Here is a 115343-nt window from a genome sequence, read left to right on the forward strand (position 1 = left end):
GACCCGCGAGTGGAGTGGGCGAACTATCCCAAGCCAGCCGAGTCCGAGGTGCCCCCGACCGACCCGCGCGTCGAGTGGGCGAACTACCCCGAGCCGTCGGAGCAGGCGACGACTCCGGTTGATCCAAGGGTGGATTGGGCGGACTACGAGAAGCCCACCGAGAACACCGCACCCCCGACCGACCCGCAACCCGGCCCGAGCGGTGACGGCGGCGGCGAACCCCCGGCCGAACCCCCCTTCGCCGCAGCGGCTTCCGAGCCCGATGGCCCCGACGCCTGGTTCGAGCGCATGGCCGCCGAGCAGGCGGACTGGAACGCCCGCATGGACGCCGAACGTGCCGAATGGCTGCACGGCCTCGCCGATCAAGAAGTCCCCGGCACCATGGACGAGCGCTGGGCACGCTTCGAAGCCGAGACCGCCGACTGGCTGGCCCGCATCTCCGCCGAGCGCGCCGACTTCCTCTGGGAAATCGCGGGCGGCCGCCCCGACCCCGGCACCCCCGAACCCCCCAACACCCCCGACGACCCCACCCCGGGCGGCCCCGGCCCCTCCGACCCGGACGGCCCGGCCCCGGCCACGCCCAAAGCCCCAACCCGCCCCGGCACCGACCCCGCCGCCGCCACTCCCACCGACCCCCGCGTCGACTGGGCTCACAACCCGAAGCCGGAATCGGTTGACCTGCAATCCGATCCGCCAGCCGACACACCGGGCAACAGCACTCCGTCAGACCCGGCCAAGCCCCCGATCGACCCGACCAAGCCCCCGATCGACCCGGCCGACCCCCCGACCGACCCGCGCGTCAATTGGGCCGACTACCCCGCGTCCCCCGAACCTGTCACGGCACCGGACCCGCGTGCCGAGGGCGTCGACGACCGCACCTCACCCGAGAATTCGGAGTCGCTCACCGACCCGCGGGTCGACTACGCCGACTACCGGAGCAACCCTGAATCCGCCACGCCCGCCGGCGAAACACCCACGGTGCCGCTGCAACCCGGCGAGCCGACCGTGCCCGGTAGCGAAGCGCCGACCGTTGAGGTCGGGCCACGGCATGAGGCGACGGCTGAGGTTACGGTGCGGGATCCGTTGGCTGCCGTGCCGCCGGGGGATACGCATGCGGTGCAGACGCAGCCGATGGAGTTGCCATCGGGTGCGCGTGACGATGGGGCGATTGTCGCGCCGGTGGAGCCGGTTCGGGCTTCGCCCGCGCTGCGGGTGGTGGGGGAGTTCCTGAGTGAGTCGCCGGGTCCCATTGCGGGGGCGCGGATTCCGGAGCGGGAGGGGTATGGGCGGCAGTTGGCGAGTGAGCTCGGGCTGGGGCCCGCGCTGGCGCGGCATGTTGATCCGCTGGCCTCGTTGCGGGAGGTGGCCGAAAGGGCGCGGGCGCGTGGGTATTTCGGAGATCCGGAGCTGGGTGTGCCGCCGCGCGCCATGCGGGCGGAGGATCTGGGTCCGCTCGCCGCCGATGAGCGTGAGCGGGGGCTGGACCCGCGAACCCGCCCCGATCCGGGCACCGCGGCGCGCCGGGATCTGCCGCTGGAACCCTGGTCGCAGGTGAATCGTGATCTGTCGCACCAGGATCCGCGCGTGCGAACACTGGATGAACTGCGCGCCGAGATCGCGGACCGCCTCGGCCTCGCACCCGACGATCTCACCCGGCAGCACCTGCCCGATGTCGCCGGTGAGCTGCAATTGCGAAACCTGCTGCGCGCCGGTGCCATCGACGCTCTCGATATGGTTTCCCGGCAGCGCGATCAAGCCCTCGACCCGGCCGAACGCGCCCGACTGACCGCCGATCGCGACGAATGGGCACGCCTGCTGCGCATCGACGACCCGCAGGCACTGAGCCCGGCCAACCGCGATGCCACCATCGCCGCCCTGCACGAGGAAACCCTGCGCCGCGCAGCCGATGTCGCCGACCTGATGGCCGCCACCTTCCACGCCCAGAGCCCCGGGGACGGCATTCACGCGGTACTCACCGCGGGTGACGACCGCGTGCACATCCGCGTCACCGAGAACCCCGACGGCAGCAAACGCGTCGAGGTCGTCCCGCGCCCGAATCTGCCCCAGCCGCCCGAACCCGGCAAGGTCGTCGAGGAGAAGCGCCCCGGCCTGCTGCGCCGCATCTGGCAGCGCATGATGGGCGGATACCACGCCGACACGCCGAAATACCCGTCCGGTTCGGGCTGGGACAAGAAGGGCCAGGTCAACCTCACCCACGGCCTCGGCGATCTCATCCACAACGACGTCCTCGCCCATATCGACGACGATTTCAACCCGGTCCGCGCGGCGAAGGAGATCGCCACCATCTACCAGGACCGCGAGCGCATGCCGATCCTGCATCGGATCACCGCCCGGATCGCCGACATCTCCGCCGATGTGGTCCCCATGCACACCCGCGACGGTCAGGAGTACCAGCCGTGGTACTCCGAAGCCGATCCGGTGCTGCGCGCGGAGATAGAGGAGTCGCTGCGCCTGGCCGGTCTGCCGACCGAGGCGGACTATCCGGAAATCCCTGCCCCGCAGCCGGATCCGGACCGCCCGCAACTCGAGGCCCCGCACGAGAAGCATTGGGGCCCGGATATGCCGGAGCCCCTGGCCGCCGCCCTGGATGCCCGCGACGCCGCCCTGGCCGATCTCGTGCGCATCGCTGGTGAACAGCACATCGATCTGCCGAACGCGGCCCCGGAGGCGCTGCGCCGCGCGGTCGACAATGCCACCTACGAGCTCATGCGCCGCGCCGGCGCGATCGAGGCGCTGCGAGATGTGGCCGCCCGCTTCAATGTCGAGCACGAGCGCGTGCCGTACAGCCCGGTCAGCTTCTCCGACAAGGATCCGCTCGGCCGTTACGTCCGCGAGGCCCGCCTCGCCGAAGCCATGCGCGTCGAGGAGGAACGCGCCCAGCGCCGCCGCGAAGCGGCCGGAGCCTCCCCGGACGACGATTCGCTCGAATTCCGCCCCCGCGAACCGCGCGCCTCGGCACTGGACGCGCTGCCGGTCAACAATGGCGGCGAATGGGTCAGGCACTTCGAAGATCCGGATGAGGAACTCTCCGCCCGCCGCGAGGGCCAGCTCTTCGAAGACGCCCTCATGCGCGATCAAATCCGCGACGAACGCTCGAATTGGGCGCAGCTGATCGGTGAATCGCTCGACGGCCTCACCCCGGAGCAGATCCGGCACACCATCGGCGATCTGCGCATGGAACTGCGCGACAGCGTGGACCGACTCGGCGATTTCATCGACGCGGTCGACCGCTATCAGCAGCTCGACGCCGAAGCCCGCACGCACGCAAGAGATTTGGCCGATATCGCGGCACATGCCTGGCTCGACGGACAGGGCGGCGTCATGCTGGAACCCGGTGTCGGCGTGCACCCCGGCGCGCATCCCGGCGACCCCCACCGGCTCGTCGTCATTCGCGGCGACTCCGACCACGACGCCCGTCTCGCCGACGCCCTGGCGGCCCATCCCGACCTGGGCGCACAGCTCAATCGCGGGGAACTCCAACTCGACTATCACGTCATCGGTTTGGCCGATAACGGGCAGTTGCACGTCAACCCGCACCCGACACCGGAAGTGCTGTTCCATCAGGGTCCCGAGGGCGGTGATCGCCTGCCCATGCTCATGGTGCGCGACGGCGACGGCCCCTGGCGGATCGTGCAGCCCATCCCCGAACCGCCGATCGCCCTCGATCCGCATTCCACGCCGGACACCATGCCCGCCGTCCCGCGCGATCCGGATATCGTTCGCGCGGAACGCAATGAGGTCGCGGCCCGGCTCTCGGTCTACCGCATGGATCTGGGCCCCGGCTTCCTCGAGGACACCATCCGGGCGCTGCGGCACGACAATGCCCTGCGCGCCGCGCAGATCGAGGGTATGGCGGACTTCATCCGCAGCAGCGATGCCATCGACAATTTCCACGACCTGAACCGCAGGCTGGAGAATCTGGCGAATCGACTGCGCATCGATCCGGAGGATCTGTCACCCCGGGCACTGGCCGAGGCGATGGCCGATCCGGCCATGCGCCAGGTGCGCCGCCTACAGGCGATCGGGGATCTACTCGATTACGCGAAGGTATTGCGCGACAACGTCGATGCTGCCACGGTGCTGGCCGCGCGGGATCGGCTGGCGCATCGTCTGGGCGTCGAACCCGAGGACCTCTATTCCAATAAGCATGTCGTAGACAAGAAACTCGGCGAGGTCGTCGGCTACGCACCGGATCCCAAGAGCACCAACCCGAATGGGCTGCTGCACGCGGTCAACGATCTGCTGCATCGCTCCGGCCTGAACCCGGAACTGGTTGCCGCGCTGGGCGAGTACGTCAATACGCTCAGTGATCTGGATCCGTTCCGCCGCGATCTGCACATCGATCCGGCGCGGGATCCGCGCGCCGCCGACGGTGTAGTGCCCATTCACGATCCCGCCGCACCGGCGCTGCTGCGCGCGCTGATGAACGAATCCATCGGCGAGCCACCGATTTCCGACAATCCCTCGCAGGCCGCGAGCGCATGGTCCCGGCTGCTCGGCGTCGACGTCAACGACATCGCGCGCACCGTGGAGCTGTATGAGGAACGCGGTAAATCGCTGCACGATCGGCTGAGTCCCGCGCAGCTGGGCGAGGTGCTGCGCATTCTCGACAGCGGAGATGCCCACGCCGCCTACGACTTCTACCGGCAGAGCATCGCGGACCAGAGCAAACTGCTCTCCCCGCAGGAGTTGACCAGGGCGGTGGATACCGCGCGCAACACCCGTTACGCCGAGGTCTACGAGTACTACCGCGACGGCAAGATCGATAAGCATGAGCGGCTCAGTCCCGAGAAGCTGGCCGAGGTCGTCGACACCATGCGTGCCGAGGTGCGTGCCCGTGAAGCCGATATCCAGGAACTGGAACGGCTGGCCGATGAGCACAACAGGCTCACCACGCCGCCGGAACCCGTTGCACCGCAACGTGGTGTCCGCGATCTCGTCGATGATCTGGCCACCGCGCGGCATCAACTCGACCTGGCTCGCGATGCGCGTGAGCACGCCGTCGGCCGGATGTACCTGGAGAACAACCGTCCCATTGTGGACGGCGATCTCACCCCCGAGCGCATTCGCGGGACCGCCGACTACCTGAGCACCCGTAATGCGGATGAGGCCGGGACGCTGCCGGATCACGACCGGCGCATCGCGGATCTGGTGGACGCGGCGGGTGAGTACACCCGCGCCGAAACCCGGGTGGCGGAGCTGGAATCCCAACTCCGGGAAGCCGTTCAGCGCGAGTCCGGTCCGGGTGAGACGCCGGTCGACGTCTGGCAGCGCGAATCAGATTCCGCCAGAACCGATCTGGAATCCCTGATCGCCGCCGATCCCGACCTGGCCCGGGTGGGCCTGGACCGGGTCGTCGATCAGGTCGACCGCATGTCCCGGATGCCGCTGGACCAGGCCGATATCTGGACCGACGATCTCATCCCGCTGCGCGATGCCGTGCACCGCTACCAGCACGCCCGGGAGTTCCTCGATATCGCCCGGGCCGAACAGGCCGAATCCGCTCGCGCGGCGGAGACTCCCGAGCAGGCCGCGGCGCGCGAACTCGAGGCAGCCCGGCGAGAACTCCTGGCCGCCGACGCCAACCTCAACGCGGCTCTGTTCGGCCTACCCCTCACCGCCGCCAACCTCACCCCCGACGCGGTGGCCGCCACCCGACGCGAATTCGCCGACGCACACCGCCCCGGCCTGTCCGCCGCCGACCGCGCCCGCCTGGACCTCGCCGACGCGGCCGACCGCCGACACCAAGCGCAGGATCGCGTCTCGCGCTGGGAAGCCGAGCAGGCCCGCCAGGCCGCCGCCGCGGCCATTGCCGCCGATACCCCCGAGGCCGCTGCCCAGCGCGCCCACGACGCGGCACACACCACCCTCCGCGAGGCGATAACCAACCTGCGCGATGTCACCGGCCTGAACGTCGACGAATCCCGCCTCACCCCGGCAGCTCTCGACAACACCATGCGGGAACTGCAAAACAGCACCATCCGCCTGACCACCGGCGACCCCGCCGATGCCTTCCGCCGACTCCGCTCCGCCGCCGAACAATTCCACCGCGCCGACGCTTTCTCCGACTGGGTGGCCACCCACGCCGCCACCCCGCCCGCCGACCCCCGCATAGCCTTCGCCAACCACGGCGACCAACCCTCGCTCCCACACGCCGAGCCCGCCGTCGGCGAGGATCCCGCTACCGTGCCGGTGACTCGCGAGGACCCTGTCATCGGCACGGATCACGAATCCGCGCCCGCCAAACCCGACGCACCACAATCGAATACCCCGAACGACCCCTCGGCCGCGTTGAACAGCGAAGCCCCGCCGGACGATCGCAGCGCCCAGCCCGCAAAGGACATCGGCAGTTCCGCCGACAACGACGGCACACCGGAAAACCCCGTCTCCGTCGAGAAGGACAACCCGGCCGTCGGCACCGATCACGACGCGGACGACAGCTCGGGCCATGATGACGGAACCGGTTCGGACACCACGGTTTCGGAGCCTGTTGCCCTCGAACCCGTCGATTCGGATCCGCGAGGCCCGGGCGCTGACGGCTCGGATGCTGACCGCTCGAACCCGCACGGCACCGCTTCGCGTGCGCCCGATCCCGATGAATCCGATCCGCCAACTTGGGAACCGGGTAGCTCCCAGCCTGACAATTCGGACCGGGATCATTCGGAGCCTGGCAAACCTGAGCCTGGCAAACCTGAGCCTGGCAAACCTGAGCCTGACAAACCTGAGCCTGACAACTCTGAGCCTGACAACTCGGACCACTCTGAGCCCGGCGGCTCTGAGCCCGGCGGCTCGGAACCCGATAGTTCAAGTCGCGATCATTCGGAGCCGCACAACTCGGAGCCGGATGCCTCGGAGCCGCACAACTCGGAGCCGGATGCCTCGGATCCCGATGGTTCGGAGCCGCATGCGTCCGATCCCGATGATCCGAATGGCGATGACCCGGATTCGGGGGAGGGGCGGCGTCGGGAGGAGCCGAATTGGGGGCATGTGCGGTCGCATATTCCGCATGTGCCGCACCAGGATCCCGACTACAACCTGCCGGATTACGCGCCGAAGCCGTCGTTGGAGCCGTATCCGTGGACTCTGCCGCCCGCGGACGAGCAGCCGCAGCCTCAATCGCAGCCGCAGCCGCAGCCTCAATCGCACCCGCAGCCGCAGCCTCAACCCCACCCGCAGCCGCAGCCTCAACCCCACCCGCAGCCGGGCGGACCCGGCGGTCCGTCGATGCCGCAGCCGCACATGCCGCAGCCGCAATCGCCCCCGGTGCCGGAACCTCCGGTGCCGCCGCACATTCCGACGCCGCCGGAGGGCTGGCCGCCGGGGATACCCTGGCCGCCGACGGCGCCGTATCCGCCTGCGGGCTGGCCGCCGGGATGTTCTTGGCCGCCTATCGATTCGTGGCCGCCGGGCATACCCATGCCGGGGTGGTCAGAGCCCCCGACCGGGTATGGCTTGCCCCAGCAACCCACTGTTGGGTGGCCGGGCGGTTCGCAGCCGAACGGCTCGAATGGGTGGCCGAATTCGTCGCAGCCGTCGTACGGTTCGCCGGGTACGACCCAGCCGTCGCCGTCGAATGCGTGGCCGACGACGCCATCGAATGGTGCACCGCAGCAGTACGATCCGGCCGAGGCCGTGAATCGACTGCTGGAATCGCTTGGTGAGCGAGGGAATTCGGGTACGCCGGGTTCGACTCCGTCGCACGGCGTACCCGGCGCACCCTCGGGCTTCGATCCGAATAGCGATCCGGGGTCGCCACACGAACCCACCTCCGCCGATCACACCTCGAATGGCGCTGGGACACCGAATGGTTCGGGCGCACCCGTGGGCGGCGCACCGATGATGCCGCCGGGTGCCGCTCCCGTCGCAAGCAATGGTGCGAAGAACGGCCGGGGCGATCGCCGATTCCCCCGCGCGGGCGGTGGTCCGGCCAGGAACGGAACGATCTATCTCCGTTCCCATTCGGGGTACGGCGAGTTCGCCACCTTCGATCCGGGCACCGGCCAATTGCAGTCGGCCCCGATGGCCACCGGCGCGCTCTCGGGCGTCTACGGCGATCTCGACGGTGTGCGGGTGGTCTTCTACCGCGCCCCGCACGGTCTGGTGCTGCGCGTCGGTGACCAGGCGATCGAGGTCGATCAGCTCGGCGCCGAGGCACGCTGGGAGCGCACCACCGAGGGCTTCACCCGTCTGGTGATCGCCGCGGGCGGTCACGAGCAGTGTGAGTTGCGCTATCGCCCGGTCGGCGCGGACGCCGATCTGGGTCTGCTGATTCGTGATGTGCTCGCCGATCCGATGCGCCGGGTGGGGATTTTCGGGTGAGCGCCCGATTACGGAGTTCGCCTGTTCGTCCGGTTCCGGCAACCGCCCGGTTGGCTCGGATATGCGATGCTGAGGGTTGATCGGATGAGCGAGGAGGACGGACGTGCGCTACGGCGGCCACCCGAGCAAGGAGCAGTTGCAGCGCAATTTCGACAGCATGCTGCAGCGGGCGCTGTCCGGCGGCGGTCTGCGCACCGAAACCGGTCTCGATCAGCAGACCATGCGGGCGCTGCGCGACCTCAGGTCCGCCTACCCGAATGCCTCGCCGGAGCTGGAAGCGGCGGCCCGCCGGGCCTTCGCCGGCCAATTGGACGGCAGCAACGCCGCCGCCCGGCGCGCGGAGATGGATCGAATCATCGCCGAGTACGAGTAGCCGTTCCATCGCATCCGTCTCGAATGTGACCGTCGAGGAGACGATTTCCGCGTGACCAGGAATCACGAGTTCAGCGAAGCAGTCATCGGCGAACCGTCGCCGGAATCCGCAAGTGCGGCAGAGCTTTCCGAGGCACAGGTCGAATCCGGCGACGGCGTGACCGAATCCGCCCCCGATGTCGGCTTCAACCTCACCCCCGATCCGGCCGACACCCCCGGTGCGATGGATGTCGCCGATCAGGCCCGGGGCGTGGCGCACCGCATCGCGCAGGAGCTGATGGCGCTGGGCCCGAACGGCTGGGACAGCGTGCACGCCGCCTTCGCCCTGACCGTCACCGGCCAACTGTCCCGCCTGACCTTCTTCGACGATCAGCGCCGGCAGATCCGAATCCTGCCCTCGCAGGAGGTGCTGAACCTGGTCGCCACGCATCGCGCCGTCTCGGCCGAACTCGGTGACGGCCCGTGGTGGCGTTTCGAAATGACGCTGACCGCCGCCGGTGAGCTCGAGGTCGATCACGACTATGGTGACGAACCCTTCCCCGACGATCAGCTCTTCGCTCCGCGTGACTACCTGGCCGATCTGGAGGCGTATCCGCGCGCGAGCCTGCCGACCTGGCTGGCAGCCTATGTGCACCATGACAATCGGCAGGGCCGCACCCCGCAGCAGGCCGCGGTCGCGGCCCGCGCCGATCGCGAATCCGGGGTGCTGCCCGCGATTTCCGAGAACGACTTCCCGGATTTCGGCGCGCTGTGGTCGCGTTGGTCCGCCCTCGCCGCGGCCTTCGTCGCCATCGGCTCGGAGTGGGGTCCGCGTGTGCTGCCGTCCTTCGGCTGGTTCGAGGGCTCGCGCCGTTCTGGCTCCTCGCTGTACGCGCTGCCGGGTGGTCGCGCGGTGCTCTCGGGCGGGGTCTGGAACGCCCCCGAACTCGACGCCGCCTACAACGGCCGCACCGCGCTGCCGCGGTTGTACGCGGGCGCGCCGGAGTGGGTCGCCAACTCGGTCTTGAACACTCGCGCCGGCGGCGGCCTGCTGACCTTCTGCTACTGGTGGGAGCGCGGTCGCTGGTATCGCGCGGAATCCCCGCGCGCGACCGAGTTGGCCGCCGCGGTCCCGGGCATCTGGACCACCGGCACCGTCACCGATGTGATCTGCGGTCTCCTGGCCGACGACCCGTCCGAAGCACTGCGCGGCACGGTCACCGCCTATGTCGAGGCCGCCGAACGCGGTGATGTCACCCGCACCCGGCTCGCCGAAACCTTCGGGGAGACAGCCGATCTGGATGGCGCGCACTATCAGCTCACATTGGCCGGTGTGGCCCGCACCGGTCCGGAACCGCTGCCCCGGGACGAGGCGATCGCCGAGGTGCTGCGCCATATCGACACCGCCGGTATCGACACCACCGGCTACCCGCTGGATCAGCTTCGCGCGGAACGCCTTCCGGTCGGATGGCTCGTTTACGCCCCCGCCGATCCGAATGAAATCGCCGTGCAGCGGGCATTGTTCTATATAGCGGACGACGGTGTGGTCGAGGCGGCGACCTCGGCCACACCGCCGTCGATCTATCTGTCCGGCTTCGAGCAGCGCTTTCGTACCAGGCACGCGTAACGGAATCGTGTGGATGGGTGGCTGAGTTGTACTGGTGCGCACTAGTGTTCGACGAACACGTGAGGGTAGGAGCGGGACGTGGGTGACACAGACAATCCATGGCGGGGGCTGGCCCAGCAGGCGCGCGGTGGCACCCTGAATCTGGGCGACGGCGTCGGCCAGGCCGCGGCCAAGATCGCCGCCGACGTGGCGAACACGCTGGGTATCGCGCTTACCTACCAGCCACTGCTCACCGAGCACAAGGGCTTCGGTGATCACTCGATCCTGCCGTCGGCGATGCACCTCGAGGACCGTTTCAACGCCCAGGGCAAGAATCTCGGCGGTGTCCTGAAGCGGTATATCGACCTGGTGGAGGCCATGGCGGACACCATGATCGTGGCCGACCACAATTACAAGGTGACCGAAGAGGATTCCAAAGCCGAGTTCGACCGGTTCAAGAAGGAATCCCCCGTTCAACCCCCCGCCGGCGACCCGAAACTGGTCAGCGGCACCAAACTCCCGGTGTGGCACGATGATTCCGCGCCGCCGCTGGACGGTAAGCACGGCAATGCGGACCTGGTGAAGATCGCGAGGGAGAAGGGGCACTACGACTCGCTCGACCCCGAGGATCCGAACGGCAAGGACCGGGTGTGGCTGCACGCCGCGGGCGAAGGAATGAACCCGCAGCTGGTATCCGATATCGGCGGCACCTGGCTGCTGGTGGCGGACAAGGTGGACAAGAGTTTCGACCAGCTCACCAAACAGCTGGACAAGATGAAGGACGGTTGGACCGGTCGCGGCGGCGATGCCGCGCGCCGCGTGGCCGGGGAGTTCAAGACCGAGGCCGCCGGTCTCACCGCCGATATGCGCGCGATGGCGTCCAACCTGACCTACGTCTCGGGCTGGCTGGACAACACCAAGGTGCGGATGCCGAGCGCGCCAACCGATTTCGACTACGACCATCCGGCCCGCGAGGATCGGATCGTGAAAGCCGCGCGTCAGGCCTTTCAGAACTTTTATGTGAACGGCATGATCGCGGGCAGTAAGGCCATTCCGCATCTGGTGGATCCGCTGGCACAGCTACCCGGGGTCGATGCGAAGGGCCGCACCACCACCGATGATGGTGGCGGCGGCGGAACGACCAAGCCGCAGAACAAACTCGGGTTGTCGGGCGCGTCGATTCCGGCGAATCAGATCGATCCGCGCAAGAGCGATCCGAACGGCAAGACCCCGCAGGGCAAGGGCCCGAACGGCAACGATCCGAACAAGACCGATCCGGGCAAGAACGGCTCCGACGACCCGCGGGGTAAGACGGATCCGAGCCAGACGGATCCGAGTAGAACCGATCCGAACACGACTGATCCCGGCCAGAGTTCGAGCAACGGTACATCGCAACAGAGTTCGAGCGGCTCATCGGACGCATCGCAATTGAGCAGCGCCCTGCAACAGGGCTTGCAGACCCTCAACTCGGCGAACCAGCAGAAGACGACAGACCCCAGCTCCACGCTGGCGAGCCTGCCGAACATGCTCAACAACCTGAAAGATCTGAAGGACCTGAAGGATATCGCCAAGGGCGGCGGTCCCGGTGGCGGCGGTCCGGGGATCAGCGCCGCGGCCGCGCCCAAGGAGCTCACCGCCAAACTGTTCCCGCGCGCCGCGCTCTCCGCCGAGGTCGAGGGCGCCATCGCCACGAGTTCGCGTGCCGGAATCGCCACCGGCGGAGCAACTCCCATGGGCAGCGGGATGGGCGGCGCCCCGATGGGCGGCGGTCACGGCGCGGGCGGTGCGGGTGGTCAGGGTAAGGAGCACAAGCGCCCCGAGTTCCTGGACTCCTCGGAATACCTGGAAGAGGCCATGGGCGCACCCCCGATCGTGGCGAAGCCCGTGGTGGAGGGTTGAGTTCGGTGCGTCGATCCTGGTCTTTCACGGATCTGGAATTCCTGGCGCTGTGGGAGGAGCGCGGCGCGGAGTCCCTGCCCGAGCCGCTCATGTTCAGCAGCCGAACCCGCTGGTGGAGTGAGCATTTGGAGGAGATGGCGCGCACCCGGGAGCAACTCGCGCACGAGCGCGATCCCGAATGGCAGGACATCTTCGACATCCTGTCGCTGCCCGATGTCCGGGTGGAGGTGCGCGGCCGGGACGGTCGTGACGCCTCCGATCCCAAGGGCAGCATTCGCCTGCTCGGCGCACGCCGCGGCGATATCGGCTACCTGGTCGTCCAGCAGCCGGGTGAAACCGTCATGCACAGTGCGGGTTTCGACGTCACCGCCTGCGATGCGGGACAGCTCGCGGCCGAGTTGACGGCGGCGCTGCCCGATACCGCGCCGGGTCGCGGTCCGGAGCTCGTACTCGCCGAACCGGCCGATATCGAGGACCACGATTACGGTTTCGGCCTGTCCCCGGCGCACGAGACCATGGACGGAACGGTCATCGATCGAGCCGCCGAATTCCTGGCCGCGCCGGCGGTCAGCCGGGGTGTGATCGAGGTCGTGCAGGGCTATTCGCGTTTCGGCCCGCGCGGCATCACCAGGCATCGGGTGGACTGGCGGGATCTGGTCGACGACGGCCGCTACATCGTCACCGGTGACCATCCGCGGGTGGCGACGCCCGCCGATCCGCGCCGCATGATCGCGACCGTGCGGGCGCGCATCGACGAGGTGCTCGTGGCCCTCGGGGACGAGTAGATGTGACCAGCGAAAAGGAGGGTGCGCCAATGCAACTGGACGATACGTCGTTTCCGACCGAGTTCACGATCGCGTCGCGGACCGGTGCGGTGGTCGTCTGCACCACCGAGCAGGGTCTGCCGTTGGGGGTGCGCGTGGAGCGCGATCAGCTGCGCGATGATCCGGCCGCACTGGCGGCGGAGATCCTGCGGCTGTGCAAGCAGTCAGCCGCCCGCGCCGGATCCCAGCGCCGCGAGCAATTGCGCCAGGCCGGATTGGCTCCGGAGATGTTGGCGCTCACCGGATTGCCCACCCTGGCCGAGGTGACGCGGCAGGAGATCGTCGAGGAGCAGGATTTCGACACCGAGCCGGACAGCTGGCTGCGGCCCATCTGATACCGGAAATTCTCGCAGACTTTGATATACCGCCCGAATATTCGCTCTGTATAGTTCAATTCGAGTTGATCTTCCTGATGGGAGTCTCATGAGCAACCTCGCTGCCTCACCGGACGCGATCCGCCACTACGGTGATGTCTCCGCCGCCATGGCATCCACCATCGCCGGTGCCGCCGCCGTCGATCAGGCCGCCACCGTCGCCGCGGTCGTCCCGGTCTTCGGCCTGATCGGCCAGGAATTCCTGCTGAGTTTCGCTGGTGCGCAGGGCAATCACTTCGCCTCGACCGCGGAACTCGCCGCCGTGCACGCCGGTACCGCGGTCACCGCGCACGAAGCCGCCGCCGCCTACGATTCGGTCGAGGCGAAGTCCAGCGTGGACTTCTTCTCGCTGACGCAGGAGCTATGAGCTCGCCGCAGGGTTCGCCCGATCCCACCGTCGCGGATATCCTGCGCGGCACCGATATCGGTTCGCTGCTGGACCGCCCGGTCAATGACATCCTGCGGGATCTCGGCTTGACCTCGCTGCCGCAATTGCCCGCCATGCCGCCGCTGCCGGGTATGCCGGTGCTGCCGGTGATCGATCTGAGCGCGCTCACCCGCCCGCTCACCGATCTGGCGCAGGCGTTCGGCACCGGTCAGCTCAGCGGTGCGAGCGTCGATCCGACACAGGTGCTTTCGACGGTGTCGAGCGCCCTGCAGCAGATCATGACCATGGCGTCCTCACTCATGTCGATGGCCTCCTCGGGGGATTGGCAGGGTGAGGGCGCGACGAGTGCTTTGGCCAAAGGCACCGCGGCCCAGGCCGATGCGGTGCAACTGCAAACCCAGAACGGTGAACAGAAGGTCGTACTGGGCGGCGCGGCCACCTCGGTGGCGACCGGCGCGGCCACCATGGCCACGATCATCGCCAAATTCCTCGCCTCCGTCGCGGCCTCCGCGCCCTTCCTGGTGACCCCGCCCGGACAGGCGTTCCTGCTGGCCATGGCGAGTGAAACCGCCGCCGAGGCAACGGCGGTGACCGCCAAGACCAAGGGCGAACTGGCCGTGCACAGCGCGAATATGACCGCGGCGGGGCAGAAGGTGAAGGTCACCAACGCACCGAGCGGAGTGGATTCGCTCTCGCAGGTGACCCAGTTGCTCGGTGCGCTCTCCCCGCTCGCCAGTGCCGCGAATTCCGGTGTGCAGCAGGTGCAGTCGATCGCACAGACGCTCACCGTCACCGACACCGCCGATACGGTCGTACCGGTGGACGACACCCTCGATCCGGGCAAGGTCGGCGGGATCGGCCCCGGCGGCGGTATTCCGCTCGGCGGGCTCGGCACCAGTGCGGCGACGCCATTGAGTCAGTGGACCGGCACCCGCTCCGCCGCGGCGCCGCCCGCCGCCCCGCCCACCGCGGAACCGGCGGCGACCACCCGCGCCGCGGCCATGACCGGTCCGGGCATGATGGCCCCGCCCATGGCCGGTGCCGGACTGGCTCCGCACTCGCAGGAGGGTGAGTCCGATGCGGAGATCCGTTCGCAGCTGGTCACGGGCGAACACGGTGACGATGTGGTGGGCGATCTCGGCAACACCGGTGTCCCGGTGGTCGGCGCGGTGGGCTCGGTGAGCCCCCGGGTGCCCACCAGCACCGACTGATGTGCATCCCGCGGGCGCGCATTCGCCTGCGGGACTTCAGTATCGGGTGACCTTGCCCTGGAAGATCCACTGTTCGCGCCGATCGCCCTTGATCCCGGCGTAGGGGCAGCCCGTCGCGCCCTCTCGCAGGGTGGCGGTGGCGTCGCCGGGTTCGATCCACAGCAGCTTGCCCGTATCGAGCCAGCCGCGCAGGTCGAAATCCTGGGTCCGGCGGCCGGGCAGCCGCTCGGCGTATTCGCGATCGAGGCCGGTCGGATCGAGGATGGGGTTCCGATCCTGGCCCCAGAGGTCTTCCAGTGAGATGTCGACGGGTCGCCTCGGGCCGAAATAGGTGATCGGCCACGCGGTATGGCGGCCGATCGGCACCTGCGTGATGACCGCGCGGATATCGGGTTGTTCCAGCAGATAGGGCAGCACGAAGGGCGCGCCGGGCCCCGGATCGCTCCGGAACGGCGCTACGGTCGGCGGTTCCGCCAGTCGCACAGCGCCTTTCATGGCCAGCCAGGTGGACGTCGGCTGTGTCTTGTACCGCTGCACCGGGCGATCCGACTTCCAGTACCAGCCGTCCAGATCGGCGGTGTCCAGCGCCCAGCGCACCACGACACCGGTCAGCGGGCACCGTGCGACGACGGTCTCCGGGAGCATCGCGCGGTATTCGTCATGCAGCTCGAAGACCTTGTTGATGACCGCGTCACCCCCGGCCGAATAGTCCATCGTCCGGTACCGCGCCTGCAATCGGAAGCCTTCGTCCAACACTTCCCGACGCCGCGCGAGATCGAAATCGCCCATCCGGCAGCCCCTTTCGAATCAGCCCGTAATGAGCCGCACGGCCGCGTCCTTGGTGGCGTCGTCGACTTCGCCGAGGCGGAATCCGCGCGCCATGATGTGCTCGACGAGTTCGGGCTCCGGCGGCAGCCGATGCTTGCGCAGATAGTGCGCCACCGAGCCGGACCACACCCACACCCCGTCGGTCCGGAAGTTCAACGGGACATCGCGCTGCTCGGGTGCGAATTCGTCCACATCGAAGCTGCGCGCGGCCAGCACCACCGGCGCGGATTCCAGATAGGTCAGCAGTTGATCCTGGAACCAGGGGATCACCGGTTCGCGAACGGCCACGGGCCGCCCGCTCTCATCGCGTCCGTCGTACACGCGCGCCAGTCGCAGTTGCCCGTCAACCATGAAACAAAACCCTCCCCATCAATCCGCCTGCGCCTCGCGGAGCCTGTCCCGCAACCATTCCGGGGTGTGCTGCTCATCGCGAGGGTAATGCTGGAAATCCAATGCGTATGCGCCGGCGGTCAATCGCGGCGTGAAATCCGGCTCGTTGTCGTAGTCGAACTCGATGGTGTAATCGCCGGTGCGCTCGATGGAGTATCGCGCGGTGAACCACGCGCCCGTATCCGGCTGATACATCGCGGCACGCAATTTATCGAACTCGCGCATGGCGGTTTTCGGGACCGAATGCCGGGTGGCGGTGCCGTCGGCGGCGATCGACTCCAGCAGCGCGCCGTCGATCTGCACGGTGCCGCGGAATTCGAATCGAATCCGGTGCCAGCCCGCCGGGACCGCATCCACCAGGGCGCGGCCGACCACCTGCAGTACGGCGGCCTGATCGAGCCGACCCAGCGAATCTTCCTGCACCATGTGATCGATCCTTCCACAGCCGGGGCGGTCGTCCGCAACCTCCCACGGCGCGGGCCGCGCTATTGCCTGCGCGGCGGAATGTTCTTGAAACTCAAGGTGTCCACCACTATGCCGTCCACCATGTACTCGACATCGATATAGGCCGGGGTCCGCATATTCGGTGAGTGCGGGTCGTAGTCGAGGTCGATGCGCACCCGGAGAACGGGCGGCGGATCCTGTCCGAGCAGATGCTCCCAATGCCCTTCGAGCCTGCGCCAGTTGTCCAATGGCGTTGTCTCACCCGGATCCTGATTCAAGCTGGCGAGCATCGGCACCATATTGATCGCCTCGCCGGGGCCGCCGAATTCGGTGCCGAACAGATGTCCGCCGTCGAAGGTGACGGCCGCGTACAGAATGACCTCGGACAGGGACGGGGTTCGACCGAACTGGGCCGTGAACTGGTCGACGATATCCTTGTTGATCGCCGCGTATTCCCTACCGCCGACATGGCCGATCGGGGTTTGATCGGGTCCGCGGCGGCCCTCGTCGGAGCCGAACAGATCCAGCTTGCCCTGGGCGAGCACGACGCGGCCCTGGGCATCGGTGGTGTAGTGGAAGCGTTCGTCGACCGAATAGGACGCCTCGGGGAACGGCCGTTTCAGGTCGGGGTTGAAACCGTCGCCGATCATGCGGCGCTGCGCGGTATCGCGGGACTGCCTGCGCCCGGAATCGGTGTGCACCTCGTGGATATGGCCGTCGGGGCCGGTGATGAACAGGCCGCGATCGCGTCCGGCCCGGTCGGTGACGCGATAGGCGGTGTCCGCCTCGAGCTTGATCGGCGCGCCGGTGCGCTCGTCCCGCCCGAAAGGCCTGCGCCGCTTGGGCGCGAGCGCGTCATCGGCCTCGACCGTGACGACCGGCCGGTTGCCCACCAGTTCCTCGTAACCGCGCCGGTGCGGTTCGTCGGCGGCGAACATATCGTCGCGGAAGGCGCTGCGGTCTCTGGCGCCCTCCGGGGTGAGACCGTGCTTGTCCGCGTCGGGTGTGCCGGGTGCGAAACCGTCCTGTGCCGCAGTGGTTCTGGTGCCGTCGGGACGGTGGATCTGCCATTCGCCATCGGGTGGGATGCGCGGGCGGCGGTTGCCGTCGGGACCGATATCGGCGGTGCTGGCGTACACCCGGCCGTGCTCATCGGTCCACACCGGCTTGGTGGCCGCCAGCACGTCCACGCCGAGCGCGGTCGAGAGCCGACTCGCGAAATCGTTGGCGGAGGCGTCGCAGCCGATGACACGCAGCGGAGTCGTGCCGTCCCAGTCACTGCGGCGCACCAGGTCGGCGTACTGCTCCGGGGTGTAGGTCCGATCTCCGATGCGGGCATTGCCGTCCTCGGTGATGTGCACGTCGGCGCTGAAGTAGCCGGGGTCGTGCGGAACTCGGCGGGCGAGATCGGCCATGGCGGGATCGTCCCCGTGATGGGCGATACCGGCATCGGTTCGCTCGCCGTAGCGGTCGGCCTCGTCCAGGGCCGGATCGTGGTCGGGGGTGGTCACCTCCGGCGGCGGGACATTCTCGTTCTCGTGCTGTGTCGCAACGCTTTCGGCGTTGGGCCGGTGCGGGTCGGTCCGCCGCAGAATCTCGGCCGGATCGGTCCCGTTGCGGGCCTCCAGGCGCAGCGCGGCCAGGCGGTGTGCGGGGGAGCCGCCCTCGGGTGGGAGTGGGGCGGCATCGTGCAGGCGGTCCCGGTATTCGCGGTGGTCGAATGCCGGATCGTGCACCAATTCCGTTGCCAGTTCCCGCAATCGGGGCACATCGGGATGATCACCGAGCCGGGTCAGATCCGATTCCAGATGCCAGGGCGTCATCTCCCTGTCGATCTCGGCCATGGTCCGATCCGCCCACATGACCACCGGTTCCCGATTCGGGCTGAAGCGGATGAGCGGCTCATGACCGGTCTCGGGATTCGGATCCCACTGGTGCTCGGCGATGATCTTCTCGTAATTGCGCGCCCGCTGATATTCGTTGGCGGGCTCCCAATACAGGTGCGGACCATGCTGAATGCCCGCGTCCAGACGGGCGAGCCGCTGTTCGTGTGCGGCGAGTTCGGCAGGGGTCAAACGGGTTCCGTCGGCGTGGCGCATATCGAACAGGTCGTGATCGCCGGTCACCGGTCTGTACTCGCCGTCGACGCGGCCCTCCAGGATGCCCTTGGAGGTGATCTGGAATTTGCCCTGTTCGATCAGGTTCCGCATGTAGTCGCGATAGGCCTCGAAATCGTTCTCGCGGTCGGTGAGTCGCTTCTCCAGCTTCGCCATATCCTCCGGCGATACGGTGTCGGGATCGGGCAGTCGCAGCTGTCCGGGCTCGAATCGGCCGACCAGGCCCTTGGACTCGGCGGGCGCGCCCAGGGCGATATCCGCGTCATTGATCGTCTTGTCCTTGATGGCCATGGGTTTCGGCATCGCGCCGTCTTGCAGGTGCCGCACCGCATCGGGATTCGTCGGCCGCACATCGATCTGCAGATTGTGCTGATCGGCGTAAGCCTGGATCTTCCGCTGATTCTGCTCCGGAATGCCGTAGGTGGATTCGATCTCGGCCGGATGCGCCTCGACCGGATCGGGCGCCGGGTGGTATTCGATGACCATGCGATGCTCGGGCAGCGGGCGTGCGAAACCCGCCATGCGCCGGGTATCGAGGTTATTGCTGGCCCCGGCGTCGATCGTGTAGTCGTAATCGTCATTGCCGTCGCCCTCGAAATGGGTCAGCTCCACCACGCGGAAGGGATTGGCGCGGTCGCCGTAGTGCGCCTCGAGCGCCTGCCACAGCTTGGTGCCGAGAATATGCCCGCGATCGCCCGGGGTGCCGTTCTCCTCCTGCGGCTTCATATCCCACTGCACTTCGATGCGCCCGCCCGGAACCATCGCATCGGCCAGCGCGGCGGCCATCGGGTGGTAGGCGGCGTCGGGCAGTTCGGCGCTGACATTGTTGATGTAGACGCGCGCGATCCGGCCATTGCCGGGGCCGGCGAGAATATGGCCGTCGAAGAGCAGATTGCCGAAGAGCATGACGCTGCCGGGCGCGGTGATCGGTCCCGGATCGAGAATGCCGAGATCGCGGCGGCGCTGACCGGCGATCGGGAATTCCGAGGCCAGTTCGGTCTTGATGATCAGCCCGCCGCCGGAGCGATCGGCCGCCGGGGTCAGATCGACCGCGAAGGCGCTGCGGCCGACGCCGACATCGACGGTATGCCCGCCGTCGACCGCGGCCTGTACCGTGGGGCGCTGCCGTAGCGGAATGCGGGTGTCATCGTCGCCGAAGGCGTTCTGCTGCAACGGCAGTCGATGCTGCGGCTGCGGTCTCGGCAGCACGTCGACCGCCGATTTGCCGTCCACCGCATCGTGTACGACCACGGTGTACTCGGCATTGACCCCGTTCTCGGCCGCGCCCCGATTGGCGCTGTCGATATCGCGCAGGAAATCCCCGAGCGTGGTGGGCCTGCCGTCGACCATGAGCGCGCCCGTCGCATGGTCCAGTACGCCGGTGATGTGATCCGGGCCTCGGCCGAAAGCCTCTGCCGCCTCATGCATTCGAGCGAAGTTCTGCGGTCCGAACGCCTCCCTGAAGTTCTCCGGGGTGGAGCTCTCGAAGGCATTGAGCGCGTGGTGCAGCGCCCGCGCTCGCTCGGGTCCACTCAGACTCGGGTCGTTGATCACCGCATTGATCGGATTCAGTGCCGCGAGCAGTCCCGGCACCATTCGCCGCGCGGCCTTCGCGTCCGGCTCGAACAGCGGATCGAACAGCCGTCGCGACTGTTCCTCCCGCATCCGGCCGTCGAGCCCCTGTCGCTCCGCGGTCACCACATCATCGGCGTGCGGACCGGTCAGGTGCTGCGCCAATTGCGCCAGATGCTGGTCGGCCGCCTGGTCGAATTGCGGATCGGTCAGCTGCGGATCGAAAGTGGGCCGCCGCGACAGCGCGCCATCCTGTTCGAGTTGCCAGCGCCGCGCCAGCTCCGGATCATGCGCGCGCAACAACTCTCGCGCTGTATCGCCTTGCGCGGGAACGGGTTCCGCCGGAGCTGTTTCGGCAGGTGCGGTGCGGCCCGGTTTCGGATCGGCGGCCGCACCGTCGGGTTGCGTGGTTGTGGTGTGCGCCGGATCGCTCAGTCCGAGGCGGTCGGTGAGGGCGCGCAGATCCGCGCGCAGGCGTGGAAGTTCCTGTGCGCGAGCGGGGTCGAAGGTCGCGGCGTCGATTTGGGCTGTCAGCACGCGCAATTCGGCGAAGCGACCGGCGAGGTGGGGGGTGAGCTGATCGGGGCGATCGTTGTTCCGGTCGATATCGGGATCGAGCGATATCCGCGGGTCCAGACCGAGTCGGATCTCGGCCAACTCGTGCGCCACCGCGCGCACGACATCCTCGTCGCGGGCGTGTGGTGACACCCGCACGTCGTAGCCGGAACCATCGGGGCGAGCGTGGAATTCGGCGACCGCGCCATCCCTCGTCGGGCCGACCCGGACGGTGACGGTGCCGTGCTCGCCGGGGAGGACGAAGTGGTGCTGATCGCGATTGAATGCGACGTCCTCCGGGGTGATCAAGCCCAGATTTGCCTTGATCTCCTCGCGTAGGAAGTCCGGGTCGAGCTCATCCCCGGGCCGCGCCTCGCCGTTGTAATCGCCGATCGGGGTGGACTGACCGTGCTCGGGCGGCCTGCGCTCGCCGCGGGAGTCGCTCGGCAGACCCGATCGGCCCGGACCCTGCTGGGCCGACGGATCATGCACCGGAACGGGCACGATACCGGCGGTCGCCGCGTCGGCGGAATCCTCGCTGCCCCGGTGCGTTTCGCCGAGCGGAGCCGGTTCTTCCGCTCGGCCGTCCGTGGGCGGGTGGGCGGCCTCGATGCGCTCACCATGCACATCGGTCGGGTGACCGGTGTTATCGGTGGGATGCCCCGCCATGTCGATGGGGTGTCCGGCGTCGGCATGCGCGTTGGCGGTGTCACCGTGCCGGTCGACGTGCTCCGTCGAATCCGTGGCCTCGATCCCGGTGCGTCCGGCCTGAACGGGTCCGGCGGTGTGCGCCGGATCGCCGAGCGCGCTGCGTGTCGCGGTGCTCGGCTGTCCCGCAATGGGTTTGGGGGCCGAACCGTCACCGGGTGCGAGTGGCCGCGCACCCGGAGCGGGCTTGGCGGTGTCACCGGGCGCGCGGGTATCGCCGCTCTGGCCGGTAGTGGGGTTGGCTCCGGTATTCGGATTCGACGTGCCGCGGGCATCGGGTGCGGCATTGGGGCTCGTGCTGTTCGGTGCGCCGGTATGTCCCGGGGCAGCGCCCTGGCTCGCACCGGGCGTGGTGCCGATCGCGCCATTTCCGGCGGCACCGGGGGAGGAGCCGGGCGAGGTGTTCGCCTCGGCCGGATGTGTGCCCTTCCCCTCGGGATTCGACTCGTTCCGCCCCGCGACATCCTCGGACTTGGCCGGGGCGTCATGGCCCGGTGCCTCCGCGCCGTGCGAATCCGGCGCTGCGCCGGAATCATTCGTATGCCCGCCGGTGTGTTCGCCACCGGGCGTTCGGCTGTCGGGCGAATGCGTCGCATCCCCGCCGTCGCCGGTCGCGTCGGCGTCCACATCCGGTTTGCCATTGCGGCCGCCGACAGCAGGGGCGTCCCCATTGCGCTGCGGCTGCTCCTGTCGATCGTCGGTGGCGGGCGCATCCTTGCCCGCACCGGGATTACCCTCTCCCACAGGCGAACTCGCCGGATGCGTGGCCGGTCCACCGTGCTGTCCGGAATCGCCGGTGCCGCCGGGCTGTTGACCGGCCGAATTACTCCCGCCAGCGCCTCGCTGCGCGGGATCGGTCGATCCGTCCGGGCGCTGCCCGGTATCGGCGCGCTGACCACCCGAATCTGTTGTCGCACCGGGCGTCCGGGGATTGGTCTCGGCCCCGCTGTGCACCGGTGCATTGAAGTTCGCCGGTGCGCTCCCGTCATTCGGCGAGCCCACCGGCCGTCCGCCGAAATCGGTATGCCCCGCGTATCCGTGCAGCGCGCTGGGCCCGGCCCCGGAGAACGCCCCGCCGGTCAGCGACCGCGGATCGAATTCCCAATTGCCGGTGAGCAATCCGCCACCCAGCCAGGCGCCACCCGCTCCGGCCGCACCCGCACCCAATCCGGTGAGCGCACCATTGAACGCGCCGCGCCGGCCGCCCATATTCGTCGGCAGGAAATGATGCGCTCCGAATCCGAAGGCCCCGCCGGTGCCGCCCGCGATCGCGGAGATGGCGGCATTGCTGCCTATTGCGCCCCAGTCGTACCCATCGGTGTGCCCGGTCTGCTGCTGAATGGTCTGCACCAGGAATTCCTGCGAAGTCCCCTGCAGCGCTTCGACGAACGCCTCCTGCCCGATCTCGTAGACCAGTTTGGGGATGATCCGCTTGAGCACCTGATTGGTAATTCGGTCGGCGAGCGCGTGGGTAATCCGATTCGCGAGTTGCTCACCGAGTTCCCGGAACATCACCCGCGCCGTCGCGAAGATGGTTCCCTCGAGTGCGGGTGCGAATGGGCCGGTCGCCGCGGCCCAGGCGAGTTCGGCCACCAACCAGGCGCCGGCGATATAGAAATTCAGTTTCGCCGATTGCAGTTGATCGCCCATACCGTCGGCGGCCGCGGCCAGCGCGCGATAGTTCTCGCCGATCTCCTTGATCGAACCGTGGTGCTCGGGCCCCTGGCCATCGCGCAGCGGGAGCAGCCACTGCAAGATCTTCTCCCCGCCCGTCCCGTCGGGATAGGCGTCGCCGAGCCCGCTGATCAGGTGGTCGAGATCGGCTCGCAGGTCGTCGACCTGTCCGGCCACATCCTCGAGATCGCGCCCCATCTGCCACATGAGGTCTTCATTGCCGTGCGGCCAATCCGAGCCGACCAGCCATTCCAACCACTCCAGCCAGGACGGAAACTCCATCGCCACAGCACACCCCGGTGGTCGGTTCCGATCTTGGTGGGATCGACTGTGCCACAACGATGCAAGCGAACTCAATATGAACGGAGAATGAAAGCCGCTGGCGTACGGCATCTCCGCGTCGTCCGAGCGCGTTGGAAAGTTCATCGGATGGTCGGTGTATCGGGGTGGTGACGCGTCCCGAGCTGTCTCGCACCATGTCCTGAACCGCTGTGTGACAGGTGATATTGTCCCGCCCGGAAGGGAGTTCGCATGGGTGAAATACCAGGTGCGCGGGCCGAACTGGACCGGCTGGGCAGTGTGCTGCGCGCGCAATTGGTCGATCTCATCGCGGCATTGACTCCCGAGGCGGATCTGACGCTGCTCTTCCTCGACGAACCCTCCGTCACCGATTGGCATGAACCACTCACATACCGCTATTCGACAACTTTCCGCGGGCAGCGCGACACGGAGGTGAGCGCCGAGGACACCGTGCGCCGGGCGGCCGCCATGCTGGCGAACGCCGGGTGGGAGGTTTCGGAGTCCCGCGAGGTGAATCGCACTCTGGTAACCGGATATTCGAATGGCAATATCCTCGAGATCCGGGTACCGGACCAGGTGCCGACGGTGCTGTTCAGCGCCGGAACCCCCGCCATGGCCCTGGCCACCGTCGCCGAGCCGGAGTGGCCGGATCCGGTGCGCACGGCCACGACGCTCTCCTCGCGCCATGTGCTCTGCTACGAATGCGACGGCCTCGGTCGCTGTCCGGAATGCGGTGGGCGCGGCTGGGTCTCCGATACCGCGTCCGGGCGGGTGACCTGCCCGGAGTGCTCGGGCGGACGCCTATGCCCGATCTGCCAGGGCGCCGGGCAATTGGCGATCTCGCGATTGCAGCCGTTCCAGCGCCGTTTCTACCCGGATCTGACCGAGTAGTTCACCAGCCGCTGCTGGTTGGACCCGAATTGTCCCGGGTGGAATGCCAATCCTCGTAATCCACCGCATCGGTGAATTCCGGTGCGGGTTCGGCCTTTTGCGCGAGCCGTTCCTTGGCCAGCGGCGGCGCGAGCGAGGCGGGTTCGATGACGGGTGCCTGCGATTCGAGATCGGGCATACCCTCGAAAAGCTCGGACAGCCTCGGCATCTTGGCCCGCCTGTCACTGAGCGGCCGCAACAACTCCTCGGTCTGGCGCCGCATATCGGCCGAAGCCCGTTGCGCGGCAATGGTCACAGACTTGGCGATCTCGTCATAGCCGATCTCGTCGATATCGGCGGCGAACTTCGTGGCGATCACAATGCAGTCCGCATTCACCGTCACCGTCACCCGCCCGCTGGTGGCGCTGGCCGTCAACTGGGTTCGCTTGCGCGATGCCTCGGCGATCTCGCGCATCTGCCGCGAGAACCCCTCCAGAATCGAGGCCGCCTCGGCTTCCCCACGCTCCCTTGCCAATTCAGCCCCTACGTGAAGCTGTCGGTATTGCGCCGCTCGGTCGCGGCAAGCGATTTGGCCGCCTTGCGCAATCCCGTGGTGAGGTTCCCGAACGAGGTGGAAAGATTCTCGGTGCCGTCGGCCATATTGTCGGTCCCCGTGCTGAAGCCCTTCGCCCCCTCGGCGAACTTGGCCCCGAATTCGTCATCCCCCCAAGCGGATTGCCCCGGCGACACCGCGGTCCGCGCCGCATCGGCGATATGCGCCAGCCGATCCCGAATATCAGCGGCCGTCGCCGAAACCGCCTGTACCCGCCAAGCCTCCGCCCGCAACCGCCCACCCATAGCAAGCCTTCCCGAGTCCGCCGCCTATCACATCCAGATCGACTCTGCCACAGCCCAATAGTGAGCACAACATGAACACCGATCCCCATCCCGTCGACATTCCCGTTCCCCTTTAAGATCAACCGCGGACAAAACCGCTGATCACCCCGCCAGCAAAGGAGTCGCAGTGCCGGACACCCTCCCCCTGGCCCGCACCAACGCCGAGGCCCGCCTCTACCTCAGCCTGCAACCCTGCGACTCCTGCGGCGACACCCACTGCACCTTCCGCAGCGCCGTAATCACCCACGACGGCATCCTGGCCAGCCGCTACACCGGCGATTGCCCGAACTGCGCGGCCCAAAGGGTCTACGAATTCCGCCTCCCCGCCCAGGTCCTGCCCCCACCCGCCGGCGCAGTCCGCTTCGGCGAGGATTCCCCCTCCGAACTCCTCGACCCCGGCACCTGGCTCTGGTACGCCGACACCTGCCTCCGCCAAGTCCCCACCACCACAACGGGTCTCGACGACCGCACCACCAAGGCAGCCCGCCACACCCTCGCCACCGCCATCGCCGCCCTCGAAGAAGTCCTCAAATTCATCCCACCCACCGAAGACCGAGTCCCCCTGTCCGCCTTCACCTCCGCCACCGGCCTCGCCCTCCACGCCCGCGAACCCGGCCGCTTCACCCGCCCCCGCCTGGAAGCGGTGCGCGACCACTACGCCGCCACCCTCACAGCCTTCACCCCCAGTGCAGACTGACCTTCAACCGGCCATCGCCCAGCACCTGAGAACACCTCCCGTGGGACATCGGGCACACGCTATCTCGCCGATAACGTCTGATTTCACAACCGGTTCAGTGACTTCGATATCGCTGCCATTCACTTGTCAGACAGCGCGGACAATGTCTGCAAATCGAGGGCGAAGACCATTCGGGTCGTCGGATCGATCGCTATCGCGGTGGGTGGGGTGTACATCCCGGTCGATCGGATAGGGATGGTGTTTCGGATGCCGTAGTCGTCGATGTTCATCACCTGGACTTGTTCCTCTGCAATCGAATCGCCCTGAACGACATTCACATTGGTCAGGAAGTACGCTCTGCCCCATCCGGGGTCGATCACGGGTGCGGGAGAGGCGTTTCGCATCACCACGCTCTTGACCACGCCACTGCCCTTGACGAGCTTCAGAACCTGTGTGCCGGTGGTGTCGCCGGTCTCGGAGCCGACCGCGAAGATGCCGTCCTGTGTGCCCGAGGACAACTTCGCCAGATCCAGTCCGAGTGGGATGGTTGCTATTTCGGCGTGACTCTTGAAATCGATTCTGTGCAATGTGGTCTCGTAATGGTGGGTGGGCGTCTCAGTCCGCGTGCCGACGAACGCCGCGCTCGCCCAACTGTCCGTTGCGACGCTGGTAGAGGTACCGTCAAAAGGCAGTTCGGCTTTGACGGACTTGCTGTTCATGTCGATGATCTTCAGCACGGTAGTGCCCGTAGTCGTCCCATCCGTCGTGACATATGCGGTTCGACCACTGACATCGAGCGCGAGGTGGTTACCGTTCTGTCCGGTCGGGATGGTGGCTGTGACCACCTTCGCGACGGGGTCCACGATGCTTACCCAGCCGCTTCCGCTCGGGTCGGATGTGGTGACGTAGACGCTGCTCGTGCCTACATCGAATGCCACCTCATGGCAGCTCGGGCCAACGGGTATTACTGCCTTGACCGACTTGGTCGCGACGTCGATCACCGACAATGATCCGGTTGAGTCCGCTACGTACACCGTTCCGGCATAGGCGGCGAGACTCTGCGATTCCGGCCGAGCCGGAATGGTCCAGCTCAAAGCCGGCCCTGGAGCGGGATCGACTGTCGTCGGTGCTGCGGCAGTGTCGGTGGAGCTGTGTCGCCACAGTACGAGCGATGCGACGGTTATCGCCACTACGAGCAGGGCCGCGGCGGACAGCAGCGGTATCCGATAATTCTGCGACGTCGGCGGAGTAATCCGAACGTCGGAGCCAATACTCGGTGCGGGTTGGCGCAGGACAGCCGATGCGGCGGCGGTGAACGCGCGGCAGCTGTCGAAACGATCGGCGCGATTCTTGGCCATCGCGCGAGCCAGCACCTCATCAAGAGCCGGGGGAAGGTCCGGTCGGGCCGCACTGAGCCGGGGAACAGGTTTGTGCAGATGTCCCGCGACCACTTGGCCCGGGTGCGACTCCGGATAAGGCGGAGCACCGGTCAGCAGCGTGAAGAAAGTACAGGCGAGTGAATACTGATCGGTCCGATGATCAAGATCCTCTGCCAGGAGTTGCTCGGGTGAGGCGTAAGCGATTGTCGCGGTGAAGGTTCCGGTCGCGGTGAGTTTGGTCCCGCCGTCCGACAGTCGAGCGATCCCGAAATCGGTCAATACCGCCCGCTCGGGATGCCCGTCCGCCGGAGCTGCCAGCAGGATGTTCGCGGGCTTGACGTCCCGATGCAGAATCCCCTTCCCATGTGCATGATCCAATGCATCCGCGATCTCGCCAACTATCCGCAGTGCCCGCTGGACGTCGACCCGGCCGGGCTGTAGCTGCGAAACATCGATGCCGTGGATGTACTGCATGGCGATCCACAACTGACCATCTGACGCCCCCCGATCGTGAATGCCGACGATCCGAGGATGCTCCAGTCGCGCAACAATATTCGACTCCTGCTCGAATCGCCGCCGCAACTCCGGATCCGCCGACACCTCCCGATTGAGCAACTTCAACGCCACGAGTCGAGGTAACCGCGGATGCCGTGCCAGATATACGACCCCCATCCCACCCGCACCCAGCACACGTTCGATGACAAATCCGGCGAACACCTGGCCAGTCGTGAGCTGCATCCCCGCCCTCCGTTCGCGCTCGCACTCCGCTGGGATCATATCGACACGACGTTCGTCTGTGAGCGGGCCGGTTTGCCGTTCTCAGGGGTACCGGAGAACGGCGGATTGATTGCCGGATCGATTGGACACAGCGCCGCATCTTCGTCCGGGATCGGGACGGTTTCGTTTACTTGATCGGCTATGAGGCAATCACACCATGTGTGGGACAGACGTTTTCGCGGCTGGCGCGGTGGGTGATGCGGCCGGCTGCGGCGCGAAAGAGCGCGTCCTCAGCTTCCTGGGTGCGCGCGGCCCGCGTGGCTTTGTCGATGATCAGTGTGCGGCTCAGGTGTTCGCGGGATTCCCCAAACCAGTACTCCGATTCGGTTGGGTCATCGCGTATTTGGCGAAAGTAGAGGAGTAGCGCCATGGCTCACCAGTCGTCGGCGCTGATGCGGCCGGGGCGGAGGTCTTCGAGTTCTTCTACGTCGGTGAAGACCATGCCGGGGTCGTGATGTTGGCGTTCAATGGAATTCGGGGGAGCGAGGGAGGCCGGGATCAGTTCGGGGAGGCGGTCTTCGAGGTTGGGGAGGTCTTCGATCAGGTCGGACATCTTCGGCATGCGGCCGCGGCGTTCCCGGAGCGGGTTCATGAGTTCCGCGCTCTTGCGGGATAGTTCGGCGGCGGCTTCCTGGGCGGCCTCGGTGACCGCTTTGGCGAGTTCGTCGTGGGTGAGGTCTTCGGCGTCGACGAATCGGGTTTCGATGACCACGAAGTCGGCGTTCAGGGTTACCGTGACTCGCTTCTGCAGGGCGGTGCCGACGGACGTGAGTTGGGCGCGCCTGTGGTGCACGTCCGCGAGCGCGCTCATCTGCGCCTGGAACTCGTCGATCATCGAGGCGAGTTCACCTTTGATGAATTCGTTGGCCATGGACTACGACTTGAAGGTGTCGGCGCTGGCCTGATCCGTATTGCCGTGCAGCTTGGACGAATCATTCTGCGCGGTCGACTGATCATCCGACTTCTTGGCATTGTCGGTGGTGAGCTGCTTGAGGTTCTCGCGCGCCGCGATGTAGCCCTTGCCGTCCTCACCGTTGGCGAATTTCTCGCCGTAGGTGTCACCGCCCCAGGGCTCGCCCAGACCGTCGATCGCGGACTCCAACCCGGTCAGCACCGCTTTGACCCGGTCGGTCACATTGGCGGTCTTCACCGACGCCTGCCGCAGCAGTTCGGGACTTACCTCAACTTTTCCAGCCATGACGGCGACTCCTCCCCATGAAGCTTTGCCGCCGACAATATCCGCTGATCAGCGTCGGAGGCAATGCGATGCGGCTGTTTTCGGTGGTCACTGCCGGGTTCGCGCGTTGTACCGCTGGGTGAATCCGGCGATATACACCGCGGGCGGAACCGAGGACGACGATGCCTCGACCACCCCATCATCGGCGATGTAGTAGATCGCCCGCCCGAGCATGATCTCGCCCGGCTGGGTGGGCACATAAACCATCCAGCCCGATTCGATCCGATCGGCATTCAGTTGGTCCAGCGGATACCCGGTGGTATCGGAGCCCTTGTCGAGAATGTGCCGCCGTACCCGCTCGATCGCCTCCTCCCGGGACAGCGGCGGCGCGGTGACGAATGTCCGCAGCCCCGCGAGCGTGAACTGATTGAGCGCCGCGTCCACATCGAATCGCGCCGGATCGATTGCAGCGGAGATGGTTTCGAACGTGACGACCCCGGCCTCGGCCGCCGCGACCAGCGTTTCGACCGCACCCCGGGTCTGATCGTTCAGCGGCGCGCCGCCCGCCTCGGCAAGCCCGGCCGCGATGATCTCGGCGGTGACATCCGAGGTCCAGACCCCGGGAATCGCCGCGGCCAGCCCCGGTCCGCCCGGCGACTCACCCCGATACCAGCCACCGTTCTCCCACCAGTAGCAGAACGACAGCAGTCCCGACGACGTCCGCGGGTTGAGCACCGCATCGGTAACCCAATCCGGTGCTCCCGCATAGATTTCCGGCATTGGGGCCGCGCCGTTGTACGCGGCGTCCAGCTCCGGGGAGTTCCACACCCCACCGGAGATGACCGCCCGATCACCGGGCAGCAGATACAGTGTGCTCCCGCTGCGCTTGGTCGTCTCGAACCATCCGAGCGAGGGCAGCACCCGCGGCCCCTGCGCCGAACCGAGCGCGGCATAGGTCGCGGAAATAGCGGTCCACCGCGCCCAAAGCAATTGCAGCGGAGGAAAATCCGTGGTCGAGGCAATGCCGCGAACGCCTCTTCCGCGATCGAGCCGCGACTGCGCGGCGGCCACCTTCGCCGGGCGCAACTGCCGCCCTTCGTTCCCCACGTAGGCCGCCAGCCACACCGGCAACCGCCGCCGCGGATACTCGGCGATATCGGCCCGATACGCCTCGGGCGGAAAGAGCTGATCGTCCGGGAACGGATCGTCCCCGTAGTCGTAATCGGTCTGAATCTGACCGTCATTGGTGAGCACGATCCGCATCCGCCACCACGGCCCCTCGGGCAGCTGCGCGGCGATCTCCCGCTGATCCTGCACCAAAAGCAGTGTGGCCTGCGAGGGTTCGGCCCGCACCCCGCGCCCCTGCGCCGAATAGATCACATTCCAAGCCTGTGTGGCGACCGTCCACGCGAACACCGCGTCGATCCGCTCCCACCCCTCGGGCCCCTCCTCGGCGAGTGCCCGGGCAATAGCGTGGGTGACTTCGCGGGCCTGCCCGGTGACCTGTTTTTCGTCGACACCGGCCGGACCGGGATGGGAGACGATGGTCGTGCTGATCACCGGCTCACCGGCGGCCTGCGCGAAGCTGTCCATGAATGTCTGCATGAGATCGTCGTCCGGCTTCCCGGCCTGCGGATTGTTCACGATGTCGCTCCCCTCCTCGACCGGGCCGCACCGGCCGCCCGTTCGGATACGCCTGCGACCCTACACATTCGTGAGCGGCGTTTCAGGTCCGGCCGGTGCGGGTAGCGGAGGGTTTACCGGCCTGTTCGGTGGCACCCATCCGCAAGGATGCTGGCAGATAGCGGATCACACCCGCCCAGTTGCTGATCCACGGTTTCTATGGCAGCGTGGCGCGAGATCACTGCCTGTGTGTCGGTGAAAACCGCAGTCCGGCAGTCTGATAGCTGAGTAGTCGGTCGAATCCGGGGGCGGGAGTGGTAGTACGGGGGTTGGAAACCGCTGCTAGGCGCGCGATTCGCGCAGCGGTGGGGTCGCGATGATCTGGCGTCCGCCCGGCGCCGACTATTACGGCTGGCTCGTCGGCATGCAGTGGCCCGAGGGCAATGAAGACAAGATGTGGGCCCTCGCGGACGACTGGAAATCCGCAGCCACCCAGCTCAACAGCATCAAAGACGATATCGACGCCGCCATGTCGGCGGTGCGGCTCGCCTATCCCGAGGGCGATGGCGGTGACGCCATGCTGGCCCAGCTCAAATCGCTCAAGTTCGGCGATACGAGCAAGGACGGGGCGGGATCGATCGACAGCCTCGTCAAGTGGTTCGACAGTATCGGTGCGCTGGCGGACAACACCGGCACCGAGTTCGAGTACAGCAAACTGATGTTCCACGCCATGTTGATCATCATGGCGATCGATATGGCGTTTGCCGCGGCCAGTCTGTTCGCCGCGCCCGCCGCGGAAGCGGCGGTGGTCGCGACCAATCGCATTACCGCGCGCATGATCATGAAGCAGCTGGTCCAGAAGCTGCTCGGGCAGAGCGTGAAGTTCGCCGAGATCGCCGAGATCAAAGCCGTTCTCAAAGATCTCGCGATCAAAGCGGGCCTGACCGCCGCGAAGTCCGCGGCCCTCGGTGCGGCCATGGGCACTGCCCCCGACGCGGCGATTCAGGCGTGGCAGCGCTACGAAGGGCGACGCGAGAAGTTCAGCTGGGAACAGGTCGGCATCATGGCGGCAGCCGGTGCCGCGGGCGGTGTCGTCGCGGCCGGTGTGGGGGGCGGGCTGCACGGACTCTTCGGCACCCCGTCGAAGATCACCACGCGAGTGCTGACCACCGGGGTCACCATGGTGGCGGCGGGTGGCTCGGCCGGTCTGGCGGGCTGGGGCGCGAGCGCGCTGATCACCGGTAACACCGAGTTCGACCCCCGAATGATCACGGCGGGCATGTGGGGTGGCGCCGCACCCGGCGCGCTCCGTGCGGCGAATCCGAGGGGGCACGCCCCGACCTTGGCCCAGCCCGCCGCGGAGCTCAAAGGCCAACCGGGACAGACCAAGCCGGGCGGGATCGACGCGCCCGCCGCCACGAGTGCGGGTGTGCCGATCACACCCGCGCACACCTCCGACGGCGCTGGGCTCTCCTCGGATGCCCCGCATGCCGCGGATACCGAAGCGGGTAAGCGGAATCCGGGTGTGGTGGCCGCCGCTGCGCCGCAGGCTTCCGTGAATCCTGTTGTGCACAATGATACTCCGGGCAGCCAGATCACCAACGGTCAGAACGCGGCACCCGTGCAGCCTGCCCATCAACAGCCGAGTTCGCCCGGTACCACCGGCCCGAAACTCGCCGACGGGGTCCAATCCTCCGCTGCCCCGCACACATCGGGTGAGGTGAAACCCTCCGGAGATGGTCGCCCCGCACCGGCGGCCGCGCCCCGAACGGACCCGGCATCGACCACACCACCCGCGGACCCTGCTCGAGCCGGTGCCGCGCCGACTCGGGAACCGGCCGGTCCCGCCGCGCCGGTGCAGGCCAAACCCACCGGTGTCGAGGCGGGTTCGCGCGGAAACGAACGCCTGGACGCGGTACCGAACGATCGCGCGCACGTCCCGGCCTCCGAACGCCTCGACGGGCGGATCGGTGGCAGGCATGCCGAGCTGACCGGTGGGCAGCATCCGAATCCCGACGGCACACCCGCCCGCGACGAGCACCGGACGGGCCGCACCAACGACGACGTCGTGTCGAACGAGCGAAACCCGCAGCGGGACAACGATCCAGCGCATGACGCGCAGCCGCGCCGCGATCAGCCCGAACACAACGGTCAGTCGAGTCGTGACGGTCAGCCCGATCACAACGGTCAGCCCGATCACAACGGTCAGCCGAGTCGTGACGGTCAGCCCGATCACAACGGTCAGCCCGATCACGATCCGCAGCCGAATCACGCCCCGCAGCCGTCCCATCCGGAACCGTCCGCACCATCCCATCCCGCACCGCATTCGGTGCTGCCGGTGGACCATCCGATCACCCCGGCCGAACGCACGCACGCGGCCGAGGCGCTGGCCAAACTCGGCCACGAGGTCGAGTCCCTGCTGCACCTCGATGACGTCGATCAGGCTGGGGCGCACCAGAAGGCCCGCGAGAACTACGACTGGTGGCACGACCTGACCCCTGACGAGCAGGTCGCCGTCATGCGCGTGCACCCGCACGAGATCGGCAATGCGGACGGTGTTCCGCCGCACGCCCGCGATCAGGCGAACCGCCTGTCCATTGCCCGCGATCTCGCCGAACTGCGCGAACGCAACCCACGGGTGGACAAGTGGACGAGTCGATGGACGGATCCCGAAGGCCGCCAGCAGTTCAAGAACCTCGAGAGCACCATCCACAATCTGGAGCACGCGGAAACCCTCGCCGACAACTTCGCCAACCGCGACCGCGTAGACCCCGACGATCCGCCCGGCCACCGCCCGCCGGTGCATGTGCTGTCCTACGATTCGCGCGCTTTCAACGGTGAGGGACGTGCGGTAGTCGCGATCGGTGATATCGACCGGGCATCCACCGTCTCCTGGCATATCCCCGGTATCACCACCACGGTCCGCAGCCTCGAAGTGAACCTGAACAATGCGTTCCATCACTACGAGGCCACCTCGGACAATGTGCACGATCCCGGAATGGTCGCCTCGATCGCGTGGATCGGCTACGACGCCCCCAGCGGTTCACGCATCGGCCGCGAGATGACGAATCCCGCTCTGGCGCAACGCGGTGGCCAGCTGCTGGCCCGAGATATCGCCGCGTTCAACCAGACCCGCAAAATCAATGCCGGTCTGCCCGGCGGCGAACCCATGCCCGACGTACACCTCTTCGGCCACAGCTACGGTTCCACCACCACGAGCTACGCGGGCGCGGGCGGCCGACTGACCGGCGAGGTCAGCACCATCACCCTGCTCGGCTCGCCCGGCGCGGGCCCGGTGGTGCACGCCTCCGAATTCGGCCTGGGCGAGGGCAATGTCTTCGTAGCCAGCTCCTCCCGCGACCCGGTCACCTGGATCGGCTCCAGCACCCCGGGCGAGATAGCCCGCGCCGCACCGGGTCTCGGTATGGGACTCGGCATGGACCCGTCGGTGGAGGCATTCGGCGCCCGCCGCATCACCGCCCAATTCCCCGGCGGCGCGGCGACATTCAGCAATATCGGCACGCACACCGGTTACTACAAGTTCCACGACGACGCCCATACGGTCCCCAGCGAATCCCTGCACAACTTCGCCAAGATCGCGGCGGGCGACTCGGGTAATGTCATCCCCGAGTTCGCCCGCCCGGACCATGAGGGCCTCAACGCCTGGCAGCGCAATGTCGGCACGTTCCCCAGCGATCCCGCCCACCTGCGCCCACCCATCTTCGACCCGCACGAGGGTCCCCCCATCGGCTACGAACACCTGGTCGAGGAGTTCCGCACCCCCGATCCGACCCCCGACCACCCCACCCTCCCGGCCGACCACCAACCGGTGAACGACTGTGGCCCCCAAGCCCTTCGGCACGCCCAAGAGCTGACCGGCAACGAAAACATCCGAATCCCACACGATCCGGACATCGCCGAACGCGGTATGTCCGCCCGCGACCTCGAAGACGCCGCGGGCGCCCGCATGCAACTCATGGACTCCCCGGGAGTCCTGGCCGACCACCTCAACCGCCTCGGCGAAGGCGCCACCGCCATAGTCGTCGCCGAATTCCACGGCCCCACAGACATCAACGGCATCGGCGCCCACGCCTACACCGTCACCAACGACGGCGGTCGCCTGGTAGTCCACGACCCCGCCCTCGGCAACGGCCCCCACCCCTTCTCCCCGAACACCCCCAACATCCGCTCCACCCACGCCATCCTCTTCGATTCGCACGGAAACCCCGTGCACCCCATAGAGTCCGGCACCCCATCGCACCCGAACGCGCGCCCCGAATCTCGCATCGGCCAAGCCGAACCGCACGGTTGGCAACCCGCCCACGAACAGCCGCATCAGGCCCCCGAGCATCAGAAGCCCGCGACACCGCACGAGCAGATTCACCGCTTCGACAGTGACGACGCGGGCAAGAAGTTCGGTGACGAGACCATGGGGTCCCACATGGACTCCCTGTCGGAGACCGAACGCCAAGAGGTGAGTCGCTACGCGCGGCACGCATGGATCAACGAACTGCTGCGTGACCCCGACCCGAGCGCACGGTTCGCGCAGCTCGCCGAGGATCATTCGTTCCAGCAACAATTGATGCGGCTGAACGACGGGAAGTCGTCCGAGCCGAGGCTTGGCCTGCTGGAATCGTTTGAGCACCATCCGAACCTCGACCCGCCCTTGCGGGCTGCGCTGGACAATGTGCTTCAGGATCCACGCCCGCGGCAGCGACTGAGCCAGTTGTGGTCGAATGCCGACGACTTCGGTGTGATCCACCGCAATCTCGACACCGCGCCAACCGTTGATGTGCTGAACAAACATGTGCAGACGTTGGACCAGGTAACAAGTCACGTTGCCCCGGAGGGATTCGAGACCACCCGCGGTATCGGCAGCCGCGGTCTGCGGCACTTGACCATCGATCAGCACGGAACGCCTCTGGGAGAAGGGGATCCCCGAGTATTGATCAACACACTCCAAACGGAGCGTGGCTACATGTCGACCAGCATTGGTGAGCGACCACCGACCAACTTCAGTGAACGCAGCGTCCGGATAGAACTCGACGTGCCCGCTGGCTCGAAAGGATTGTGGATCGGGGGCTCCGAACACGAATTTCTACTTCAGCGCGGTACCCACTACCTGATCACCGATGTCATCGAGAATCCGACCGAGGCCAAACACCACGGCGTTCGGTACTTGATCAAGGGCACCGTCGTGACCGCCGACTACGTCCACGATCCAGCAGCCCGGGGCAACCATCCTCCGGTCGATGCGAACTCAGCTTCGCACGAGCCGGTCATTCATTCCGATGCTGTCGATAAACCGAGCACACTGCACGACGATGCCGCCCTCGAACACCCTGAGCCGCAGCATGTCCCGGCGGAAGAAGCTCCGCCACGCGCGACGTTGCCCGTTGAGGACAAGCCATACTACGCGAATCCACACTTCGAAGATTCGAGTGCTTCACACGAATACGCTGCCAAAAACCACATCAATCTTCGCGAGGTGGAAGCCACCCGCGAGATCGAAACCGCCAGCTATCCGGAGATCGCTCGTCTCACCGATGCCGAGGTTTCCGCGATCCGCCGCAACCAATTCATGAGCCTCAACGAGCAGGTCAACGAGGCCACTCGCAACGGCAATCATGAACTCCTGAACGACCGCGACGTCGAGATCCGCACCCTCGTCTCGGGCTACAACAAGCTGCCGGATCATGAGGGCACCGTCTACCGCTCCCTGCACATCGACGATCCGGTCGCGCTCGAACGGTTTCTCGATGAGTACCACCCCGACAATAAGATCCCTCCGACAGATCATGGGTTCGCGTCATCTGACAAAGAGGCGTCGATGCGCGGCGGCAATGTCGAACTGATCATCGATTCTCACAGTGGAAAAGACATCTCCTGGTCGAATCCATCGCAGAAGGAAGTGGTCTTCCCTCCCGGAACCAAGTTCCGTGCCCTGAGCCAAGAGTTCCGGGACGGCAAGTGGATCATCCAACTGACCGATTTAGGAAGAGGCCCCGATGCCAATCAGCCCGGAGGATATGGAGCGGATAGCGCTCGAGAGGCTCGGCCCCTCGATGCGGACCGAGGTGACGGACCCGGAGCTGCGCGCGAAGCTGGACCGCAACATGGCGATTCTCGAAGCGATGGAGGCGAAGGGACGCCCCGAGCCAACCGAGGACCAGATCAAGATCTGGCAGGCGTGGGGCGAGTCGGAGATCACCCGGATCAACCGGGAGCGCGGCGAGACGACGTAGCTCCCTCTGACACAGAGGAACACCATGCCCCTGTGCCTTCTCGGGAACACCCGGCCGAGCCGCGTCCGGAGGAACCGCACGGTAGTCCCGACCAAGACCACATCCCATTCAACCTCGGTGATGAGCACCCCACCGCACCCGTCGAGGTGCCTGACGACCGGCCCACATCGCTGACCCCTCACCTGCAAGACCGCTTCAATGAAATGAAGTCGCTGGCGACGGAGATCGCGAAGTCACTCGGTGATCCCGCGCGCTACAGCGAATTGCCCGGCCTGCGAGACAATTTCGTGAAGGTATTGGATCAAACCGGATTCTTCGATCACTCGGCGCTGCCGACCTCCTGGCGTCTGCTCACCGAACATGATCCGGTCTTCAGGGACTACCTCGATAAATGGGGAAACGACCTCATCAAGCTCGACCCTGAGCCGCAGACACCCAGCCACCAGGAACCGTCGTCGGCCCACCCCTCTTCCGAGAATCCGAGTAACCCTCATCCACACGACGACCCAGCCCATCCGGCCCAGGACGATGCTCATCCTGCGGCCGAACAGCATCCCTTCCCCGCCAAGGAAACCGAAGCCGGCGTCTCCTTCCACCCCGACGACCCAGAAGTCGCAGACCTGGCCTCTCGAATCGCCAAGGACCCCAACCACTTCACCGCCGACGTCCACCTCACCGAAGACGGCCACGCCCGCATCGGCGACCGAACCTACACCCCCGAGGAATTCGCCAACCTCCTTCGCCGAACAACCTGGGACGGCCGCACCCCAATCCGCCTCATAGGCTGCGACGCCGCCACCAACGGCTTCGCCGCCCGCCTGGCCCACCATCTCGGCACAGACGTCCTAGCTCCCACCAAACCGGCCTGGTCCGACCACCAGGGCCGTCTCTACACCAGCACTGCCGAGCCCCGCCCCGACGGCACCCGCCGCCCTCGCATCCCACCCGATGGAACCTGGGAAACCTTCCACCCCGACGGCACCAAAACCAAAGCGACAGAGAACGGATTTGCTCCGGGCACTCGGGTCGAAGAAATGCATGGCCTCGACCCTGATGCTGCGCGCGAGCGGGGGAGTGAGCGTCACGAACCACTGAAGGACGAGGGGCCTAGCCATACAGACGAACGCCCAATTGATGAGCTGGGGCACGACCTCCATGGGACCCCCTTGGAACCAGCGCCTGACTGGCACGGTAAGTCAGCGGGCAAGATGCGGCACTACCGCCTTGCCGCCGAGGATGTCTCCGCCATGAAGCCGGAACAAAAGGTGAGGTTTTTGCGGGATCAGACGCACGACCTAGCGGATGAGGCGCGCAAACCGGAGATGACTCAGGCAGAGAAGGATGCGGCAGGTCGGCAGTCGATCCCTGTGGGGCAGACGAAGATCAGAGAGGGGTGTGCGGGTTCCCTTCTGCACGACGACATCGTCACGTCTCACACCAGCGTGACCAAGATGTCTGGTCAGGCACGACCGACCAATCACCCTGTCATCCAGACGTATCTCGACGGGCTTCGCGCTGATCTGGATGCCGGGCGGATCGATCGGCTCGGGAACGGCCACGGCAAATGCGCCGAGGTAGTGCTGCTGAGCGACCGACTTTGGAAGTTCGAGGCCGACGGCATCAAGATCGAAACACTCGACGATGCTCGGCGCGCGCTCGAGGGCTCGAAGGTTCACACTCACCGCGTTGGAGACTACGTTGATCGTGATGGCGAGATGCTGCACCATCACGGTGAATACATTCCACCGTGTGAAACTTGCGTGCGCCTCCTTGCAGTGCTTGAAGTGATGGTAGTTTGACGGTGCTATCTGCGGAAAGGATATCGAATTGTCGAGCACCGAACCCATGTCGGTGAATCAATGGCTGACCGATGCGGGTTGGTCCCCAACCCGAGACATCGGTTCCCGTGCTGAAGAGTTGATCGGAATTCGTATTGCCGATGCCGCCCGCCAGGGGCATTCATTGTCGGTGATAGATCCTGCCGTGGAATTTATCCATTCCTACGGAGACTTGGAGCTTTCACTCCCAAAGACTTCTCCGCAGCGAGTTCTCATACTTAAACCAACAATTGGATATGACGGCGACATCGAGGATTTTGAGGAACTCTCAGAAAATCTTGGTTTGAAACTCTTTCCAGTCGCTTTCGAATCGATCGAAGGTGGAATCTGGCTGATAGACGAGTCCTCGAGGATGTTTTATTTGCACCATACGGGAGGGTATTTTCTCGGTGCTCATCCCCATGATGCATTTGTCGCAGCATTCGAGGGTCGCTTTCTTGCTGACGCGGAGGACTACTTTGCTTGAAGAGCACCCGGCAGTCGCATCTTCGTTGCTGATTCAAGGGCACATTTTCAGTCAGACAAACATGTTCGGTGAGGGAGTTCCGAATCTCCATCCTGCCGTCCGACGCTTTGTCGACGGTGTGGCATCGGAGTTGGGGGTCACATTCGTCGGGACATGCGCCGAGGTCGCTTTGGTTTCTGATCAGTTCTGGGGTCTGGAAGAACTGTCCAACGATGGTGGAATCGAAGCGCTTGAAGAAGTTGGAAAGCATTTCGAGGGAGCGATGATTCTCTCCAAGAAGATAAGACCAGAGTTTCATCCTGAGCATGGCAGGCCAGCTGAGCCCTGTGTGGTCTGCCAGAAGCTTCTCGATGCCCTGGGTATCCAGGTCGTAGAATAAATAGTTTCACTTCGTGAAGGGATAGCGCCGATGGCTTTCAAAATTGATTCGGCCAATCCACAGGTTGTGTGTGGTCTGGTAGCGGCGGATGCCGTTAAGGGGTGCGGCGAGGAAGAAGTTGTCGGGCTATGAGCGATGCGGATGCTGCGCGTGGACCCTTTCGGGAGGTGCCGATGACTCGGAACCGACAGCGGGACCGATACGATGTATGGACTCGACGACCGGTCGTCTACCTACCGGTCACGCTGGGGGCCAATCTCATTGGCTACCTTTGGGGTGCCAAGGAAGTGCCTGCGGCCGGTTTTTTCGCTCGTTTGGGTTCTGGCGTCAGCCACGTCAAATCCGCGATATTCTGGGACGACAAGCTTGATGAGATGTTCCAGCGTGGACTGAAACCTGTTGAGGCGATTACTTATTGGGCGGGAAAGCCTGAGGATCCTCAGTACGGCGGGATTGCCGTTGATGCGGAATTGCGGGATGCGCAGACAATTCAAGATTTGGCTCTGCAACTGAACCCAGAGGTGCCGCTCGGGGAGGGGCCGTGGGTGCAGGACGAGGAGTACCCGAGCGGTGCGCACGTGGATCGTTCCGAAGGCTGGGGACCATTGGTTTCGGTTCCGACATCGACATACCCGGCGGAGGCGAAATCCCCCGTGGTGTATCTGCCGATCTCCTGGAACGGCAGCGTGTTCGGGTACCTGTGGTCTGCGCCGACTGAAAATGCCGCCGGGTATGTTCAGCGCACAGCGGCTGGTCGTGAAGGCATGGTCGCCGGTGGTCTGTGGCGATCACGACTCATCGATGCGTTCGAGGCAGGTGTGCCAGCGCTTGACGCCATGCGGCGTTGCCGCTCGCTCCCAGAACATGCTCCAGCCCTTTTCGGGACTATTGACGCGGCAGTCCCGGAACAGCAGGCATCCAGCCTCGCGGATCTCCAGCGCCTCGCCGAAAGCACCTGAACGCGGGAGGGCTGAACCGGTGGACGATTTTCGCTGGTTCTCGAGAACTGTTGTGGTGCAGGAACCTCGGCGTGTCGGAGTGGTACCGCATGACCTACGTCGAGTTCGGTGAGGGCGAGAGTCTTCTTGGGTGGGCTGCACGAGTGCCTCGACGAGAGGCGAGGGAGCTCCCCGGCACTACTAGGCGATCCGACAATGCCGCCCACGTCGAGCTGCGGGGAGACCTCGGCCTGTGGGCGAGGCTGGTCCTCGTCCACGTCGTGCGTGATGCTGAAATTTTGACCGTCCGCTGGTAAGCGGGATCTCCAGACATCCGCCGGTTGAGAGCGGAAGCTTCAGTGAGCGTTCAGTTTTCGGATGGCTCTCGCGGTAGAAGCCCCAGCAACTCCAAATGATCACGGAGATGCAGAGGGCGAGTATCGAGAGCAGAGCCCATATGTCCCAAGCCATTGCGACATCTCCTCGATCGAATGATGTGAGAGCCGAGCTATCTCAGTAGACATCGGAATCCGATCGCGGAAGGACGTACAGAGTGGACTGTCCACGAATACGATGGGAGTCCATCAAGGACGTGTTCACCGCGGACATCCCCAGGTAGCGAGGCTAACGAAATGGCCGGGTCGACGGTTTCTCGCAGAGCATTCGGAAAGTTCTTACGCGAACTTCGGGAGCAGGCTCACAAGAGCACTCTCGCTGTCGGACTACGTATCGAAGTCTCTCGGCAGACGATCATGCGACTCGAGGACGGTCTGCCGACAAAGGTGACCACACCGCAGCTAGAGGCACTACTCGACTTCTACGGTGCTAAGCCGAAGGATCGCGCGGAAGCATTGGAGCTGTGGGCACAAGTCCGTCAGCAGGCGAAGATCGCGAAAATTGAAGGTACGTCGAAGGGCTGGTGGCAGGGCTTCAGCGGACAGTATCTGAGCCACTTCGGGCACTACCTGCGCCTCGAGGCCGCCGCCAATCACATGACCACCCATCAACTGGTACTCGTGCCGGGCCTGATGCAAGCATCCGAATACCGGCGATGGATCATTCGTGCCGATGACCCCCACGCATCCGTCGAAGAGGTCGACCGAGCCCTGGAGCTGCTCGCGATACGTCGGCGAGAGCGACTGGACAACACGAAGTTCCAACTGCTCGCCCTCCTTTCCGAGGCCGTGCTCCGGCATCAGCCCGGACCTCCCGAGGTCATGGTGAATCAACTCCAGCATCTGGTCGAAGACAGTGAGCGGCACAATGTTTCGCTACGGGTGATCCCGTTCAGCGCCTTCGGTTATTCCGGGTTGTCCGTCCAATCGTTCACCTTGATGCGCTTCCCGCTCATGTCGACCAAGCTTGTCGAGCCGCCGGTCGTCTACACCGAAGGGTCGGAGGGCGCTCTTTATCTGGAGCGCGCAGACGTCATCACCCGTTTCTCGGAGGCGATCACCAACATCGAACGGGTAGCGTTAAACGAAGGGGACACAAGGGATCTGGTCCTGAAGATCGCGAAGGAGTACGCGGCGTGACTCATCACCCACCCACCCGCATCTGGTTCAAATCCACCCGCTCCGCCAAGCAGAACGAGTGTGTCGAAGTGTTTCTCGATGATGCGCGCGTCGGCGTTCGCGACTCGAAGAACCGCGGCCAGGAGTTGTGGTTCACGAGCGAACAGTGGGAACGCTTCCTCGGCAGCGTGCTCGAGGCGCCGGGATCCGAACGGTAGGTCGCTGTTTTGCCGACCTCGGCGCGTATCAGCGGACGTGTCAGGTCGGCGTCAGGTCGCTGTCAGGCGACCGGGACAAAGTGTGTTCATCGAAGAAAACGGCCCGAACCGGGTCGAAGCCAACAGCTTTCGAAGGAGCACACATCATGTCGATCAACCTGACCGCCCAGGACACCGCCACCCTGCGGACCGCCGCCTACGGCGCGGTTTCCCTCTTCGCCGCTGCCAGCTCGAAGCCGCACAAGGTTTCCGCCACCGGCACCCTGGCGCTGCTGTCCGCGACCGGCCCGGTTGGGCACGCCCTCTCGGCCAAGGCTCGCGACATCAAGCTCACCGGGAAGAATGTCGCCGAATTGGCTGATCAGGTGCTGCCGGCGCTGACCGCCGCGGTCACGCTGCTCGCTCAGCAGGATCCGGCCGAGGCCGAGAACTTCCGCAGCACTGTCCTGGTCGCCATCGATACCGCCAAGGTGGAGGCCAATCAGTCCAGTCCCGCCGCCACCGAGATGGCCCGCAAGATCAGCGCGGCACTGCACACCGCGTAACCGGTGTGGCCAGACATCGGCCGCTCGTCCCAGGCTTCTCCGCCTGTGGGACGAGCGGCCGCCGCCATTTGTCGTCGATTTTCAAAAAGGGCTGGTCAGAGCCATTTCATACACAATTGAAAGATTGCACCGTGCGGCTCCATCCATATCCGGTTTGTCCTGGATAAGTTATTAGCTGCGCCGATTACGGCAGAAGCCGATGGATGAAGACCAGTCACCGAATCGAGGAGTCTTGATGTCTTTCAGCCCCGTTCGAGCCGCCACTCTGATCGCCTCCAGCATTATCGCGACCGCTGGACTCGCCATTCTTTCCCCAGTGGCGCAGGCGGCACCCGGCGGCGGACAGACGGGGCTGGACCTGGCCTACGAGTGCGACACCCTCAATGCCGTCGCGGTCGATGGAAAGCCCAGGCATTACAAGCTGACCGGCTCCGGGAACTGCTCGGCGCACCGGCAACTCCCGGAGAAGGGAACGGTCACGGCCGAGGGGCTCGACATCGGGCCGAAGAAAGGTGAGGCCTTCTGGACATGCAGGGGAGCCGAGGTGTCGATCCCGGACAAGATCGCGTCTTCGGACTGTGTGATCGGGGTGCCTCGCTGATTACGGTGCTTTCAGCGAGATGAAGAAGTGCGGCAAGGTCGGTGGTGACGCACCCGCCTGATTGGCATCTCGAAGCCGTGTAGCCCAAAGAGCTCCGGCCATCTGGCCAGCCTCGCCTACGGTGGCCAGGGAAGATATCCGCCCGACTTCCCGCCCTTCGAACCCCTTTGTATTGCCGATCCGCCAGGATAGTTGGTGCCGATGGGTCCGGTAGCCCGCCCTGTGGTGCGATCCGTACCTGGTTTGTCGAGTAGCCGAGGTGCTTTCACTTGCACTAACGTGCCGACCGATCAGGCATGAATCACGAGGGGGGATGATGCAGCAGCCGTATCAATCGAATCCGTCGAACGGAAACCCACCCACACTTCCTCTCGAAGTGAGGGTCGTCGCCGACCGATCGACGGCGGCGCAGTTGACCCGTGCGACCGTGCTCGGTCGCTGGCGTTCACCCAGAACCTGGGCCTACATTGCGACCATCCCATTGGTTCTGATGGCCCGCGTTATCATCCTGGTAATCCTGAACACCAGTCGGTCCGGACCCGCGAATCTCTTCGTGACCTACTTCGGATTGCTGCTGGTCACCATCGTCTTCGCGGTGCTGATCACAGCGCTGCGAATGGTCCGTCCACTCCGCCAGGTAGTCGAGTACGCCTCGCCTGGATCGACGATTACCGTTCGCTACCAACAGAACTCGCTCGATGTGGTGCTGACGAACAGGACCGTGTCCATCGACTACGGCAAGATCGTCGAGCTGTACGTCATAGGAAACGCGGTACACCTGCGCCCGCGGGGCATGCATCCCATCAGCCTGCCCCGCGAACTCTTCCCCGATGCCGCGCTGAACCTGATGCGCCGTGATATCCAGCCGCTCCTTCCCACAGGCAGAACTCTGCAACTGGATCGGGTGACCGCCGGACTACTGCTCGCGGTCGCTATCCTGCTCATCCCGGCTTCCTTTCTCACTCAGATAGTGGAAAGCGGTGCGGGACTGAGCTCTTCGGAGAAGTGGCAAGCCTGGGAGTTCGTCTTCGAATCGTCCAGCGATGCCACCGAGACCAGATTGCGGCTACTGGGCGCGGCGTATGCGGTGGCGGGCGTGGTCGCCACGGTGGCCGGAGTGCTCCTCTTCAGAGGGCGTGGCGCCCAACGCCCCGCTGTGCGTCGGCTCGGCGTCGTCGCGGCGAGTTTGGCATTCGGGGTGACGGTGACGTCCGCGCTCGAGGCGAAAACCGCTATCGCACAGGGGAACATTGTTGTCGGCCATACCGCCGGCGTGGGATTCTGGCCGTTGGTGATTGCGGCGGTCGTTGCATCGGTAGCGTTGGCGGCCAGCCTGATCGGGGCGTTTCCGACTGAATCCGCTGGACAATTTGCCGTGCCGTCCGCGCCCGATGGTCGTAGCGTGACGGATAAGGTCGGAGCGTGGCTCCTGGGATTCGCGGGTGCTTCGGCGATCGCCAGTTCGTTTACGACGTTTCTCTCCCGGGAAGACTGGGGCCTAACCGCCTGGCACTACGCGTACGGTTCAGATGCTCTCACGCCATTTGTCGGGATTCCGCTGCTGCTCACCGGCCTCACAGCGCTGGGGGCAGCCGTCATGGCCGGTTCCGGTCGACTGCCTAGCGAGCCGATCTCGCGAACGGCGACGCTGTCGGCTTCCAGCCTGCTGTTCGGCTCAGCCTTGACCCTGGGGCTGAATACCCTGTCCCACCGCATGGTGCTCGGCTTCAGTTTCCAAAACTTCGCCTACTACCACCTCGGCGCGGGATTCTGGATACTCTGCGGGGCAACCATTCTCGCGGGCGGTGCAGTTATCTCGAATTGGATTGCCTTCTCCAGCAAGGTATTTCGTATCGCAAAGCCGACGCCCGGTGCTTGACTCACCGGGATGATCGATTGAGTACGTGCTGAGCAGCTTCTAGGCCCGACTGGTTCCTCCGCTGCGGCCGCGTTAGGGTCGGAGCGAGAGTCAGGTCGCAAGGGGGATTTGTGCAGCAACCGTTTGACCGGCAGATACCGCGTCCGGAGCCGGTCTCGCCGAACCGGTCTGATGGGCATGCGCGACCTGAGACACCGATCGAGGTCGGGTATGTGGCCGATTCCCGGACCGCGCTGCGGCTGAGTCGTGTTCTCGCACTGGCTCGCTGGCGCTCCCCATCGACCTGGGCCGTGTTGTTGGCAATCCCATTCGTAGTGATGTCTCGGAGGTTCGCCGAGGTCTTCATCGCGTCCAGCTCGCCGGGCTGGAGCTTCACCGGCCTGATCTTCTCCTACCTTGTAATCCTCGCGATCGCGGCGGGTATCGGGGTGGTGCTCACCGCCCTCCAGATGCTCAAACGCAACCCTACGATCGCGGCCTACACCTCACCTGGCAGCCCCATATCAGTTCGCTTCCATCAGGATTCGCTGGAGCTCGTGCTGACCACCGGTGCCACCACCATTCCCTATGGTCAGATCAAAGACCTTTTCATGGTTGGCGACGGGGTATTCCTACGAGAACGAGGCACCCGCGGCCTCGCACTCCCAGGCCAACTGTTCCCTGATGCAGCCCTGAAGTTGATGCGCGGTGAGTTTCGGTCGTCTCGGTCTCCGCATTCCGGTCTGCGACTCACAGGCCGGGGGCCGCGAGCGCGCGTCATCGCAGCAGCAGTCGTGGCGACTATTGCGATCTCAATCGGTGTCGGAATGACTCCGGCGTTGGAGGGGCCGCTGGGATTCGCGGTCGGGGTCGGGGCGATCCCGGTGATCGGATTGGGTTTGATCACTGTGGGATTGATCCGACGCCGACGAGACGGGCACACGGCATCATCCGCCACGCACCCGATATCCCGCACTGCCGGTGGCGCGCCGGAGATCCGGATTCCGCTGTATAAGAGAAGTGCGGCGTTGATGGTTGCGGGCGCGGTGCTGATGGCGTCCGGTCTGCTCGGCATCGGGGTGTCCGAAGCGCTCGGCAACGGTGTCTCCGTTGGAGATTGCGTGCTCGCCAGCGATTTCCACAAGAATCGAATTGCCGGACTGCACCCGACCAGCTGCGGCGACCCGGATGCGATCTATGAGCTTGCGGCACGGGTACGCTCGGGTCACGCGTGCCCAGACGGAGAACTCGAGAATTCGGTGTATTTCGTGCTGACCGAAGGGCCGCAAACCCTTTGTTTCGCACCCGATGTCATTGTCGACGCTTGCTATCGTGTGCCGTTCGGCAAAAGTTCGAAGTATGAATTAACCCCAGCCGATTGTGCAGACGGAAGGTCGCCGGGCACTCTCCTGCGTGTGACGGCTCGGTTCGATGGGCTTGTGGACAAGGATCGTTGTCCGCGTGGCCCATCGGCCTTCCCTCGACCACCCCGCACAGTGTGCTGGATGAACTATGTGCCCCCTCGTTGACTGCCGAACCGCTGGATATGCAGCAATTGCCCGAGTTCGACCAAGATTGCCCGACTGATATGAGGATGAGCGGTTGGGGCAATCGTGGTACCGTCGGCCCGCTGAAGGTGGGCGTGGGAGGGAGCGCGTGTCATGGCCGGTGAGACCACTTGGGATGGATTCTCGGACAAGGTTTTCAGCGGCAGTGTGCGGCTGAATGTAGCTGACGGCATCGCTGATCAGGCTGCTCGACATGCGGCGGATGTTCTTGACGCGGTCCAGAGTGTGCTGGCGAAGCGATTCGTTGGACGACTCAGCGAGGGGCAAACCTCGAGTGTCGCGGGATTCACGTTGCAGGACGGCTTCGGTTACAAGGGCTTTGGCGAGTTGCGCTCGGGTCAGGACATGACTGCCATGTTCACGAAATTGGACAGTGACCTTGTCGATGCGCTGAAGGCGCAAGAGAAGATTTTGTCAGAGATGGGAAACGCGTTCGCGTGTGCCGCAAAGGGTTACAAGAGTACTGAAGACGAATCCAAGAGCTACTTCAACAGTCTCAAACCAGGCAGCAACTCGGGTCCTTATACCGGCATCGACGAAGCAGTCCAGCAGTACGTCGGGCTCGATTCTTCACGTAACCCGAAGATCGATGACTGGGGCAGTGGTAAAGACTCGGTTTTGAAGAACAGCTTCAGCGGGAGCCACAAAGATGCTTCTCTGGCAGACCCTGGTTATAAAGCGAGATACAATGATTCGCTGGAACCGGCCGAGAGCATCGGGTCTGCGGAAATTGATAAGCTGTCAAATATTGGCATCACGAATGGTGGCCAGCTGGTGCAAGCTGGAGCTGTTTGGAAGTCGTGGGCAAGTTTCCTGCAAGGTAAATTCGCCGAGTACAAGACGAATATCGGCGCAATCCAAGACACAGGTCAGTGGACCGGTCCGGGTATCGAGTCGATTAACAACGCGCTGACTTCGTATATGGCGCAGGTTCATACGTTGACCGAGTCTATTGGGGCCGTGGGTGACCTTCTCGTCTACTCTGGCGGATGGGTCTCCAGCACCTACGAGCAAGCGGCTACTGCTCATGCGAACCATAAAAACGACGAGCGCAAGATGGTCGAAGAGTTCCGGCCCGTCTTCAAGGCGGTCTATCAGTACGGTTGGAATCAGACCTTCAACTCGTTGCCCGGTATACCCAGCCCCTCCGCGATGGTGAGTCCGTTCACTCCGGGTGCTCCTAAAGGCGACGGCAAACAACCTGGCGGTTACAACCCCAGTGGTAGTGGCACCCCGAGCTCGCCATCCACGCCCTCGCTCACAGATCAGCCGAAGGTGGATACTCCGAATCCCAACCAGACTCCGAAGGACAATCCGACCCAGGAAACACCGAAGACCACCACGACGACCGACCAGACCAGCCAGATCACATCGCTGATCTCAACGCTGGCGCAGCAGGGTGCGTCATTGGCGGAGAATCTGGCGTCGACGGGCTCGTCGTTGATTCAGGCTCTGGAGAAGAGCACGACTACCACCGACACCACCAAGACAACGGATGATCTCGCGAAACAGATTGCCACGCTGACAAATCTGCCGACCGTCCCGACCGACACGAAGACGTCCGGTGGTTCGCCGGGATCTCCGGGTGGCAGCCCGTCTGCCGGAATTCCGAAGGAAACCGTCACGCAGAGCAAGCTTTTCCCGCGCTCGACGGTATCCAGTACCGACAAAGACGAAACCGTTTCCACAACGCGCGCCGGGCTCGCAACTGGCGCGGCGACCACAACGGGGGCGGGCACGACCGGATCATCGGGCATGCCCATGGGCTCGGGAGCACAGGCAGGGAGCCAAGGTGCGGGTAAGGAACACAAGCGACCCGAATTCCTCAGGTCCGGAGCAAATCTCGATGAGGTGTTCGAAGATATCCCCGCGGCGGTGCGCTCGGTGGCCGAGAAGTGACGACAACCTGGCGGTTCACCGATGATGAGCTGTACGCGGTCTGGCAGGGCGTAACGGAGGAGTCGCTCCCCGCGCCTTTGTTCTATACGTGTCGCAACTCTTCCTGGGTCAGTTATATGCGGGAGTTGGCAGATCACCGTCAGCGGCTCCGCGATCGGGTGAACCCGGGATTCATCGGAGTTCTGGAGTGCATTCGGAACCCGGATATCAGGATCGAAGCACAAGGATGGAGCGGGCAGGACAGGCGTGATCCCGCGGCGAGTATTCGAATCGCGGGCGCACGCCAGGCGGGCAGAGGCTTCCTCATCATGCAGGAGCCCGGCGAAACCATCGGCCACGCAAAGGGTTTCACGGTTACCGAGTTCGATGCTTTGGAACTCGGCCGACGGATCGCTGAAGCGTTGCCCCCGGTCGATGCGGGCCAACAAGGTGACATAGTGCTGACCGACCGGACTCAGAGCGAGCAGGACTATTACTTCGGCCAGTCGATCGTCGGTGACCCCATGACCACGTCATCCACAGCTCGCTCGAAGGCATTCCTGGCAGCTCCTCATGTTCGGGCCGGTGTCATCGAGGTGATTCAAGGCCAATCGAAATTTGGGCCGCGCGGGATTCTCCGGCATCGCCTGGATTGGCGGGATCTGGAGGAGGACGGTCGATACTTGATTGCCGACGGCACACCACGAACGGCATTCTCAGCCGATACGAATCGTATGACGTCGTTGATCAACTCACGGATCGCGGACGTGGTGCGGGCGATCAAGGATGAGCGTGGATAGCCGGCGGTGACGCCAGCCATCCACAAATGTCCTGCAAGCCTGATTATTTGGCCACCGAAGCCAAGACCTTGTCCGCCGAGCCCGGCTTCTTGCACTCCTCGCGCACCCAGATCAACGTCGGAAACGGTCCCGCGCCACCGAGTTCCGGCTTCTCCTTGGTCAGTTGCTGCATGAGCGCTATGCCGGTGTCGTCGTCGGTGTCCTTGACGAGGAAGTCGCGGCAGGTCATGGTGGCGACGTTGCTGAAGGTCGCGACGGTTGACGGGGTGACTTCCAGGGCGACGCCGATTGCCTGGTTCTCCTTGCCGTTTCCCTTACAGTTCATCTCGGCCCAGGTGATGCCGAGGGTGTCGCTGCCGGAGTTCTGCCAGTTCGGGTTCTCGGCGATCACTCGCTGGAGCAATGTCTTTTTGTCGACCTGGCTCATGGCCAGGAATGCGGCACAGGTGGTTTTGGAGGCTGTGCCGAGGCCGGCGGCGCGGTCCTGTGTTGTTGTCGCGGCGCTGGAGCTGCTGCTCGTCGAGGGCGCGGTCGCCGTGCCGGACGTCGTGGATCCGCAGGCGGTCAGTGTCGCGATTGCGACAAATGCCCCACAGGCTGCGGTAATGGAACGCTTCATTGTTGATCTCCCCACATCGAATTCCCCGCCCGGGCAGCCACTTTGAGCCCCGAGCCGCGGTTGATCATGCCAGGAGGCGGCTCGGGGAGCGGCGTTGAATATCGATGGAGATCGAAAACGTCGTATGGTATCTATACGATTACGAACTGGGAGGGAGTTCTGCATGACCGAGGCGGGGGCTGCGGGTGCTGAATCGGCTGGGCAGGGTTGGGCTTCGGTCGCGATTGCGAATCCGTACGGGTCGATCAAGATGCGCGTCACCGAGCAGGGGATTCCGGTGGCTGTGAAGGTGGATGCGGCTGAGCTGCATCGGGATCCGACGCAGTTGGCCGCGGAGATGCTGCGGTTGTGTCAGCGCGCGGCTGCCCGGGCGGGGCTCGCCAGGCGCAAGCAGCTGGAGGCGGCGGGGATGAGTGCCGCGGGGCTCGCGCATACGGGGTTGCCCACCGAGGCCGATGTCGCTCGGCAGGAGATTGTCGAGGAGCAGGACTACGATACTGAGCCGCAGAGTTGGCTTCGGACTGTGTGAGGAGGGGGACGCGTGGTCGGGTCTATGGATGAGCTCGAGGAACGGGTTCGTCGGCAGCTGTATCGGTTTCAGGATTTGGCGGAGCAGATGGCCGCTGTTCGGGGGCGTGAGACCTCCGAGGACGGCGCCGTACTGGCCGAGGTCGACGGGAACGGTGCGCTGCGGGATCTCCAGTTCAGCCACGCTGTTTCGCGTATGACACCGGACGAGTTCGAGCGCGCGGTGGTGACGACGTCGGCCGCGGCGGCGCGCGCGGCGTTCGAACGGCGGGCCGAGATAGTAAACCGATTCAATGAGGAAGTGGCCGGTTAGACCGGTCCGTTAACGCAATCTTGCGCCAGAATTTGCGTTTTACTGTCTGGCACAACCAATTTCGTACTTGTACTGTCATTCAAGATCGATGTACCTGGGAGGGACCACCGATGACTGCCAATTACGTGAAGGCGGATTTCGAACCAATCTTGGCCTATGGCACCCAGCATGCGGGGATCGCGGCGCAGGTTGCGGGGGCGGCCGCGGCCGACTCGGTCAGCGCACTGGCCTCGGCGGTGCCGATGTTCGGATTGATCGGGCAGGATTTCCTGCTGGCTTTCGCGGGGGCGCAGGGGTCGTACCTGTCCTCGGCGGCGGAAATCGCCGCCGTGCACGCGGAAACCGCGGTCAGCGCGGCATCGGCCGTCGCGACCTACTCGACCACTGAGCTGGCTTCGGCGTCGACCTTCCTCAGCAACCTGTGACCGAATCCGTCGGTGTAGTGACCACGACACCAAGCCCTACCGTGCTGGACGTCATTCGTACCAGTCCGGTCGGGGCGATGGTGGATACACCGGTGTCCGATGTGATCAGTGGACTGGGATTGCCGCAACTGCCGCAACTTCCAGCGATTACATTGCCGGATCTGTCCGGGTTTCAGATGCCGACGTTGCCGACGATCGACCCGACCACGCTGATTCAGCCGGCGATCAGCCTGCTGTCCTCGATGGGCAGTGGCGCCGCCAGTATGGGCACCGAACTGATCTCGATCTTCTCCTCGGTCAGCAAGGCGCTCAGCTCCGCGGTCAGCACGAGTTCGGCTGCCTCCGCCGCTGTTTCGAACAGCTGGCAGGGCGATGCCGCGAACTCGGCGCAGGTCAGGAGCAACGAGGTCGATTCGGTCAACCCGACGGTCAACGCGCAGGGCCAGCAGCTCAAGGTGATCCTGCTCAATGCCGAAGCGACGGTCGCGGAAGGGTACGCCGAACTGTCGGCTCTCATCGCGCGATTCACCGCCGAGGTGATGGCGGGCATCGCCTTCCTGGTCACCCCGGCCGGGCTGCCCGCGCTGATCGCCATGGCCACGGACGCACTGTCTGAGGCCGGGGTCATCACCGCGAAAACCCGTGCCCAGCTGACGGTTCACACCGCCGAGGTGGCGGCGGCCGGAATCAAGATCCCGGTCCCCGGCGCGCCCAATGTCGCCGATGTGGCATCGCTGGCGAACCAGGTCACGCAGGCGGTGCAGCCGTTCCTGAGCGTCGGCGGCACCGCGGTCCAGAAGGTCGTCGAAAAGGGCAGCGAGGTGGTGTCGGCCGGTTCGACCGCGGCGAGCAGCATCAGCTCCGCGGGGCAGTCCGTGGTCAGCGCGCTGACCACGAACACCAGCAAAGACACCACCACGACGAACAAAGACACGACCACCACCAACAAGGACACCACGACCACCGACGCCAAACCGGTCGATGCCACCACGCTGAAGACCGACGACACCACCACCGGTGGCGGCGGAATTCCCGCGGGCATGCCGATCGGCTCCGGACTCAACTCCAGTCCGCTCAGCCCGTACTCCGGCAAGATGTCCGCCGGTGAGGGCCTGGGCTCCGGATCACCGGTCTCACGCGTCAACAGCAATAACAACGAGACCCAAACCCGTTCCACCACAAGCATGCCCGGTGGCATGGGGACCGGCGCGGGCCTGGCCAACAAAGGCGAGAACGAATCGACCGGTGAGCGCACCGCCCTGGTCACCGGTGCACACGGCGACGAAGTGGTCGGCGTCATCGAAGGCGTATCGATTCCGGTGGTCGGCGCGGTCGAACCCGTCGACGAACCACCGGACAAAGCGCTCACGCTCTGAAAACGCAGGGGTAACAGGAGGATTGGCATGAGCACCAACGATTTCGAAGGTGTGCGGTTCGATGCGTCGAGCGCACTGCAGGCGGCCACCCAGCTGGACGCGCTGGCCGATCGCATCGCGAACGGCATGAGCGTCGAACAGGCGAAGCTGGAGATCGCCCCGGCCGGGGCGGATGAGGTCTCGGTGCGCGCGGCGCAGACGCTGAACACGGTCGCCGCCTCGTTCCAGACCTCGGGCACCTCCGGGGTGGACGAGGTTCGCAAGCTGGCCGCCGCGCTGCGTGCGCAGGTCGGGCAGTTCGGACAGGTCGAGGAGCAGAACGCGCTCGGCTTCGCGGTCTGAGGAGCGCCGTAATCGATGTTGGAACCGACGAATCCCGGCTTTACCGGTGTGGTCTGGGATGCCAGGCCACCCGAACAGCTGGCTCGCGACCTGGTGACGGGGGCGGGAGCCGTGCCCGCCGCCGAAGCTGGTCTTGCCTGGGCGCGTCTGAGTGCCGGCTTCGCGGCAGCCGCCATCGACTACGAGCGCATTCTCGAAAACCTCGACAGCGCATGGGAATCGAGAGGCAGTAAACAGTTCATCGAGCGAGTTCGGGTACTTCGTGACTGGTTCGCGACCTCCGCCGCCGAGGCCGCCAACAATGCCGCTCGTGCCGAAAATCATGCTGCAACATATGAAATCGCGCGGCTGGCGATGCCGGACGCCGATGATGTCGAGAAGCTCAAGCACCTGCGCGAGATGCTGGAGCAGCTAGGTACCGCTATCGGCGCGCCGATGCTTGCCAAGCTGGCGCAGACCGATACCGATGCCGACACGGTGAAAGTCGTTGCGGCGCGGGTGATGCGAACCTATGAGGGTTCGACCGAATCGCTGGCGACGCCCTGGGAGCACCAGGCTCCGCCGGAGATTACCGCAGGAATGAACACGAATCCGGTTGTGCCGCAGGGTGATCCGGCGGCGACGGTCACACCCATGCTTCCGACCATGCCCGGCATACCATCGGGGTCGTTCAATATGCCCCCGGTCATTACCAACTTCCGGCCCAACGCGGTTACCGAGGTCAATGCGAACACCACGCAGAGGGTTGTAGCGCAACCGATTACGGTGCAACAGAGTGGGTCGCTGCCGATGTCGCCGGGCGCGATGGGTGGGACCCAGGGCTCGGGCGACGAGGAGCACACGACCCGCTCCGGCCTGAGCGTGCCCGGGAGCGAGGCCGAGCTCGGTCTCGCCGACGGTATGCAGGCCGCGCCCGCCGTACTGGGTGGCGTTGCCCCCAATGCACAACCTGTGCCCGATATCGCCTTCAACGCCTCCAGTACCGGGACCGAGAGTTCGAACCCGCCTGCGGCCGCCACACGAGAGGAGACGGCAACGTGACGACCTTCACCAATGACGGCGTGATTGCGCTCGCTACCCATCTCGGTGTGCAGACCCTGCCGCTGGTGCTCTCGATCGGCCCGGAACAGGATTCGCATCACGAGTTGCAACTCGCCCAGGAGCGAGCCCGGGCCGAGCTGGTCACGCGTCGCATTGTCGATGCGCACGGGGATACCGATCCTGACACCGCTGCGGCGTTTTTCGCACTGGCCCAGCCCGATTGCGAATTGGCCGCACGTAATGTCGCGGAGTCGGGTCAGGTGCGCGTGAGCATTGTCCGGCGTGGTGAGACGCAGGTCATGGCGGTCCGCCGAGGTGAAGCCATCGAGATACATTCGATGTGGTCGGACGGGTCGGGCAGCTCCCTTGCCAAGCCGATACTCGATGCGCTGGCGCCGAACAAACCGGCACAAGTGGTCAGCTTGAGCGCCCCGTCCGCGGAGCTCGCTGAACGATTCGAAGCCGCGGCGAACTCCGGCGACTACGCGAGCGTTGTCTACAGTCTCGGCGTCGCCGAAACCGATGCCACCGCATACGGACTGGCGCTGGCCTCCTGTCACTCCTACACCGAGGTGGTGGCCTACGCCTATGCCGACGGTGTCACATACCAATCCCCCGGGGCGGCCGTGGTGTACGACACCTCGTACGGCCGCATAGTCTCCGCCCCGGGTATCGCACCGGACCAGCAACTCTGGTCCACATTGACTCCGGGCACCGATCACCGTATCGCGCAGGCGATTGCGGCCCTGATCGATTCGCTGCCCGGGCGGAGGTGGCTGCCGTGAACCGCATCAGACGGGTGCACCTGATCCACTCCGAAGACGGTGATGTAAAGCCACATCGCCTGTTCATCCAGCAAGTACGCAAAGGTAGGTAGACCATGAGCGGCGGCAGCCTGAATTCGGGCGACTCAAATGCAATCAAGTCCAATCACGACCAAGCGGAGTCGGCCAAGAACCATATGGCCGATGTGATCGCGACGGTCCGGGCGACCATCCAGAAGACCACCACCTCCGTGGACGCCGCCCGCGGCGGCTTCCAGGGCGTTGCGGCCACGGCGTTCAACCAGGCCGCCGATGCGTGGCACGAGGAAGCGGGTCGCCTCAATGTGAAGTTGACGGCGATCGAGGATCAGGTCGGCACCGGTGTCGCCCAGTTCCGCAGCACTGATGCCGAGAACGAAGCAGGCTTCAAGCAGTACACCAGCCTGTAATTCCCGAGAACCCAACTGGCCCGAACCTTTTGTGAAGGAATGACGGATTATGTCCGACGATGGAATGCTTTACGACCCCAAAATCATCAGCACCCTGGTGAGCGAGCTCCAGGACAACTTCGGTCGTCTGGTGGCTGCGGGTGAAGATATGGCGAACGCCAAGGCCCGCATCGAGGGCGCATGGTCGGCAAGCGCTCTCGGCGGCTTCCAAACCGCCTACCAGGTCTGGCGTGACGAGTACGACGGCGGCGGCGACGCCAGCCAGGGCTCGCTGCACACCCTCAACCGGATCGCCCAGCTGGTCGAGCAGGCCATGCACTCGGCCATCGGCGCCGACAAGAAGATCGGCGACGGCTTCGGCGGGTACTGACTCGTCGCTCCCGCCGAGCCACACTGCGCGCCCCTCCATCCCGGAGGGGCGCGCTTTGCGGGGACGCCCCGCGTAATGTCATGAATGTAGTCATCTGTCCGACGGAGGTTCAGTGCCAGCCCAATTGACCACAAAGGCCCAGGTCAATGGGTATCGCTTCCTGTTGCGACGCCTCGACCACGCGCTGATTCGCCGCGATGTGCGCATGCTGCATGACCCTATGCGAGCGCAGTTCCGATCGCTGATTTCCGGCGCGATCCTCGCGCTATTGGTGGTCGCAGGCTGCGCGATCATGGCCTTCATCCGTCCGCAGGGATCGATCGGCGATGCGAATATCGTCATGGGCAAAGACAGTGGCGCGCTATATGTCGTGGTGCGAGACAAGAACGACAAGACCAAGATGACGCTGTATCCGGCGCTGAATCTTGCTTCGGCCCGGTTGATTTCGGGCACAGCCGAATCTCCGAAGTCGGTGAAGGACACCAAGCTGAGCACCGTGCCGCGGGGCCCTATCCGGGGAATTCCGGGTGCACCGGCCGCTCTGCCGGGGTCGGGTCAGGGTGACCGATCGCAGTGGACGATCTGTGACACCGTGCAGTTGTCCGCCAGTGGTGGCTCTGCCTCGGCCACCGGATCGAAGACCACTGTGATCGCGGGCGGCCTCGAGCTGAACGCGCGGATCAAGCAGGCGGACACCGGTACCGCGCTGCTGGTACACAGCACGGACAAGTCCACGAAGACCGAGAAGAACTACCTGATCTACGACGGCAAGCGCGCCGAAGTAGATACCACGAACACCGTTATGGCGCGTTCGCTCAACCTGGCCGGGCAGCACGCCAGGCCGATCACCACTGGTCTGGTGGGTGCGGCAATCGAAGTGCCTCCGCTGGTTTCGCCGACTATCCCGCACGCGGGTGATCCCGGTCCCGGTCGGCTCAATGGGATTCCGGTAGGCGGCGTCATCCGGGTGGCGGCACCGGGCAGCTCCGCCAACTCTGAGCTCTATGTCGTGTTGTCCGAAGGTGTGCAACGCATTTCGGAATTCACCGCCCAAGTGATTCGGAATACGAATTCGCAGGGAATGGACGACATCAGATCTGTGACTCCTGACCTGCTGGACGGAATCCTGCCTCCGGTGCACGTGTTGCCTGTTGACGACTTTCCCACTTCAGCACCGAAAATCATTACAGCGGAAGATAATCCGGTCGCCTGTATTACCTGGGCCAAGTCCAAGGCCACCGATGTGAAGGATGTGGACGTTACCGAGGGCCCCACCGATCGAGCCGCGACCTCATTGCTCGTGGGTACCCGTCTGCCGCTCGCGGATTCGGCTGTCCCGGTGACGATCGCGAGCGCCAACGGCACCGCCGATGGCATAGATGAGGTGTATATCCCGCCGAGCACCGGTGAATTCGTGCGCACCACCGGTATGGAGTCGGGCAGTCGTCGCCGCGACAGCCTGTACTACATTGCCGACAACGGAATCAGTTATGGCGTACCGGACCTGGCCACTGCTCAGGTGCTCGGTCTCGGTAGTACGCCCCGCCTGGCGCCATGGGCGATCGTCGGTCAGCTCGTTCCGGGTCCCACGCTCAGCGCCACAGATGCTCTCAACAGCTACGATTCGCTGCCCACGATCAGTAAATGATCTGATCTACCGAACTCCCCCGCGAACACACCGATTGTGACGCACTCCACCGCGAATGGCTCTGGCGCACAGCCGATGCTAGATTGTGGCCGACCGTGCGGCCTGACCGCTGGGTTTGTCAGATGATTCCGAATGTCCGCGGGGGAGTCGCGGGCAGAGGGGGGTGCATGCGGTTCCGGTTTCGCCGACTCGCTATGGTGGCGTTAATCGCTGCGATCGCGAGTACTTCCGTTGCGTGCGGAAATGGCAGTCAGACAACGGATCACAGTTCGGCACTGGATATCGGCCCTTACTCGACGCAGCGGCCCGACAGCGGTTTCGACGACCAGCCCAGCGAAACACGCGGGATGCTCGTCGAGTCGCTCCGTTTGGGCGAACGCGCCGTATTCGGCAGTGATGTTGCCCCCGAATTCTCTGCAGGGCACGGCGGTACCGTGCTTGCCACCGATAGTGGCTTCCGGAACGCCGACGGAGTGTCCGCGCCGGCGATGCAGCCCTTCCGCCCATTGGCTGCCTTCAACGCGAGCGCGGCTGATACGCCGTACATCGGTGAATACCACAAGCACTACGAGCTGTCGATCTCGCTTGTAGCTTTTCCCGATGATCAAAGTGCCGCTGATGCGGCAGTTGCGTTGGAACACAGCGATTTCGGAGCGAACAGCTCCAACGTGCCGGTATCTTTGTCCAGCTATCCGGCGGCGCTGAGTCATTGGCGACCCGGGACCCCGAATTTGGGCAGCTGGATGGCATTCAAATCAGTCGTAATCGCTGTCTATGTCGAGAGCCTGCAGGCTGACCTCGATCAGCTGACGGGGTTCGTTTCAAAGGCATACCAGCAGCAGATACCCAAGTTGGACGGCTACACCCCCACCGCACCAGATCAGCTCGCGATGCTGAAAATGGATCAGGACAGACTGCTTACCCGGTTGGTCAAGACCGACGATACGGTTCCAGACCAGCAACGGTTCGCGGTCTACAGCCCCCGAGGATTCGCAGGGCAGGCGACTGATCCCGCGGCCGTGGCTCGAGACTTCGAAAGCCAAGGTGTGAAGGCTATTGCGGTGTCGGACAATAAGTATCTGTACAAGCTGAGCGACGCGGCGGCCGCCCGTGATTACCTCACCCATCTTGCGAATGACCCGACCGTGTCGAAGTACGTCCCGATGTCCGGTGTACCCGCCATGGCGGATATCGCGTGCTTCAAGGCGACCCAACCGAACTCGACAACCATATTGGCACGTCGTTTCCGCTGTCTGATCCCACACGAAGGCTTTGTCGCCGAGGTGTTCAGCGACCAGGAGACAGATGTCCGGCAGCTCGCAGCCGCTGAGTACCAGTTGCTGAAGGATGCCGGATGATTGTGCCCGAATCGCTCGGCGGCCAAGGGAATTACGCGAGAGGGATCGCATGAAGGGTTTGGGTTCGCAAGATCCGCGCCAATTGGGCCGCAACCGGATGGTAGCTGTGATCGGTCAGGGCGGTATGGGTCGAGTCCTGCTCGGTGAGTCGCCGACCGGAAGACTGGTGGCGGTCAAGCAGATTCACCGTCACCTGGCGAGCGATGTCGAGTTTCGGACGCGATTCAAGCGTGAGGTGGAGGCGAGCCGGAGTGTGACTGGCGCATACTCCGCCGCAGTGGTGGATTGCGACGTTGAATCTGAAAGCCCTTGGCTGGCAACCGAATACATTCCCGGTCCATCACTGAGGACGGTGATCGAGGAGACCGGGCCATTGTCGCTCGGCGGCTTGCGTTTGTTGGCGGCAGGGTTGGCTGCGGCGTTGATCGAGATCCATCGGGCAGGTTTGATTCATCGAGATCTCAAGCCCGGCAACGTGTTGCTCGCGTCCGACGGCCCGCGAGTGATCGACTTCGGGATCGCCCGTGCGTTTGAGGGCGACGCGCAGCTGACCATGACCGGTTCGGTGATCGGATCGCCCGCCTTCATGTCGCCCGAACAGGCGCAAGGGCAGCCGTTGACCCCGGCCGCGGACGTTTTCTCGGTCGGCGCGATCGTTGCCATGGCGGCCTCCGGTGCGAGCCCCTTCGCCGGAACATCCACTCCGCAGGTACTTTTCAACGTCATGAACTCCGCACCTGACACGTCACGGGTGCCGGAGGCATTGCGGGGCATCGTCGACCAGTGTCTGGCCAAAGACCCGCAGCAGCGACCGACGCCGGAGCAACTGCTGGACTTTGTCGGGCAGATCGAAGCCGAACCGGTTTGGCCCGGCGCGGTGCAGGATGCGATCGCCGAGCATCGATCCGATTCTGGTTGGTGGGTGGAGACCACAGCAAAGCACGCCAAGTACGACGCGCAGCTTGCCGGGCTGAAGGCGCAGAGGCAGCGCAGGGTACGTGCGCTCGTCGCGGCGGTCGGTTGTCTGATGCTGCTCACCGTCACCGGTGTGACAGCTCATCGATTGGCACTACAGGACGGGCATGCGGCACCTGCGAGTGATCTGTCGGTGACGCTGACGGGAGAACAATGGCGATTGCTGGATCTCTGTACATTGCTGGATAAGTCGGTAGGTGGTCAAAATGGCACCCGGAGTGGGGATTTCAACTCCTCAAATCCAGGCAAGTGCTCGGCCAGCTTCAAGGATCCGGGCGGCACGAGTCGTCTTTTCGATCTTTCGGTGGGTGGGGAACTCAATGGAACTCTGAGCAACTGGATTCCGACCGGTGCGGTGGCCGGGTGGATGCCGATTTATGGCATCTCAGTCTCCTGCGACCGCCGGATCGTCACGCAGGGGCGTCCAGCCGTGGCAATCAGGATGTCGGTCTCGGGTAAGTCCGATGGGTGCAAATCCTCGGAGTCCGCGCTGCTCGCTGTCGCCAACCAGCTCGCGGTCAACCCTCCGCAGCTCTCATTGCCGGCGAATTCGATTCGGCGGGTCGATCCATGCGCACTCCTGGACCAACGGCTCACCGGCGAGGTCCTCGGTGGTAGCTTGCGGCGCAGTGGCTTCCCGAACGAGTGTGGGTTGGACGGGGCCGATGCGACGTTGAACCTCGGCTTCATCGAACGAATGCGCCCGGACAAACTTGGTGTGAACGGAAAAACGACGACCATACAAGTTGACGGTGCGACGGTCTATATCGACGACAATGACGCGCAGTACCAGACCTGCACGCTCGTCTATATGGCGCGACCGACGCATAACGACATGGCTGAAGTCGTATCCCTCCGTCTTGCTACTCACAACGAGCTCCCAGGTGCCTGCGATCGCGCTAAGCGGGTGCTTTCCACCGTGATGTCGCAGTTGCCGAAATGACGATACGGCCACTCGCCCAGGAAGATCCACTACAGATCGGCCGATACCGCATCCTGGGTGTGCTCGGTTCCGGTGGGATGGGCAGGGTGCTTCTCGGAGCCGGTGCGGACGGTCGACTCGTCGCGATCAAACAGATTCACGCGCACCTGCTCGGCGAGGTGGAATATCGATCGCGCTTTCGCCGCGAGGTAACGGCGTCGACCCGGGTTTCCGGTGCCTTCACGGCACCGGTGATCGACTTCGATGTCGATTCGGCGACGCCTTGGCTGGCATCGGTATTCGTCGTGGGGGTGCCGCTGGACAAGGTCGTGCAGGAGTACGGACCTCTACCGCCCCAGGCCGTGAGAATGCTGGCGGCAGGTCTGGCGTCGGCGTTGGAGGCCATCCATCGGGCCGACTTGATTCACCGGGATCTCAAACCCGCCAATGTCCTTCTGGCCTCGGATGGCCCGCGAGTGATCGACTTCGGTATCGCGACGGCGACCGAAAATCCGGGTGGACTCACCGAAGCAGGCGCGGTGCTCGGATCGCCCGCCTACATGTCGCCGGAGCAGGCGCTGTCAGAGCCACTCACACCGGCGAGCGATGTGTTCTCACTCGGCTCGCTGCTTGTGATCGCTGCGACTGGGACCAGCCCCTTCGCGGCATCCACAATGGCTTACACCCTGTTCAATATTGTGCATACCGAACCGGATCTCGCGCGAGTGCCGCCAGAACTCCGAGAGCTGATCGGTCCGTGCCTCAGCAAGGATCCTGCGGCACGTCCTACACCGACTCAGATCTTGGACTATTTGGGACAGCCATCCGGGCACAGGCGACCATGGTCGGAGCCCATTCACCTCGAAATCGACAGGCTTGCAATCGAGCTCGCGGGGCTCGCGGCGGATCCGGAAGCTACGACAGTGCTGTCCGGCGGGCGGCGTGGAGTCCGCGTTGCGCAACAGCGCACCATGCTGTTGGACAATCGGCCACCGCGAAGCCGATCGTCGAGAATGCTGCTCCTTCTGCTCGCCGTACTTCTGGTGGTGGCGGGGACCGCAGGGGCAGCTTGGGTTCGATGGGGCCGCGGCGACGATCGACAAGCTGCTTCGCCGCAGTACACGATTGCTCAGATGCGTGAAGCTGACGCATGCGCATGGCTGCGCTCGGCGCTGGGTGACTCGATTCCGGCCGGACTCGCGCCGAGTTGGCCGACAAACGTATCGAATTGGACTCTGACTGCGTCATGGGTCTGGGGATGTGACGCGAATGGGGGCGCGAAACAAACGCTGTCGTTCGAGCCAGGCGCGTACGTGTCCGGCTTCGTTCGAACGGGTGCCACCGCAGCAGGGTGGCCGATTCTCGGAAGCCAGGATGCCAGTACCTGTGAGCGCGCTTTACAGCCCACTGGCGCGGAGCAGAAGTGGGGACTGATAGTCAAAGTCAGGAGCCCGAGCCAGTGCGCGCTCGCCGATTATGTGCTGACTCGACTTTCGTCGGTGACCGACCTGCCACGCACTGCCGATGCCGATCAATCACTTGCGCGGGTGGACCCATGCGCACTGGTTGACCGAACACCCCTGGATTCGCAGGTTGGCCCGCTGCCGGTCGGCCCCACAGAGGACTCCGCTCATACCTGCGTCTGGGAGGGAACCTCCGAAGTCGCGGTCAACCTCCGGCTGGTTGTACCCAAACCGTCGGCTGATCCTCAGATCGACCTCGGTGAGGGTCGGCGACTGCTCGCGCCGAAAAGTACCGTAGCGGCCATCTGCACACGACTCTATTCGTACCGTGACGTCGCGAAGCAGATAGAACAGGTAGAGATTCAAGTCCACGGGAATGATGACAATGAAGCTCACTGTGCCGCAGCCGAATCCATTGCCAGATCCGTGGTCGACAAGCTGCCGAAGTAGCGGGCGCACGCACCCGTCCCCGCTCGAGTGACGCCTACCGAACTGTTCAAATATGCCCGAATCTATAGTGCTTGGGTATCCCGTTGGAGGGCTCCACCGTGTCCGGCGATGGGTTGTGGCGCAGTACGCTCTTCTCGTGAAGGCCAGATAGACGCGATTATGAAGTTGCACAGGGTGATTCGGTGTGGGGTGCTGGGGTTGTGCGCTGTGCTGGGGGCGGTGGGGTGTGGACGGGTGGTGGCGGGGGCGCCGGTGGCGGGGGAGGTGGATATTCGGGGGTTGGATGTGGGGGGTTATTCGGTGGATCCGGTGGATTTTCGGCGGGTGGCGGTGGGGGATGACGGGGTGGGGGTGGAGTTGGCGATTGTGCGGTTGGCGGGGGGTGTGCCCACGGGGGTGGAGATCGAGCCTCGGTTGGGGAATGAGTTGGCGGGGAGGGCTATTCGGGGGAGTGGGGATGTGGATCCGCTGTTACGGTCGATTGTCGAGCGCAATGGGATGATGTTCGGGTTCGGGATGGCTGCCACGGCGGTGCCCGATACCACGCGGGTGCGGGTTACCGTGTTGCAGTTTCCCGAGCCCGGCGCGGCGCGGACGGCGGCCATCGAAGCGGAGGCGGCGGGGTTCGGGTCCGCGCCGAAGGTCAGTGCGCCGGTCACGCTGGACTGGTATCCGGATGCGAAAGCGCATTGGCGGCAGGATGTTCCGGCGCTGGATGCGGCATTGGCGCGTGGAAACTATTTGATTGTGGTGAATGTCGCGCGGCCGGAGCCGAATCTCACTGTGTTGCAGGAGCTCACCAAGCGGGCCATTGCGGCGCAATTGCCTTTGCTGGATAAGCTGCCGCCGCTGACGGCACGGGAAATGCGGCAGCAGGGGTATGACCCGCAGGACATGTTGCGGCGATCGCTGCACGCGGGGGAAGATCTGGCGCCGAATTTCGATCAGGAGGCGGTGTTCGATGCGCGCGGATTTCGGCATGTGGCCGCGGATTCGGCGCTGTGGGGGCGATTGCTCGAGCTCGGTGGAATCGATGCGGTGGCACGGATTTCCGGGGGCGGGCTGGTGGCGCGGGCGCGCGATGACAAGGCGGCGGACGCGGTGCTGAACGAAATGCGGGCGGGCGTGCGGCCGGCTGATCCGCCGCCGGGGGTTCCGGAGGCGTTCTGTGCCGAAACCGCTTCGGCCACCGAGCGATTCACCTGCACCGTGCGGTCGGGGCGGTATGTGGCACAGGTGGCCAGTGCGCAGGTGCGGGACGCGCATCAGCGTGCGGCGGCGCAGTTCGCGGTACTGGTGAACAGCGGGTGGACATAGTCGTGTGGATCCCGGCCACAAGCACGCCGGGATGACGAGGGCGGCGGGCTGACGAGGCGGGGCTTGTGCGTGGATGCTCGGTCAGTGGGTCGCGCCGATGTAGTGCTGTTCGGTGGGGGTGGTGACCAGCTGGGCGGTGGTTCGGGTGGCGGGGGTGTGCACCGTGACGGTGTGGGGGGCGTTGGGGTGCTGCACGATCGTCACGTCGGCGTCGGGCTGGTAGTGCTGCGGGAGGCGTTCGTGCAGGGTGACCACCGTGGCCGAACCCGGCGGGGTGGTGGAGGGGACGCCGTCGAAGACGATGACCGTGGCCGCGGGATGCGGTGCGCGGGCGGTCATGGTGCTGTTGCGGGAGCTGTGCGTCACCGAGGAGGCCAGCGAAAGCGCGTGTGCCGCACCGACATTGTTGACCATGCGTTGCCAGGCTCCGGGGCGGGCGGTGTGCACCACCGCGCCCGCGCCCAGCGCGATGGCGCGCAGGATGACCTGCTGGGCCAGGTGCAGGTCCGAGATGATGTCGATGCGCCGGGAGCCGTCACCGATGAGCGGCACGGCCACGCCGCTGCCCGAGGCGTCCGCGCCGATCAGCTGACCGCAGCCCGCCGTGGGGACGGTGATGTCGGCCAGGGCGCTCACCGGACCGCGGTGCGTGGCCGAGCGCAGTTCCTGTGCGCCGAACGCCAAAGTATCTGTCAGCGCCCACAATTGGCGCTGGGGCAGCGGACGGAGCCCGTTCACCGGCGGCTCGTCCATGGTCTGGGGCGTGTCGTAGCGGACGCGGGCGTCGACTTCGATGAACTCGTCCTTGCGATCGCCGTCCGAGCCGGAGGCCGCGGCGGGGCGCAGGCGCACGGTGACCGTGGTGGCCAGGCTGCGCACCGACCAGACCGCCGCCAGGCCGTCGGCGGTGAACAGGCTCGGGTCGATCTGGAAGCTGGTGAGGTGAACGCCGTTGTGTTCGAGGGAGTTCGGGGTTTCGACGAACTCCTCGAGCGGGATGCCGCGGGTCAATTCGCGGGTGGCGGCGGTCATTTCGGCGGTGGTCAGCACCGAAGCGGTAATGCCCCGGGCCGCAAGCCGATTCGCCACCCGGCGGGTGGCGACGATCGCCGCGCGCAGCGCGCCCTCGGGACCGCCGCCGCGGTTCTGCACGGCCTTGGAGTTGGCCAGCGGGTTCAAACGCAGCACCAGCCACACGGTGCGATGCGCGATGGCCGGTAGCGGGCCGAGGATTTCGTCGTACAGCCGCCCCAGCGGGGCGATGCTCGCCGCGTATCCGGACAGTACGGCTTCGGTTCCGGCGGTGCGGGTGCCGGTGCTGATCACATCGGCCGAATCCAGTTCGACATCGTATTGCCGCAGGCACGAGGCGATCTCGGCCAGCGGCAGCAGCTGATCGGTGCTCAGCGAGCCGCGGCGCAGCAGCGTCAAGGTGTCGGGCGGGGTGTCGATGCGCAGCATGGTGGTGAGCAGCGTTCCGTCCCAGCGCAATCCGTAGCTGCCGCCATCGGGCAGCGGGACGTCGAACTGCTTGGATTCCTCCACCGGGCGACGGCGGGCCTGCCGCCAGCGGTATGCCACCCAGCGGCCCAGCCGCATGCCGATCGGCTTGCCGCCGACCGGGGCCAGGCCGATCAATACCGGCACCACGCCCGCCAAAAGCGCTGCCCACCATGGCGTTTTGGCGGCCACCGCCACCAGCGAGGCGAGCACGCCGACCAACCCGACCGGGATCACCAGTCGCAGCGGCAGCACCCGGAACAGCCACAGATCGTCCGACCGCAGTTCCGCGTCGTTCACAGCGCCCAATCCCCGTTCACAGCACCAGCCAACTCGTTCACAGCCAAGCCCCCTCCGTGCGTAGACAAGCTAGTCGGCCGCTGACGACAGACCCAGCGAACTCAGCAGCGTCTGCAATGCCGCCTTCATATCCGGCGCCTCGATGCGCATGAGCATCGAGGCGTCGATCTGGCTCAGGTCGATGGATTCGTCATTGGCGAGCCGGAATTCGCGCTCCTCCTCGGCCGCCTCGATCAGGTTGCGGATGAAGCGGCCGTTACCGGCGACATCCACACCGCGGCGCGGCTGGCCGCTCTGATCGGTGCTCTCCAGGTCGTACAGCTTCTGACAGGTCTTGACCAGCTGCTCCATCGCCCCCTCGGACAGTTCCGAATCCCGCTTCAGCGAAATGACCTGGCCGATCTGGCCGAGCTCCTCCGCGGTGTAGGAGGGGAATTGCACACGCTTGGCGAATCGGGAGGCCAGACCGTCATTGGCGGCCAGGAAGCGGTCGATCTCACCGTCGTATCCGGCGATGATCACCACCAGCCGATCGCGGTCATTCTCCATCCGCGCCAACAGGGTGTCCACGGCTTCGCGGCCGAAGGCGTCGCCGCCCGAAAGCCCCTGCTGGATAAGGGTGTACGCCTCATCGATGAAGAGCACACCGTCCATGGCGGTGTCGATGAGCTTCTCGGTCTTGATGGCGGTGGAACCCAGATGCTGGCCGACGAAGTCCGAGCGCTTGGCCTCGACCACCTTCTCGGTCTTGAGAATGCCCAGGCCGCAATAGATTTTGGCGACCACCCGCGCGATGGTGGTTTTACCGGTGCCGGGCGGACCGGTGAAGGCCAGATGCTGCCCGCGGGCGGAGGCCGAAAGCCCCTTCTCCGCACGGATTTTCGCCAGCTGCGCACTCGACTGCAATCGAGCGACCTGGGTTTTCACCGCGGTCAGGCCGATCTGCCTGTCGAGTTCGGCGCGCGCCTCCTCGAGAATCCTCTTGGCGCGGTCCTCGTTCTCGGCCTGCCGCTTCTCCTCCAGCGACGGCGCGGACGCCGGATCCCATTTATCGGTGCGCGCCTCGATCACCTCCTTGGAGGTGACGGTGATGCGGTAGGTCCGATCGCGCATGGCGGCGGTATTGGCCTCGAAATCCGGCGCCTGCGAATACACCTTCTCGAACAGCGCCTGCGCCTCATCGGCCTCGCCGGTCTCGCGCAGGCACAGGCCGCGGCAGAACATGGCCGCGGTGCGGGCGGCCGGAATCGGGCCCGCCTCGGCCTGTTCCATGCGCCGGATCGCCTCGCCGAACAATCCCAGCTGCGCGCACGCTGTGCCCACCATCACATGTGCGCCGGCGGCCAGATAGGGATCCTCCCAGCCCTCCGAACCCGCGAGCACGGTCATCACATCGGACCAGCGCTGGGTGTTGTAGTGCAGGATGCCGCGCACGTATTTGCTGACCCGGCCGTCGATTTCGAAGTCGGGTTCACCCGAGCGCGCCCGGCGATGCTGCTCGAGTTCGTTGAGCACGGTCTCGGCCTCGTCGAACTGTTTGTCCGCGATCAGATGCGCGGCGTACGCGAGCCAGATCTCGGTGAAACTGGCCAGCGGGTAATCGATGTAGAGACCCGGCAGAAAACGTCCAGCAAGCACCCGGGGCGGTAGCCCCAACCGCCGCTGTTCCCGTCCCAGGGAGATGGTGCTGCACTTGTAGAGGTTGTGCAGAACGTCCTTGGTTACCTCACCCGCTACCGCCCGGCCCAACCAGGCATCGCACATGGTGGGATCCCACTCGGTCGCGCGCTGAAAGGCCAGCTTCGCGTAGTCGAGGTCCTTGTTGGACTCCTGCCCGTCGATGCTCAACCCCAGAGAGAGCACCCCCGCGTCGAAGGCGCGTTGGGCCTGGCGAGTGTCGATCATCGTAGTCGAACCCCGAATTCGTTGAACCTGGTTAGGCTTTCGTTCACAATCCCCATCCACACGGGCGGATCGCACAGTTGCGGACAGTCGGATACATTATGGTTAACCGCCCTGGGCGGGCAACTGTTACGAGGGTGAGGGAGCAGTTCAGCAAGTGACCGCACAGTCGATCAGCGGCTTGGGCGCCGCTGAACCCGAATTGTGCCGAGTGTCCGTCATCGGGGGGAACACCCAGCTCGACGTCGGTCTACCGGCAAACGCGCCGATCGCCGCCTTCATCGGCGATCTGGTCAGACTTATCGAATCTCGGAATCCGGATCCACTGGGCGGCGAAGAAGGGGGAACGCCGCTCCAGCCGCAACATTGGACGCTGGCCAAACTCGGCCGCGATATGATCGCGCCCAGCCAGACGCTCAATGACGCCGAGATCTACGACGGTGAACTGCTGGTGCTGCGGGCCGTCGCCGCCAAGGAAGCGCCCGCGCTCTTCGACGATGTGATCGACGCGGTCTCGCGGCTCACCTCCGAGGAGTTCCGCGGCTGGTCGCCCGCCTCGGCGCGCTGGACCGGACTCTGCGCGGCCATCGTCGCCACCCTCTTCGCACTGCTGCTCGGCGCCGTATCGCGCGGCGCCGGAGACCAATTCGTCGCACCGGCCATGCTGCTCGGCGGCGCGGTCGCCGCGCTGGTGGCGGCCATGATCGCCGAGCGCAAATACGCGGACGAGTTGACCGCGACCGTACTCACACTGCTGCTTCTGCTGCTCACCTTCGGCGGCGCGGCGCTGGCGGTGCCGCATGCGCTGGGCGCGCCGCACGTATTGCTCGGCGCCAGTGCGACTTTGCTGGTCGCGGTCATCGGCTACCGGTTGATCCGCACCGGCGCGGCCATTGTCGCCGCGGCCGTCACCCTCGCGATCTTCCTCGGCTGCGCGGCCGCGGTCCGCATGGGCTGGGACACCGCCACCCCGAAACTCGCTGCCGGAGTGCTGGTCGCGTCGATTCTGCTGCTCTCGGCGGTACCGCGACTGGCCGCCATGCTGGCCCGGCTCCCGGTGCCGCCGGTGCCGACCGCCGGTGCGGCCATCGATCCGGCCGATCATGAACCCCGTCCGACCATCGAGGGCATCGGCGCCATCGGCGCGACCGTGCTGCCCTCGGCGCACGGGCTCGGTATGCGCGCCCGCGTCGCCAATCAGTTCCAGACCGGCATGGTGGTGGGCGCGGCGCTCGGCGCGACCTTCGGCGCGGTGGCCGCGGCCGATCCGCTGGGCGCCTCGCGCTGGCAGGGCATCGCGCTCGCCGTTGTCGTGGCGATCATCCTGTGCTTGCGCGGGCGGGCCTTCGCCGATCTCACCCAGGCCACCGTCCTGATCGCCGGTGGCGCACTGACTTTCGTGATTCTGCTGGTGGCGCTCGCCCTGGCGGACGACGGTATGCCGCTGGTCTCGGCCGGATTGCTGCTCGCCTTCGCGGCGGCCGCCATCGTCTTCGGCGTGATCGGTCCGCACATCGAGGTGACCCCGGTGACCCGGCGCTTCAATGAGATCTTCGAATACGGCCTGATCGTATCGATCGTCCCGCTGGTGCTATGGCTAGCCGATGTCTACTCGATGGCGCGCAACATATGAGATCGCCGGGGGGCGGCTGGGCTCGGATCGTCTGCGCCACAGCTGTTCTCGGCGCCGCGCTGCTGAGCCCGCAGGCTGTGGCCGCGGCCGAGCTCACGCCGCCGAAGATCGACGACGGCGCGCTCGGGCAGGCGCAGGCGCTCAGCGGTAAGGCCGCCCCGCCCGATGTCACCGAGAAGCAGCACTTCTGCGCCGAACCCCTGATGACCGGCTCCGCGCAGAAGGACGAACCGCTCGCCCAGCGCGTGCTGAACCTGCCTGCCGCATGGCAATTCAGCACGGGGGCGGGGGTCAAGGTCGCGGTGATCGATACCGGGGTGACCCGGCATCCGCGCCTCGGCCCGGTCCAGGCGGGTGGGGATTACGTCTCCGCCGACAGCGACGGCACCGTCGACTGCGATGGGCACGGGACGCTGGTCGCCGGAATCATCGCCGCGCGGCCGAGCCCGGATGACGCCTTCGTCGGGGTCGCGCCGGACGCGGAGATTCTCTCCATCCGGCAGAACAGCGAAATGTACAAGGCCAAGGATCAGAACAACGGCGATCAGCCGGGCAAGATGACCAGCGGCGGCTACGGCAATGTGCTCACCCTCGCCGCATCGGTGGTGCGCGCGGTGGATATGGGCGCGAAGGTCGTCAATCTCTCGCTGGCCGCCTGTTCCAGCCCGGGGGACTCCGCGGACGCGGCCATGGGCGCGGCCGCCAAATACGCCTACGACCGCGACGTCGTGGTGGTCGCCGCCGCCGGAAATGTGGACTCCGCCATCGGATGCGGCACCCAGAACGACGGAACCGGTTGGGGCAAGGTGAAAACCGTGGCCAGTCCGGCCTGGTTCAGCCCGTATGTGCTGACCGTGGCCTCGGTCAACTCCGACGGCAATCCCTCCGATTTCTCGCTGCACGGCCCGTGGGTGGGGGTGGCGGCGGTCGGAACCAAGATCACGTCATTGGATAACAAGCCCGGCGCGTCCGGACTCGTCAACACCACCGGATACAACGACAAGGGCGAGGCGCAGTCCATCAATGGCACCAGCTTCGCCGCGCCGTACGTCTCCGGATTGGCCGCGCTGTTGCGCGCGAAATTCCCGGATATGTCCGCGCAGCAGATCATGGACCGGATCACCCGCACCGCGCACGCGCCCGGTCCCGGCGCGGGGCGCGACGACCGCATCGGCTACGGACTCATCGATCCGCTGGCGGCGCTCACCGCACAGCTGCCCGCGCAGCCGATCGGCGTCGGCGCGAATACCCCGCATGCCTTCCCCGCCCCCGAAAAGCCCGCCGGGCCGGACGCTTTGCCGCGTCTGGTCGCCGTCATCGGGTCCATCGTCTGTCTCGCCGCGCTGGGAATCGGTCTCGCACTGTCGATTCCATTCCGGCGCGCTCGCCGCGACGACGAGCTGCCCGACCTCGATTCGTAACGACCGGAGAAACACTCATGGCTACCGAAGGTTTCGTACGTCGTCCGCGCATCGCGCCGCCCCGCGCGCCCGGCGGTGAGATGGCGCTCACGCCGCCGCCGGAGATCCCGCGCGCGGTCCCGGGCAATCTGCTCAGCAAGCTGATGCCGGTGGTCATGGTGGTCGCCATGGTCGGCATGATCGCCATGATGGCGATGATGGGGCGGTCCATTCTGACCAACCCCATGATGATGATGTTCCCGATGATGATGATCATGTCGATGGCCGGCATGTTCATGGGTCAGCGCGGCGGCAACAAGAGCGCCGGCGAACTCAATGAGGAGCGCAAGGACTACTTCCGGTACCTCGACCAGACCCGGCGGGAGGTGCGGCGCACCGCGCTCAAGCAGCTCGAGACGCTGGTCTGGAGTCATCCCGAGCCCGCCGATCTGCATTCGGTGGTCGGCACCCGGCGTATGTGGGAGCGGCGGCCCAATGATCCCGACTTCGGGCATGTGCGGGTCGGCATCGGAACCCACCGGCTCGCAGCCAAACTCGCGCGACCCGAGACCGGTCCGCTGGAGGATCTGGAGCCGGTGTCGACCGTGGCGCTGCGGCGCTTCGTACGCACGCATTCGGTGGTGCATCAGCTGCCGACCGCCGTCTCGCTGCGCGCGTTCCCGGCCATCAATGTCGAGGGACCGGCCGAGGACGCGCGGAAACTGGTGTGGGGCATGCTCATCGAGCTGTGCGCCTTCCACGGACCGGACCATGTGGCCGTGGCCATCGTCTGCGCCGATCCGGACTCGCAGGCGTGGGCGTGGGCGAAATGGCTGCCGCAGCTGCAGCATCCGACCCAGCGTGACGGTATGGGCGCGGCCCGCATGATGTACCGCTCACTCGGTGAGTTCGAGACCGCGCTCGCGGACGATCTGCTCGAGCGCGGGCGCTTCATGCGCAATCCGCAACCGACACAGGGGCGATTGCATTTCGTCGTCATCATCGACGACGGCTATGTGAGCGGTAGTGAGCGGCTGATCAGCGAATCCGGTTTGGACGCGGTCACCGTCATCGATTTGAGCGCGGCGGAGAACAGCCTCGCGGCCCGTCGCGGACTGCAACTCGTGGCCTCCGGTGGTGACGTCTTCGCCAAGAGCGCGGCGGGCGCCGAGAAGTTCGCCACCGCCGATGTGGTGACCCTCGCCGAGGCCGAGGCGTTCTCGCGCAGTCTCGCGCGATACCGGGTGGCGACCGCGGCGCAGATCGTCAGTCTCGGCGACAATTCGAGCACCGCGGATCCGGGTTTGATGGCGCTGCTGAAGATTCCCGATGCCGCGCAGATCGATCCGGCCAAGGTGTGGCGGCCGCGCTACGGGCGCGAACGACTGCGGGTGCCGATCGGCATCACCCCCGACGGCACGCCCGTCGAAATCGATATCAAGGAATCCGCGGAGAACGGTATGGGCCCGCACGGCCTGTGCATCGGCGCGACCGGTTCGGGCAAGTCGGAATTCCTTCGGACGCTGCTGCTTTCGATGGTCGCCACGCACTCGCCGGATCAGCTGAACCTGGTGCTGGTCGACTTCAAGGGTGGTGCGACCTTCCTGGGCATGGATCCGCTGCCGCATGTCGCGGCGGTCATCACCAACCTCGAAGAGGAGCTCTCGCTCGTCGACCGTATGCGCGACGCGCTCGCCGGTGAGATGAACCGGCGACAGGAATTGCTGCGCACGGCGGGCAATTTCGCCAATGTGACCGATTACGAGAAGGCGCGCGCGGCCGGTGTGCCGCTGGACCCGTTGCCCGCGCTGTTCGTGGTCATCGACGAGTTCTCCGAATTGCTGTCGCAGAAGCCGGATTTCGCGGATCTGTTCGTCATGATCGGCCGACTCGGCCGATCGCTGCACGTGCATCTGCTGCTCGCCTCGCAGCGCCTGGAAGAGAACAAGATGCGCGGACTGGATTCGCATCTGTCCTATCGGATCGGTCTGCGGACGTTCTCCGCCAACGAGTCTCGGGCCGTGCTGGGGATCACCGATGCCTACCATCTGCCCGGTATCCCGGGCTCGGGCTATCTCAAGAGCGATGCGTCGGATCCGCTGCGATTCAACGCCACCTATGTGTCCGGACCGTATGTCGCACCGCGCGCCACCCGGCAGGCGGACGGGCGGGCCGTGGCCGAGGCCCCGCCGCGCGAATTCACCGCCGGGCCGGTGGAAATGCTGGCCCTTCCCGAGCCGGAGAACCCGCTCGATCCGCTCGATCTGCTGCCCCCACCCCCGCCCGCGGACGAGGGCATTCCCGATACGCTGCTCCAGGTGGTGGTGAAACGCCTTACCGGACACGGCCGTCCGGCGCACGAGGTGTGGTTGCCACCGCTGGAGGAGTCGCCGACCGTCGATATGCTGCTGCCCGATCCGGAGTGGAGTTCGCCGGTCAATCGGCACGGACAGCTGTGGATGCCGATCGGCATCATCGACAAGCCCTACGAGCAGCGGCGTGATGTGCTCACCATCAGTCTGGCCGGCGCACAGGGCAATGTGGCGGTGGTCGGCGGCAAGCTCGCCGGTAAGTCCACCGCGCTGCGCACCATCATCATGTCCGCCGCGGCGACCCATACGCCCGAGCAGATGCAGTTCTACTGCATCGATCTCGGCGGCGGCAGTCTCGGCAGTATGTCCGGGCTCCCGCATGTGGGCTCGGTCGCCAGCAAGCTCGATGTGGATCGCCTGCGGCGCACCATCGCCGAGCTCATCACCCTGCTGCAACAGCGCGAGGAGCGGTTCGCGGCGCTCGGTATCGAATCCATGGCCGAGTTCCGGCGGCGCAAGCACGCCGCACTCGCCGCGGGCGCCATGGACGATCCCATCCTGCAGGACAAGTTCGGTGACGTCTTCCTGGTCATCGATGGCTGGCAGGTGTTCCGCGAGGACTTCGACACCCTGGAGCCTCAGGTCGGAGCCCTTGCCGCACAGGGTCTTTCATACGGCATTCACGTGATCCTGAGCGCCAACCGGTGGGCCGAGATCCGGCCCGCCATGAAGGATATGATCGGTACCCGCATCGAATTGCGGCTCGGTGATCCGTCGGACTCGGAGATGGGCCGCCGGGTCGCGGTGAACGTACCGGTCAATCAGCCGGGTCGCGGTCTCACCGCCGATCCGCTGCACCTGTTGATCGCGTTGCCGCGCTTGGACTCCGATACCGATCCGGCCACGCTGCCCGAGGGCGTCGCCGCGGCCAAGGAGCAGATGATCGCGCTGTACGGCGAGCGCCGCGCACCCGATGTTCGCATGCTGCCCTTGAACATTCCGCGCGATCAGGTGCTGCGGCTGGCGCACGCGCACGGTATCCAGCCCAGCGCCACCAAGATCGTCGTCGGTATCGGCGAGGCCGAATTGGCGCCACTGGTCCTGGATTTCGCGGCCGACCCGCATCTGATGATCTTCGCCGATGTGGAGTGCGGTAAGACCACCGCGCTGCGCAACATCATTCACGGCATCGCGGAGAACTCCAATGCCGAACAGGCCCGCGTCATCCTCATCGACTACCGCCGCACCCTGCTGGGCGCGCTGGAAGGCGATCAGCTGGCCGGGTATTCGACCTCCTCGCAGACCTGCGGACCGATGATCCAGGAGGTGGTGAACTACCTCTCCAAGCGCATCCCCGGTTCGGATATCACACCCCAGCAGTTGCGTGAGCGCAGCTGGTGGAGCGGTCCGGAGATCTACATCGTCATTGACGACTACGATATGGTCGCGACCGGTGGCATGATGAATCCCCTTGCGCCCCTTGTCGAATACCTTCCGCAGGCGCGCGATATCGGTATGCACGTCATTGTCACCCGCCGGATGGGCGGCGTCTCGCGCGCCCTCTACGACGGCGTACTGGGCGCGATGAAGAACATGTCGGTGGACGCCCTGCTCATGTCCGGCCCCCGCGACGAAGGCAAACTCATCGGCGATATCCGCCCGATGAAGCTGCCCCCGGGCCGCGGCATCCTCGCCTCCCGCAGCCGCGGTCAGGAAATGATCCAAATCGCCGACCTGCCGGGCCTGTAGTTGCCCGGCGGTCAGGCACTGCGGCTCGACCTCTCGGGTGAGGCGGGTAATGCGATGCTGGTCGGCGGCACGGACGCCGACCGGTACGCCGCGCTGTACGACCTGATCACCGCGATCACCGCCGTGCACACACCCGAGCAGGTGCAGTTCTACTGCCTCGATTTCGGACGCCGCCTGACCGACATCGCCGCGCTCCCGCATGTCGGCTCCATCGCGCACGGCCGCGACGATGAACGGTTGCGCCGCATAGTCTTCGAACTCATGGCCCTGTTGCGGAGCCGCCGGGAGAGCTTCGCCCGATTGGGCATTCGGGATATCGCCGAATTCCGGGACTGGCAGCACAGCGCCCGGCAGGCGGGTTCGATCGGCGATCCGGTGCTGGGGGACGGTTTCGGTGATGTCTTCCTCGTGGTGGACCACTGGTTGGTGCTCACCGAGGACCACTACGGGATGGAGTACAGCGTCAATGAGCTCTGCCGGGAAGGGCTTTCGTACGGCATCCACCTCATACTGACGGCCTCCACGTGGTCCCAGATCCGTCCCTCGGTGCGCAATGCGATCCTGACCCGGATCGATCTGTCGCCGGAGAATCCCGCCGAACGGGGCGGTCGCCGTCCCGTCATCGTCGAGCCGCTCTTCGAGGCCGCGGCAACGCGATCACGCGGTGACTATCGCGCGCCCGAAATCCCCCTGCTGCCCACCGATCTGACCCGCGCCGAGTTACAGAGCCTGGCGGACGACGCGGGGGTCGAACAGGGTCCCACTCGAATCGTCCTCGGTCTCACCGAAGCCGAATTACTGCCGTGGGCAATGGATTTCGATATCGAGCCGCATCTGATGGTATTCGGGGAACGGGAATGCGGTAAGACGACGTTGCTGCGCAACCTGATTCGCGGTATCACCGAGAACTCCACACCGGAGCAGGCGCGCATCCTGGCCATCGATCCCTGCCGGACGCTCTCCGATGCGATCCCGGACGAATATCTGGCCGGATACGCGAGCGCCCATGAATCCGGCCTGATCCTGACCCGTGACCTGGCCGAGTATCTCGACAGGCGCTTTCCTGGCCCGGATCTCACCCCGCGAAACATTCGGGAACGGGACTGGTGGACCGGGCCGGAGATCTACCTGCTCGTAGACGACTATGAGCGGGTGGTCCGCGCGGGCTCGCCGAACCCACTCGACGCGCTGGCCGAATCACTATCGCAGGCAGAGCATCTCGGATTCCACCTGATCCTGACCCGGCCGGTGTCCGGCGCGTACCGCGCGTTCGACGCCGATCCGGTGCTGGCGGACCTGCGCGCCGACGGCCGCGCCGCCCTGATCATGTCCGGCGCCCGCGACGAAGGCGGCTTCATCGCGGGTGTCCTTCCCAGGTTCCTGCCCCCTGGGCGCGGCAATCTCAGCACCCGCGCCGGCGGTCCGGACCTGATTCAGTTGGCTCGCTAGCCCGCGTGCAACCGGGGCTGGGCGGCGTGGGTGACCGGGTCGGGCAGTCTGCGGGTGGAAAGCCAACTCGCGGTAGGTCGTTCGAACAGCGCGCCGGAGGGACCGGTGGCCTCGGGGCCCGCGAAGCGCGCCTGCCGGAAGCCGGCACGGATGTAATAGTTGTGCAGGCCCTCATTGGTGGTCCAGGCGTCGAGGCGGACCCAGTCCCGATTGCTGTGGGCGGCAAGGTGTGCCGCGTGCTCGAGCAGCGCGTGGCCGATGCGGTGACCGGCGAAGCGCAGGTCCACGATCATGTAGTGGACGATGACCGCTTCGGCGATCTCGCCGGGAGACCACAGGCCGTCATCGGCGCGGTCGTTCACGGTGATGGTTCCGGCGGGCTCACCGTCGATCTCGGCCATCCACGTTTCGCCATTGTCGACGGCGCGGGCCACCGATCGGACGAAGGTCTCGATGGGCAGGCCGCGTCCGGCCCGGGTCCACTGATCGCTACCGCGGGCTGCGAGCCAGCTGGTGCGCTGGAGCCGGAACCGGGTGATGGTTCCTATGTCGGTGAGCCGGGCCGGGCGTAGGTGCGGGGTCATGGCGAGCCGGGTAGCAGCGAGCTCTCGAAGGAGTGGGAGTTGCCGGGAGGCGGTGGGGCGCCGAGTGTTTTGCGAATGATGTCCGTACCTGGGTCGTCGCCCAGCTCGTAAGCCAGGCGGTTGCGGGCCGCCGTGGAACGATGGCGGGTGACGCGTGTGATGCGTTCATGGTTCGCGCCGATGCGCAGGTGGTCCAGCAGGATGGTGCCTGGACCGACGCCGAGCACGGCGGCCTCTTCAGCGGTGGCCGGGCGCGCGACGACGGTATCCCGATGCGCGGTCTCGGCGAAACCACGCTCGGCGAGTCGGCGTGTCGTGCCCTCCGGAATGTCGTACGGGTGGTCGATTCCGGTCGCCTCGGCGAGATCGCGGGGATAGAAGCTCACCTCCCACGACCACGGCTCATTGTCCAGGTACTGCATCACCGTGCGGGACACCACCCACGAATCCCGTTGTACACCCAGCCAATGCGCGACGTCCGGACTGGCCGGTTCCATCCGTGCGCTGAACTGCTTGGATGGCTCGCGACCCGCCGCCCGGGCGATCTCCACGAAGATATCGTTCACCGCACGCGGGCGATCCGGCCGAATATAGTTGGTGACAACCGATTCCAGCACCTCCTGGCTGCGCACTATGGTGCCCCTGGAAGTTGCTGTGTACACCAAATTTTCGGCAACGAGGAGCTGAATCGCGTTGCGAGCGGTGGTGATCGAGACCTGCATCTGGTCGGCCAGCTCATTGTGGCTGGGTAGTCGATCGCCCGGCCTCCACTTGCCGGCGCGGATCTCCTCGCGGAGGAGGTCTGCGATCCGTTGGTATCTCGGACCGTCCGCCATCTCGCTCCTTGGTTGTTGCTTCAAGGCCCCGAAGTCTACTCCGGGTGCCGAATCGCCGTGTAAGGCTTGACAGGCACATTCTGAGGTTTATTGTAATGAACGTCCTGAATGCGGTGTTGTTCGACGATGAACGCGAGGCAACGTGGCAGGTTCGGAGACATCAAATACGGTCGTTGTGGCTTTGTCCGACAGGTCCGATCAGTATGCGGACATGGACGCGCATGCCCTGACGCACGGCCTATTACCGACCTCCGACCTACTTTTGCGCGCCTGCCGCGGTCACCGCGTGATCGGTGGACCACTGCTGTGGTTCGCCCATGATCTCGCGGTGCTGCATGAGCGGCGCATAGTGGGCCGCGGCGGTACGGGGGGCGAGACCGACCCCACCGCCATTATCGAAAACAAGCGTCGCCGAATCGAATTGGTGATGGCCATTGACGACTGGATTGTGCGATCGGTGCCCCAGCATCGGCTGGGCGCCACCCTGCACACCGAAACCGTCGGGTCGGTCATCGATCGATTGGCGGAGGCGTCGGTCCGTGCGCACCACGCGCTGATGACCCTCGACGCCCATGACGAGATGTTGCACGGCGCTTGGCACCATCTAGCCGAATTGTCCGACGCCTACGACGATCTCGTCCGAGACGTACTGGCCGGGCGCCGGCGACTCCCGGCCTGGTAGGCGTTCCGGTGGTCCGGGTCCGAGGGTGGCCCGGACCACACCCGGAACGGCAATTCGCCTTCGGCAGTGCGGGTATGAGCGCGACCAAGATCGATCGTGCGGTGGCGCAGTGGACTTCGCGCTGTCCCTTGGCGCCCTCGATGCCGACCTCGACGATCTCCTGCCGACCGGCCACGGTGCGATAGGCGTACAGCAGCTCGCAACCCGAAGTGAGAGTGGAGCTTCGGGGCAGGGCGGGGTGTCCGTCGCCCAGGTCGATCGCGGCGTCGCCCCGCATGGTCGACAGATCCGTCCACTGGGTGCTCACCTCCAGGGTCGAGGAGCCTTGCCACTGGCAACCGTGCGCGGTGGCCAGCGGCGGCGTCTGCGAGAGCGGCCCGAGGGCGGTGTCGAGCGCGGCCCGGGGCACCACCGCGCACGATCGACGCGGGCCGGTGATGCGGTATCGCTCCACATCGGCGCGGTCGCGCGCGTCGCGAGCAGGCGCTCCATCACATGTACCGCGAAGTCGCAGTTGGCGGCATGGCTGAGATTGACCGCAATGCCCCATATCTGTTCCCCGGCACCGAGTTTGACGCCCCGATCGCAATCCAGACCGGTCGGATCGTCGGCCGCGTGCAGGGGTGCGTCATCGAGTTGGGTGGCGGTCGGCTTCATGAGCGCCGTCGTATAGCCCGGTTGCAGGTGCAGTCGCTGCCCTCCGGACTGGGCCGTACACCCCCAGCTGTACGACACGCTCGTCGACCAGGCGGCCGGATCGGCAGTGGTCCGTATTCCTCGACCGCCTGACTCAATGGCACACCAACCGCGAAAACCGACGCCAGCCAATGCGTCTCGCCATCGACATCGAAGTCGACCACCGGTGCGGTGAGTCGCCCGAGAGATACGAGCCGTAATCGACGGCGCCACCGGAATTGCCACCGCAGCCAGCGATCAGCAGCAGCAAACCCGCTGCGGCAATGACGAATCGACCCGACCTGTACCGCATAAGCCCCCCACGCCACGACACCGATGACCGCTGTCGCTTCCCTGCAACCGATCAAGAACCTGGCATCGGTCGCGGGCGCAGGCCATTCGGTGCGGGGCGGAAGGGGGACGCTCTCAGACCAGGCTGCGCTGGGCGACGATGGCGGCGGCTACGCGCTGGCCCATGCGGACCGCGCCGTCGACGTGCTGGAAGCCGTGGCCCGCGAGGTCCGAACAGGCGAAGTGCATGGGGCCGATGGGGTCTCGATGGTCGTGGCCGTAGCGGGTCATGCCGCCGAGGTCGAAGCTGACGCCGTAGGCGCCGCGGGTCCATTCCTCGGTGCCCCAGTCGGATTCGTAGTAGACGATCGGGTTGGCGGCCTCGGGGCCGAGGTAGCGGACCAGGCAGTCCAGGGCGGCCTGCTTGCGCTCGGCGGGGCCCATGGCGAAGTAGGCGTCGGCCTGCTCGTGGGCGATGAAGCCGACCATGGCGCCGTTGTCCACGCCGTGGTTGGTGTTGTCGTAGACCTCGGAGACCATGTCGGTATCGCTGAAACCGGTTCCGGACAGGCCCTTTTCGCGCCAGAACGGGGTTTCGTAGACCGCGTGCACCTTGACCACGAAGCCGAAGGACATGTGCTGGTACATCTGATGGCGGCGGCGCGGCAGCGGCGGATCGAAGCTGATGCCCGCGTACAGGTTCGGCGGGACGGCCAGCACCACGCGACCCGCGCGCACCTCGAGATCGCCGTCGGCGAAGACGGTGACGCCCGCATCGGACCACTGGATCTTGCGCACCGGCGCGTTCAGGTGCACATCGGCCCCCAGCGAGGCGGCCAGACGCTGCGAAACCTGTTGCATACCGCCGATAACGCGCTTGTCGAGCATGAAGGTATCGGTGGCCAGCGCGGTGTAGGAGCCCTGCGCGGCGGCCATATGCAGCGCCTGCAGGGTGGAGAAGGTGTGCGCGGGCTTGGTCAGCATGGCGCCGGCGACGAAGAACGCGACGGTCTCGCGGGCGTACTCGTTATCGGACTGGCGCTCCAGCCAGATGCTGAACGGAATCGAATCCAGTTCCGCCGCTTGCGGATGCGTCCACGGGGCCTCCGCGCCGACCTCGGCCGCGAGCTCGTCGAGCAGGGCGATGAGGCGGTCGATCTCGGCGGCGGTCTCGGCGGGCGCGGGGAAGACGTCACCGGTGAACTGCTGCCGGGTGCCGTCCGCGGCCAGGTAGACCGATTCGCCGTCGCGGTAGCGGGAGAAGGTCTGCAAGCCCAGCTCCTGCACCAGCGCGAGCGCTGCGGTGTGGTGCGGGGACAGCCACTGGCCGCCGATCTCGATCATGGCCCCGTCGAACTCGCCGGTCCATGTGCGGCCGCCGACCCGATCACGGGCCTCCAGTACCGCCACCGACAGGCCGGCCTTGCGCAGTTCCGCGGCGGCGGTCAGGCCGGACGGTCCAGCACCCACGATCACGACGTCACGAGTGATGACAGCCACGAGAGCTCCTTACCGGTAATTCGGAATCTTCGGATAACCCGAAGGTTGCCAATTCAGTATGTGCGCACGGTCACGATCATGCCCGCGCCTATTCGGTGAACCGGCCCGCCCCTCATTCGCCAGATCGGCGTGTACGGGCCGGATCATGCCCATGACCTGTACGCAGGTCAGTGAGCCGGAAGCGGCTCATTCTGGGTAATGCAGTGGATACCGCCGCCGCGCGCGAAGATCTCCCGCGCGTCGACCGTCACAATGGTGCGCCCGGGATATGCCCGGGCCATGATCTCGGCGGCCTCGGCATCGTTCGCATCGTCGAAGCCGCAGAGAACGACCGCTTTATTGCAGACGTAATGGTTGATGTAGCTGAAGTCCACGAAGCCCTCCTCATCCCGCAGCGTGCGCGGTGCGGGCACCGGGATCACCTCGAAAGGCTTTCCGGTGCAGGAGATCTCGGTCTCGAACCGCTTCAAGAGTTCGCGGCTCAACTCGTAATCGGGATGCTCCGGATCGCGCTGATCGTGCACCAGGATCACACCCGGTGACGGCAGCGCGGCCACGATATCGGCATGACCGCGAGTGCCGAAGCGCTGCGAATCGCGCCACAGCCCGCGCGGCAGCCAGATCGCGGAGTCGATGCCGATGGTGCGCCGCAGTTCGGCCTCGACGTCGGCCTTGGTCAGGCCCGGGTTGCGGAAGGGATCCAGCTGCACGGTCTCGGTGAGGATCACCGTGCCCGCGCCGTCGACCTGGATGCCGCCGCCCTCGTTCACCATGGGTGAATCGATGATCGGCACCCCGGCCGCCTCGGCGACGATCCGGCCGATCTTGCGGTCATTGTCCCAGCGGGCCCAATCCTGTTGGCCCCAGCCATTGAAGACCCAGTCCACCGCGGCGACGGATCCATCGGCGGCATGCACGAAGGTCGGTCCGATATCGCGCATCCAGGCGTCGTCCAGGGGCGCTTCGAGAATGTCGACGGCCCCGGAGAGCAGGTGTTTGGCATCGCGGAGGTCGGCCGGGTCGACCACCATGGTCACCGGTTCGAATTCGGCCACCGCGTGCGCGACCGCGGTCCACGCGGCCCGCGCGTCATCGGTCGCGTCCTGGGTCGCGGTGATCTCCGAACCGGCCGGGGGAAACGCCATCCATGTGCGGCGATGCGGTGCGTGTTCGGCGGGCATACGCCATCCGGCCCGCTCAACACCCTCGGCACTCATCACGCCCGCCCGAACGGGTGCTCGCGATCGACCGGTTCGGTCAACCGGCCGTAGGTGTCCGGGCGGCGGGTGGCCAGGAACGGGAAGAGCGTCAGCCAATCCTTGCGCTGATCCAGATCCAGATCCGCCACCAGTACCGCGGACTCGTCGCGCGGGGCCTGCACCAACACCCGGCCGTACGGGTCGGAGATGAAAGAGGAACCGTAGAAGGTGATTTCGCCTTCATTGCCGTACCGGTTGGGCACGATCATGAAGGTGCCCGCGGTAATGCCGTTGCCGACGATCACGTGCTGCCACAGCGGCCGGGTATCGAACTCCGGATGCCCGGGTTCGGAGCCGATGGCGGTCGGATAGACGATCATGTCGGCCCCGGCGAGCGAGTACATTCGCGCCACCTCGGGGAACCATTCGTCCCAGCAGGTCGGCATGCCGATGCGCACATCACCGAGATCGGCGTGGCTGTGCGGCCGGTAGGACTCCTCGGTGGCCGGGCCGGCCCGGAAGTAGGTGTCCTCGTAGTAGCCCTCGGTCACCGGGATGTGCAGCTTGCGGGTGCGGCCGACGAGTTCACCGGTGGGAGACACCAGGATCGCGGTGTTGAACCCCAGGCCGTCGCCCTGATCGGCATGCTCGTACAGCGAGGCGTGCACGAAGACGCCGTGCTCGACGGCCGCCTTGGCCGCGAAGGTGAAGGTGGGTCCGGTGGTCAGATCCTCGGCCTCCGCACCGGGATTGGCGCCGCCGCGCTCGAAGGCCGGGTACTTGCTGAAGGTCACCTCGGGCAGGAAGACCGCCTTCGCGCCCAATTCGGCCGCGCGGGCGATGCCCTCGTTCACCTCGGCGCGCATGGCCTCGCCGTCGGCCTGCCAGCGGTGCTGGACCAGCGCCACGCGCAGCGGCTCGCGCACCGGGGCGTCGACCCGCGCGTGCGAGACGGGCGGCTCGAAACAGGTGATGACGTTCATGACTACTCCGGCTCTCGATTCTCGAAGGTGACTGGGGGAGTGCGGTATTCGCTACAGCGAGCTCAGATGCGGCGCTTCGGGGACCGGCATGGGATCGCCGGAGATCGCCTTCGGCAGGGTCCGGCCGCGGAAGAACTCCGGATCGCGCAGCCGCTGCACCAGCATCAGCACCGCGCCCAGCGCCAGAATCCCGAAGCCCAGGTAGAACACCAGGCCGATACCGAAAATCGAAGCGCCACTGCCGACCTCGGGCTTGAGGCTCTCCCGCACCGAGATCACGAAGACCACCAGCAGCATGGTGCCGCCCAGCAGCGGGAACAGCAGTTTGAAGACGAAGTCGCGGGCCGAGGAGAACCACTGCCTGCGGAAGTACCAGACCGCTGCGAAGGCGGTGATGCCGTAGTACCAGCAGATCATGATGCCCAGCGCCGCAATGGTATCCAGCAGCACATGCTCGGACAGCAGCGCGGTGATCGTATAGAAACCACCCGCGACCACGGCGGCGACAGCGGTGCTGAACCGCGGCACCTGATAGGTGGGATGCACGGTGGCGAACCGCTCCGGCAGCGCCTTGAAGGTGCCCATGGCGAGCATGGCGCGGGCGGCGGGCAGGAAGGTGGCCTGCAGGCTGGCGATGGCCGAGACCAGGACCGCCAGGAACAGCAGCAGCTCACCCGCGCCGCCCATGACCGGCTCGGCCAGTGCGCCGAAGACATTGTTGGTGGTGTCCGGGCTGCTCAGACCGATCCCGGTATCGCCGACACCGGCGAACCACATGAGTGCGACGGCCAGCAGCAGGTAGGTGCAGAGCACGGTCAGGATGGACAGCAGTCCCGCGCGGCCCGGGGTGCGCTTGGGATCCTTGCACTCCTCGCCGAGCGTCAGCGCGGTATCCCAGCCCCAGTACATGAAGACCGAACCGACCAGGCCGATCGCGAACGCACCCAGGGTGAGTCCGGTGAAGGGGTTGAACCAGTCGATATCGAAACTCAGGCCGGAGGGGGCGTCACCGGTGACGGCCTTGGTCAGTGCGATACCGGCGAACAACAGCAGTACGACGAGCTGGAAACCGACCAGGACATACTGTGCGCGCTCACTCGAGCTGATGCCGCGACTGGCCGCCCAGCCCGCCGCCGCCAGGAACGCCAGCGTGGTCACGATATTGATGAGCTTGTTATCGCCAAGCGTGGCAAGGAATTCCGAATGGGCCAGCCGCCCGACGAACAGATAGAAGAACTCCGCGCCGACGGCCGCGATATTGGCCAGCACGATGACGACGGCGATCACCGAACCCCATCCCGCCATCCAGCCGACGTACGGGCCGAGCGAGCGGGCGGACCAGGTGAAAGAGGCTCCGCAGTCCGGGGTTTCGGCACTGAATTCCCGATAGGCGTAGGCGGCCAGGAACATCGGGATGAACCCGGCGATCAACAGTGCGGGCATCTTCAGGCCGACCGCGGCCACGATCAAGCCCATACTGGCGGTGGTGGTGTAGGCGGGCGCGATGGACGCGATACTCAGGATGGCGCCGGCGAAGGTCCCGACCTTGTTGGTGGCCAAGCCCTTGCCGCCTGCGGCAACATGGGCACTGCCGCTGGCGGCGGCGGCGCCGCTGGCACCGCCCTCGGCATCGTTGGTATCACGCGACGGCACTGTCGCCTCGGAAGCGTTCTGCACGAGCATCCAAGCTCCTCGTACTGGGTCCGGCGGTACCGCGAAAGCACCCACCTCGCCGGTGGAGAGCCGCTGTCCGGCGGCGGTGCCGGACAGCGGGGTGGCACCTGATCCGGCACAGGGGCCGGGGTGCCGATGACATCAGCGCGTCAGCGCGACGTATTTGGTGTCGAGGTATTCGTGAATCCCTTCGGACCCACCCTCGCTGCCCAGACCGGACTGCTTGACGCCGCCGAACGGGGCCGCCGGATCGGAGATGACGCCGCGATTCACGCCGACCATGCCGGCCTCCAGCGCGCTCGAAACCCGCAGGGCCCGATCGAGATCCCGGGTGTAGAAGTAGGCGGCCAAACCGTATTCGGTGTCATTGGCCGCGGCCACGACGTCTTCCTCGCTGTCGAAGCCGTAGATGGCTGCGACGGGTCCGAAGATCTCCTCGCGGTGCATGCGGGCGGTGCGCGGCACCTCGTCGAGCACGGTCGGCTGGAAGAACCAGCCCGGCCCGTCGATCGCCTTACCGCCGGTGCGGACTACGGCTCCGGCCGCGACGGCATCCTCCACCAGGGCGGCGACGCTATTGCGCTGGCGCTCATTGATGAGCGGGCCGGTGTCCACGCCCGGCTCGTGGCCGGGGCCGACGCGCAGTGCGCCGATCTTCTCGGCCAGCCGGGAAGCGAACTCCTCGCGGATCGAATTGTGCACGTAGATACGGTTCGCCGCGGTGCACGCCTCGCCGCCATTGCGCATCTTGGCCGCCATGGCACCGGCCAGCGCCTGCTCCAGATCGGCGTCCTCGAAGACGATGAAGGGGGCATTGCCGCCCAATTCCATGGAGGTGCGCAGCACAGTGTCGGCGGCCTGTTTCAGCAGCAGCTTGCCCACCCGGGTGGAACCGGTGAAGGTCACCTTGCGCAGTCGCGGATCGGCGAGCAGCGGCGCGGTGATCGCGGAGGCATCGCTGCCGGGAATTACGGAGAGCACGCCTTCGGGGAGACCGGCCTCGGCGAAGATCTGGGCGAGGGCCAGCATGGTGAGCGGGGTGTCCTCGGCGGGCTTCACGATCACCGTGCAGCCCGCGGCCAGCGCCGGGCCGATCTTGCGAGAACCCATGGCCAGCGGGAAGTTCCACGGCGTGATGGCCAGGACCGGGCCGACCGGCCGCTGGGTGACCAGAATGCGGCCGGTCCCGGCGGGGGAGTCGGTGTAGCGGCCGCCGATGCGCACGGCCTCCTCGCTGAACCAGCGCAGGAATTCGCCGCCGTAGGCGACCTCACCGCGCGCCTCGGCGAGGGTCTTGCCCATCTCCAAGGTCATGAGGAGGGCGATCTCCTCGGTGCGATCGATCAAGATCTCCCAGGCCCGGCGCAGAATCGCCGAACGCTCGCGCGGAGCCGTTGCGGCCCAGGCCGATTGGACGCGGCAGGCCGAGTCGAGAGCGCGCAGGGCATCTGCGGCGGTGCCGTCGGCGACCTCGGTGAGCAGCTCGCCGGTGGCGGGATTGCGCACCTCGAAGGTGGTGGTGGCGGGTTCGGACCTGCCGTCGATCCACACACCGGTGGGGATGAGGCCGCTGATCCGGTCATACTCCAACATTGTTCTCCCTGACCGTAATTCAGGCGGCGAGGTCGCTGATGGCGGTGCAGAGCACCGTCAGCGCCTCGTCGAGTAGCTCGTCGCTGATCACCAGCGGGGGCAGCAGGCGGATCACATTGCCGAAGGTGCCGCAGGTCAGGGTGATCACACCCTGCTCCAGGCAGCGCTTGGCGATGGCGGCGGTGAGCGCGGCATCGGGCTCGGTGGTGCCGGGGCGGATGAACTCCAGGGCCAGCATCGCGCCCCGGCCGCGCACATCGCCGATGGCCGGAACCCGCTGTGCCAGTGCATGGAAACGAGCCAGCGAGACATCGCCGATATGGCGGGCGCGGGCGGGCAGGTCATGTTCGCGAATGGCGTCGATGGCGGCCAGCGCGGCGGCGCAGGCCACCGGGTTACCGCCGTAGGTGCCGCCCAGGCCGCCCGCGTGCACGGCGTCGAGGAGGTCGGCGCGACCGGTGATGGCGCTCAGCGGCATACCACCGGCGATACCCTTGGCCATCGTAATGATGTCCGGGACAACACCTTCGGCGTCGCAGGCGAACCAGTCGCCGGTGCGGGCGAAACCGGTCTGCACCTCATCGGCGATGAAGACCACACCGTTGGCGCGCGCCCATTCGGCCAGGGTCGGCAGGAATCCGGCCGCCGGAACGATGAATCCGCCCTCGCCCTGGATCGGCTCGATGATGATCGCGGCGACCGAATCCGCGCCGATCTGCTTCTCGATGCGCGAAATCGCCTCGCGGGCAGCGGCTACGCCGTCCAGACCGCCGTCGCGGAACGGGTACGACATGGGCATGCGGTACACCTCGGGCGCGAACGGGCCGAAATGCGCCTTGTACGGCATGGATTTCGCGGTCAGCGCCATGGTCAGGTTGGTGCGACCGTGGTACGCGTGATCGAAGGCGACCACCGCGGTGCGATTGGTGGCCAGGCGCGCCACCTTGATCGCGTTCTCGACGGCTTCCGCGCCGGAGTTGAAGAGCACGCTGCGCTTCTCGTGATCACCGGGGGTGAGCTCGGCCAGCTGTTCGCAGACCGCGATGTACGCCTCGTACGGGGTCACCATGAAACAGGTGTGCGCGAAACGCTCGATCTGTTCCTGCACCGCCGCGACCACTTTCGGGTGCGAGGCGCCGACATTGGTGACCGCGATACCGGCGGCGAGATCGATGAGGGAGTTGCCGTCCACATCCACGATGACGCCGCCGTCGGCGTCCGCGGCGTACACCGGCGCGGTCGAACCCACACCCGCGGCGACGGCGGCCTTGCGGCGCGCGGCCAGCTCCTGCGAGCGCGGGCCCGGTAGGGCGGTGTTCAGCACCCGCTGCTGCGGGAGCCGGTAGCTGATCTCGGTCATTGAGAATCCTTCTGCGGAAAGGGTTTTAGGGGCGATGCTCAGTCGTGCGCGCTCATGACGTGCTTGATGCGGGTGTAGTCCTCCACGCCGTACGCGGAGAGGTCCTTGCCGTAGCCCGAACGCTTGAAACCGCCGTGCGGCATCTCCGCCACCAGCGGGATATGGCAGTTCACCCACACCGCACCGAAGTCCAGGGCGGCCGAAACGCGCTGCACCACACCGTGATCCCGAGTCCACACACTCGAAGCCAGGCCGTAGTCGACATCGTTGGCGAGCTGGATCGCCTGCGCCTCGTCGGTGAAGGACTGCACCGTGATCACCGGGCCGAAGGTCTCCTCCCGCACGATCGGATCGTCCTGGCGGAGGCCGGTGACAATGGTGGGCGCAAGGTAGAAACCCTTGTCGCCCACGCGATTACCTCCGGTGGCGATGGTGGCGTGCGCGGGCAGGGCCGCGAGCTTGCCGGTCACCGACTCGAAGTGGCGGATATTGTTGAGCGGGCCGTACGCGGCCTCGGTATCGTCCGGCAGGCCGGGCTTCACGGTCTGGGCCTTCTTCACCAGTGCCGCGACCAGCTCATCGTGCACCGATTCGTGCACCAGCACGCGGGTGGCGGCGGTGCAGTCCTGACCGGCGTTGAAGAACGCGGCATCGCCGATGCGGTCCGCGGCGGTCGCCAGATCGGCGTCACCGAACACCACCACCGGGGCGTTGCCGCCGAGTTCCAGGTGCGCCCGCTTGACCTGCTCGGCCGCCGCGGTCGCCACCGCGATACCCGCGCGCACCGAACCGGTGATGGCCACCATGTCCAGGCGCGGATGGCTCACCAGGGCCGCGCCGCTGGCCGCGGTCCCGAGCACGACATTGAGCACGCCGTCGGGGAGGATGCCCCGTGTCAGCTCGGCGAGTACCAGGGTGCTGCCCGGGGTGGTGTCACTCGGCTTGAGCACCACGGTGTTTCCGGTCGCCAGCGCCGGGCCGATCTTCCAGACGGCCATCATGAACGGGTAGTTCCAGGGGGTCACCTGGCCGATGACGCCGACCGGTTCGCGGCGGACGTACGAGGTGAAGCCCGCCATGTACTCGCCCGCGGACTTGCCCTCGAGCATGCGGGCGGCACCGGCGAAGAAGCGCAGATGATCGGCGCCGGCGGCCACCTCCTCGGCGGCGACCAGATGCTTGGGCTGGCCGGTGTCGCGGCACTGCGCCTCGACGATGGCGTCGGAGTTGGCCTCGATGGCATCTGCCAGCTTCAGCAGCGCGGCCTGACGCTGACTCGGGGTGCTCGCCTTCCACGCCGGGAAGGCGCGGGCGGCGGCGGCCACGGCGGCTTCGATATCGGCCGGGCCGGAGATCGGGCTGCGACCGGTCACCGATTCGTCCACCGGGCTGATCAGTTCGAACGACTCCGAGGCGGTCGCGGCTACGAACCGGCCGTCGATGTAGTTGCGAAGCATGTCAGTCATGTGTGCCCGATCTCGTTGGTGGGGAGTGCTGTGCTGTTGCCAGCCAGTGTGCTGTGCGACACACCCCCGCGTCACCCGCCGGATCGGCGTGCGGGCAGAATCAGGTTTCGACAATCTGTCCAGTTTGCTACGGGAGCGCTGTGAACGCGGGAATTCCGGTCCGATGGGTACTGTCCCAACCCGAGCTCGGGCTCGTGCTCAAAGGGGGCGGTAGCGGGCTGGGACGCACCATCACGCTCGCCCTGACCTCCGAGCTCACCGATGCCCAGCAGTGGCTCTCCGGCGGCGAGCTGGTGCTCACCACCGGAATGGGGTTGCCGCTCAGTCGCGCGGACCGACTGCGCTATCTCGAAGAGCTCGACCGGGCGGGGGTCGCCGGGGTCGGATTCGGGGTCGGGCTCTCGCACGAAACCGTGCCCGAGGATCTGGTCGAGACCGCCGATCGGCTCGGGCTGCCGCTGTTCGAGGTGCCGCTGCCGACACCCTTCGGCGCGATCACAAAGAAGGTCATGCAGCGGCTCGCCGAGCAGGAATACGAGAAGGTGCTGCGCGCCTCCCGCGCCCAGCCGCGCATGACCCGCGCGGCGATCCAGGGGCCGCGCGCGGTGATCAAGGAGCTGTCCGCCGCGCTGTCGGCCACCGTCCTGGTGGTCGGTGCGGACGGGGCGATCTCCGAGGCGCATCCGCGGCAGCCCGCGGCCGAGATATTCGAGCGGATCGGCGAATTCCTCTCCACTCGAAGCGATGGAGCCGGTAGCGGGGTCATTCAGCTGCCATCAGGGCAATACATTGTGCTGCAAGCCATTACAGCCGGACAGACCGTGCACGGGCATCTCGCCGTCGTCACCGCCACCGCGCTCAGCTCGGTCGATCAGGTGCTGCTGGGTCATGCCAGCTCCCTGCTCGCCCTCGATTTCGAGAAGCCCGCGCGATTGCGAATCGCGCAGAACCGGTTGAACTCCCAGGCCATGGTGATGCTGCTGGATGAACCGGGCGACCCGGACATCATGTGGCAGCACCTGGCCACGGCCGCCGATCGCACCGGGCGGATTCGCGCGCTGGTGCTCTGGTGTACCAACCCCGCCGATGCCAGTCGGGCATTGGAAAGCGTTGACACCCAGCTGCATCCGATGAATCGGCAGCTCTTCGCGCATCTGGCGGGGAACCGGGCCGCCATCCTGCTGCCGGGCTCGGACACCGAGGAGACCGCCGAACAACTCCTGGCCGGAATACCCGCCGAAGTACGCGCGACCATTCGCGCCGGACTCAGCGCCCCACATCCGCTGCGCCGCTTCAATTCCGCCATGGAACATGCCGAATTGGCCTCCTCCGCGGCGCTGCCCGGTGCGCGCCCGCTCGAACTGGCCGCTCTCGCGGGACATGCCCTGCTGGCCTTCCCCGAAGCCCGGCGCGTACTCAGCGCGGTCTCCGAGGCCATGCTGCAACCGCTGGTCGACTACGACGAGCGCCACGGCACCGACCTGATCGCCTCACTGCGCGCCTACCTCGAAGCGCACGGCCAATGGGAAACCGCCGCAACGGCTCTCGGCGTCCATCGGCATACGCTGCGCAGTCGAATCGCCAAGATCGAATCCGTCCTGGGCGTGCAATTGGACCAAGCGCTGGTGCGCGCGGAACTCCTGCTGGCCGTAATCGCCCGTCGCTGACCCTTTCACGGGGCTGCTTCCGGGCGGACAGGCAGCCCGCGTCATCGGGTCAGTCAGAGGTGTTCGGTGGGGAGGGCGGCGGTGGCCAGTTCGGCGTTGACTACGCAGAGGCGGGCGATGTCGACTGTGCCCGAGCGGCGTAGGCGGGCGACCAGCTCGACCAGGCGCAGGGCGGCGGGGGTGGATTTCCAATCGGTCACGTGGTCGCGGGCCGCATCGCCGGGTGCGGCGTCGGTCAGGACCGCGGCCACCAGTGTGTGCCAACGGGATTGGAGTTCGTCGGCCAGGACCGCGGCGGCCAGAGTTTCCCAGTGGTCGGAGGTGCGGGTGGTGGCGAAGGTGGTCGCCAGCCAATCCAGGCCGATCAATTCGCCGAGTTCGCGGTAGGTCTGGGCGACCAGGGCCACCGGGAGATCGGTGCGGCGGGCGGTATCGCTCAGGGGCAGGGCCTGGGAGAGCAGGCGCAGGTTCGCCAGGTCACGGCCGGAGTGACCGCCCGGGCGGGGCAGGACCGCGATCAACTCGGCGACAAGTGCTGCGTGCCGGTCGATCTCGGCGGACCAGGAATCCGCGGCGCGATGCGTGAGCAGCCAGGCTGTCGCCTGTTCGACCGCATCCTGGATGCCCTTGAGGACGCCCATGCGGACCTGGGGGGAGACGCCCGGCATCGCCAGGGCCTCACGCCACCAGCGGTCGACGTCCAGCACCTCGTCGACGACCGTGCAGGCCAGCACGATCTGCGGGGTGCCCGCGCCGAGGCGCTCCTCCAAGCGGTGGATCATGCCGGGGCCGACCCGGTTGATCACCTGATTCGCCGCCGCCACCGCGACGATTTCGCGGGCCACCGGATGCTCGTGCAGCAGGCGATCACCCAGCAGGGTGCGGATCTTCTCGGGGAAGTAGCCCGCCAAAGTTCCGGCGACGACCGGGTCGGTCAGGGCGTCCGAGGCCAGAAGTTCCTCGCGGACGAGGTTTTTGGCGGTTGCCAGCAGGACGGCGATCTCCGGTCGCACCAGGCCCTTGCCCGCGCGGCGGCGGGCGGTCAGTTCCGCCGTGGTGGGCAGGAACTCCAGGGCGCGGTCGAGATCGGTTGCCTGCTCCAGGTTTTCGATCAGGCGGCCGTGCCTGTCGATCAGGAACGGGGCGTGCGCCTCGGCCAGGCTGATGGCCAGCGCCTGGCGATCGCAGTCCGCGAGCACGGCCCGCGCCACCGCGTCGGCATTGGCGGCCAGCAGTCTATTGCGCTCGGCGACCGTCGAAAGACCTTCCGCCACCGCGGTATCCAGGGCGATCTTGAGATTCACCTCGCGGTCGGAGGTGGCTACACCCGCGGCATTGTCGATGAAATCGGCGTTCACCTTGCCGCCCGCCACCGCGAATTCGATACGCGCCTGCTGGGTCAGGCCCAGATTGCCGCCCTCGCCGACGACTCGGCAGCGCAGTCGGTCGGCGGTGATGCGCACCTCGTCATTGGACGGGTCCGCGACCTCGGCGTCGAGTTCGGCCCGGGCTCGGACGTAGGTGCCGATACCGCCGTTGAAGAGCAGGTCGACCTCGGCGCTCAGCATGGCCCGAATCAGTTCGGGGGCAGGCAGTTCGGTCGCGGTGACGCCCAGGCGCGCACGCACCTGCGGGGACAGCGGCACCGACTTCGCGGTGCGCGGCCAGACGCCGCCGCCCTCGGAGATGAGGGCGCGATCGTAATCGGCCCAGCTGCTGCGCTCCAGCGCGGCCAGGCGGGTGCGCTCCCTGTATGACACGACCGGGTCCGGATCGGGATCCAGGAAGATGTGCCGGTGGTCGAAGGCGGCGACCAGGCGGATGCACTCGGTCTCCAACATGCCATTGCCGAAGACATCGCCGGACATATCGCCGATACCGGAGACCGTGAACGGCTGCACCTCCGGATCGATGCCGAGTTCGGCGAAGTGCTGGCGAATCGAACGCCAGGCGCCGCGTGCGGTAATGCCGAGCGCCTTGTGGTCGTAGCCGGTCGAACCACCCGAGGCGAACGCGTCACCCAGCCAGAAACCGCGTGCCACCGCAATGGAATTCGCCAGATCGGAGAAGCGCGCGGTGCCCTTGTCCGCGGCCACCACCAGATAGGAATCCGGATCGTCGTAGACCACGGTGCGCGGCGGGGATGTGATGACACCCTCGACGATATTGTCGGTGACATCGAGCAGACCGCCGATGAACGCGGCGTAGGCGTACTCCACCGAGGCCGGATCGGTGACGCCACCGCGCACCACGAACGCGCCCTTCGCGCCCATGGGGACGATGACCGAGTTCTTCACCGTCTGGGTCTTCATCAGGCCCAGCACCTCGGTGCGGAAATCATCCACGCGATCGGACCAGCGCAGACCGCCGCGGGCGATCACACCGCTGCGGACATGGCTGCCCTCGACGCGGGTGGAGTGTACGAAGATCTCGCGATACGGGGTGATCGGGGACGACAGCGACAGTCGTGCCGGATCGATTTTGAACGCGGCGACCGCGCGGCTCGGTTGAAACCAGTTGGTGCGCAACACCGCCGCGCAGAAGGTGTACAGGCCGCGCAGCAACTGATCCTCGGGCAGCGTGGTCGCGGCCTCCAGACGGTGACGGACCTCGGCGTCGGCGGCATCGACCAGTGCGGTGCGATCGGTATGCGCCGGATCGAAGCGGGCATGGAACAGCGCCACGAACGCGCGCACGAAATCCGAATGCGCGGTGAGGATTTCGGCGATCGTCGGACCGCCCAGGCGCAGCCCCGCCTGCCGCAGATAGCGGCAGGCCGCGCGCACCAGCACCACATCGCGCCACGGCAGTGCGGCCGAGGCGGTCAAACCGGTGAATCCGTCGATCTCGAACTCGCCCTCGGCGGCGGCCGCGAAAGCCTCCGCCAGCAGTCGCGCCATCGGCTCGGTGAGCTCGAAAGCGGTGGGGCGGAACGTGAATCGGTGTTCGGTATGCACGCCATCGGTATCCACCTCATGGGTGGTGACGTGTAGACCCAGTGCGGAAAAGATCTCGATCAGCTCGGTCAGCGACGCCGTGGCGCCCTGCCAGACCAGCCTTGCGCCGGGCGGCTGCGAACCAGGATCGAATTCGAGCCGCGGCGCGGCCTCCATCCGATCCTCGTCCAGCATGCCGACGGCTGCTCCGAGATGCATCTGACTCAACTCCCTGCGCGTGACCTTATGGTGTCGCAGTTAATCTGCCGCAAAGAGACGCAGGACACAGTGGACAAACCGGTGCAGCGCGCGGTGCGCGCCGCGCCGTTTCGTCCATGCGCGGGCCGGGACCAGGGCGGACCTCAGCCGCGATAGCGGCGGTGATCGGTGGCGAAATCGTCGGCCACCGTGGCGGCCAACTCGACGTACGCGCGCTTGGTGTCCTTCTGCAGGCGGGTCAGATCGATCTCCGCGCCCTCGCCGAGATGCGAGTCGTACGGGATGATGTGCACCGCGCGGCACCGCGACAGGAAGTAGTCGCGGAGCTGATTGATGCCGACCGTCGCCGCGCCCGGGCGGGGCAGGTTGATCACCACGACCGCATTGCGGACCAGGTGGTCGTGCCCGTGCAGGGACAGCCAATCCAGGGTGGCGGCGGCGCTGCGCGCGCCGTCGATCGCCGAGGACGAGATCAGCACCAGCGAGTGCGCGAGATCCAGTACGCCCGCCATGGCCGAATGCATCAGTCCCGTACCGCAATCGGTCAGGATGATGTTGTAGAAGCGCTGCAGAATGCGCGCCACGCTGCGGTACTCGTCCTCGCTGAACGCCTCCGACGCCGCCGGATCGCGTTCGCTCGCAAGCACTTCCAGGCGGCTACCGGCCTGAGAGGTATGCCTGCGCACATCCGAATACCGCTGAATGCCCGGGTCCAGCAGCAGATCCCGCACCGTCGAGCGCGTCTGCAACGGCACCCGCTGCGAGAGCGTCCCGAAATCCGGATTCGCGTCCACCGCGATCACCCGGTCCCCGCGAATCGACGAGAAGATCGACCCCAACCCCATGGTGGTCGTGGTCTTGCCCACCCCGCCCTTCAACGACAACACCGCGATCCGGTAATCCCCGCGCACCGGCTGCCGAATTCGAGCCACCAACTCCTGCAGCCGCCGCTCCTCAGCCGACAACCCCGGATTGATGGCCCCACCCGATACATGGTGCACAGCCCGCCGCCACCCCGACCCCGGCGCCTTCTTGGCCCGCCGCAACGGCACATCATCCAACGACGGCAAAGGCTGCCCCTGCCGCCCCACCCCGAACTGCAAAGGCGCGGAAGGCGGCACATACCCACCCGGCTGCCCATACCCGCCAGCCTGCTGCCCCGGCGAATAAGCCTGCTGCCCATCGCCATAATGACCAGCCTGCTGCCCCGGCCCGTAAGGTCCAGCCTGCTGCCCCGCCCCGGACAGACCGGGCTGGCTCCCGCCGTAGGGAGCGGGCTGCTGTCCCTCAACATATGGGGCGGGCCGCTGTCCCTCAACGAACGGAGCGGGCCGCTGTCCCTCGCCGTTCGCACCGAGCTGGCCTTGCCCATACCCGCCAGGGTGCTGTCCCTGGCCGTCTACGCCAGGCCGCAGACCCTGTCCGGGGCCATCCGCGTATCCGTAGCCGCTCGTCGTCGGCTGCCCATATCCACCAGGCTGGTGCGACTGTCGTCCGTCGGCGACACCTGGCGATACACCTGAATCAGGCTGCATCGCAACGGGATCCGGCTGACCGAGGGTACGAGAATCGCCACCGGCCTTCCCGGCTCCCGGTGCGCCCCACGTCGCCTGCCCCGGTGCGTCACCGGATGCGTCGCGATTCACGCCCGGAGGCTGATCGGCAACCGACTCCGGCCCGCCATTGCTGGTCGCGACGGCAGGTGAACCGCCCTCCCCGTTCCGCCCCGCGGCTCCACCCGAATTCGCTGCGTCACCGCCATTTTCGCCCAGCGCGGGGTGCTGCCAAGTATTCGGCCCCGACATGAGCGGATTGGGAGCCCAGTTGGTCCCCGGCACCCGTGTGGAGCCCAACGGCGATCGAGTCGCTCCGCCCTGCGGGGGCGCACCCGAATCACCTTGATGCGGCGCGGTCCGGGCGCCCTGCGGCGGGGTGCCGGGGGTGCCTTGGGCCGGAGCACTGGGGGCGGCGTCCTGTGGTGCGGCGGGCGAACCTTGGCGGGGTGCATATGGACTTTGGTTCCATGCGGCCATTCCCGGTCCGCCGGGTGCGGTGATCGGGAAGCTGCCGGTGTGCGCGCCCTGATGTCCGGGGCCGTGGGGGCCGGTTGCGCCGCCATGGGGTGCGGAAGGTTGGCCTGCCGGGCTGGATCCCTGTGGGCTGGGCGCGGTTCCGTGCGGGGCGGTGCCCTGGGGAGCGGGCGCGGCGGGGCTTTGTGTCGGCGGCGCCGGCCGCTGTCGCCCATCGCTCGGCGGCGCGGCGGGGGTTGAGCCCTGGCCACCGCGCGGGCCGTAGGGGCTGGACTGGGAATTGCCCTGTTCTGGAACAGGTCCCGGTCGCTGCGGCAGCGGTACGTCGATTGCCCGGTGCCGTCCGGTATTGGTTCCCAGCCCGCTGTCCACGGGCAATTCCCCGGTGGTACCCGCCGAGTCCGGTTGTGCGGCCGCGCTACTCGATGAGCTGGACTGTGCGGCTGCGTTGCTCGCCGGAGCGGGCGGAACGTCGGCCACGGAGCCGAGGCTCGGATCGGGCAGACCGCCCGGTGCGGCATTTCGGCCGGTGCCCGGCCCCGCCGCCGCTCCTTCAGCGGTGAAGGAGCTTTCAGCCGTCGCGGGCGAAAGGGGCACGCGGACAGTCATCTCGGCGGATGCGGCCGGAACATCGGATCCAGCCTCGGCTCGGGTCTTCGAGTCGTCCTGCGGCGCGGGTGCGCTCGCCGAAGATCCGCGCGGCGGCGCGAGAATGTCGTCCACAGTTGTTCCCGGCAGCGGGAACTCCGGAGGCACCGCGCCACCCGGACCGAGATCGGCCTTGTTCCCCGTGGTCGCCGCCCCGTGTGACGGAGACGGCGGCAGGTCGGGCACACCGGGCGGTGGCGTCACCGAACCGGCGGCACCCGCACCGTTCTTCGCGACCTCTCCGGGCGCATCGGGAAGCGCCGGTCGCCGACCGGACTGTGATGAACCCTGCTGCGGTGCAAGAGGATCCGACTGCTCACCGCCCACAGCGGCATTCGGTGTCCCGGCGCTATTCGGCGACGGCGGCAGCGGCGAGTGCAGACGAGGGTCCGCGACCTGTCCCGGTCCGCCCTGCCCCGGAGCGTCCGGCAGTTGCGGCCGCGATTGAGAAGGCACGCCAGATGTGCTCTGCGCCGCGGACTCCGGGAGTGGCCGCTGCGCAACGGGATCCGGCTGAACCGCAGACGACGGCGATTCCGGGATATACGGCTTCGGCGGGGCACCAACGCTCGCTGCGGGAGCGGACGCCGCGCTATAACGCGTCGTCGCGTCCTGGCCCGGTGCGGCGGGGTTCGGCTGTGGCGGGCCGGGAATGGATGGGATGCCGGGTTGGGTGCCTTCCGGCCGCGTCTCCTGCCGCGTGGGCGGCAGCTGCGGTGGTACGCCGTACCGCGTCGTCGCGTCTTGGCTCTGCGCGGCGGGGGTCGGTTGCGGCGCATCGGGAATGACGGGGGCGCCGGTCGGGGGCGTGAAGGAGCCCGAAGTCGGTCCCTGCGTACGAGTGCCCGGCTGCGGGCCAACCGGCTGCGCGCCTTGCGGCCGTGCGCCCTGTGTCGGGGCATCGGGGAGCGGGGTGTGTGGGGCCGGGGGGAGCGGGGTGGAGGGGCGGGGCTGGCCGAAGGACGGCGCGGGGGTGCCACGGTGTGCGTCCGGGGCGGGCGGGGTGGTGAAACGTGCTGCGGCGGAGGGCGGTTCGCTGCTCGGGTCGTGGGCCGAGCGCGAGGGCACGTCGTTGGCCGGGCCGCCGGTGGGCGCGGGGGACCGCGGAATTCGAGGTGCGGCGGTGGTCGAGTGCGGACCCTGCTGAACCTCGGGGCCGGATGGCGCTCGCCGCGCATCGGAGGTCGAAGGAGCTCGCCGCGCATCGGGTAGCGGGGTGCTTTGGGGGCGGCGGGTTTCGGTGGGGAGTTCGGGGGTGATGGGGGGTGCGGGGAGGTCACCGGAGGTGGACCAGGGTTGGCGGGTGGGGGTGGGGTCCTGGTCGGGGGTGGCGTCTTTGCGGGATTTGCGGCGGCCGAAGAGGCGGCGCGGGGACTTTTCCTCGGGGATGAGGTCGTCGTGGGGGAGGTTCTCGACGGGGGCTTCGTAGCCGGATTGGGAGACGTCGCTCTCGGAGAGCCAGGGCGGGAGCATGGGGAGGCCGTCGTTGTTGCGGCTCACATCAACCCCCGTGTGCTTGAGCGGTCTGGTAGGACAGGCCGTAGTTTAGCGATCTTCCCCCGTGCCGCGCTCGGGCCTCGGAGAGCTCGCACCCACCCAGCTTGGCGGTTACCTACCCATCCGGTTAGACGGTAACCGTACCCATTCGGCCCGGCCGCGGAATCCCGCCGGGCACGCGCATGCCGGGTCGGAGCGTGTTCCGGCCCACTACGAACAGGGCGTATTTGGTCGCATCTGGGGAAACGGGTAAGCTTTGTCGGCGGTGCACCTACCTGCTGGCTGTGGCATGTCCACGACTGCGTAAAGGAAGTATTGCACCGGGTCCACCGCAGTGCACCACTTGACTACGGCAGACCTATATAGACGTGATGAGCTCGAACCAACCAGGTTCAGCCTGAAACGGGATCGCGGAGGATATGGCGAAGAAGGAAGGGGCCATCGAGGTCGAGGGCCGGGTCATCGAACCATTGCCCAACGCGATGTTCCGGATTGAGCTGGAGAACGGTCACAAGGTTCTCGCGCACATCAGCGGCAAGATGCGGCAGCACTACATCCGTATTCTGCCCGAGGATCGCGTCGTCGTGGAGCTTTCGCCCTACGACTTGACCCGTGGTCGGATCGTCTACCGCTACAAGTGATTTCCCTCGGGGGACGCTAGATTTCCGGAGCCGCGCGCTCCGGGTCTTCCCCGGCCATTCCGGCCGGGGAAAAACTGTGTTCACGGCCAGTGAACACACGGAACCAGATTGGATCTGACGTGAAGGTCAACCCCAGCGTCAAGCCGATCTGCGAGAAGTGCAAGGTGATCCGCCGTCACGGTCGGGTCATGGTGATCTGCGAGAACCTGCGCCACAAGCAGCGTCAGGGCTGATCTCGGTCTCATGCCGGATCGCCGGAGGCAACTCCGGTCGCTCACCAGCCAAGCACCGAACGCGATTCGGATTGGCAGATACACAGAAGTAACTCCCAGAGCCAGTCGCCGTTGTCGAGTCCTGTAGAGGGCGGATGGCGGCCTACCCCCGGTACGGAGGCCGGGGCCCCACTCGAGGGGACGGTCAGGGAGCAGACCTCCGCAACCATTAAGGAAATGCCACATGGCACGTCTTATGGGCGTTGACCTCCCGCGCGAAAAGCGCATGGAGATCGCGCTGACTTACATCTTCGGCATTGGTCGCACCCGCGCCAAGGAGATCCTGGAAGCCACCGGCGTCTCCGGTGACATCCGCTCCAAGGACCTCACCGATGAGCAGGTCACGGTTCTGCGTGACTACATCGAAAGCTCCGCTCTGAAGGTGGAAGGCGACCTGCGCCGCGAGGTTCAGGCCGATATCCGCCGCAAGATCGAGATCGGCTGCTACCAGGGTCTGCGCCACCGTCGTGGCCTGCCTGTGCGTGGCCAGCGGACCAAGACCAACGCCCGCACGCGCAAGGGTCCGAAGAAGACCGTCGCCGGCAAGAAGAAGTAGGGATAGCGTATGCCTCCGAAGAGCCGGACCTCGGGTCCGAAGAAGACTCAGAAGTCGCGTCGCCGGGATAAGAAGAACGTCCCGCACGGCCACGCGCACATCAAGAGCACGTTCAACAACACCATCGTGTCGATCACCGATCCGGCCGGAAACGTCATCTCTTGGGCGTCCTCGGGTCACGTCGGCTTCAAGGGTTCGCGTAAGTCGACCCCGTTCGCCGCGCAGCTCGCCGCCGAGAACGCTGCCCGCAAGGCGCAGGAGCACGGCGTCAAGAAGGTCGACGTGTTCGTGAAGGGCCCGGGTTCGGGCCGCGAGACCGCGATCCGTTCGCTCCAGGCCGCGGGCCTGGAGGTCGGCACGATCTCCGATGTCACCCCGCAGCCGCACAACGGCTGCCGTCCGCCCAAGCGGCGTCGCGTCTAAGCGGGAAGGAAAAGGTAGAGAATCATGGCTCGTTATACAGGCCCCATCACCCGCAAGTCGCGTCGTCTCCGTGTTGACCTCGTTGGAGGCGACCAGGCGTTCGAGCGTCGTCCTTACCCGCCCGGCCAGCACGGCCGCGCGCGGATCAAGGAATCCGAATACCTCATGCAGCTGCAGGAGAAGCAGAAGGCTCGCTTCTCGTACGGCGTCATGGAGAAGCAGTTCCGCCGCTACTACGAAGAGGCGAACCGCCAGAAGGGCAAGACCGGCGACAACCTGCTGCGTCTGCTCGAGACCCGTCTGGACAACGTCGTGTACCGCGCTGGTCTGGCCCGTACCCGTCGTCAGGCTCGTCAGCTCGTCAGCCACGGCCACCTCGTGGTCAACGGCGTGAAGGTCGACGTCCCCAGCTACCAGGTTTCCCAGTACGACATCATCGATGTCAAGGAGAAGTCGCTGGGCACCCTGCCTTTCCAGGTTGCGCGCGAAACCGTTGGTGACCGCCCGGTTCCGGGTTGGCTCCAGGTCGTTCCCGGCCGTCTTCGCATTCTGGTGCACCAGCTCCCCGAGCGTGCGCAGATCGATGTTCCGCTGCAGGAACAGCTGATCGTCGAGTTCTACTCGAAGTAATAGGGGCGCTGACGCGCCGCTGGTGGATGACCACAATGTGGGGGCTCACGCCCCCACCCCTCCGGGATCAGGGTCCGGCCCTGAATCCGAAAGGGTTGTGGTACTTCACTTTTCCAGTCGTGAGCGTCAAATAGCGGACGCTCGAAGGAGGAGAAATCCATGCTGATTTCACAGCGACCGACACTGACCGAAGAGGTTGTGTCCGAGAACCGGTCGCGGTTCACCATCGAACCGCTGGAGCCGGGTTTCGGTTACACCCTCGGTAACTCGCTGCGCCGCACGCTGCTGTCCTCGATCCCGGGGGCTGCCGTTACGAGCATTCGTATCGACGGCGTGCTGCACGAGTTCACCACGGTTCCGGGCGTGAAGGAAGATGTCACCGACATCATCCTGAACCTCAAGGGCCTGGTTGTCTCGTCCGAAGAGGACGAGCCGGTCACCATGTACGTCCGCAAGCAGGGCCCGGGCACCGTCACCGGCGGGGATATCGTCCCCCCGGCCGGCGTGACCGTGCACAACCCGGACATGCACATCGCGACCCTGAACGACAAGGGCAAGCTGGAGATCGAGCTCGTTGTCGAGCGCGGTCGCGGCTACGTTCCTGCCGTGCAGAACAAGGCGTCGGGTGCGGAAATCGGCCGGATCCCGGTGGATTCGATCTACTCGCCGGTTCTGAAGGTGACCTACAAGGTCGAGGCGACTCGTGTCGAGCAGCGCACCGACTTCGACCGGCTCATCCTGGATGTCGAGACCAAGAACTCGATCTCCGCGCGGGATGCGCTGGCGTCGGCGGGCAAGACCCTGGTCGAACTGTTCGGTCTCGCTCGCGAGCTGAACGTCGAGGCCGAGGGCATCGAGATCGGCCCGAGCCCGGCCGAGGCGGACCACATCGCCTCGTTCGGTCTGCCGATCGAGGACCTCGATCTGACCGTGCGGTCGTACAACTGCCTCAAGCGCGAGGGAGTGCACACCGTCGGCGAGCTGGTCGCCCGCACCGAATCGGATCTGCTGGATATCCGTAACTTCGGCCAGAAGTCCATCGACGAGGTCAAGGTCAAGCTGCATTCGCTTGGTCTGTCTCTCAAGGACTCCCCGGCCTCCTTCGATCCGTCCTCCGTCGTCGGTTACGACGCGGCGAGCGGCACCTGGAGCGACAGCGGTTCGTTCAGCGACACCGACAGCGGCGAGCAGGACTACGCCGAGACCGAACAGCTTTAGGCCGGATGGGGCGGGCGCCCCGACGGTCTTAGACACAGGAGATTCCAATGCCCAAGCCCAAGAAGGGTGCTCGCTTCGGCGGGTCGGCGTCGCACCAGAAGGCGATCTTCGCCAACCTGGCGACGGCGCTCTTCGAGCACGGTCGCATCACGACCACCGAGTCCAAGGCCAAGGCGCTGCGCCCCTACGCCGAGAAGCTTGTCACCAAGGCGAAGGCCGGCACCCTTGCCGACCGTCGCGAGGTGATGAAGGTGATCCGCTCCAAGGACGTCGTGCACGCTCTGTTCGCGGAGATCGGCCCGTCGTTCGAGGGTCGTGAGGGTGGCTACACCCGCATCATCAAGACCATCCCGCGCAAGGGTGACAACGCTCCGATGGCGATCATCGAGCTGGTCCGCGAGAAGACCGTGACCAACGAGGCCGATCGTGCCCGTCGTGTCGCCGCTTCGCAGAAGGCCACCGAGGCTCCGGCCGAGGAGACCAAGGTCGAAGAGGCCGAGGTCGAAGAGGCCGAGGTCGTCGCCGAGGCTCCGGCCGAGGCCGCTGCCGAGGAGAAGAAGGAAGACTAGTCTTCCCGACTCATTCCATGAGGAAGCCCGCCGTCCCCTCCGGGTCGGCGGGCTTCCTTCATGTTAACCAGGAGATCGCTGTGACCGTGGACGATCAGGCGCCGGAGCCGATTTCGGTTCGGGTACGGCTCGACATCAGCTATGACGGCACCGACTTCACCGGCTGGGCCCGCCAGCCCGGTCTGCGCACCGTGCAGGGCGTACTGGAGGAGGCGCTGAGCAAGGTGCGGCGCGAGCCCATCGTGTTGACCGTGGCCGGGCGCACCGATGCCGGTGTGCACGCCGAGGGTCAGGTCGCGCATTTCGATACGCACGGCGAGGTGGACGGCCCGCGGCTGGTGCACCGGCTGGCGCGATTCCTGCCGAAGGATGTGCGCGTCAAGGATGTTCGGCTCGCGCCGCCGGAGTTCGACGCCCGGTTCTCCGCCATTCGACGGCATTACGCGTATCGCCTGACCACCGCTGCGTACGGCGCGGAACCGCTGCGGTCCCGGTATATCGTGCCGTGCCGCCCCGGGGCGGATCTGGAGGCGATGGCCGCCGCGTCCCGAAAGCTATTGGGACTGCATGATTTCGCGGCCTTCTGCCGCCGCCGCGAGGGTGCGACCACCATTCGCGAGCTCCAGCGCTTCGACTGGGAGCGCGAGGGCGACCTGCTCACCGCGTATGTCTCCGCGGACGCCTTCTGCTGGTCCATGGTGCGCAGTCTGGTCGGCGCGGTGCTCTCGGTAGGCGAGGGGCGGCGGACGCCGGAGTGGGTCGCCGGACTGCTGAACGAGCGCGAGCGCGCCAGTGCGGTGACGGTCGCGCCCGCGCACGGTTTGAGTCTGGTCGCCGTGGACTATCCGGCAGATTCGGACTTGGCCGCACGCAATGCGGCGACCCGTGAAATACGTACCGTGTCCGATTCTTCGGGGTGCTGCGGAGAGTGAGCGCTATCGTGTTCGAATTCGCCTATCGCGGAGCATGATTCGCGAATTCGCTGGATTTCGCGGAATCTGCGGGATGTTCGATGCGCACCGCCGCCGATTCCGGATCTCGCCGTGAATCCTCAACTCTGCGGTGAGGATTCGTTCTGCGAGTTGCAATGGGCTCGATCGCCGATCGCCGTCCGCACGCCTCGGTAGTTCGGACACACCGGTGAATTCGGGCGCGCGGTCCGAAAGTTGAAATATGTGAAGGGATTTCGACTTTCACCCCGCCCAAAGGTGCGACAATCGGCCAATGAGCGGCGGCTTGGAACCCGCAGTGGTGGAGGTGCGGTCCATGCCCGAGGTCTCCGAACAGGAGACGTTCGAGCAGTGGGAGGCCGCCGTGGCGCGGGCGTACGTACCGCTGGTGGTGACGCCGGTGCGATCCGGGGACTTCCGAGCGCGAATAGTGCAGTCCCGGTTCGACGATATGGATGTCTCCACCGTCACCGCGAGCGGTCAGCACATCACCCGCATTCCCCGGCTGATCCACGAACCGGAGGAGCCGATCCTGTTCGCCACCGTGACCACGCACGGGCGCGGCTGGCTGTCGCAGGACGGCCGGGTCGGTGAGATGGCGGACGGCGGGCTCATGCTCTATGTGAGTTCGCGTCCCTTCACCGCGCATTTCGATCAGAACTGGGGCGTGGTGGCCGTCCAGGTGCCGCTGTCGCAGGTGGTGGGCGCCTCCGGGGTCGCCTCGGATCGGCTGCCGACCGCGGTGCGCTTCCCGCCGGAGGGCGCGGCCGGGATAGTCGGCCGATTCTTCTGCGGGCTCGCGCAATTGCAGTACACCGCGCCGGAGCAGGCGGCGGTGCTGGCCCGGCACGGCACCGGTTTGCTGGCCTCGGTGGTGCAGTTGGCGGCGGGGGATGTGCCGCATGACGAACCCGGACAGGTGCTCACCAAACAGCAGGCGCTGGCGTACATCCAGCAGCATTACGCCGATCCCGGGCTCACGGTGGATCGGGTGGCCGCGGCGTGCGCGGTCTCCCGGCGCACGCTGTATCGCATGTTCGAGGATGGTGGGGACGGGTTGGCGGTGCTGCTGCGGCGGATGCGGATCGAGCGCGCCCTCGCCTTGATCCGGACAGATCCGACAAGGCCGTTGCTCTCCATCGCGCGGGCCGCCGGATTCGTCTCCGAGCGCCAGTTCTATCGGGCCTTCAAACGCGAGATCGGAATGACACCGGGCGAATTCCGCACCGTGCATGCATGATTCGCTGTGCGGTTCGCGGAATGCGTGCTCGCGTCCGGTGGATCGGCCGCGCGGTGCCGTCGCGTCCGCCTGACGTCAATGGTCAGTGAGTTGGCACGGCAGGGCAGTCACACCGTGGCAACCCGTGTGAATACTTGTGGGGCACTGGGTTCGCTCCGCTCGTGGCTTCGGCACGGTCGTCGATGATGCCGATGTGCCTGGCGGGCGATGCGGAGACGCCGCCCGGTCGTTTTGCCGAGCCGCCGACGACCGGGTCGGCGTACTGCCCGGAATTATCTGGTAACTGGTCCGGTTCGCCGGGTTCAAACAGGTTCAATACATGTTTGCTGGAGCCCGGGGAATGGGATGATGCTGGAGTGGGAAACGCGGCAACCGCCAGCGCCGAGGTCTGCTCGAGCTCGGATACTTCGGCGCGCCAGGCGTTCGAGCAGTGGGAGGCCATCGTCTCCGACGCTGTGCTGCCCTCATCCATCGAGCCACTGGCCTCGGGGCACTGGCACGGAAAAGTGAGCACCACCCAGTTCGATCGCTCCAGTTTCACCCTCATGTCCGCCAGCGCGCAGCGGGTCATGCGCACCCGGCGTCAGATCGAACAGGCCAGCGCCGAATTCCTGCTGGTGAATATTGTTGTGGAGGGCTCGAACTGGACCGAGCAGAACGGCCGGGTGGCCGATACGCCCGCCGGGTCCATCGTCTTCTTCGACAGCGCCCGCCCGCTGGACAGTCGCACCACCGATAACGCGGTCTCGGCCATCGTGCGCGCGCCCATGCATCTGGTACTCGAGCACGCCGGTCTGGTGCGCGACGAACTGCCGCTCGCCACGCCGATGCGGACGACCGGTGCGCTCGGCGTGGTGGCCAGCTTCTTCCGCGGTCTGGCCGAACTGCCGCCCGATGAGACCACCCAGGCGGCAACGGTTCTGGACTCGGAGATCGCGGGCATGCTCTCCTCCGCGGTGCTGCTGGCCACCGGGCGCAGCTCGCCCGCCCCCTCGGATTCGCTGTATACGCGCCAGCAGGTGCTGGCCTACCTCCGCAAGCGCTACACCGATCCCGAGCTCACCGTGGACGAGGTGGCGCATGCCTGCCTGGTCTCGCGGCGCACGCTGTATCGCCTGTGCGAGGGCTTCGGCGGTCCGGCGGCGCTGGTGCGGCGGATGCGGGTGGAGCATGCCCGGCGACTGCTGCGCGCCGATATGAACCGGCCGCTGGCGGCGGTGGCCGCCGCCTCCGGATTCGCCACCGACCGGCACTTCTACCGCGCTTTCCGGGATGAGACCGGGCAGACGCCAGGCCAATTCCGCGCCAAATTGGACCCGGGCACTCCCCGTCCGTAGCTCGGCACGGGATGTCGCTGCACCCGGCAGCCGTTCGGCGAAGGGTGATGGCACAGATCATCCCGATCGTGCCGAAGGGAGCCGAGGTGCCGACGAAGGTGCGGGTAGCAGCCATCCAAGCCGAACCGCGGTGGTTGGATCTGCGCGCGGGCGTGCAGCAGGCGATCGAGCTCATCGAGGCGGCGGCGGTCGGCGGCGCACAGCTGGTCGCGTTCCCGGAGACCTTCCTGCCCGGCTATCCCTGGTGGCTGTGGCTGGATGCGGTGAGCTGGGGCCCGGGTTTCTTCGCGCGGTACCGCACCAACTCATTGACCGTGGGGCGCACCGAGTTTCGGCGGATCGCCGATGCCGCGCGCCGGCATCGCATCCATGTGCTGCTCGGTTTCAGTGAGCGCTGCGGGAGTTCGCTGTACATGTCGCAGTGCCTCATCGACGATCGGGGCGTCTTGGCGGGGGTGCGGCGCAAGCCCGAGCTGACACCCTTGGAGCACAGGATCTTTCGCTGCGGTGAGATCACCGAGCCGTATGTCTTCCGCACCGATATCGGCCGCATCGGCGTCCAGGGCGGGTCGGAGCAACTGCATCTGCCCGCCCGGCGGGAGCTGGAGCGCACCGGCGCACAGGTGCATATCGTGTCGTGGCCCGGGTTCATCGTCGCCCGCGATGTGGATTGGGGTGTGCGCGTGAACAATGCGGCCACGCTCTGGTACGCGGTGGTCGGAAATCTGAATGTGATCGCGGCCTGTTCGGTGATGGATGTGGCCGGCAGTGAGAGTCGGCGTGGCGGCGTGGCACCCGCCAAACAGCTGGTGCGCGGCCCGGGCGGCCATTCGCGCATTTACGCGCCCGGCGGAGCGGAGTTGGCGAGTCCGTTGCACGGCCACGAGCAGGGAATCCTGTACGCGGACTTGGAGTTGGACCTGAGTTGCGAGTCCGCTGCCTAGCGATTTCTCTGAGCAGAGGTGGCGCGGTCCGTCAATCCACGGCCGCAGTGATTTTCGGCTATTGGCCGTGCGTTGGTGAATCTGACACACTGCCCGGTATTCGGTCGGGCAGAGGCCGTCGATGGTTGTCGAGGGATGGGGAGTGGAGCGGTTCGCGGAAGTCAATCGGGTCGAGGTGCGATCCGGATCGGAAGCGTCGACGGCGGAGGCTTTCGAGCGTTGGGAAGCGCATGTGAGTGCGGCCTATGTGCCCCTTGCGGTTTCGCCGACGCCGAGCGGGGTGTTTCGCGGGCATATCGAGCATGCGCGATATGGCGACATGGATCTCACGGTGGTCGGTTCGACACCGCAACAGATCCATCGCACCGGCCGGTTGATTGCGCGCACCGAGAACGAGTTCCTTCTCGCAAGCATTCCGCTTTCCGGTAGTGCGCGACTACGCCAGGACGATCGAGTAGCGCAAGTCGCGCCCGGTGGGATCGTGTTCTACGACACTTCCCGGCCATACGAGTGGGAATTCGGCGAGGAGTGGGAGCAGGTCGTTCTGCAGGTTCCACTGAGTAAGCTGCGTGAGCGCTACGGCATCATCGAGTCGGAAGTGCCTACCGCGAAACACTTTTCGAGTGAAAGCGCGCCCGGTGTGGTCGCGCAATTCTTCCGGGGTGTGGCGGGATTACGCCGTAATGATCCCGGCGGTGCGGCGCTGCTGGCCGAACCGGGGATGGATCTGCTGGCGGCGGCGGTGGTGGCGGCCTCGGGCGGGGTGCCGCGGGATCAGTCCGCCGATGCCTTGAATCGGCAACGGGTGCTGAGCTTCATGCGCGACAACTGCGCGGATCCGGATCTCGGAGTTGATCGAATCGCCGAAGGTTGCCGAATGTCCAGGCGTACGCTGTATCGGGTGTTCGGCGAGTTCGAAGGGGGTCCGGGAGCGGTGTTGCGGCGCATGCGAATCGAACGTTCCTGCGAGTTGTTGCGCACCGCGCCGCAGTTGCCGCTCTCCGCGGTGGCGAAGGCCTCGGGTTTCCTCACCGAGCGCAGCTTCTATCGTTCGTTCCGCACGGAAATGGGCACTACGCCCGGTGCATTCCGTACATTGCCTTGAACTGTTTATTGCTATAAACACCGCAGTGGCATGAACAGTCCGTAAACCGGCACACTCGGCCATGGTGTGTGCTGTTGCCATTCGCAAGAGTCGAATTCCATGAGGGAAATGGGATGAGGCGAACGGTGCGGGTGGCGGCGATCCAGGCCGAGCCGAAATGGCTGCGGCTATCGGAGGGAGCCGAGCAGGTTGTCGAACTGATCGGTAACGCCGCCGCCGCGGGGGCTCGCCTGATCGCATTCCCCGAGACCTTCCTACCTGGCTTTCCCTGGTGGCGCTGGGTTGATTCCAATCAGTGGAACGCGGAATACTCCACCCGGTGCCGGGAGAATTCGATGACCCGCGACGGCGCGGAAATGCGCCGAATCACCGCCGCCGCAAGGGATCACGGTGTGCATGTGGTTCTCGGGTTCGGGGAACGGCAGGATCGTCGAATCTATATGGCACAGGCCGTAATCGACGAGAATGGCGACATCGTTTCGATTCGCCGTAAGGCCGGGTTGAACAGTATCGAGCGCAAGGTATTCGCCTCCGGCACACCGAATCTCCCGGCCGTGCAGCACGGCGTCATCGGGAAGGTGGGTGCGCTGTCCGGGCAGGAGAATCAGCGCCCGCTGCTCACCCGGGCATTGCGCGCCGATGAGGAGCAGATTCATATCGCGGCGTGGCCGGGGCATCCGGAAGGCGATGCGCCGGGACCGGATTCGGCGCCCACCGTGAGCCGGATGTACGCCCTCGAGGCGCACGCCTACGTGGTGGCCCCGTGTGCGGTGGTCGGTTCGGCGGCCTGGGATCGGCGCGGTCCGCAGACCACGCGCCGCACCGGTCAGGCCCGCATCTACGGCTCGAGCGGCACCGATATCGTCACCCCGCTCACCGCGGGTGTGGAGGGCATTCTCTACGCCGATCTGGAAGTCGGGGCGGTGGCTCCGGACCGGCGTGAGGTGGATCTGGCGCCGCGGCATCGGGCGCGCCGGGGGCAGCAGGCGGCGGCCCGCACCGCGCCGGCGCGGCGATTGGGTACCGATCGCTGGGCGGTTCCACTCATTCGCGGAACGAGTTCGGACGGAATGACCGCCTGCTGAACGTTGTACGCGGGAGACGGCTCAGGAACGGACCAGGCGCGCGATGGCGTCGGTGGCTTCCTTGATCTTGGCCTCGGCCTCCGGGCCACCGGCGATGGCGGCGTCCACGACACAGTGGCTGATGTGATCCTCGAGCAGGCCCATGGCGACGGCCTGCAGGGCCTTGGTCATGGCCGAGACCTGGGTGAGGATGTCGATGCAGTACTTCTCCTCCTCGACCATGCGCTGTAGGCCGCGGGACTGGCCCTCGATCCGGCGCAGGCGCTTGAGGTAGTCGTCCTTGGCGGTGATGTAGCCGTGCGAGGCGTGGTCGTGGCAGGACTCGTCGGTCGCGGCGGCGGATTCGGTTGTGGCGGTCTGGTCGCTGGTCACCACTGATTTCCTCACTCCCGGCATCAATACCCCCCTAGGGTACATGCAGCGGTCCGATAGCACCACTCATGCGCGCATGCGCAAGAATTGCGGCATGAGTTCGGATCCTCGGGCCACGCTGGCCATTATCGGCGGCAGCGGCTTCTACGACTTCTTCGGTGACGATGCCACCACGGTGGAGCTCGAGACGCCCTACGGTGCTCCGAGCGCGCCCATTACGATCGGGCAGGTGGCGGGCCGATCGGTCGCCTTCCTGCCCCGGCACGGGCGCAAGCACGAGTACTCGCCGCACACCGTGCCCTACCGCGCCAATATGTGGGCGCTGCGCAGCCTCGGCGTGCGCCGCATCTTCGGGCCCTGCGCGGTCGGCAGTCTGCGCGCCGATTGGGGTCCGGGCACCGTGGCGGTGCCGGATCAGCTGGTGGACCGGACCTCCGGACGCGAGCAGACCTTCTACGACGCGGGCGGCGTGCACGTCTCCTTCGCCGACCCGTACTGCGGTGAGCTGCGCACCGCCGCCATCGCGGCGGCCGGGACCGAGCTGCCGCTGCGGGATCACGGCACCATGGTCGTGGTGCAGGGTCCGCGCTTCTCCACCCGCGCGGAGAGCCAGTGGTTCGCCGGACTCGGCTGGGAGCTGGTCAATATGACCGGGCACCCCGAGGCCGTTCTCGCCCGGGAACTCGAAATGTGCTATTCCGCAATCGCTCTGGTCACCGATCTGGACGCGGGCGTGGAGTCCGGGCACGGGGTCAGCGCGGTCGACGTCTTCGCCGAATTCGAGCGCAATCTGGTGCCGTTCAAGGCCCTGGTGGGTCGCGCCATCGCCAATGTCGAGGGTGACGACACCTGCGACGCCTGCCGCGTGCTCACCGGTACCGGCGTCCAGCTTCCCTTCGAACTGCCGTAGTCAGCGGCCGCGTCCGGCAACGGGCGTCCAGTCCCGGAGCCGTAGGGCTTCGATGAAGTCCCAGCTCACCGGCCCGGCCCGCACGCGCGGGCCGGGCCGTGGCGTTGTCGCCGAGCGCGCTCGTGGCGGGCGTCGCCTAGGCTGGAAGTCATGAGCGAAGGCGGACCGCAGGCCGACCGGACGCGCGTACTGCTGACCGGGGCGGCAGGCTATATCGGTTCCCATGTGCATCGCGCGCTACTGGCCGCCGGGTACGACGTGGCCGCCGTCGACAATCTTCTGGACACCGTCCACGGTATCAATCCCACTGCCCCCGAAGGCGTTTCCCGCGTCGATATTCGAAATCCCGAGGCGCTCGAGCCGCTGCTGCGCGGCGTGGACGTGGTTTGCCACCTGGCCGCCGCGGTCCCCGTGCCGGACCTGCCGGGCAATACTCCAGGTCGGTGGGTGCCACCGCGACCCGTCTCCGACCGGGCGGATCTACCGGACGGTCCGCAGAGTCCGGACGCGCCCCGGATTCCGGACGAGCCGATCGCGGGAGACGGCGATCGGCCCGCCGGATACGGGGCATTGCGCGCGGCGGGCGGCGTGGAACCCGGTGGGCGCGTGAAGACTTCGGCCGGACGACGCGAGGATGCCGGACACGGGGCGGGACCGTGTGTGCGTGCCCCCGCGGAGGGGGTGTCGGTGCGCACCGGACCGCTCGAGATGCAGCGAGCGGCGGTCTATGCCACGCACAATGACGCCGGTACGGCGGTGCTGCTCGCGGGCATGGAGCGGGCCGGGGTGCGGCGGCTGGTGTTGGCCTCCTCGGTCGCGGTGTACGGCGAAGGGCGGTATCGGGCCGGGCGGCAGGGGCCGTTCTTCCCGGGACTGCGGCGGCGGCAGGATCTGGATCGCGGCCTGTTCGATCATCGCGCGCCGCGTACGGGCGATCTGCTGACCTGGGAATCGCTGGGCGAGGACGCGCCGCTGCGGCCGCGAAGCGCCTACGCCGCAAGCAAAGTCGCGCAGGAACACTATGCGCTGGCCTGGGTGGCCAGCACCGGATCGGCGGCGACCGTGTTGCGGTACCACCATGTCTACGGCCCGGCCGTCGCGGATGGTCGGCTGGTGCGGTCGGCGGAATCCGGTGTGGTGGCGCGCTTCCGGGCCGAACTGCTGGCGGAGCGATCGCCGCGGGTCTTCGAAGACGGCGGGCAGGTAAGGGATTTCGTGCATGTGCGCGATGTCGCCGCGGCCACGGTCGCGGCGGTGGACCGGCGGCTGGCCGGGTTCGTACCGCTGAATATCGCCTCCGGGCAACCGCTCACGCTGTGGGAGGTGGCTTCGACCATGGCCAAGGCCCTGGACGGTCCCGCACCGCTGGTGACGGGGCAGTATCGGATCACCGATATCCGGCACCTGGTCGCCAGTCCCGAACGGGCGCGGCACGCACTGGAATTCAGTGCGCGAATCGGTCCCGGCGCGGGGCTGGCCGGTTACGCGACGGCCCCGGCCGAGCATTAGGTTCTCCCTGCGGTCCTGCGGTCCTGCGGTCCCGCGGTCCCGCGGTCCCGCGGAGCTTTGTGTGCTCTTCCGGTCCGGCGGGAGGGGCGGGGGCGATGCGCGGAATTCCGGTCGGCGCGGCCTAGGCTCGGGGGCGTGAGCACTCCACTGCGGCTAGAGGTAATCGTGGCCAGTGTGCGCCCGGGGCGGTTCGCACCGGTGGTCGCGGACTGGTTTCTGCGGGCGGCGCGGGAGGACGGTCAATTCGACGTGGGCCTCATCGATCTGCTCGAGATGCCGTTGCCGCTGGATTTGAGTGCAACGCCGGAGTCGCGGGCGTACTGCGAAAGGATCGCCGCGGCAGACGCTTTCGTGGTGGTGACTTCGGAGTACAACCACGGATATCCGGCCTCGCTGAAGACCGCGCTCGATACCGCCAAGCGGGAGTGGCGGGCCAAACCGATCGGCTTCGTCAGTTACGGCGGACTGTCGGGCGGGCTGCGCGCGGTAGAGCAGCTTCGGCAGGTGGTGGCCGAAATCCATATGGTCTCCATTCGGGAGACCGTCAGCTTCCACGAGGCCAAGCGGAAGTTCGGTGCCGACGGCGAGACTCGCGACGGCGCGGCGATCGACGCCGCGGCCCGCCTGCTGCGCCAACTCGGCTGGTGGGGAAGGACTTTGCGCGAGGCCCGCGCGGCAGACCCCTACCCCGGCTGAGCGCGGCAGACCGGTCGACCGACTACCGCGACACACGGACCGCCGAACCGGCTGAGCGTGTGTGACTCTCGAATGGGTCCGGTCGGGCCGATCCGGCATTCCTGCGCTGAACCGGCCGACCGTGTGGGGCCGATCGGGCGGGTCAGCCGGGCTGACCGGCGAGGGCTTGGGCGGCGCGCGGCCGGCCGATGTAGGTGGCTTCGCGGGGGATGGAGACCAGGTTCAATTCGACGCGGGTGGCGCCGGTGCGCACGGTGATGCGATTTCCCGCGGCGCCGGGTTGCACGATGGACAGGTCCGGTCGCGCGCCGGGCCAGCCCAGCGGGTCCCCGGCCAGGTAGATGGTGGTGATTCCGGCGTGCGGTGCGGGTGCGAGTACGCCGTCCACCAGCACCGCGGTGAATCCGGCGTCGGATTCGTGGGTGTCGGCGGCCAGGGCGAGCCGCTCCGGATTGCCGATGGTGGTGATCAACTGCTCCCAGACGTGCGGGCGCTCGGTGCGCAGCAGGACGCGTTCGCCGACCGCCAGCGCACGGAATACCAACTGCTGCGCCAGGTATATCTCACCCGCGAGGTACACGGTCGAAATGCCCTGTCCGACAAGGCGGACGGCGACGCCATTGCCCTCGTCATCGGAGCCGAGCAGCTGTCCGCAGCCCGCCGCCGGCAGTTCGATCGCGTCGATATCGGCGATCCGACGCTCCCGGGTGGGGACGGTGTCGTCCATTCCCGGTGCGGCCAGGGGTAATTGCGCGAGCAGGCTCTCGCGATGCCGCCCGTTCATGGAGATCATGTGCGGTTGCAGCTGATCCTCGGGGAGTTCGCGCGCGGTGAGCCGCCAGGCCGCCCCGATGCGCACCGTCTCGGCCGAACTGCCGGGGCGCAGCCGTACCGCCACGGTGGTGCCGCGGGAGGCCGGAACCCACAGGCGCGCAAGCTGTTCGGAGTCGATCCGGCCGGGCGGCACCGCGGCGCCGATATTGACGCTGTTGCCGAGTTCGGCGTACCGCCAGTGCTGGGTGAGTTCGCGCGGATCGACCCCGGCGGTGATGTGCAGTGTCGCCTTGGTGATTTCGGGCGCGGTGAGAATGCGCCCCGGACATCCGGCGTCCTCCAGGGTCCGGAGTATGCGCCGGGTGGCGATGGTGACCGCGCGGCACGCGCCGTCCAGCCCGCCGCCGCGCCGGTCGGCGGCGTCCGGGCAGAGCAGCGGGTCGAAGGCGATGGCCAGCCATACCGTGCGATGCGCGGTGGCGGGCAGCGGGCCGATGAGGGATTCGTAGATGGCGCCCGCGGGCGTACCGGAGCGGCTGCGGTGGCCGTGCGAGACGATATCGATGCCTGCGAGCAGAATGTCGTGCTGGACAAGGCTTTCCGCGAGCGCGGGCAGTGGCAGCAGGTGTGAGGCGCGCACGGCGCTGCGGCCGAGCCGGGTGAGTCCGCCCCTCGGCGGCAGCACCTCGACCACGGCGACCACGCGACTGCCGTCCCGGAAGATTCCGAGGGAGCGGCCGTCGCCCGCGCGGAAGTCGATGAGGTCGGCCACGGGGCGGGGGCGGCGGGCGCGGAAGCGGAATCGGGTGGCGATCCATTCGGAAACCGGTAGTTTGCCAAATGGTAAGAACAAGACCAGTCCGCATGCTATGGCGCTACCGAGCGCGACCCAGAACGGCACCCCGCACAGGACGCACACGAGTAGGACGGCCACCGCGGTCACCTGTGCGACCAGCAGCTTCCCCATGCCCACTCGGGCCATCCTCTGCCCCCAACTGCCGGACCCGGCGATGCGAGATTCGTAGCCGAGTGCGAATACCGATTCCCGGGAACTGTACTGTGTGCGGCGAACGCAATCACTGGTCGGGGGAGTTTTATGCCTTCAAAACCGACGACGCGATGGCAGGTCAGCGGCTATCGCTTCCTGGTGCGCCGCATGGAACACGCCCTGGTCCGCAGGGACGTGCGAATGCTGCACGACCCGATGCGCTCACAATCGCGGGCGTTCGGCGTCGGACTCATCCTGGCGTGCGTCGCACTGGCGGGTTGCGGAGTGCTTGCTCTGCTGCGACCGCAGGACAAGATCGGCTCCAACAAGATCCTGCTCGGCAAGGACACCGGGGCGGTCTACGTGGTCATCGACAATGTGGTGCATCCGGCGCTGAACCTGTCCTCGGCGCGATTGGCGGCGGGCGAGGCCGCCAAACCGGCGACGGTGAAGGAATCCGAACTCAGCAAGAAGCCGCGCGGGCAGCTCATCGGGATTCCGGGCGCGCCCGCGACGCTGAACTTCGAATCCTCGAGCAATGGGCGCGGATGGACCGTCTGCGATGTGCTGGCCAATGACGGCAGCCGGACGCTCACCACCTCGGTGCTGGCGGGGGATCCGGTGTTGGGGGAGAAGGCGTCCGCGCTCGAGTCCGGCCGGGCGCTACTGGTGCAGGGGCGCGATCACACCTATCTGATCTACGACAATCACCGCGCGCGGCTGGATATGAACGATCGCGCGGTGGTGGACGCCCTCGATATTCGCGGGCACACCCCGCGGCCGATCAGCGAGGGACTGCTCAACGCGATTCCCGAGGTGCTGCCGATCGTGCCGCCGCAGATCGCGAATGC

General features: G+C 66.1%; 86 protein-coding genes and 1 pseudogene (1 of these 87 running past the window's edge). 60 read left to right on the forward strand and 27 right to left on the reverse strand.

The window, feature by feature from the left end; translation table 11 throughout:
- Positions 1–48: 48 nt before the first annotated feature.
- The 8 genes from NA10_RS00010 to NA10_RS00045 all read left to right on the forward strand — a co-directional run bounded on the left by NA10_RS00010 (position 49) and on the right by NA10_RS00045 (position 14993).
- Complete coding sequence (locus NA10_RS00010; RefSeq protein ID WP_157555876.1) at positions 49–8340, forward strand: hypothetical protein; 8292 nt, start codon at positions 49–51, stop codon at positions 8338–8340.
- 103 nt (positions 8341–8443) lie between these two features.
- Positions 8444–8713 carry a hypothetical protein gene (locus NA10_RS00015; protein WP_245676912.1) on the forward strand — a complete coding sequence of 90 codons (270 nt, stop codon included), beginning with the start codon at positions 8444–8446 and terminating at the stop codon, positions 8711–8713.
- Positions 8714–8764: 51 nt separating this feature from the next.
- Entirely contained in the window at positions 8765–10318 is a 1554-nt protein-coding gene (locus tag NA10_RS00020) for a hypothetical protein (RefSeq protein WP_245676913.1), read from the forward strand.
- Between the two features lie 78 nt (positions 10319–10396).
- Positions 10397–12196 carry a WXG100 family type VII secretion target gene (locus tag NA10_RS00025; RefSeq protein ID WP_067561547.1) on the forward strand — a complete coding sequence of 600 codons (1800 nt, stop codon included), beginning with the start codon at positions 10397–10399 and terminating at the stop codon, positions 12194–12196.
- 5 nt (positions 12197–12201) lie between these two features.
- Entirely contained in the window at positions 12202–12981 is a 780-nt protein-coding gene (locus tag NA10_RS00030; protein WP_067561804.1) for an ESX secretion-associated protein EspG, read from the forward strand.
- Positions 12982–13010: 29 nt separating this feature from the next.
- Entirely contained in the window at positions 13011–13355 is a 345-nt protein-coding gene (locus NA10_RS00035; RefSeq protein ID WP_067561807.1) for a hypothetical protein, read from the forward strand.
- A gap of 88 nt (positions 13356–13443) precedes the next feature.
- Positions 13444–13761, forward strand: a complete 318-nt coding sequence (locus tag NA10_RS00040; RefSeq protein ID WP_067561549.1) for a type VII secretion target — start codon at positions 13444–13446, stop codon at positions 13759–13761.
- The gene (locus tag NA10_RS00045) at positions 13758–14993 is read left to right on the forward strand and encodes a hypothetical protein (RefSeq protein ID WP_067561551.1); all 1236 of its coding nucleotides are present in this window, start codon (positions 13758–13760) and stop codon (positions 14991–14993) included. Before NA10_RS00040 ends, NA10_RS00045 begins: the two co-directional genes overlap by 4 nt.
- 36 nt (positions 14994–15029) lie before the next feature.
- Here NA10_RS00045 and NA10_RS00050 read toward each other — a convergent pair whose 3' ends face one another.
- From NA10_RS00050 to NA10_RS00065, 4 genes are read right to left on the reverse strand one after another with little or no spacing between them, the layout of a single operon-like run.
- Complete coding sequence (locus NA10_RS00050) at positions 15030–15782, reverse strand: hypothetical protein (RefSeq protein ID WP_067561554.1); 753 nt, start codon at positions 15780–15782, stop codon at positions 15030–15032.
- Between the two features lie 18 nt (positions 15783–15800).
- The gene (locus NA10_RS00055; RefSeq protein WP_067561557.1) at positions 15801–16172 is read right to left on the reverse strand and encodes a hypothetical protein; all 372 of its coding nucleotides are present in this window, start codon (positions 16170–16172) and stop codon (positions 15801–15803) included.
- Positions 16173–16190: 18 nt separating this feature from the next.
- Positions 16191–16637, reverse strand: a complete 447-nt coding sequence (locus NA10_RS00060) for a hypothetical protein (protein ID WP_067561560.1) — start codon at positions 16635–16637, stop codon at positions 16191–16193.
- A gap of 59 nt (positions 16638–16696) precedes the next feature.
- Positions 16697–23563 carry a WXG100-like domain-containing protein gene (locus NA10_RS00065; protein ID WP_067561563.1) on the reverse strand — a complete coding sequence of 2289 codons (6867 nt, stop codon included), beginning with the start codon at positions 23561–23563 and terminating at the stop codon, positions 16697–16699.
- Between the two features lie 249 nt (positions 23564–23812).
- On the opposite strand from NA10_RS00065, the gene NA10_RS37425 reads away from it, so the two are divergent.
- Positions 23813–24472, forward strand: coding sequence for a DnaJ-like cysteine-rich domain-containing protein (locus tag NA10_RS37425; protein WP_084514157.1), 660 nt, complete (start codon positions 23813–23815; stop codon positions 24470–24472).
- Position 24473: 1 nt separating this feature from the next.
- Here the strand turns inward: NA10_RS37425 and NA10_RS00075 are convergent, their stop codons facing one another.
- On the reverse strand, positions 24474–24986 hold the full coding sequence (locus NA10_RS00075) for a YbaB/EbfC family DNA-binding protein (protein ID WP_157555880.1): 513 nt from the start codon (positions 24984–24986) through the stop codon (positions 24474–24476).
- Between the two features lie 8 nt (positions 24987–24994).
- A complete protein-coding gene (locus NA10_RS00080; protein WP_067561569.1) occupies positions 24995–25309 on the reverse strand; it encodes a hypothetical protein in 315 nt (104 codons plus the stop codon).
- Between the two features lie 166 nt (positions 25310–25475).
- Here NA10_RS00080 and NA10_RS00085 point away from each other — a divergent pair, with 166 nt between their 5' ends.
- Positions 25476–26045: a hypothetical protein gene (locus NA10_RS00085; RefSeq protein ID WP_067561571.1), complete on the forward strand. Its 570-nt coding sequence runs from the start codon at positions 25476–25478 to the stop codon at positions 26043–26045.
- A 119-nt stretch (positions 26046–26164) separates the two neighbouring features.
- Here the strand turns inward: NA10_RS00085 and NA10_RS00090 are convergent, their stop codons facing one another.
- From NA10_RS00090 to NA10_RS00110, 4 genes are all read right to left on the reverse strand, one after another.
- Positions 26165–28141, reverse strand: coding sequence for a serine/threonine protein kinase (locus NA10_RS00090; RefSeq protein WP_084514158.1), 1977 nt, complete (start codon positions 28139–28141; stop codon positions 26165–26167).
- A 412-nt stretch (positions 28142–28553) separates the two neighbouring features.
- Positions 28554–29051 (reverse strand): YbaB/EbfC family nucleoid-associated protein, encoded by a 498-nt coding sequence (locus NA10_RS00100; RefSeq protein WP_067561579.1) that lies wholly within the window; start codon positions 29049–29051, stop codon positions 28554–28556.
- 3 nt (positions 29052–29054) lie between these two features.
- A complete protein-coding gene (locus NA10_RS00105; protein WP_157555882.1) occupies positions 29055–29378 on the reverse strand; it encodes a WXG100 family type VII secretion target in 324 nt (107 codons plus the stop codon).
- Positions 29379–29465: 87 nt separating this feature from the next.
- Positions 29466–31001, reverse strand: coding sequence for a hypothetical protein (locus tag NA10_RS00110; RefSeq protein WP_245676914.1), 1536 nt, complete (start codon positions 30999–31001; stop codon positions 29466–29468).
- Between the two features lie 433 nt (positions 31002–31434).
- On the opposite strand from NA10_RS00110, the pseudogene NA10_RS39710 reads away from it, so the two are divergent.
- The 13 genes and pseudogenes from NA10_RS39710 to NA10_RS00170 all read left to right on the forward strand — a co-directional run.
- Positions 31435–31758: pseudogene (locus tag NA10_RS39710) on the forward strand (WXG100-like domain-containing protein); the annotation flags it as partial.
- Positions 31759–32505: 747 nt separating this feature from the next.
- Positions 32506–39024 carry an alpha/beta hydrolase gene (locus NA10_RS00115; RefSeq protein ID WP_157555886.1) on the forward strand — a complete coding sequence of 2173 codons (6519 nt, stop codon included), beginning with the start codon at positions 32506–32508 and terminating at the stop codon, positions 39022–39024.
- A 28-nt stretch (positions 39025–39052) separates the two neighbouring features.
- Positions 39053–39529 (forward strand): SUKH-3 domain-containing protein, encoded by a 477-nt coding sequence (locus NA10_RS35140; RefSeq protein ID WP_084514159.1) that lies wholly within the window; start codon positions 39053–39055, stop codon positions 39527–39529.
- Complete coding sequence (locus NA10_RS00120) at positions 39522–39908, forward strand: YwqJ-related putative deaminase (RefSeq protein WP_067561815.1); 387 nt, start codon at positions 39522–39524, stop codon at positions 39906–39908. Before NA10_RS35140 ends, NA10_RS00120 begins: the two co-directional genes overlap by 8 nt.
- 128 nt (positions 39909–40036) lie before the next feature.
- A complete protein-coding gene (locus tag NA10_RS00125) occupies positions 40037–40867 on the forward strand; it encodes a hypothetical protein (protein ID WP_157555888.1) in 831 nt (276 codons plus the stop codon).
- A 611-nt stretch (positions 40868–41478) separates the two neighbouring features.
- Entirely contained in the window at positions 41479–42381 is a 903-nt protein-coding gene (locus NA10_RS00135) for a helix-turn-helix domain-containing protein (protein ID WP_084514160.1), read from the forward strand.
- The gene (locus NA10_RS00140) at positions 42378–42578 is read left to right on the forward strand and encodes a DUF397 domain-containing protein (RefSeq protein WP_067561595.1); all 201 of its coding nucleotides are present in this window, start codon (positions 42378–42380) and stop codon (positions 42576–42578) included. The genes NA10_RS00135 and NA10_RS00140 overlap by 4 nt, the downstream gene beginning before the upstream one ends.
- A gap of 146 nt (positions 42579–42724) precedes the next feature.
- Entirely contained in the window at positions 42725–43123 is a 399-nt protein-coding gene (locus NA10_RS00145) for a hypothetical protein (RefSeq protein WP_067561598.1), read from the forward strand.
- Between the two features lie 235 nt (positions 43124–43358).
- Positions 43359–43724 carry a hypothetical protein gene (locus NA10_RS00150; protein WP_067561600.1) on the forward strand — a complete coding sequence of 122 codons (366 nt, stop codon included), beginning with the start codon at positions 43359–43361 and terminating at the stop codon, positions 43722–43724.
- A 313-nt stretch (positions 43725–44037) separates the two neighbouring features.
- Positions 44038–45603: a hypothetical protein gene (locus tag NA10_RS00155; RefSeq protein ID WP_157555890.1), complete on the forward strand. Its 1566-nt coding sequence runs from the start codon at positions 44038–44040 to the stop codon at positions 45601–45603.
- A 212-nt stretch (positions 45604–45815) separates the two neighbouring features.
- Positions 45816–47111 carry an LppU/SCO3897 family protein gene (locus tag NA10_RS00160; RefSeq protein WP_157555892.1) on the forward strand — a complete coding sequence of 432 codons (1296 nt, stop codon included), beginning with the start codon at positions 45816–45818 and terminating at the stop codon, positions 47109–47111.
- A gap of 132 nt (positions 47112–47243) precedes the next feature.
- Positions 47244–49049 carry a hypothetical protein gene (locus NA10_RS00165; RefSeq protein ID WP_067561609.1) on the forward strand — a complete coding sequence of 602 codons (1806 nt, stop codon included), beginning with the start codon at positions 47244–47246 and terminating at the stop codon, positions 49047–49049.
- Positions 49046–49828, forward strand: coding sequence for an ESX secretion-associated protein EspG (locus tag NA10_RS00170; protein WP_067561612.1), 783 nt, complete (start codon positions 49046–49048; stop codon positions 49826–49828). The genes NA10_RS00165 and NA10_RS00170 overlap by 4 nt, the downstream gene beginning before the upstream one ends.
- Positions 49829–49871: 43 nt before the next feature.
- Here the strand turns inward: NA10_RS00170 and NA10_RS36305 are convergent, their stop codons facing one another.
- The gene (locus NA10_RS36305) at positions 49872–50447 is read right to left on the reverse strand and encodes a hypothetical protein (RefSeq protein WP_157555894.1); all 576 of its coding nucleotides are present in this window, start codon (positions 50445–50447) and stop codon (positions 49872–49874) included.
- Between the two features lie 163 nt (positions 50448–50610).
- Between NA10_RS36305 and NA10_RS00185 the strand changes: the two genes are divergently transcribed.
- From NA10_RS00185 to NA10_RS00250, 14 genes are all read left to right on the forward strand, one after another.
- Complete coding sequence (locus NA10_RS00185; protein WP_067561817.1) at positions 50611–50976, forward strand: hypothetical protein; 366 nt, start codon at positions 50611–50613, stop codon at positions 50974–50976.
- Between the two features lie 12 nt (positions 50977–50988).
- Complete coding sequence (locus tag NA10_RS00190; RefSeq protein WP_157555896.1) at positions 50989–51288, forward strand: YbaB/EbfC family nucleoid-associated protein; 300 nt, start codon at positions 50989–50991, stop codon at positions 51286–51288.
- A 110-nt stretch (positions 51289–51398) separates the two neighbouring features.
- Positions 51399–51713: a type VII secretion target gene (locus tag NA10_RS00195; protein WP_067561624.1), complete on the forward strand. Its 315-nt coding sequence runs from the start codon at positions 51399–51401 to the stop codon at positions 51711–51713.
- A gap of 77 nt (positions 51714–51790) precedes the next feature.
- Entirely contained in the window at positions 51791–53089 is a 1299-nt protein-coding gene (locus NA10_RS00200; RefSeq protein WP_157555898.1) for a hypothetical protein, read from the forward strand.
- Positions 53090–53116: 27 nt separating this feature from the next.
- Positions 53117–53431 (forward strand): PE family protein, encoded by a 315-nt coding sequence (locus NA10_RS00205; RefSeq protein WP_067561630.1) that lies wholly within the window; start codon positions 53117–53119, stop codon positions 53429–53431.
- Positions 53432–53446: 15 nt separating this feature from the next.
- Entirely contained in the window at positions 53447–54472 is a 1026-nt protein-coding gene (locus NA10_RS00210) for a PPE domain-containing protein (protein WP_084514161.1), read from the forward strand.
- Complete coding sequence (locus NA10_RS00215; RefSeq protein ID WP_067561636.1) at positions 54469–55257, forward strand: ESX secretion-associated protein EspG; 789 nt, start codon at positions 54469–54471, stop codon at positions 55255–55257. The genes NA10_RS00210 and NA10_RS00215 overlap by 4 nt, the downstream gene beginning before the upstream one ends.
- Positions 55258–55352: 95 nt before the next feature.
- The gene (locus NA10_RS00220) at positions 55353–55685 is read left to right on the forward strand and encodes a WXG100 family type VII secretion target (protein ID WP_067561639.1); all 333 of its coding nucleotides are present in this window, start codon (positions 55353–55355) and stop codon (positions 55683–55685) included.
- 49 nt (positions 55686–55734) lie between these two features.
- Positions 55735–56055 carry a hypothetical protein gene (locus tag NA10_RS00225; protein ID WP_067561641.1) on the forward strand — a complete coding sequence of 107 codons (321 nt, stop codon included), beginning with the start codon at positions 55735–55737 and terminating at the stop codon, positions 56053–56055.
- A 112-nt stretch (positions 56056–56167) separates the two neighbouring features.
- Positions 56168–57703 (forward strand): type VII secretion protein EccB, encoded by a 1536-nt coding sequence (gene eccB, locus NA10_RS00230; RefSeq protein WP_067561644.1) that lies wholly within the window; start codon positions 56168–56170, stop codon positions 57701–57703.
- Positions 57704–57897: 194 nt separating this feature from the next.
- Positions 57898–59061, forward strand: coding sequence for a DUF7373 family lipoprotein (locus NA10_RS00235; RefSeq protein ID WP_157555900.1), 1164 nt, complete (start codon positions 57898–57900; stop codon positions 59059–59061).
- A gap of 49 nt (positions 59062–59110) precedes the next feature.
- The gene (locus NA10_RS00240; protein ID WP_169812507.1) at positions 59111–60979 is read left to right on the forward strand and encodes a serine/threonine-protein kinase; all 1869 of its coding nucleotides are present in this window, start codon (positions 59111–59113) and stop codon (positions 60977–60979) included.
- Positions 60976–62871, forward strand: a complete 1896-nt coding sequence (locus NA10_RS35145; RefSeq protein WP_218021418.1) for a serine/threonine-protein kinase — start codon at positions 60976–60978, stop codon at positions 62869–62871. Before NA10_RS00240 ends, NA10_RS35145 begins: the two co-directional genes overlap by 4 nt.
- A 159-nt stretch (positions 62872–63030) precedes the next feature.
- Entirely contained in the window at positions 63031–64188 is a 1158-nt protein-coding gene (locus tag NA10_RS00250; RefSeq protein ID WP_157555902.1) for a DUF7373 family lipoprotein, read from the forward strand.
- An 81-nt stretch (positions 64189–64269) separates the two neighbouring features.
- Here NA10_RS00250 and eccE (NA10_RS00255) read toward each other — a convergent pair whose 3' ends face one another.
- Together eccE (NA10_RS00255) and eccA are read right to left on the reverse strand one after the other, a co-directional pair.
- Positions 64270–65988: a type VII secretion protein EccE gene (eccE, locus tag NA10_RS00255; RefSeq protein ID WP_245676916.1), complete on the reverse strand. Its 1719-nt coding sequence runs from the start codon at positions 65986–65988 to the stop codon at positions 64270–64272.
- A gap of 69 nt (positions 65989–66057) precedes the next feature.
- Positions 66058–67893, reverse strand: coding sequence for a type VII secretion AAA-ATPase EccA (eccA, locus tag NA10_RS00260; protein WP_067561661.1), 1836 nt, complete (start codon positions 67891–67893; stop codon positions 66058–66060).
- Between the two features lie 154 nt (positions 67894–68047).
- Between eccA and eccD the strand changes: the two genes are divergently transcribed.
- Genes eccD through NA10_RS00280 form a run of 4 tightly spaced genes read left to right on the forward strand, consistent with a single transcriptional unit; the run spans position 68048 to position 76433 of the window.
- The gene (gene eccD, locus NA10_RS00265; RefSeq protein WP_067561664.1) at positions 68048–69523 is read left to right on the forward strand and encodes a type VII secretion integral membrane protein EccD; all 1476 of its coding nucleotides are present in this window, start codon (positions 68048–68050) and stop codon (positions 69521–69523) included.
- A complete protein-coding gene (gene mycP / locus NA10_RS00270) occupies positions 69520–70944 on the forward strand; it encodes a type VII secretion-associated serine protease mycosin (protein ID WP_067561667.1) in 1425 nt (474 codons plus the stop codon). Before eccD ends, mycP begins: the two co-directional genes overlap by 4 nt.
- A gap of 17 nt (positions 70945–70961) precedes the next feature.
- Complete coding sequence (eccCa, locus tag NA10_RS00275; RefSeq protein ID WP_067561670.1) at positions 70962–74984, forward strand: type VII secretion protein EccCa; 4023 nt, start codon at positions 70962–70964, stop codon at positions 74982–74984.
- Entirely contained in the window at positions 74985–76433 is a 1449-nt protein-coding gene (locus tag NA10_RS00280) for an FtsK/SpoIIIE domain-containing protein (RefSeq protein WP_067561672.1), read from the forward strand. It begins immediately after the preceding gene.
- Here the strand turns inward: NA10_RS00280 and NA10_RS00285 are convergent.
- Both NA10_RS00285 and NA10_RS00290 read right to left on the reverse strand, forming a co-directional pair.
- Positions 76430–77017 (reverse strand): GNAT family N-acetyltransferase, encoded by a 588-nt coding sequence (locus NA10_RS00285; protein WP_067561675.1) that lies wholly within the window; start codon positions 77015–77017, stop codon positions 76430–76432. The genes NA10_RS00280 and NA10_RS00285 overlap by 4 nt on opposite strands.
- Positions 77014–77853: a GntR family transcriptional regulator gene (locus NA10_RS00290; RefSeq protein ID WP_067561677.1), complete on the reverse strand. Its 840-nt coding sequence runs from the start codon at positions 77851–77853 to the stop codon at positions 77014–77016. Before NA10_RS00290 ends, NA10_RS00285 begins: the two co-directional genes overlap by 4 nt.
- Before the next feature lie 211 nt (positions 77854–78064).
- On the opposite strand from NA10_RS00290, the gene NA10_RS00295 reads away from it, so the two are divergent.
- Positions 78065–78535: a DUF4254 domain-containing protein gene (locus tag NA10_RS00295; RefSeq protein WP_084514163.1), complete on the forward strand. Its 471-nt coding sequence runs from the start codon at positions 78065–78067 to the stop codon at positions 78533–78535.
- Between the two features lie 303 nt (positions 78536–78838).
- On the opposite strand, the gene NA10_RS00300 is transcribed toward NA10_RS00295, so the two are convergent.
- The 8 genes from NA10_RS00300 to NA10_RS00335 all read right to left on the reverse strand — a co-directional run bounded on the left by NA10_RS00300 (position 78839) and on the right by NA10_RS00335 (position 89276).
- Positions 78839–79192 (reverse strand): hypothetical protein, encoded by a 354-nt coding sequence (locus tag NA10_RS00300; RefSeq protein ID WP_067561680.1) that lies wholly within the window; start codon positions 79190–79192, stop codon positions 78839–78841.
- A 444-nt stretch (positions 79193–79636) separates the two neighbouring features.
- Positions 79637–81001 carry a flavin monoamine oxidase family protein gene (locus NA10_RS00305; RefSeq protein ID WP_067561683.1) on the reverse strand — a complete coding sequence of 455 codons (1365 nt, stop codon included), beginning with the start codon at positions 80999–81001 and terminating at the stop codon, positions 79637–79639.
- A 167-nt stretch (positions 81002–81168) separates the two neighbouring features.
- Positions 81169–82218: an agmatine deiminase family protein gene (locus NA10_RS00310; RefSeq protein WP_245676919.1), complete on the reverse strand. Its 1050-nt coding sequence runs from the start codon at positions 82216–82218 to the stop codon at positions 81169–81171.
- On the reverse strand, positions 82218–83183 hold the full coding sequence (locus NA10_RS00315) for a nitrilase-related carbon-nitrogen hydrolase (RefSeq protein WP_067561686.1): 966 nt from the start codon (positions 83181–83183) through the stop codon (positions 82218–82220). The genes NA10_RS00310 and NA10_RS00315 overlap by 1 nt, the downstream gene beginning before the upstream one ends.
- Positions 83184–83234: 51 nt before the next feature.
- A complete protein-coding gene (locus tag NA10_RS00320) occupies positions 83235–84866 on the reverse strand; it encodes an APC family permease (protein WP_084514164.1) in 1632 nt (543 codons plus the stop codon).
- 132 nt (positions 84867–84998) lie between these two features.
- The gene (locus tag NA10_RS00325; RefSeq protein WP_067561689.1) at positions 84999–86450 is read right to left on the reverse strand and encodes an NAD-dependent succinate-semialdehyde dehydrogenase; all 1452 of its coding nucleotides are present in this window, start codon (positions 86448–86450) and stop codon (positions 84999–85001) included.
- A 19-nt stretch (positions 86451–86469) separates the two neighbouring features.
- Positions 86470–87810: a 4-aminobutyrate--2-oxoglutarate transaminase gene (gene gabT / locus NA10_RS00330; RefSeq protein WP_067561691.1), complete on the reverse strand. Its 1341-nt coding sequence runs from the start codon at positions 87808–87810 to the stop codon at positions 86470–86472.
- A gap of 38 nt (positions 87811–87848) precedes the next feature.
- Positions 87849–89276, reverse strand: a complete 1428-nt coding sequence (locus tag NA10_RS00335; protein WP_067561694.1) for an aminobutyraldehyde dehydrogenase — start codon at positions 89274–89276, stop codon at positions 87849–87851.
- Positions 89277–89416: 140 nt separating this feature from the next.
- On the opposite strand from NA10_RS00335, the gene NA10_RS00340 reads away from it, so the two are divergent.
- Entirely contained in the window at positions 89417–90943 is a 1527-nt protein-coding gene (locus NA10_RS00340) for a PucR family transcriptional regulator (protein WP_157555904.1), read from the forward strand.
- A 53-nt stretch (positions 90944–90996) separates the two neighbouring features.
- On the opposite strand, the gene NA10_RS00345 is transcribed toward NA10_RS00340, so the two are convergent.
- The gene (locus NA10_RS00345) at positions 90997–94098 is read right to left on the reverse strand and encodes an NAD-glutamate dehydrogenase domain-containing protein (RefSeq protein WP_084514165.1); all 3102 of its coding nucleotides are present in this window, start codon (positions 94096–94098) and stop codon (positions 90997–90999) included.
- A gap of 143 nt (positions 94099–94241) precedes the next feature.
- Positions 94242–95168 (reverse strand): MinD/ParA family ATP-binding protein, encoded by a 927-nt coding sequence (locus NA10_RS00350; protein ID WP_373862318.1) that lies wholly within the window; start codon positions 95166–95168, stop codon positions 94242–94244.
- A gap of 3524 nt (positions 95169–98692) precedes the next feature.
- Here NA10_RS00350 and infA point away from each other — a divergent pair.
- From infA to NA10_RS00420, 13 genes are all read left to right on the forward strand, one after another.
- Positions 98693–98914: a translation initiation factor IF-1 gene (infA, locus tag NA10_RS00360; protein ID WP_040804562.1), complete on the forward strand. Its 222-nt coding sequence runs from the start codon at positions 98693–98695 to the stop codon at positions 98912–98914.
- Positions 98915–99033: 119 nt separating this feature from the next.
- Entirely contained in the window at positions 99034–99147 is a 114-nt protein-coding gene (gene rpmJ, locus NA10_RS00365; protein WP_067561702.1) for a 50S ribosomal protein L36, read from the forward strand.
- 223 nt (positions 99148–99370) lie between these two features.
- Positions 99371–99742, forward strand: coding sequence for a 30S ribosomal protein S13 (rpsM, locus tag NA10_RS00370; RefSeq protein ID WP_067561705.1), 372 nt, complete (start codon positions 99371–99373; stop codon positions 99740–99742).
- A gap of 9 nt (positions 99743–99751) precedes the next feature.
- Complete coding sequence (rpsK, locus tag NA10_RS00375) at positions 99752–100165, forward strand: 30S ribosomal protein S11 (RefSeq protein WP_067561707.1); 414 nt, start codon at positions 99752–99754, stop codon at positions 100163–100165.
- Between the two features lie 24 nt (positions 100166–100189).
- On the forward strand, positions 100190–100795 hold the full coding sequence (gene rpsD, locus NA10_RS00380; RefSeq protein ID WP_067561710.1) for a 30S ribosomal protein S4: 606 nt from the start codon (positions 100190–100192) through the stop codon (positions 100793–100795).
- A 159-nt stretch (positions 100796–100954) separates the two neighbouring features.
- Positions 100955–102013, forward strand: coding sequence for a DNA-directed RNA polymerase subunit alpha (locus NA10_RS00385; protein ID WP_067561714.1), 1059 nt, complete (start codon positions 100955–100957; stop codon positions 102011–102013).
- Between the two features lie 47 nt (positions 102014–102060).
- The gene (rplQ, locus tag NA10_RS00390) at positions 102061–102582 is read left to right on the forward strand and encodes a 50S ribosomal protein L17 (protein WP_067561716.1); all 522 of its coding nucleotides are present in this window, start codon (positions 102061–102063) and stop codon (positions 102580–102582) included.
- Positions 102583–102668: 86 nt separating this feature from the next.
- A complete protein-coding gene (gene truA, locus NA10_RS00395; RefSeq protein ID WP_373862319.1) occupies positions 102669–103514 on the forward strand; it encodes a tRNA pseudouridine(38-40) synthase TruA in 846 nt (281 codons plus the stop codon).
- Between the two features lie 292 nt (positions 103515–103806).
- On the forward strand, positions 103807–104772 hold the full coding sequence (locus NA10_RS00400) for a helix-turn-helix domain-containing protein (RefSeq protein WP_067561719.1): 966 nt from the start codon (positions 103807–103809) through the stop codon (positions 104770–104772).
- 356 nt (positions 104773–105128) lie between these two features.
- Positions 105129–106109 carry an AraC family transcriptional regulator gene (locus tag NA10_RS00405; protein WP_067561722.1) on the forward strand — a complete coding sequence of 327 codons (981 nt, stop codon included), beginning with the start codon at positions 105129–105131 and terminating at the stop codon, positions 106107–106109.
- A 68-nt stretch (positions 106110–106177) separates the two neighbouring features.
- Positions 106178–107053, forward strand: a complete 876-nt coding sequence (locus NA10_RS00410; protein WP_169812509.1) for a nitrilase-related carbon-nitrogen hydrolase — start codon at positions 106178–106180, stop codon at positions 107051–107053.
- A 142-nt stretch (positions 107054–107195) separates the two neighbouring features.
- Complete coding sequence (locus tag NA10_RS00415; RefSeq protein WP_067561727.1) at positions 107196–108158, forward strand: AraC family transcriptional regulator; 963 nt, start codon at positions 107196–107198, stop codon at positions 108156–108158.
- A 113-nt stretch (positions 108159–108271) separates the two neighbouring features.
- Positions 108272–109243: a nitrilase-related carbon-nitrogen hydrolase gene (locus NA10_RS00420; RefSeq protein WP_084514170.1), complete on the forward strand. Its 972-nt coding sequence runs from the start codon at positions 108272–108274 to the stop codon at positions 109241–109243.
- A gap of 21 nt (positions 109244–109264) precedes the next feature.
- Here NA10_RS00420 and NA10_RS00425 read toward each other — a convergent pair whose 3' ends face one another.
- Entirely contained in the window at positions 109265–109615 is a 351-nt protein-coding gene (locus NA10_RS00425) for a metal-sensitive transcriptional regulator (RefSeq protein ID WP_174562457.1), read from the reverse strand.
- A gap of 94 nt (positions 109616–109709) precedes the next feature.
- On the opposite strand from NA10_RS00425, the gene NA10_RS00430 reads away from it, so the two are divergent.
- The 3 genes from NA10_RS00430 (at position 109710) to NA10_RS00440 (ending at position 112730) form a co-directional block, all read left to right on the forward strand.
- Positions 109710–110525 carry an S-methyl-5'-thioadenosine phosphorylase gene (locus NA10_RS00430; RefSeq protein WP_067561837.1) on the forward strand — a complete coding sequence of 272 codons (816 nt, stop codon included), beginning with the start codon at positions 109710–109712 and terminating at the stop codon, positions 110523–110525.
- Positions 110526–110675: 150 nt separating this feature from the next.
- Positions 110676–112034: an NAD-dependent epimerase/dehydratase family protein gene (locus NA10_RS38375; RefSeq protein WP_067561733.1), complete on the forward strand. Its 1359-nt coding sequence runs from the start codon at positions 110676–110678 to the stop codon at positions 112032–112034.
- Between the two features lie 135 nt (positions 112035–112169).
- A complete protein-coding gene (locus NA10_RS00440; protein ID WP_067561735.1) occupies positions 112170–112730 on the forward strand; it encodes an NADPH-dependent FMN reductase in 561 nt (186 codons plus the stop codon).
- Positions 112731–112872: 142 nt separating this feature from the next.
- Here the strand turns inward: NA10_RS00440 and eccE (NA10_RS00445) are convergent, their stop codons facing one another.
- Positions 112873–114471 carry a type VII secretion protein EccE gene (eccE, locus tag NA10_RS00445; RefSeq protein ID WP_245676929.1) on the reverse strand — a complete coding sequence of 533 codons (1599 nt, stop codon included), beginning with the start codon at positions 114469–114471 and terminating at the stop codon, positions 112873–112875.
- A gap of 129 nt (positions 114472–114600) precedes the next feature.
- Between eccE (NA10_RS00445) and eccB (NA10_RS00450) the strand changes: the two genes are divergently transcribed.
- Positions 114601–115343: the 5' portion of a type VII secretion protein EccB gene (eccB, locus tag NA10_RS00450; protein WP_067561741.1), read on the forward strand. It continues 736 nt past the right edge of the window; the window shows 743 of its 1479 coding nt (coding positions 1–743); it begins with the start codon at positions 114601–114603; its stop codon lies off the right edge, out of view.

Source organism: Nocardia acidivorans NBRC 108247 (genome assembly GCF_001625085.1).
GTDB classification, from domain to species: domain Bacteria; phylum Actinomycetota; class Actinomycetes; order Mycobacteriales; family Mycobacteriaceae; genus Nocardia; species Nocardia acidivorans.

What these genes read in the sequence shown, in the direction of transcription:
- NA10_RS00430 (WP_067561837.1), top strand. Translation starts at nt 109,710, where the DNA reads ATGAGTTCGGATCCTCGGGCCACGCTGGCCATTATCGGCGGCAGCGGC.
- NA10_RS00155 (WP_157555890.1), top strand. Translation starts at nt 44,038, where the DNA reads ATGATGCAGCAGCCGTATCAATCGAATCCGTCGAACGGAAACCCACCC.
- rplQ (WP_067561716.1), top strand. Translation starts at nt 102,061, where the DNA reads ATGCCCAAGCCCAAGAAGGGTGCTCGCTTCGGCGGGTCGGCGTCGCAC.
- NA10_RS00065 (WP_067561563.1), bottom strand. Translation starts at nt 23,563, where the DNA reads ATGGAGTTTCCGTCCTGGCTGGAGTGGTTGGAATGGCTGGTCGGCTCG.
- NA10_RS00060 (WP_067561560.1), bottom strand. Translation starts at nt 16,637, where the DNA reads ATGGTGCAGGAAGATTCGCTGGGTCGGCTCGATCAGGCCGCCGTACTG.
- NA10_RS00205 (WP_067561630.1), top strand. Translation starts at nt 53,117, where the DNA reads ATGAGCACCAACGATTTCGAAGGTGTGCGGTTCGATGCGTCGAGCGCA.
- NA10_RS36305 (WP_157555894.1), bottom strand. Translation starts at nt 50,447, where the DNA reads ATGAAGCGTTCCATTACCGCAGCCTGTGGGGCATTTGTCGCAATCGCG.
- NA10_RS00385 (WP_067561714.1), top strand. Translation starts at nt 100,955, where the DNA reads ATGCTGATTTCACAGCGACCGACACTGACCGAAGAGGTTGTGTCCGAG.
- NA10_RS00035 (WP_067561807.1), top strand. Translation starts at nt 13,011, where the DNA reads ATGCAACTGGACGATACGTCGTTTCCGACCGAGTTCACGATCGCGTCG.
- NA10_RS00290 (WP_067561677.1), bottom strand. Translation starts at nt 77,853, where the DNA reads ATGGCGGACGGTCCGAGATACCAACGGATCGCAGACCTCCTCCGCGAG.
- rpsM (WP_067561705.1), top strand. Translation starts at nt 99,371, where the DNA reads ATGGCACGTCTTATGGGCGTTGACCTCCCGCGCGAAAAGCGCATGGAG.
- NA10_RS00235 (WP_157555900.1), top strand. Translation starts at nt 57,898, where the DNA reads ATGGTGGCGTTAATCGCTGCGATCGCGAGTACTTCCGTTGCGTGCGGA.
- NA10_RS00285 (WP_067561675.1), bottom strand. Translation starts at nt 77,017, where the DNA reads ATGACCCCGCACCTACGCCCGGCCCGGCTCACCGACATAGGAACCATC.
- NA10_RS00325 (WP_067561689.1), bottom strand. Translation starts at nt 86,450, where the DNA reads ATGTTGGAGTATGACCGGATCAGCGGCCTCATCCCCACCGGTGTGTGG.
- NA10_RS37425 (WP_084514157.1), top strand. Translation starts at nt 23,813, where the DNA reads ATGGGTGAAATACCAGGTGCGCGGGCCGAACTGGACCGGCTGGGCAGT.
- NA10_RS00420 (WP_084514170.1), top strand. Translation starts at nt 108,272, where the DNA reads ATGAGGCGAACGGTGCGGGTGGCGGCGATCCAGGCCGAGCCGAAATGG.
- gabT (WP_067561691.1), bottom strand. Translation starts at nt 87,810, where the DNA reads ATGACCGAGATCAGCTACCGGCTCCCGCAGCAGCGGGTGCTGAACACC.
- NA10_RS00055 (WP_067561557.1), bottom strand. Translation starts at nt 16,172, where the DNA reads ATGGTTGACGGGCAACTGCGACTGGCGCGCGTGTACGACGGACGCGAT.
- NA10_RS00100 (WP_067561579.1), bottom strand. Translation starts at nt 29,051, where the DNA reads ATGGCCAACGAATTCATCAAAGGTGAACTCGCCTCGATGATCGACGAG.
- NA10_RS00105 (WP_157555882.1), bottom strand. Translation starts at nt 29,378, where the DNA reads ATGGCTGGAAAAGTTGAGGTAAGTCCCGAACTGCTGCGGCAGGCGTCG.
- NA10_RS00225 (WP_067561641.1), top strand. Translation starts at nt 55,735, where the DNA reads ATGTCCGACGATGGAATGCTTTACGACCCCAAAATCATCAGCACCCTG.
- rpsK (WP_067561707.1), top strand. Translation starts at nt 99,752, where the DNA reads ATGCCTCCGAAGAGCCGGACCTCGGGTCCGAAGAAGACTCAGAAGTCG.
- NA10_RS00310 (WP_245676919.1), bottom strand. Translation starts at nt 82,218, where the DNA reads ATGAGTGCCGAGGGTGTTGAGCGGGCCGGATGGCGTATGCCCGCCGAA.
- NA10_RS00300 (WP_067561680.1), bottom strand. Translation starts at nt 79,192, where the DNA reads ATGAAGCCGACCGCCACCCAACTCGATGACGCACCCCTGCACGCGGCC.
- NA10_RS00195 (WP_067561624.1), top strand. Translation starts at nt 51,399, where the DNA reads ATGACTGCCAATTACGTGAAGGCGGATTTCGAACCAATCTTGGCCTAT.
- NA10_RS00040 (WP_067561549.1), top strand. Translation starts at nt 13,444, where the DNA reads ATGAGCAACCTCGCTGCCTCACCGGACGCGATCCGCCACTACGGTGAT.
- NA10_RS35145 (WP_218021418.1), top strand. Translation starts at nt 60,976, where the DNA reads ATGACGATACGGCCACTCGCCCAGGAAGATCCACTACAGATCGGCCGA.
- mycP (WP_067561667.1), top strand. Translation starts at nt 69,520, where the DNA reads ATGAGATCGCCGGGGGGCGGCTGGGCTCGGATCGTCTGCGCCACAGCT.
- NA10_RS00050 (WP_067561554.1), bottom strand. Translation starts at nt 15,782, where the DNA reads ATGGGCGATTTCGATCTCGCGCGGCGTCGGGAAGTGTTGGACGAAGGC.
- NA10_RS00345 (WP_084514165.1), bottom strand. Translation starts at nt 94,098, where the DNA reads ATGCATCTCGGAGCAGCCGTCGGCATGCTGGACGAGGATCGGATGGAG.
- NA10_RS00145 (WP_067561598.1), top strand. Translation starts at nt 42,725, where the DNA reads ATGTCGATCAACCTGACCGCCCAGGACACCGCCACCCTGCGGACCGCC.
- NA10_RS00135 (WP_084514160.1), top strand. Translation starts at nt 41,479, where the DNA reads ATGGCCGGGTCGACGGTTTCTCGCAGAGCATTCGGAAAGTTCTTACGC.
- NA10_RS00200 (WP_157555898.1), top strand. Translation starts at nt 51,791, where the DNA reads ATGGTGGATACACCGGTGTCCGATGTGATCAGTGGACTGGGATTGCCG.
- NA10_RS00250 (WP_157555902.1), top strand. Translation starts at nt 63,031, where the DNA reads ATGAAGTTGCACAGGGTGATTCGGTGTGGGGTGCTGGGGTTGTGCGCT.
- NA10_RS00295 (WP_084514163.1), top strand. Translation starts at nt 78,065, where the DNA reads ATGGACGCGCATGCCCTGACGCACGGCCTATTACCGACCTCCGACCTA.
- eccE (WP_245676929.1), bottom strand. Translation starts at nt 114,471, where the DNA reads ATGGGGAAGCTGCTGGTCGCACAGGTGACCGCGGTGGCCGTCCTACTC.
- NA10_RS00090 (WP_084514158.1), bottom strand. Translation starts at nt 28,141, where the DNA reads ATGCAGCTCACGACTGGCCAGGTGTTCGCCGGATTTGTCATCGAACGT.
- NA10_RS00335 (WP_067561694.1), bottom strand. Translation starts at nt 89,276, where the DNA reads ATGACTGACATGCTTCGCAACTACATCGACGGCCGGTTCGTAGCCGCG.
- NA10_RS00210 (WP_084514161.1), top strand. Translation starts at nt 53,447, where the DNA reads ATGTTGGAACCGACGAATCCCGGCTTTACCGGTGTGGTCTGGGATGCC.
- NA10_RS38375 (WP_067561733.1), top strand. Translation starts at nt 110,676, where the DNA reads ATGAGCGAAGGCGGACCGCAGGCCGACCGGACGCGCGTACTGCTGACC.
- eccCa (WP_067561670.1), top strand. Translation starts at nt 70,962, where the DNA reads ATGGCTACCGAAGGTTTCGTACGTCGTCCGCGCATCGCGCCGCCCCGC.
- NA10_RS00150 (WP_067561600.1), top strand. Translation starts at nt 43,359, where the DNA reads ATGTCTTTCAGCCCCGTTCGAGCCGCCACTCTGATCGCCTCCAGCATT.
- NA10_RS00045 (WP_067561551.1), top strand. Translation starts at nt 13,758, where the DNA reads ATGAGCTCGCCGCAGGGTTCGCCCGATCCCACCGTCGCGGATATCCTG.
- NA10_RS00315 (WP_067561686.1), bottom strand. Translation starts at nt 83,183, where the DNA reads ATGAACGTCATCACCTGTTTCGAGCCGCCCGTCTCGCACGCGCGGGTC.
- infA (WP_040804562.1), top strand. Translation starts at nt 98,693, where the DNA reads ATGGCGAAGAAGGAAGGGGCCATCGAGGTCGAGGGCCGGGTCATCGAA.
- NA10_RS00400 (WP_067561719.1), top strand. Translation starts at nt 103,807, where the DNA reads ATGAGCGGCGGCTTGGAACCCGCAGTGGTGGAGGTGCGGTCCATGCCC.
- rpsD (WP_067561710.1), top strand. Translation starts at nt 100,190, where the DNA reads ATGGCTCGTTATACAGGCCCCATCACCCGCAAGTCGCGTCGTCTCCGT.
- NA10_RS00125 (WP_157555888.1), top strand. Translation starts at nt 40,037, where the DNA reads ATGAGCGATGCGGATGCTGCGCGTGGACCCTTTCGGGAGGTGCCGATG.
- NA10_RS00220 (WP_067561639.1), top strand. Translation starts at nt 55,353, where the DNA reads ATGAGCGGCGGCAGCCTGAATTCGGGCGACTCAAATGCAATCAAGTCC.
- NA10_RS00165 (WP_067561609.1), top strand. Translation starts at nt 47,244, where the DNA reads ATGGCCGGTGAGACCACTTGGGATGGATTCTCGGACAAGGTTTTCAGC.
- NA10_RS00080 (WP_067561569.1), bottom strand. Translation starts at nt 25,309, where the DNA reads ATGGGTGGGCGGTTGCGGGCGGAGGCTTGGCGGGTACAGGCGGTTTCG.
- NA10_RS00320 (WP_084514164.1), bottom strand. Translation starts at nt 84,866, where the DNA reads ATGCTCGTGCAGAACGCTTCCGAGGCGACAGTGCCGTCGCGTGATACC.
- eccA (WP_067561661.1), bottom strand. Translation starts at nt 67,893, where the DNA reads ATGATCGACACTCGCCAGGCCCAACGCGCCTTCGACGCGGGGGTGCTC.
- NA10_RS00185 (WP_067561817.1), top strand. Translation starts at nt 50,611, where the DNA reads ATGACCGAGGCGGGGGCTGCGGGTGCTGAATCGGCTGGGCAGGGTTGG.
- NA10_RS00240 (WP_169812507.1), top strand. Translation starts at nt 59,111, where the DNA reads ATGAAGGGTTTGGGTTCGCAAGATCCGCGCCAATTGGGCCGCAACCGG.